This is a genomic window from Deltaproteobacteria bacterium (assembly GCA_029210625.1).
Classification (GTDB): domain Bacteria; phylum Myxococcota; class Myxococcia; order SLRQ01; family SLRQ01; genus JARGFU01.
The window spans coordinates 36,501-144,299 of sequence record JARGFU010000014.1 but is presented as its reverse complement, the minus strand read 5'-3'; the positions used below and the strand labels follow the sequence as shown (position 1 = coordinate 144,299).

Sequence of the window (107,799 nt, the reverse complement as noted above, 5' to 3'; positions counted from 1 at the left end):
AAGTGGAACGGCGCCGCCTGGGCCTGCGCCGTGGACGTGGACACCGACACGAACACCCAGCTCAGCGAGGCCGAGGTGGACGCCTACGTCGCCAACAACGGCTACTCGATGGGCGCGCACACCATCGACACCGACACCCTGGCGGCGCTGGGCTGCGGCGCGGGCGAGTCCCCCGTCTGGAACACGGCCCTCGGGATCTGGGAGTGCGGGACCGACGCGGACCTCCTCGCGGGGCTCTCCTGCCCGGGCGACGATGTCCTGCGCTGGAGCACGGCCCTCTCCCAATGGGAGTGCCAGCCGGACACCGACACCGTGCTCACCGAGGCTGAGGTGGACGCCTACGTCGCCAACAACGGCTACTCGATGGGCGCCCACACGATCGACACCGACACCCTGGCGACCCTGGGCTGCGCCGCGGGCGAGGTGGCGAAGTGGGACGGCGCGGCCTGGGCCTGCGCGGTGGACGTGGACACCGACACCAACACGGACGTCCTCGCCTCGCTGCCCTGCGGGAACAACCAGATCGTCAAGTGGAACGGGGCGCTCGGGAACTGGCAGTGCGCCGCCGACTCGGACACCACCTACTCCGGAGGCACCGGCATCACCCTGACCGGGACCTCCTTCTCGTTGAGCACGGCCTACACCGACACCCGCTACGTGCAGGAGGGGCAGGCCAACTCCGTCACCACCGCGATGATCGTGGACGGGACCATCAGCGGCGCCGACATCGCGACCGGCGCCGTGACGAGCGTCGACATCGCCGACAACACCATCACGGCGGCCGACCTGGCAGCCAACAGCGTCACCGCATCCGAGATCGCGACCGCCGCCGTCGGCAGCGCCGAGATCCTCGACGGTTCGATCACGTCCGCCGACATCGGCATCGGCGCCGTGACTGGGGCCGAGATCGCGAACGCCACCATCACCAACGTCGACATCAGCGCCGTCGCGGCGATCGATCCGGCCAAGATCTCCGGGACCGCCTGGACCGGCACCAACGACGGCGCCACCAGCGGCCTCGACGCCGACCTCCTCGACGGTCAGCACGGCAGCTACTACCGCAACTGGAACAACCTCACGAACGTGCCGGCCGGCCTCGCCGACGGGACCGACGCCGACACCCTCGGGGGCCTGAGCTGCACCGGGAACCAGGTGGCCAAGTACGACTTCGGCACCTCGAGCTGGATCTGCGCCAACGACATCGACACCGACACGGACACCACCTATTCGAACGGCACGGGCCTCTCCCTCACGGGGACGACCTTCTCGCTGAACACGACCTACACCGACGGGCGCTACGTCAACGCGGGGGAGGCCGACAGCGTGAGCGCCTCGATGATCATCGACGGCACGATCACCAACGCCGACATCTCGGCGGGCGCGAGCATCGAGCCGAGCAAGATCACCGGCACCGCCTGGACCGCGCTCACCGACGGGGCCGGCAGCACCCTCGACGCCGACCTCCTCGACGGTCAGCAGGGCGGCTACTACCTCGACTGGGGCAACCTCACGAGCCTGCCCCCCGGCTTCGACGACGACGTCGACGACGACGTCCTCGGGGGCCTGATCTGCGCCAACAACCAGGTCGCGAAGTTCAGCGCCGGCACCGCGACCTGGGGCTGCGCGAACGACATCGACACGGTGAACACCTACGTCGAGGGCACGGGCATCGACATCATCGGGACCACCGTCCACCTCGAGACGACCTACACCGACGGCCGCTACTGGAGCCGGGGAGGCAACGGCGGGACCACGCCGGGCACCGACTTCCTCGGGACCTCCGATCTCAAGGAGTTCGAGATCCACGCCGGTGGCGTCCGGGTCATGCGCTACGGGTACGGGGCGAACCCGAACCTGATCGGGGGTGACGCGACCAACTCCGTCACCGCCGGGGCCGTGGCCGCCACCGTGGGAGGTGGCTCCGACTCCCAGCTCGTGACCGACAGCTACGGCACCCTTGGGGGCGGCCGAGCCAACCAGGCAGGCGACGGAGCCGGGACCGCTGGCGACGCCAGCTACGCCACCGTCTCGGGTGGCGGCTACAACATCGCCGGTGCCAGCTACTCCACGATCGGGGGTGGCCTGTACAACGTGACCAGCGCCTCCTACGCGACCATCGGTGGCGGTGGTGGCTCGTCTGCCGCCACCGGGAACAGCGTGACCGACATGTACGGCACGATCGGCGGCGGCTACGACAACCAGGCCGGTGACGCGGCCGGCACGACCAACGACGCCTCCAACGCCACGGTCGGTGGCGGCCGACAGAACGTGGCCTCGGCCGGCAACGCCACCGTCGCCGGCGGCTACGGGAACACCGCGAGCGCTCAGAACAGCTTCATCGGCGCCGGCAACACCAACCTGGCCTCCGGGACCTTCACCGTGGTCGGCGGCGGCCGGGAGAACCAGGCGACGGCGGCCTTCGCCGGCGCGCTGGGGGGCACCTACAACACCGCCACGGCGATGGGAGCCAGCGTCGGAGGGGGTGGCTACAACGCGGCCTCCGGCCAGTGGTCGGTGATCGCCGGCGGCGGCGGGAGCCTCGCCACCCAGGCCAACCTCGCCACCGACAACTACTGCACGGTCGCGGGCGGCTCGACCAACCAGGCGGGTGACAACGCCGGCGTGATCTCGGACCGGCTCTACGCCACCGTCGGAGGCGGCTTCGAGAACACGGCCTCGGGCAGCGAGTCGACCATCTCCGGCGGGCGTACCAACGAGGCTACCGCGACGGGGGCCTTCGTCGGCGGCGGGCGCCTCAACAACGCCGACGGCAACTACTCGGCCGTCCCCGGCGGCTACAGCAACTTCGCGACCGGGACCAACGCGGCGGTCGGCGGCGGCCAGGGCAACTTCGCCAGCGGGACCAGCTCGGTCATCCCCGGCGGCTACCAGAACCAGGCCTCCGGCGCCTACTCGACCGCCATGGGCCGGAGCGCCAACGCCGACTTCGACGGCTGCTTCGCCTTCGGTGACAACAGCGGTGTGTCGACGGCCTGCGGCGCGGCCAACCGCTTCGTCGCCCGGGCCAGCGGCGGCACCATCTTCTACTCGTCCACGGGCGCGGGCGCCGGCGTGGTCCTCATGCCCGGCTCCTCCTCCTGGCTGGCGGTCTCCGACCGGAACCAGAAGGAGAACTTCGAGGAGGTCGATGGCCGCGAGGTCCTCGAGAAGCTGGCCGCGATGCCCATGAGCAGCTGGAACTACAAGGCCCAGGACGCGCGCGTCCGCCACATGGGGCCGATGGCTCAGGACTTCTTCGAGGCCTACGGTCTCGGCCCCGACGAGCGGCACATCGCCACCGTCGACGCCGACGGCGTGGCGCTCGCCGCCATCCAGGGCCTGAACCAGAAGCTCGAGGAGCAGGAGGCCCGCCACCTCGAGGAGGTGCGGTCCCTCGAGGAGCGCATCGCCCGGCTGGAGCGGCTGCTCGTCCGGCGCTAGCGCGAGCTCCGGGCCATGCCCAGCCGCACTCGCAGGTCGAGGTGCTCGGGGGCGAGGCTGAAGGTGAAGAGCTCGCGCAGGGTGGCGCGGGCGACCTTCCCCTCCTGCCGCAGGGCGTGGAGGGCGGTGGCCGGGCTGCCGGCCACCAGCAGGCCCGCGCGCAGGCCCGCCTGGTGCACGGCCTCGAAGTAGCCGGCCACCGGCAGCTGGGCCTCGGCCCGGAAGCGGGTGGCGGCGCGCACCAGGGTGGGGTGACGATCGAGGGGCACGGCCTCGACGAGGGCCCGGGAGAGGCGGGCGGCCTCGTCGTCGCCCTCCCGGCCCTGCTCCGAGCCCGCCACCAGGATCGCGGCCTCGAAGAGGGTGCGGATCTCGACCGGATCGAGGCAGACCGCCGGCGCCGAGCGCTGGCTGCAGAGCATCAGCGCCCGGCCGGCGCAGAAGCGCAGCTCGGCGGGGGAGCAGCTCTCGAGGCGCGTCAGATCGACCAGGAGCTGCCCCGGCACCCGGCGGCTGGGCTCGAGGACCCCGAGGGCGTCGGCGGGCGCGCGGGCCACCGGCGGGAGGGCGAGGTCGAGGCGCTCGGCCACCCAATCCAGGGTCTCGAGGAGCAGGCCGTGATCGAGGCCAGGGTCGCTCACCGCCGGCCCCGAGGCCTGGCCCCGCAGCACGGCCAGCGCGGCGCGCGTGCCCTCGTGGCCCAGGGCCCGGGCCAGCTCGCCGGCCAGCCCCCGCATCGCCTCCGGGTAGAGCCCCTGGGTGCGGGTCAGCGGATCGAGGCCGCCGGTGGCGTGGAGCGCCGAGGTCTCCAGGTGGGCGTGGGCCGCGGCGCTCTCGTCGTCGCCCTCGTCGAGGAGCTCGTCGAGCACCCGGGCCAGGCGCGCGCCGTCCGCGTTCTCGACCTCCTCGAAGAGGCGGCGCAGGCCCTCGCGGGCGACGGGGTCGAGGGGCTGCAGGACGAAGAGCCGGCGGTAGGTCGTGATGGCGCGCTCGATCTCACCCTCCGCCTCGTAGAGGCGGGCGAGATCCTCGAGGGCCTTCGCGTCGTCGGGCTCGAGGGCCAGCACCTCCTCGAGGCAGCGGATGGCGCCCTGCGGATCCTGCTGGTGGTAGCGGCGGGTCTCGGCCAGCTGGCGGAGGAGGCCCGCCTCGTAGGCGCTGCCCCGCTCGCTCTCCAGCCGGATCTCCAGCACCGTGGCCAGGAAGGTGCCGTCGTGGTGGCGCTGGGCGAGCTCGTGGCCGATCGCCACCGCCTCCTCGCGCAGGGCGATGAGCGAGACGTGGCTCATGGCGTCGCGCAGCAGGGCCGGCACCTCCGAGTCGCGGCCGGGGAGGCGGGCGTAGAGCGAGGCCAGGCGCAGGCTCGCGCGGCCCCGGGCCCGGGGCCCCTTGGTGAGGGAGAGGAGGTGGACCGCCGGGCGGCAGGCCAGCTCGAGCTGACCCGCTCGCACCAGCTCGCTGATCAGGCGGTCGATGATCTCCAGATCGTCGGGGCTCTTCTCCAGCCCCTCCTCCAGCACCGCCGCGGCGCGCCCGGCGTCGGCCAGCTGGGTGCTGCAGATCTCGGCCATCTCGATCGTGGTGTTGCGGGCGCGGCGGGGGTCGGGCTCGAGGGCGCGCAGGGTGGCGAGCACCTCGACGACATCCTCCCAGCGGCCAGCGGACTCGAAGGCGTCGGCCAGGGCCTCGAGGACCTCGTGGTGGCCGGGGTCGACGATCAGCGCTCCGCGCAGCACGTCGATGGCGTCGTCGGCGCGCTCCAGGGCGAGGTAGCACTGTCCGAGGGAGAGGCGCAGGGCGATGGCCTCGTCCATGCCCACCGAGGCGGGGTCGGTGTCCTCGCTCTCGCTGCTGCGGCGCTCCTGCTTGATCAGGTTGGCGTAGCAGCGCGCCGCCTCCTCGTGGCGCTCGGCGCCGCGCAGGGCGTCGGCCAGGGTGCGCAGCTCCTCGCGGCCGGGGGTGGGCAGGCGCAGCGCCTGGTCGAAGTAGCTCCGGGCGGCCTCGGCCTGACCGATGGTCGTGGCGAGCTGCCCCGCGGTGGCCAGGGCCGCGACCAGCCCCTCGCTCTGCTCCGTCTCGCCCAGGCGCGCGATGGCCTGGTCGATGGCGTGCAGGGCCTCGATCGGGTGACGGGCGCTCTTGTGGCGGGCGAAGGCGAGCGCGGCCGGTGGATGATCGGGGACCGCCGCCAGGGCGTGCTCGAAGGCAGCCAGGGCCTGACCGGCCTCGCCGCGCTGCTCCAGGGTCGAGCCCACCAGGGTCCAGAGGTCGGCGCGCTCCCGGGGGTCGCGGGTGGCCACCGCCAGGGCGCGGGCGGCGCCCACCAGCTCCTCGCTGCGGCCGGCGCGGCGCAGCAACACCACGAGGGCGCGGCGGGCGTCCATGGCCGAGGGGTCCAGCTCGATGGATCGGCGGTAGGCGTCCACCGCCCCCGCGTCGTCGCCGAGCCCCTCCTGCAGGCGGCCGAGGGTGGTGTGGAGCTTCACCAGGCCGGTGGGGGACTCGATCTCGGCGGCCTGCCGGGTGCGCATGGCCAGGGCGGTCTCGAGGTCGCCGCGGGCCTCGGCCACCCGGGCCACGGCGTCGAGGACCCCGACGTCGGTGGGGTCGGCCTCCAGGGCGCGGCGGTAGTTCGCCAGGGCGCGCTCCGGGTCGTCGAGCTGATCCTCGTAGATCAGGCCGAGGGCGAGGCAGAGGTCCGAGCGGGTGTCCGGATCGGGCACCTCCTCGAGCCAGCCCCGGTAGAGGTCGGCCAGCGCCTCGAAGTCGCGCTGGGCCGAGAGGGTGCGGGCCAGGCCGTCGCGGGCGGCCTGCCGCAGGGGCCCCGCCTCAGGGGCGGCCACCAGGGCGGCCTGGTAGTCGCGGCGGGCGCCGGCGAGGTCACCCACCTGCCGCTCCTTGAGGGCGCCGGCGCGCACCAGGCGGTCGGCGCGGCGGGCGGCGTCGCCGGTGAGGGCGGCCTCCTCGGCCAGGATGGCGGAGAACTCTCCGATGCGGCCGGCCTCCAGGCAGGCCTGCTCCAGCCGGGCGAGCAGCCCGTCGTCGTCCGGGTCGAGGGCCAGGGCGGCGCGCAGGTGGCCGATGGCCTTCTCCGGGGCGCCGAGGCGCTTCCAGCCCACCTCGGCGGCCTCCATCCGGAGGGCCTTCTCGTCGGTGCGTCCCTGGCCGCTGCGCAGGCGGCGCACCAGCAGCTGATAGACCTGATCCCAGCGGCCGAGGTCGGCCTCGAGCTTGCCCAGGCGGATGAGCTGCTCCTCCCGGTCCTCGCCCTCGTCGTCGCTGCCCAGGGCCATCATCCGCTCGAGCCAGCGCGCGGCCTCGGCCGGGCGGTTGAGGCGCTCTTGCAGGGTGTAGGCGAGCTCCTCCATCGCGCTCTCGTGGGTGCCGCGATCGGCGCCGGCCTCGGTGGCCAGCTCCTCGAGCACCCCGGCGAGGGCCTCCCAGGCGCCGCTGTCGGCGTAGATGGCTCTGAGCTCCTGGCGCACCTCGAGGCCGATCGGATCGCCGCTCGGCGCAGCGTCGCGGGCGCGCTCCAGGCAGCGGCGGGCGCGGGCCGAGGCGCGATCGCCCACCCGCCCGTGAGAGCGGCTCCAGGCCCGGGCGGCGGCGGTGAGCGCGACGGCCCGGCGTCGATCCTCGAGGCGAGCGGCGCGGGCCTCGAGGAGGCCGGCGAGGTCGGGGGCCAGGGCCACCCCGCCCATCGCCTCGCAGAGCGCCTCCCAGAGCGCGTCGTCCTCGGGCGAGAGGAGCGCCAGCTCCTCGAGGGCGTCGGTGCCCCGCAGCCCCGCCTCGACCACGCCCTCGTCCCGCAGGGCGGTGCCCGCCTCCCAGAGCTCCCGCAGCAGCGGCGCCCGGTCGGCCGGCCGGCTCAGCTGTCCGAGGCGATCCTCCAGGAGCTTGAAGCGCTTGCGCTGGGCGCCCGACGTCCGATGCTGCTCGAGGAGGAGGCCGAAGGCCACGGGGTGATCGGGCCGCAGGGCGAGGGCCTTCTCCAGGGCGGCCTCGGCCGCCGCGGCCTCCTCCAGCATCGGCCCGCGGATCCGCGCGAGCTGCACCCAGAGGTCGGCCTTCTTCTTCCGGTCGGGCTCGGCGGCGAGCCAGCTCTCGAGGAGGCGGGCGACCTCGTTCCAGTTCTTGCGCGCGGTGTGGTGGGCGACCAGCTCGCCGAGGGCCATGGTGTCGGCCTCGTCGTAGACCAGCGCCCGCTCCCAGAGGCGGACGATCTCGCCGGCGCGCCCGAGCTTGCGCAGGGCGAGCGCCAGCTCCCGGCGCCAGTCGCCGCTCGCCTCGTCGCGGGGGGAGCGATCGAGGGCGCCCTCGAGGAGGGCGACGAGCAGCTCGCTCTCGCCTGCGGTCCGGTAGAGGCGGCGCAGGCCCTCGAAGGCCTCGTGGTCGGCCGGGTCCTCGTCGCGCACCACCTCCCAGGCGGCGCGCTCCTTCTCCGGCTGATCGAGGCGGCCGGGTCCGTAGAGGGCGGCGAGGTGGCGGAAGCCCTCGATGCGCTCCGCCGCCCCGGCCTTCAGCCGTCGCAGCCGCTCGTCGAGGGCGCGCGCCCGCTCCTTCAGCTCGCTCTCGTCCTCGGCCGCCTCGGCCAGGCCCTCGAGGGCCTCGACGTTCTGGGGGTCGAGCTCGAGGACCCTCGAGAAGTCGGCCCGGGCGCCGGCCTCGTCGCCCTCCGCCGCCAGCAGGCGGGCCCGGCGCAGCAGCCACTCGGCGCGGGGCAGCCGGGGGGTCTCCTTCCCCGCGTCGGCGGCGGGCGGCTCCTGCGAGATCAGCTCGGAGAGCTTCCGCCGGGCGGAGGCCTCGTCCGGGGCGAGGCGCAGGAAGGCGTCGAGGGCGGGCAGGGAGGTGAGGTCGCCCCGCAGGATTCTCTCGTAGGTGGAGCGGGCCGCGGGCAGCTCGTCGAGCTCGCTCTCCTGGATCTCGGCCAGGCGGAAGAGCAGCCCGCCCGGGGCCAGCGCCATCGGCGCGCCGGGGGCCTGGCTGGCGGCGCCGTCGTAGAAGCGGGCCAGGGACTGCCAGAGCCCGCGCTGGACGAAGCGGGCCTCGATGGGCTCGATCCAGCGCTCGGGGGCGGCGCTCTTCTGGAGCAGGGCCAGCGCCCGGTCCACCGCGCCCTCGGGGCGGCCGAGCTCGGTGAGCTCGAGATCGATGAGGCGCAGGGTGAGGCTGGAGCGCTCTCCCGGATCGACCCGCTCGAGGAGATCCTCGGCGACCGCCACGGCCTGCGGCAGGCTGCCGGCCGCGCGCCCCGCGGCGATGAGGGCCTCGAGGATCTCGGAGGTGGTAGGGCCGGGGGCGTCGCCCTCGCCGTGGGCCCGGGCGGCGCGCATCAGCTCGATGAGGGCGCGCTCGCCGTCACCCCGGCGGTGGAGGTGGATCGCCGCCGCGTCGAGGTAGTGGCGGACGGCCTCGGCGTTCTGCTCGGCGCGCACCAGCCGGGCGGCCTGCTCGACGAGCTGCTCGGCCAGCTCGTCCCAGCGACCGGCCGCCTCCAGCGAGGCCCGCAGGCTGCGCAGGGCGGTCTCGCGCCGCTCCGCGCTCTCGGTCCGGCTCGCCAGCCGGGCCAGGCCGTTGATGGCGGCCGGGTTGTCCGGGAGCACCGCGAGCATCGCCTGGTACTGCTCGATGGCCTTCTCCGGCTTGCCCAGGTTCTCCTCGTAGAGGCGGGCCAGTTCGCGCTGGGCCCGAGCCTGCGCCGCCAGGTCGGAGTCCGCCCGCGCGAGGGCCAGCTCGCGCTCGCGGATCGAGGCCAGCTCGGGCCAGCGCTCGGCGGCGGCGTTCAGCTCGGCGAGGCGGGCGAGGGCCTCGCTCGAGTGATCGTCGATCTGCAGCACTCGCTCGTAGTGGGCGCGGGCGGCCTCGGGGCGGGCCAGCTCGCGGCTGTAGAGGTGGCCGAGCTTCAGGTGGAGGTAGGTCCGATCGTGGGGCGCCAGCGGTCCCCCGAGGTTGTCCTCGTAGACCGCCGAGAGCTCGGTGAACGCGCCGGTGAGCATCGCCAGCCGGAAGAGCTCGTCGAGCACCCGCCGGGCGGGGATGGCCAGCCGCGCGGCGCGCACCAGCGAGTAGAAGGCACGGTCGCGGTCGCCGCCCGCCTCGTAGGCCCGGGAGAGGGCCTGATGCACCATCGCCCGCTCGGCGCCGCCCTCCTGGCCGCGCTCGAGGGCGTGGAGGGCCGAGAGCCGGTCGGCCGGATCCATCGGCTGGGAGAGGAGGGTGTCGCAGGCCGCGACGATCTCCGGGTGGGCCTCGGCGAAGGGGTTCGCCTCGGTGAGGTCACCCTCGTCGTCGCCGAGGGGAGTGAGGGTGGTGGTGCCGCCGGGGGCCTCCGGAAGGGCCGCGCCCAGCTCGACCTCGGCGGTGTCGATCTCCCCCTCGGCGCGCTCCGCCGGCTCCTCGTCCGGGGCCTCCTGGAGGAACTCGGGCAGGTCGTCGATCCGGGGGACCCGGGCGCCGGGCTGGGTCTTGGGGTCGTCGTCCACCGCGGGGCCGCTGCTGCGGCGCAGGGTGGGGGGGAGGTTGTGGACGCCGGTCTGCTCCTCGTCCTCGGTGGTGTCGAGGATCGCCCGGGCGGCCTCGAGGCCGGGCTGCACCTTCAGGGCGGTGTGCGCCGTGGCGCGGGCGCCCCGGGGATCCCCGAGCCGGTAGAGCTGCATCCCCGCCAGCCGCACCAGCAGGCCGGCCCGCACGCTCGCCTCCGGGGTGCGGGCGCTGCGCAGGAGGGCCTGCAGGGCGGCGGGCCCTCCGCTCACGGTGGAGAGGTAGTGACCCAGGAGGCGATCGACCTCCTTGAGCTCGTCGATGACGACGTAGTGGCCCGCGAGCGAGAGGAGGGCGCGCCGGTTCTTCGGGTCCGCCTCGAAGACGGCCTCGAGGGCGCGGACCTCGACCTCGCTCAGGGGTCCACCGTCTGGCGTCGACGCGTCCGCCATGGCCCTGGGCGTCAGGCTGCTCCGAAGGCGTCCAGGCCGGTGATGTGCCGGCCGAGCGCCAGGGTGTGGATGTCGTGCGTGCCCTCGTAGGTCTTCACCGTCTCGAGGTTGCACATGTGCCGCATCGGCGGGTACTCGAGCATGATGCCGTTGGCGCCGTGGATGTCACGCGCGTCGCGCGCGACGTCGAGGGCCATCGCCACGCAGTAGCGCTTGGCGAAGCTCACCTGCACGTGGCTCAGGCGGCCCTCCTCCTTGAGGCGGCCCATGCGCAGCATCAGGTTCTGGGCGTTGGTGATGGCGGTGAGCATCTCGGCGAGCTTCATCTGCACGAGCTGGAAGCGGCCGAGGGGCTTCCCGAACTGGATGCGCTCCTGCGAGTACTTCACCGCCGCCTCGTAGCAGGCGATGGCCGCGCCGATGGCGCCGTAGGCGATGCCGTAGCGCGCCTGGGTGAGGCAGCGCAGCGGCGCCGAGAGGCCCTGGCCGTGCGGCAGGAGGTTCTCCTCCGGGATCTCGACGTCGTCGAAGGAGAGGCCCGAGGTCACCGAGGCCCGCAGGGAGAGCTTCCCGTGCAGATCGTGGGTGGTGTAGCCGGGGGTGCCCTTCTCGACCAGGAAGCCGCGGATGCTCCCGGGGCCCTCGCCGGCGCCCTCGAGCTTGGCCCAGACCACCGCCACGTCGGCCACGCCGCCGTTGGTGATCCAGAGCTTCGAGCCGTTGAGCACGTAGCCCTTCTCGGTCTTCTTCGCCCGGGTGATCATCCCGCCCGGATCCGAGCCGTAGTCGGGCTCGGTGAGGCCGAAGCAGCCGACGGCCTCGCCCTTCGCCAGCTTGGGCAGCCAGTGGTCCTTCTGGGCGTCGGTGCCGTAGGTCATGATCGGCCACATCACCAGCATGCCCTGGACGCTCGCCATCGAGCGCATGCCCGAGTCGGCCCGCTCCAGCTCCATCATCATCAGGCCGTAGGCCACCGGCGAGACGCCCGGGCAGCCCCAGCCGTCGAAGGTGGCGCCGAAGAGGCCCATCTCACCCATCATGGGGATGAGGTGCTTGGGGAAGGTGCCCTTCTCGTAGTGATCCGCGATGATCGGGAGCACCTCCCGATCCACGAAGGTGGCCACGGACTCCCGGGCCATGCGCTCCTCTTCGGTGTAGAGCTCGTCGAGGTGCAGGAAGTCGGTGATCTGACCGCAGTGCATGATGGTCCTTTCGGAAGCGAATGGGGGCCAGGGCCCCCGCTTTCCGGGGCCCCACCAAGGACCGCCGACTCTATCCCTCCTTCGCCCGCTCGTCAGCGGTCGTGCGCTCTGGCGCCCAGCACCATCTGGACCCCGGCGAAGTCGGGGGGCAGGGGGGCCTCGAGCTCCAGGGGCTGGCCGGTGAGGGGGTGGGGGAGGATCAGGCGGTGGGCGTGGAGCATCAGCCGGGGCAGCTCCAGGCGGGTGCCGTCCGGGGAGGTGAGGTGCCTCGGCCCGCCGTAGCGGGCGTCGCCCAGGATCGGGTGGCCCAGGCCCAGCGCCAGGTGGACCCGCAGCTGGTGGGTCCGGCCGGTGTGGGGGCGCAGGCGCAGGCGGGCGGCGGCCCCCTCGCCGAAGGCGTCCAGGCGCCGCTCGGTCCACCACTCGGTGTGGGCCGGGGTGCCGCCGGGCTCGCGGATCCGCCAGCTGCCGGCCTGCCGCCGGTCCCGGGCCAGGGCGGCCTTGAGCTCCCCTTCGGGGGGCTCCGGGGCGCCGGCCACCAGGGCCAGGTAGAGCTTGGTCGTCTGGCGCTGCTCGAAGGCCCGGCGGAGCGCGGCCGAGCCCTTCTTCGAGCGGCCCAGGAGCATCACCCCGGAGGTGTCGCGGTCCAGGCGGTGGATCAGCTCGAGGTGCTCGGCGCCGAGGGCGGCCTGGGCCAGGTCGGCGATGGTGCCCTCGGTGGAGGCGAGGGTGGCCTGGGAGGGCACGCCTGCCGGCTTGTCCACCGCCACCAGGTGCCGGTCCCGGAAGAGGATCCGCCCCTCGTCGAGGATCGTCGGCTGGCCGGGGTCGGGCTCCTCCTGCCAGACCTTCACCCCGGTGCCCGCGCGCAGCACCCGCTCGGCCTTGCGAACGCGCTCGCGCCCGACCATCACGCCGCCGGTTTCGATGACCCGGCGAGCCTCCTTCAGGGGCAGCCCGGTGTGGGCCTGCACGAGCGCGTCGAGACGCCGGCCGGCCTCCTCGGCGCCGACCTGGAAGGCGAAGGCCCTGGTCTTCGGGCTCACGTGCTGGCCGGCTTTTCCTTCCTGGCGGCCGGCTTGGCGTCGCTGGCGGAGCCGCCCTTGGCGCCGCTGCTCTCGCTCTTCGAGGGGCTGCTCTCGGCCTTCGCCTCGGACTTCGCCTCGCTCTTGGCGGGCGCCGGCGCGCTGCTGCTCGAGTCCTCCTTCTTGGCCCCGGGCTGCAGACCGTAGTGGTCGCTGTACCAGCCCTTGCCCTTCAGGGCGAAGGAGGTCCGGGAGATCAGGCGCTTCACCGGGCCTCCGCAGCCTTCGTGCTCGGTCAGGGCGTCCTCGGTGATGCGCTGGCTCACCTCGAACTCTTCTTCACATTGCTCGCAGCGGTACTCGTAGATCGGCATGACTTCGCCAGTTTAAGCAGGATTTCGGGAGCGCAAGGGCCTTCAGGGTCGGTCCCAGAAGACCTCGACCCGGTCCACCACGGGGCTCTGTTCGTTGGCGCCGTTGAGCTGGACCTCGATCTGCAGGTAGCGCCCGGGGGGCACCGCCGTCAACGGGTAGGTGGCCGGCGGGGGCTGGTGGGTGTAGGGCGGCGCGCACTCGTAGGGCGACCAGCCCGCCGTGGAGAGGCCCGCCCGGGTCGCGGCGCTCCGCCCGCGGACGCAGACCGAGCCGCCCGAGGGGATCAGGGCGATGTCCAGCTCGGCCCGGCTCCAGCCGGCGCCGGTCCAGCCCGAGTCGTAGGTGGCGATCCAGCTGCCGTTCTGCCGGGTGACCAGGCGCAGCTGGAGGCCGGACATGTCGGAGTAGGTGTAGGGGCTCGCCAGGTTCGAGATGGTGGTCACCGGGCTGCCGGTGGGGTTCAGCACGACGGCGTTCGAGGCCGTGTGGTTCACGGCCCAGATCTTCCCGTTGGTGTCGACGGCCATGCCCAGGGGGCCGTTCGACACGGCCGTGGTCAGCAGGTGGGTGCCGTCGGGGGCGTACTTGCTCACCGAGGCACAGTCCCAGTTGGCCACCCAGAGGTTCCCGTCGAAGTCCACCGCCACCCCCCGGGTGCGGCTGGTCTGCTCGCAGGCGTAGGCCGCCGGCGGCCGGGGCTGCGTGACGGCGCCGGTGGCGTGGGCCAGGCGCATCACCCCACCCACGCTGGCCCAGATGCCGAACCAGACGTTGTCGTTCAGATCCACCGCCAGGCCGTAGGAGGGCTGGGGCAGGGTGACCGAGTCGATGATCACGCCGCTGCCGGTGTCGATCTTGCGGACCGGCCCGTTGCCCAGGGTGGCGATCCAGATGTCGCCCTCGCTGTTCACCGCCGCGCCGTAGGCGCGGGAGCCCTGGAGGTCGACGGTGCGCTTCAGGATGCAGCGCGGCGGGCTCTGGGTGGCGTCGATCTGGGTGCCGCTGTACTGCGAGATGGTCCCGCCGTCCCAGTTGCCGATCCAGGCGTCGCCGTTGCCGTCGAGGGTGATCGCCCGCACGGCGACGTTCGAGCCCGCCGGGTTGGGGCTCGTCACGTCGGCGCGGCAGATGAGGGTGCCGTCGCTGGCGAGGTGGACGGCGTTGCCGTAGTTGGGATCCTGGGCCTGGCAGTTGGAGAGGCTGTTCTCGCAGCCCCGGTGCCCGACCCACACCGAGCCGTCCACCGCCACCGCGGTGCGGGAGGGGCTCCAGCCCAGGCGGGGATCGCCGAGGTTCGGCGGGACGATCAGCTCGGTCTGGAAGGTGTTGGTGTTGATCTTCTGCACCCGGTTCTCGGCGGTGCGGGCGATCCAGATGTAGGGCTGGTCGTAGCGGGCCCGGTTCAGGCAGAGCTGATCCGGGTTGCAGAGGCTCTCGGGGTTGGTGGGATCGCCGGGGCCGGTGCCGTCGTTCGAACAGTCGGCGCCGCAGTCCCAGCCCCCGGTCGCGGGATCCGGCCACGCCTCGACGTAGCAGGGCAGGGGAGGGCAGAGGCCGCAGGCGTTGACGACCCCGTCGTCGACCAGGCCGTTGCAGTCGTCGTCGATGCCGTTGCAGACCGTCTCGAGGCCGGTGGTGGGATCGACGTTCGCCGGGTTCGGGATGCAGCAGCCCTCGTCGGTGGTGCCGTCGCAGTCGTCGTCCAGGGCGTTGCACTGCTCCGGGCGCGGCCCGATGGAGCCCACGCAGGCGCCCCAGAGCTCACCCATGGCCTGCTGGGTGCCGCTCTGGCAGACGCCCACCCCGGCGGTGCCGTTGGGGCCGTCGTAGCAGGGCTGGGTGCCGCTGGCGACGCAGCCCTCGTCGACCGCGCCGTTGCAGTCGTTGTCCTGGCCGTCGCAGGTCTCGGCCGCCGGGGTGCAGGTGAGGGGGCAGCCCTCGTCGACCTGCCCGTCGCAGTCGTCGTCGACGTCGTTGCCGCAGGTCTCGGCGGCGTCGGGGAGGATCTGGCCGATGCAGTCGAGCCAGACGTTGTTCACGCAGTCGGCCAGCCCGCCGGCGCACTTGCCGACGCCGACGGTGCCGCCGGGGCCGGTGTAGCAGGGCTGGGCCTGCCGATCGACGCAGCCCTCGCAGGTCTGCGGGGCGGTGACGCAGCAGCAGCGCGGATCGCTGATGGCGCCGGAGGCGCAGTCGGCGAGGAAGCTGTCGGGCAGGAAGGAGCAGTTCACGTCGCAGCCGCCGGCCGGATCGATCTGACCGTCGCAGTCCGAGTCGAGGGTGTCGCCGCAGAGCTCGGTCGGCAGGGCGTCGCAGCTGCCGCAGGCGTTGGTGAGCTGCTCGTCGATGTCGCCGTCGCAGTCGTTGTCGAGGCCGTCGCAGGCCTCGAAGTCCGGGCGCACCTCGCCCTGGCAGGCGCCCCAGAAGCCGCTGGCCTCGCAGCTCTGCCGGCCGCCGAGGCAGGGGCCGACCCCCTCGGTGCCGGTGGGCCCGGTGTAGCAGGGGCGGGAGGCGCCGGTCGGGCAGGGGCAGCCGTCGTCGGGGCCGTTGAGGCAGTCGTTGTCGCGGCCGTCGTCGCAGACCTCGGGGTTGCCCGGGAAGGAGAGGGGCTCGGTGTCGTTGCAGTCGTCGCCGCCGCAGGAGATCGAGTCGTGGCCGTCGCCGTCGGCGTCGCAGACCGGCCCCGCGTCGGGGCTGCCCGCGTCGCTGCCGGCGTCGCCGCCGCCGTCGCTCCGGGAGCCCTGCCCGCCGCTGCACTTGCAGCCGCCGCCGGAGAGCAGGGTCAGGGCCGTGAGCAATGCGCCGAGCGCCAGCAGCGAGCCTGCGGCCCCCGGTCGCCTCTGAACCTTCATGTCTCGTCCTCCCGCCTTCCCGGTGGTGCGACCCAAGATGCAGGAAAGCCCCCTGATTCTAGCGGATTCCCGGGCGCCTCCGCCATCCGGGTGCCCGGAATGGACATCCCGGAGGGATGGTTATGCTGCCCACCGGAACCCACCCACTCGCGAAGACGGCGAGCGTCAGCAACGAGGTGAAGACATGAAGCGCGACAGCCACCCCCCGCGGAACCTGTCCGGGACCCTGCCGGTCCTGGCCATCGCGACCCTCCTCGCCCTCCCGGCGGCGGCCCAGCCCGCGCCGGGCTCCACCGGCGGGCTCCCCGACTTCGTGCGCCTCGCGCGGGAGGCGACCCCCTCGGTGGTGAGCATCTCCTCCACCCAGATCATCCGCTCCCAGGGCTACGGCGGCGATCCCTACGAGTTCTTCTTCGGCCCGCGCCACCGTGGGCGGGAGCAGCGCAAGCAGGGCCAGGGCTCGGGCTTCGTCATCGACGCCGAGGGGCACATCCTCACCAACAACCACGTCGTCGCCGGTGCGGACGAGCTCGAGGTGCGCTTCCCGGGCGAAGATCGCAGCTACAAGGCCGAGATCCTCGGCCGGGACGAGATGACCGACCTGGCGCTGATCCGGATCGTCGGTGAGCCGCCGAAGGTCCGGCCCCTGTCGATGGGTGACTCCGACGCCCTCGAGGTGGGGCAGTGGGTCTTCGCGGTGGGCAACCCCTTCGGCCTCGACTCGACCGTCACCGCCGGGATCGTCTCCGCCAAGGAGCGGACCATCGGCGCCGGCCGCTACGACGACTTCATCCAGACCGACGCCTCGATCAACCCGGGCAACTCCGGCGGCCCCCTCCTCGATCTGCACGGTCAGGTGGTCGGCGTGAACACCATGATCTTCAGCCCCGCTGGCGGGAACGTCGGCATCGGCTTCGCCATCCCCATCAACCTCGCCCGGGAGATCGTCACCCAGCTGCGCGGCAACGGAGAGGTCGTCCGGGGCTGGCTCGGCGTCGTGATCCAGCGGGTCTCGCCCGACATGGTGGCGCCCCTCGGGCTGAAGAGCGCCGAGGGCGCCTTGATCGCCGAGCTGGACGCCAGCGGTCCGGCCGCCGCGGTCGGCCTGCAGCCGGGCGACGTGATCGTGCGCTGGGACGAGCAGCCCGTGAAGGACTCGGACGACCTGCCGCTGCTCGTCGCCCGGACCGCGCCCGGCGCGAAGGTGAGCGTTCGGCTGATACGCGAGGGCAAGCCCCGGACCCTGAAGGTGAAGGTGGCTCGCCTCGGCGAGGCCCCGAAGATGACGCACCCCGCGCCGGCCCCCGTCGGCTCCCTCGGCCTGCGGGTCGCCCCCGATCGGGGCGGCGTCCGCATCCTCCAGGTCGTGCCCGGCTCCGCCGCCGATCGCGCCGGGCTCCTCGCCGGCGACGTCGTGCTGCAGGTGAACCGCACCCCGGTCGGATCGGTCGACGCCTGGGAGAAGGCCATCACCCCGGCCCGCAAGGGCGAGACGGTGATGCTGCGGATCAAGCGCCGGGATCGCGCGCTCTTCGTGACCTTGCGGCCCTGATCGCGAGGCAGCCGGCGCACCCGACCAGCGCTGAAAAATTACAGAGGCGATCCGCTTTCTCTCCACCGAGTGGTGGCGGTGCCTTCGCCGCACGTGCGACCATGCCCTCCATGCCGGGGAAGACGTCGGGCTTGCACGTGCTTTTGGTCGAGGACAACCCCGACCACGCCTTCCTCGCCCGCGTCGCGCTCCAGAAGCGACCGGAGATCGGAGAGGTGGAGGTCTGCGAGGACGCGGGCTCGACCCGCGAGCGCCTCTCCCGCGATCCCCTCCCGGACGCCATCCTGATGGACCTGCGGCTCCCGGGCGAGGGAGGGCTGGAGCTCCTCTCCTCGGTGCGCCAGGAGCCCCGGACCCGGGACCTGCCGGTGGTGGTGCTCTCCACCTCGCCCCGGGAGAGTGAGATCTCCCAGAGCCTGGCGATGGGGGCGAGTGGCTACCTCACCAAGCCCATCGACGTGGACGCCTTCCTCGCGCGCATCGAGGCCGCGGCGCACGTTCTGGCGGGGTAGGGGGCGCCCCCTCGGGCCGCCCCTACTTCTTGCGCAGCGCCCGGAGGATCTTGCGCTTGGTGCCGGCGTCCACGCCCTCGGGATCCCGCACCGTGGTGGGGTCGGGGGCCAGGTTGCGGCGGCGCCAGGCCAGGATCAGCTCGGCCTCGATGCGGCGCAGCTCCTCGTGAGCGGCGGTGCCGGCCTCGGCCTTGGAAGGAAGCTCGACCTCGGGCGCCAGGGCGATACCCTGACGCATCCGCAGGGCCTTCTCCTCGATGGCGGAGAGGCGCGGCTCGGGGCGGCTCTCGCGCAGGGTTTCGGTGGAGACGGTGGCGGCCTTCCGGCGATCCTGGCTCATGTCTGAAACTCCGTTCATGTGGGCGGGTAACTACATCCCCATGCTTCGTCCAGAGCGTATGGGAGGATCGGGGGTCGGTCAAATTTTCTTCCCTGTAGGCAAGTTGCCGAAAATACAGGGAAAAATTTCTTTTCCGACCTTTTTCGATCCCTGATGGAGACGTGGGACCTACATGAACGAATGTGTCGGGAACCGGCCTGTTGCACGGTGCTACGCGTGCAGCGGACGGATATCGACCGGCTACGAGGCGAGGAGAGGGCGATTCACTCGCCCTCCTTCTCCTGGGCGGCGGCCTCGGCCTCGGCCTTCTTCTTCGCCGCCACGGCGTCCGGCCACCAGTCGAGGGGATCCATGATCGCCCGGGGGCGGCCGGAGAAGGGCTCGTGCTCGGGACGCTCGACCAGCTGAGAGGCGCCGATCCCCGAGAGGCGGCGCGAGATCTTCAGCTCGAGGTGGGCCGGCTCGCCGCCGGCGCCCTCGGGCGGGGCGACCGAGAGCTTGGTCGTGAGGCTGAAGCGCAGCGGGACGCCGGTCTGGGCATCGACCACCAGATCCCCCGAGACCGACTCGACCTCTCCCCGCTCCTTCACGGCCAGGCGGTTCTTCAGGGAGTCCTCGGGGCCCCCCTCGGCGTAGACCGGGTCGTGGGCCCAGTCGGGGCGGGCCGGGGGCTCGGCGCCCGCGACCACCTCCTCGGCCGAGGTCAGGGCGAAGCGGTGCGCGCTGCGGCCCTCGTAGGTGGTGGCGCCCAGCTCGGCCAGGGCGATCTTGCCCCGGGCCAGGGTCAGCACCGTGGCGAGCTGCTCCATGGCCGTCTCTCGCCAGGCCAGGTGGCCGGCGCGGTCGGCCCGGCGCTCGAAGAACTTGCCCAGGCGGTTCTGGACGTAGACCACGCCCGAGACCCAGCGCAGCTCCATCCCGAGCCCGGCGTCGTTCTCGGAGAGCACCCGGAAGTCGCCGTTCTTGGCCTGCTGCAGGATGATGCTCTCCTGCAGGGTCACCCGCTCGTCGCCGCGCCGCCAGTCCATGTTGACCGTGTTGTTGGCGCTGAAGCTGCCCAGGCGGTGGGCCATCTCGGCCGCCGGCATCCAGAGCACCCGGCGGCGGACCTCGGTGGCGGTGGAGAGGTTGGCGATGTCGAGCTTCTCGGTCGCGGCCACCACCTCGGGGGCCGGCTCCTCGGGACCCCAGATCCGCTCCCGGGCCTCGCTGTCCTCGCTCGAGGGGCAGGCCGAGAAGCAGCCGCTCCCCGTGAGCGCGATCAGCAAGAGGAGGGGCGCGCCGGGGCGCCGGTGGGGTCGGGACCTCTTCATGGCTCGCGTGCGTACCACTCCCCCACACTGGACGCCAGTCCATCGACCCGGCTATAGGCGCGTCTCTCCATGGATTTCCCCTGTAACCGAGGAATCGCGATGTCCATTCGGCGGAACCTGATCCTGGCCCTCCTGGCCTCTCTCACTCTCGTCGTCACCGGCTGTCCCAAGGAGGACGACCACGGCGACGGCGGCACCCCCGACGGCAGCGTCTCCGACGGCGGCACCGATGGTGGCACCGACGGCGGCGGCGGCCCGGCCGAGGGCGAGACCTGCGACAACCCCTTCGAGCTGACCTCCGGCGTCACCGCGAACGGCGACAGCACCGCCGCCCTGGACGACTACGGCTCGGCCTGCGCCGACTCCTCGGCCCCCAGCCAGCCCGACCTGGCCTACCACTTCACCGTCACCGAGGCGAGCGGCGTCGAGATCGTGATGAACGGCTTCGACGGCATCCTCACCCTCTTCGAGGGTGACTGCCTGACCGGCAGCGAGGTCGGCGCCTGCGTCGACCAGGCCGTCGACGGCGAGGCCATCTCCCTCGGCCTCGTGCAGCCCGGCGAGTACTTCATCGTGGTGGACGCCTGGGACGGCGGCGGGGTCTTCACCCTCGACCTGACCCTCACCCCCGGCGGCATCTGCGTGGACGACGGCCTCGAGGGCAACGGCGGCAACAACACCGCGGCCTCCGCGACCAACGCCGGCTCGGCCGACATCGACACCACCGACCTGGGCGACCCCAACACCCCGGGGCCCGACCCCTACCCGCTGAACATCTGCGGCGCCGACGTCGACGTCTTCATGATCGGCCACTTCGGTGGTGACATCACCATCGACACCGCCGAGACCGCCGGCACCCTCACCGCCGAGGTCCTGGCGGCCGTCATCGATCCCGCCACCGGCGACGTGAGCGAGGGCGCCAGCCTGGGCGCCACGCCCTACACCGCCACCGGCGCGGCCCGCGGCTACTACCTGCTCAAGCTCAGCTCCTCCACCCCGCCGGTCACCGGCACCGAGTACTCCTTCTCGGCCACCCACCAGTGCCAGGGCGACGCCGACGACAGCGTGCTCCCCGAGGAGGACGACGAGGTCTACGCGCGGGCCGTCTACGGCTTCTACGACAGCCCGGGCGCCGGCGCGATCGAGCGCAGCCTCTGCCTCACCGACAAGGACGTCTACGTGCTGCAGAACATCGCGGCCGGTGACATCACCGTGAACATCACCGGCGGCGCCTCCTTCGTGGTCACCGTCGAGGAGGTCGTGGACGACGGCAGCGGCGGCAAGACCACCCAGGCCTACGGCGGCACCGTGAACGAGACCGTCATCGGCTCCGATCTCGAGATCGCCATCCCGGCTGCGCCCGTGACCGAGCTGGTCCTCACCCTCGAGCTGCCCGCGGCGGGCAACGCCACCGAGCTGCTCTACGGCCTCGACGCCACCTTCGCCGGCCTGGTCAGCGCCCCGGCCAACGACGAGTGCGCCGGCGCCGAGACCCTGGTCGCCGGGGATCCGGCCGTGGCCCTCTCCGGCCGCACCGTGGGCGCGGGCGACCACCTGGTCGGCCCCTGCGGTGGCGAGGACGTGGCCGTCGCGGCGGGCAAGCCGGGCGCCAACGACGTCTTCTACCACCTGAACCTGGCCGCCGACACGGCGCTCGAGATCGCCTTCGACGGCTCGATCACCCGCTTCTACGGGCAGGTCTACCTGCTGGCGAACCCGGGCGGCACCTGCCCGGCCGACCTCTCCACCCTGACCCCGGTGAACGCCGGCGACGGCGCGCCGGCCTGCCGCACCGGCCGCAGCGCCTCCTTGCGCTTCCCGAGCCTCACCGCCGGCGACTACCTGCTGGTGGTGGACGGCGTCTACCAGGAGGCCTTCTTCATCTTCCCCGAGTCGTGGACCGAGGGCGGCTTCTCCGTCTCTGCGACCACCTTCGCGGGCGGCCTGCCGGTCCCCGCGGCCTGCGCCGCCGCGACCGCGCTGACCCTGCCGGCCTCGGGCGCCTCGGCCACCGAGACCATCGACAACACCAACGCCCCGAACTCCCTCACCAGCTACGGTGACTGCGCCGGCGGCGGCGGCGGCGGCAACGAGGTGGTCTACGAGATCACCCCGGCGGCCGACGCCACGGTGACCTTCACCGCCTCGGGCTACGACACCATCCTGGCCATCCACGAGGCCGACTGCGAGTTCGGCACCGTCGTCGACTGCAACGACGACAACGATCCGCCGGGCAACTACGGCTCGCAGCTCACCGCGACCCTCACGGCCGGGACGACCTACTTCCTGATCGTCGACGCCTGGGCGGCCGACGAGGTCGGGACGGCGACCCTGGAGATCGCGGTCCAGTAGCCGCGGTCGCGTACGAGGTATCGAGACCCCGGTTCTCCTTCGGAGGGCCGGGGTCTTCTCTTTAAGGGTAGGATGGCCCCCGTGCCGGGCAGCGGGGGTCAGAACGATCAGCAGCTGGGTCAGGTCGACCCGAAGCGGGGGCCCCGCGCCTACCGCCTCACCCTCGTCTTCCTCAAGGCCCTGGTCGGCACCTTCTTCCGCCACACCGAGATCGACGGGCTGGAGAACATCCCGGCGCGCGGCGGGGGGATCATCGTCGCCTGGCACCCCAACGGCCTGGTCGATCCCGGGCTGATCCTCACCTCCTTCCCGCGCCAGGTGATCTTCGGCGCCCGCCACGGGCTCTTCAAGGTGCCGCTGCTGGGCGCCCTCCTGCGCCTCATCGGGACCGTCCCGATCCTGCGCGCGACCGATACCGCGGCCCTCGATCCCGAGGAGCGCCGGGCGCAGAACCTCCGCAGCCTCGACGCCCTCGCCGGGCAGGTCGCCGCCGGCGCCTTCTCGGCCCTCTTCCCCGAGGGGGTCTCGCACGACGCGCCCGGGCTGCAGCACCTGAAGACCGGGGCCGCGCGCCTCTACTACCGGGCGCGGGCGCTGACCCCCGAGGGCGCGCCGCCGCCGGTGATCCTCCCGGTGGGGCTGCACTACGACCGCAAGGCGGCCTTCCGCTCCAGCGCCCTGGTCAGCTTCCACCCGCCGCTGAAGCTGCCCGAGGCCCTCGACGTCGTGCCCGCTCAGAACGAGACGCATGAGGCGTCCCGGGAGCGCTGTCACCAGCTCACCGACGCCATCGGCGAGGCCCTCGAGGGGGCGGTGCAGTCGGTGGACGATTGGGAGCTCTTCCTGCTGCTCCACCGCTCCCGCACCCTGATCCGGGCCGAGCGGGCGGCGCGGGCGAGGCAGGCCCCCGGGCCCCAGACCCTGCAGGAGAAGACCCTCGGCTTCGCCCGGGTGCGCACCGCCTACACTGAGCGCCTGAAGTCCGACCCCGAGAAGGTCGCCGCGCTGCGGAAGCGGGTGGCCGAGTACCACCACGACATCCGGGCCCTCGGGCTCAAGGATCACGAGCTCGACCTCGACCCGCCGCTCGCCTCCCGCTGGATGGTGGGCTTCCTGGTGATGCAGGTGCTGGCGGTCTTCCTCCTCATGCCGCCGATCCTCCTCTTCGGCTACCTCATCAACGGCCTGCCCGCCCTGCTCCTGGCCGCCGCTGCCCGCCTCGGCGCCCGGCTGAAGAAGGACGTCGCCACCATCAAGATCCTCGGCGGCGCGATCCTCTTCCCGGCCACCTGGGCGCTCTGCGCGGTGGCCGCCTACTTCGGTCACGAGATCCTCCACGAGTCCTTCCCCTCCCTGCCGCCGACCCCGGGCCGCTCGGCGGCGATGATGGTCGCCCTGGGCGTGATCGGCGGGGCGGTGGCGCTGCGCTACCAGCACGTCTCGGCCCGGACGATCCGCGCGGTGCGGGTGCGCCTCTCCAAGCATCGCCGCTGGTTCACGACCGCCCGCCTGCGCAAGGAGCGCTCGGAGCTCACCGACGCCCTCCTGGCCATGGCCCAGGGGATCGAGCTCCCGGGCGCCCTCGACGGCCGCGGGAGGATCGTCGCCGAGCGCGACAACCCGACCTTCGGCATCGAGTTGCCCTGGGAGATATGAGAGACTCCCTGGCGTAGCGTCCACACCACACCGTTTCTGGGGAGGAACGATGAGCGATCTGTTGGGGGCCGTGGGTCGGGGTCTGTCCGTCTTCTGTCTGCTGCTGGTGAGCACGAGCTGTGGGGTGAAGAAGATCCCCCTGCCGGAGGTGCCGGCCGCCTCGGGTCCCGAGGTGCTCGAGCGAGGCCGCTACCTGGCCGAGCACGTGATGGGGTGCCTCGACTGCCACTCGAAGCGTGACTGGACGAAGTACGCTGGCCCGGTGATCGACGAGAACCGGGGCGGGGGTGGTGAGGCCTGGGGTGAGGAGATGGGGCTGCCCGGCACCGTCGTCGCCAGCAACATCACCCCCGCCGCGCTCGGGGACTGGAGCGACGCCGAGATCGCCCGGGCCATCGGCTCGGGCGTGAGCCGGGACGGCAAGGCGCTCTTCCCGATCATGCCCTACCAGGTGCAGCGGGTGGCCGATCCCGAGGACCTGGCGGCCGTGATCGCCTACCTGCGCACCCTCGAGCCGGTGGAGGCCATCCCCCCCCGCTCGAAGATCAAGTTCCCGGTGAAGTACTTCATCAACAAGGTGCCGGACCTGCCGGCGCCGACGAAGCGGCCGGATCCCTCCGACAGCGTGGCGACGGGGAAGTACCTCACGGCTCTGGCCGGTTGCACCGACTGCCACACGCCGATGAAGGGCTCGCATCGAGACGAGTCCCGCTACATGGATGGTGGCTGGGAGATGGTCGTCCCGGGCGGCGCCAAGGTGCCCGTGCCCGCCATCCACGCTGGCGAGAGCGATGGCATCGGCGACTGGGATCGCGACGACTTCATCGACGCCTTCACCGACTTCGCCGCCGCACCCGACCGGGCGCTGGCCGAGGGGGAGACCCAGACCCCCATGCCCTGGAAGCTCTACGGCGGCATGACCCGCGAGGACCTCGGCGCCATCTTCGACTACCTGAAGACCGTCCCGGCGCCGGCCGAGAAGTAGCCGGCCACCGGAGGCCGGCGCTACGATCCGGGGCGATGGTCCGGATCGTGCCGCCACATCTGCGCTGCCTCGCCGCCTCGCTGGGGCTGCTGGTCGGGATGTACCCGGGGCTGGTGTTGGCGCAGGCAGGTCCTTCGAGCGCGAGCGCGGAGCCGGCGCCGACGCCGACGCCGGAGGTCGAGCGGGGGCTCTTCGGGCGCTCGGGGGTGGGCCTGGCGACCCTGACGCTGCCCGGTCTGGGGCAGGGCGGCGCCGGGCTGCTCCTGGAGGCGGCGGGGGGAGGGCGCTTCACGGACGCCTTCTCCCTGCGGCTGAACGGAGCCTGGGGGCTGACCCACTTCTTCCGCACGGCTCAGGCCGCGTCGCTCGGCCTCGGTCTGGGGGCCTGGACCTTCGGGGCCTACGCCACGGTTTGGGAGTGGATGGGGACCGGGAACCCGGAGTGGGCCATCTTCCGGCTCCTGGGGGCCTTCTTCGGCTCCGTCTTCCTGCTCCTGCCCCTGATGGTCGCCGGGTTGCTGATCGTGGTGAGCCCCCTGGCCTCGACCTCCTTCACCGAGGCGGCGATCACGGCGGCGCTTCACCCGCTGCGGGGGCGCGGCGACCTCTTCCTGGAGGCCGGGATGGGGCTCCTGGCCTACGCCGAGCGCGGCGGGAGCCTGCGCGGTGGCTGGGGGCCGCTGATCGGGGCCGGCGCCCGCCTCGGGCCGCTCACCCTGCGGGCGCACCTGATCTACTCACCCGACCTCATGAACGAGTCGAGCGGCACCGGCGTGCTGGCGGGCGGGATCAGCCTGGGCTTCTCGAGCTAGCGGCCCTTGCCCTTCCCCTTGCCGGGCTTGCCGTGACCCTTCTCGAAGCCCTTGTCGTGGCCCTTCTCGAAGGCCTTCCCCTCGTGCTTCTCGACCTTGTGGTGCCGCTTCTCGGCCTTCTGCTCGGCCTTCCGCTGGTGCTTCCAGTGCTTGTACTTGCCCGGAGGCAGCTTGCGCAGGCCGGGGGGGACGTCCTTGTGCTTCCACTTCTTCCACTTGGGGTGCTTCAGGCTCTTGGCCCGGTACCAGTGGCCGTCGTGGAGGTGCCAGTAGTGGCCGCCGACGAAGAAGACCTCGTGCTCGTACTCGGGCACGACCCGGATCCCCGGGGCCACCACCACCGTCGCCGGGGTCACGTCGAAGTGGATGGTGGGCAGCGGGATGTTCACGCTGACCGTGACCTGGGCCCGCGCCGCGAGGGGGGTCACGAGCCCGGTGAGGAGGGCGAGCGCGCTGAAGAGTGCGATCCGATTACGCATGGCTTTCTCCTGGTGGCGGCCCTCGAGCCGTGAGGGACCGCTCCCTTCAACAGACACCTACGCCGGGCGCAGGTCAAAGGGAGAATGATTCAGGCTGGCCGCTCTTCCCGCCCGTCGGGGTGGCGGGCGAAGCGCTCCCGCGCCTCGCCGTGGATCGGGTCGTCCCGGTCCCAGGGCCAGCCGCCGAAGCCGGTTGCCCGGTAGTCCTCGAAGGCCCGGGCGATCTCCTCCCGGCTGTTCATCACGAAGGGGCCGTACTGCACGGTGGGCTCACCGATGGGGTGGCCCTGGAGGACGAGACACTCCGCCGTCGCCTCGCCCGCCTCGAGGGTGACGCTCTGCCCGGCCCGCAGGCGGGCCCGGTGCTTCAGGGGCAGCTCCCGGCCGTCGAGGCGCAGGCCCCCGCCCGCGAAGTAGTAGAGGGAGCGGTTCGCCCCCGGAGCGGTCGCGGGGAGCTCGAAGCGGGCGCCCGGCTCGAGCTTCAGGGTCCAGATCCCGACCTCGGCCCCCTCCTGCGAGGCCCACGAGTCGGGGGGCGGGCTGGGGGGCGCCACCTCACCGAAGCGGCCGGCGACGACCACCACCTCGGTGATCCTCCCGGCGGCGTCCTTCACCACGACCCGCGGCACGGTCGGCGCCCAGAACATCGAGAAGTAGGGGGCGACCATCTTCCGGGCCATCGGCAGGTTCAGCCAGATCTGGAAGAGCTCCAGGGGGTTCGGGGCCTCGGCCGAGAGGAGGGGGAACATCTCGGCGTGGACGATGCCCTTCCCGGCGGTGAGCCACTGCACGTCACCCTCGCCGTAGCGCGCCCCCGCGCCGAGGCTGTCGGCGTGATCCACCAGGCCCTGCCGGGTGACGGTGACCGTCTCGAAGCCGCGGTGGGGGTGCTGGGGGAAGCCCGGCACGATCTCGCCGTGGTACATGTTCCAGCCGTCGCGGCCGTCGAAGTCCATGCCGATCCGCCGGCCGCCGAGCGGCGCCGCGGGCCCCAGCTGGGCGTTGCCCGCCGGATAGTGATCGAGGTGGTGGACGCAGAAGAGGAAGGGATCGTCGGTCTGCCAGGGGGTCGTGAGCCGCTCCAGCAGGAGGATGGGATCGGGTCGGTCCTTCTTGGCTTCGGGGATCATCGTCTTGCTCCGCTCTGGCCCTGGTGAGGAAGAGGCCGGATCGGCGCAAGAGGCCGCCAGGCCCGCGGCGCCGGCAACGCCCAGGGCCTTCATGGCTTCTCTGCGGGTGACCTTGGCCATGTTCCCTAGTGTGGGAGTGCAGCTCGCTTCGTGCCACTCCGGAGGTGGGGAGCGAAACGGGCCCCGATCAGAAGAACAACAACGTGAACACGATCGCCGCGATCAACCCCGCCGCATCCGCCAGCAGCGCCGCCGGCAAGGCGTGCCGGGCCCGGCGCACGCCCACCGACCCGAAGTAGACGGCCAGCACGTAGAAGGTCGTCTCGGTCGAGCCGCTCATCACCGAGACCATCCGGCCGGCGAGGGAGTCGGGGCCCGCGGGGCTGTTGAGCACGTCGGCCAGGTAGCCCTGGGCGGCGCCGCCCGAGAGGGGGCGGATCACGGCCATGGGCAGGATGTCCACCGGCACCCCGAGGGGATCGAGGACCGGCGCGAGGAGGGCGGCCAGGCCGTCCATGGCGCCGCTACCCCGGAAGAGCCCCACCACCACCAGGATGGCGACCAGGAAGGGGATGATCCGCACCCCGATCTCGAAGCCCTCCTTGGCGCCCTCGACGAAGACCTCGTAGACCCTCACCTTCTTCACCGCGCCATGGAGGAGGATGGCGCCGATGCAGAGCGGGATGGTCCAGGCGCCCACCCCCGAGGCCAGCTCGGCCAGGAGGCTGCGGGTCTCGGGGCCGGCGGCGACCACCGGGGCGGCCTGGGCGACGAGGAGGAGCTGACTCACGCCGGACCCTCCTCGGCCTCGGCCTCCGCCCGCGCCCGGGCCCGGGAGAAGCGGGGCAGGCGCGAGAGCAGGCGGGCGGCGACGATGGCGACCAGGGTCGAGACCATCGTCGCCAGGAGGGTGGGCAGGACGATCTCGGCGGGGTGGGTGGCCCCGGCGGCGACCCGCAGGCCGATCACCGTCGCCGGGACCAGCTGCACCGAGGAGGTGTTGATGGCGAGGAACATCGCCATCGCGTCGGTGGCCGTCTCCGGGTCGTCGTTGAGGGCCTGGAGATCCTGCATCGCCTTGAGGCCCAGGGGCGTCGCGGCGTTGCCCAGCCCCAGCATGTTGGCGGCGATGTTCAGCACCATCGCGGCGTGGGCGGGGTGCCCCTCGGGAACCTCGGGGAAGAGCCAGCGCATCAGCGGCCGCACGCCCCGGGCCAGCAGGTTCACCAGCCCGGCGGCCTCGGCGACCTTCATCAGCCCCAGCCAGAGGGCCATGATCCCGACCAGGCCGATGGCCAGGGTCACCGCGTCCGCCGCCCCGCCCACCGCGCCGGCGGTCGTCTCCTCCATCCGGCCGGTGATCCCGCCGACGAGGATCGCGACGACGGCGATGAGGACGAAGACGAGGTTCATGCTGGGGAGATCCTAGGGGGAGAGGGGATTCCGGTCACGGAATCTCCCGGATCGAGGGGGGCTCGCTTCCCGCTGGAGAACCCGCTGAGGCTGAGGCGGATGCTGAGGCCGAGGGGGCTCGCGGTCGGCCTCAGCCTCGGCTTCAGCCTCCGCGGTTGTTCCTCAGTTGCACTGCCCACCCGCGTTGCAGGTATTCCCCCCACCGCAGCTCTGGCCGTTGCAGTCGGTGCTGTCCGGGCAGTCGGTGCTTCCGTCCCCGTCGTTGTCCACGCCGTCCCCGCAGTCGGCCTCGGTGGGAGTGCTGCCGGCGCAGACGCAGCCGCTACCGCAGCTGCCGCCGTCGTTGGCCGGGTGGGTGCAGGTGCCAGCGCTGCAGACATCGAGGGTGCAGGCCAGCGCGTCGGCGGTGCAGCTGGTGCCGGTCTCCGAGGTCCAGCTGGAGCGGGAGCTCGCCGTGATGCAGCTCTCGCACTCGTTGCCCGGGTTGTCGGTGCCGCTGGTGTAGAAGACCGTGGCGATGAAGCAGCCGTCGGCGCAGGTGCCGGCGCCGTCACAGATGTTGCCGCCGGTGCAGCTCGTGCCCCCCGCCAGGGGGGAGGGATCGCAGCGGTCCTGGCTCTCGTTGCAGACCCCGGTGTTGCAGTCGTCGTCGAGGCTCGAGCAGTCGTAGGCGGGCCCCGGGGAGCAGGCGCCCGCGCCGCTGCAGAAGTCGCCGTCGGTGCAGAAGAGGCCGTCGTCGCACGCGGTGGTGGACGGCTCGTTGGTCCAGGCGACGCGGCTGGTGGCCGGCACGCAGGTCCGGCAGACGTTCCCGCTGGGGTGGGCGCCGTTCGCCCGCAGGAAGGTGTTGATGTAGCAGCCGTCGAAGCAGGCCCCGAGCCCGTCGCAGACCCCGGGGGCCGACCCGCCGGTGGTGCAGAGGGTGCCGGTGGTCCGCGGCGAGGGCTGACAGCTCCCGGCCGCCGCGTCGCAGACGCCGAGGTTGCAGGCGTCGCTGAAGGCCGAGCAGTCCCGGGCGCCGCCGCCGACGCAGGTGCCGCCGCCGTCGCAGTGGTCGTTCACCGTGCAGTAGTTGCCGTCGCTGGCGCAGGAGGCGCTGCTGCCGAGGTTGGTCCAGCCCGTGGTGCTCGCCGAGGGCTGGCAGCTCTGGCAGTCGTTGGCCGGGTTGAGGGTGCTCGGGGCGTAGAAGGTCCCACCGATGTAGCAGCCGCTCTGGCAGGACGTGCCCACGCAGACCTGTCCGCTGCCGCAGGTGGTGCCGTCCCCCCGCGGGGGGTGCTGGCAGGTGCCGCCGCTGCAGAAGTCGTCGGTGCAGGCGTTGCCGTCCTCGGAGCAGGCGGTGCCCGGGGTGACGTTGCCCCAGGCGAAGGGATCGCCGCCGGGCCGGCAGGACTGGCACTCGTTGGCCGGGTTGCGGGCGTTGGCGGCGTAGATCGTGCCGCCGATGTAGCAGTCGCGCTCGCAGACGCCGGCGACGCAGACGGTCCCCGTGCCCTCGGCGCAGAGGGTGCCGTCGGCGACCGCCGGGTGCAGGCACAGGCCGGCGCTGCAGGCGTCGGTGGTGCAGGCCGTGCCGTCGTCGGGGCAGGGGGTGCCCTCCTGCCAGTTCTCGTAGGTGCAGCCGCCGGCGACGCAGGCCGGGTCGTGGCAGGGCCGCCCGTCGTCGGGGCAGGGGGCGTAGCAGTCCCCGCAGTTGTCGAGGTCGTTCTGGATGTCGACGCAGGCGCCCGAGCAGCAGAGGCGGCCCGTGCTGCAGGTGGCGTCCCGGTCGTCGTCGGGGGGCAGGTTGGTCGAGTCGCAGTCGGCGTCGAAGCCGTCGCAGGCGGGGTCGGGGCTCACCGGCGCGCCGGGCACGCACTCGCGGCCGTCGGGGGCCACCGCGGGGTTGCAGGCCAGGTTGCCCTGCTCGCAGAGGCCCACGGCGGCGGCCGTGCAGGGCTGGCCGATCCAGATCACGTCGTCGACCACCCCGTTGCAGTCGAGGTCGACGCCGTTGCAGCGCTCGGCCACCGGGGTCACCGCGTTCTCGCAGGCGCCCCAGCGGCTGGTGGAGGAGAGGCAGGTCTGGGTGCCGGCCACGCAGGCCCCCTGCCCGAGCGCGGCGTCGCTCATGCCCCGGCCGAAGGGGAAGCAGGGGCGGGAGGGCTCGGTGATCGGGTCGCAGTCGCAGACCTCGTCCACCAGGCCGTCGCAGTCGTTGTCGAGGCCGTCGCAGAGGGTCTCGTCGAGCTCGTAGGTGCCGCCCGAGGCCTGGGCGTACTCGGTGTCGGTGCAGGGGAGGGTGCCGCTGCTGCCGCAGGCCTTCCGGGCCAGGCCGCAGACACCGTCGGTCCGCTCGCAGAGCTCCCGCGGGATCTCGTCGGGATCGTCGAAGACCCCGTCGCAGTCGTCGTCGCGGCCGTTGCAGATCTCCGGCGCCGGACCGACGTCACCGAAGCAGTCGCCCCAGACCCCGGCGCTGCAGGTGGAGACCCCCATCGCACACTCCCCGACGCCCCCGGCCTCCGGCGGCTCGAAGGTGAAGCAGGGGCGGGTCTGGTTGTCGAGGCAGGGGCAGCCCGCGGGGTCGGGCTCGCCGTCGCAGTCGGTGTCCTGGCCGTCGCAGACGTCCTCGGTGGGGAGGATGGCCCCCTCGCAGAGACCCCAGGCCCCCTGCTCGCAGCGCTGGACGCCGTTCCGGCACCGGCTGCCGGGGAGGGTGAGCTGGGGCGAGTCCATCCCGCGGGGGTAGCAGGAGCGGGAGAGGCCGTCGGGGGCACAGTCGCAGCCCTGGTCGGGGGAGCCTCCGCAGGCCTGGTCGAGGGCGTCGCCGCAGATCTCCGGCGCGCCGGGGTAGGTGAGGGGGTCGGCGTCGTCGCAGTCGACCCCCTCCTCCCAGCCGTCGCCGTCGAGATCGGGGAAGAGGGGGGCGAGGATCAGGGGGGCGCGCACGGTCTCCCCCTCGGAGAAGGTGGCGTCCACCGCCTCCGACTCGCCGAGGGTCGGGCCGTCGCAGGCCTCGGCCTTGCCGCTCCTGCGGCCCACGGCCTGCAGGGTGATCGTCCCGTGCAGGACGTCCCCGGGGTAGATGGCCACCTCCAGGGTGGCGTCCCGGAAGTCGGCGACCAGGGTGGGGCGGACGAGGGTCTCGTCGAGGGCCTCGCCGCCCGGCCCCGTGGCGGTGAGCACCATGCAGTCGACGGCGACCCGGGAGCCCACCTCCGCGATGATCACCGTACGGACGGGCTCGGTACGGCATCCCCCTCCGAGCACGGCGACCACGGCGAGGGTGATCGGCAGGGCGCGGCATTGCATCCGGCGATTGTACCCCGATCGGCGCCCGGGGAAGGGGAGGTGGGCCTGCGCCCCTCGATTGACCCTCCCCGCGGGCACGGGTACAAGTGCGCGACCCGAAAAAGGCCCTAAGTGCCGAGAGATCCAGGGAGACGAACATGCGACGCCTGACCGCTAGCCTCACCCTCGCCGCCATTCCGGTGCTCTGCCTCGCCCAGCCGGCGATGGCGCAGACCCCGCCGACCGAGACCGAGGCCGCCGACGCCGCGTCGGCCGAGGCCACCGAGGCCACCGAGACCGAGACCGAAGAGGCCGTCGCGCCGAAGGGCAGCGCCCCCGTCGTCGACCTCGACGCCGCGATCAAGACCGAGGTGGAGCGCCGCCTGGCCGAGGCCCTGGCGAGCGAGCGCGAGGACATGCGCGCCGAGATGCGGGCCGCCCTGGCCGCCTCGATCGCCTCCCAGGAGTGGCAGCCGGAGACCTGGGAGAGCGAGGAGGAGAAGCTCGAGCTCTTCGAGCTCGACGGCTACTTCCGGGTCCGCGGGGACGTCTTCAACAACTTCGACCTCAACGCGGGCCTCGACGCCGATGGTCGACCGCTCTTTCCGCGGCCGGGCTACCGCCCCGACGAGTCGGACACCCTGGGCGGCGCCAACCAGCGCCTGCGCCTCGACCCCACGATCAACGTCTCCGAGGACGTGAAGGTGCGGGCGACCATCGACGTGCTCGACAACCTGGTCTGGGGCTCGACCCCGGACGCCTATCCGCTGAACCTGGGCACGCAATCCTCGCCGATGATCGCGTTCACCGGCACGTTGGTGGAGCCGATCGCCGGCCAGAACTCGATCCGCAACTCGATCTCGGTGAAGCGGGTCTGGGCCGAGGTGATGACCCCGGTCGGTCAGCTGCGCTTCGGCCGGATGGGCAGCCAGTGGGGCCTCGGCCTCCTGGCGAACTCGGGCAACGAGCTCGATCAGGACGCCGGCGACAACGTCGACCGCCTGATGTTCGTCACGAAGATCGCCGATCACTACATCATCCCGGCCATCGACATGCCGTCCTCGGGTCGCATCTTCCAGCCCGAGGACACCTACCAGGGCCAGGCCTTCGACCTCGAGCAGCGCGACGACGTGCAGCAGTACATCATTGCCGTCGCCCGCCGAGACTCGGCCGAGGACGCCGAGAAGCTCCTCCAGGACGGCCGCTGGGTGCTGAACTACGGCATGTACAACGTGCTGCGGGTGCAGAACATCGACGCGGCGGTCATCGGCAACCACGCGAACATTGGCGGAGAGCTCTCCCCCTCCTCCTTCATCACTCGGGGCGCCAAGGCCTACATCCCCGACATCTGGGTCCGCTTCCAGGTGGGCAAGCTGCGGATCGAGCTCGAGGCGGTCGCCCTCCTCGGCAAGATCGACAACGGGAATCTCCTCAGTGAGCCGGATCCTGCCGCGTTCACTGACGGTCACCTCGATATTCGGCAGTGGGGTGCCGTGCTGCAGAGCGATTACAAGTTCCTGCGGGACAAGCTGAAGGTCGGCTTCGATGTCGGCCTCGCCTCCGGCGATTCGATGCCAGGCATGGGCATCGTCGCCACTCCGGGAGGCAACATCGCGGACCTTCCATCTCCGGGTGCGAAGGACGGCAAGCAGTTCAACATCGACGATCCGAACTACGATGCCGATCAGGTCATCGGCAACTTCAAGTTCGACCGCGACTACCACGTCGACCTGATCCTCTGGCGCGAGATCATGGGCCAGATCACCGACGCCCTCTACTTCAGGCCGAGCCTCTCCTACGAGATCACCCAGAGCCTGGGCTTCGACATCGCGGCCATCTACAGCCGCACCATCTACGCGGCCTCCGCGCCGGGCGGCGTGAACGACCTCGGCGTCGAGCTCGACGGCACCGTGCGCTACATGGCCAGCGACGGCTTCGGGGCCCAGCTGCAGTACGGCATCCTGATCCCGATGAACGGCCTCTCGGCCGAGAATTCGCCGGAGATCGCGCAGACCGTCCAGGGCGCGTTCTTCGTCCAGTTCTAGGGGCACGGCCGACATGGCGGGCCGCGTGAAGAAGGACCGTCGCTCCACCACGGACGGCGGGCTGATCCGGGGGCGCTTCGGCGCCGAGATGGACGAGCTGGTCGCGCGCCTCAACGCCTCCATCCGCTTCGACAAGCGGCTGGCGGAGGAGGACGCGGCGGGTTCGATCGCCCACATCGAGATGCTGGGCGAGAAGGGCATCGTCTCCCAGGCCGACGTGCGGGCGGTCGTCACCGCCCTGCCCAAGCTGGCCCTCAAGCTCCTCGCCGGGATGCTCCCCGTCGACGACGAGCTCGAGGACGTCCACCTGCACCTGGAGTCGGCGCTGATCGGCGAGGTCGGCGACGCCGGCCGGCGCCTCCACACGGCCCGCTCCCGCAACGATCAGGTGGCCACCGATCTGCGCCTCCATCTCCTGCGCAAGGGGCTGCCGGCTGTGCAGGGCGCCATCTCCGGGCTGATGGTGGCCCTGGTGGAGCGGGCCTCCGAGCACACCGACACCCTGATGCCGGGCTACACCCACCTCCAGCGGGCCCAGCCGATCTCGCTGGGGCACCACCTGCTGGCGCACGTCGAGGCCTTCGACCGGGACCGGCAGCGCCTGGACGACGCCGCCGAGCGGGTCGCCTTCTCGCCCCTGGGCGCCGCGGCCCTCGCCGGCACGCCCTTCGACATCGATCGCAAGGCCACGGCCAAGGCCCTCGGCTTCAGCGCGCCGATGCGCAACTCCCTCGACGCCGTGAGCGCCCGGGACTTCGTCCTCGAGACCCTGGCCGCGCTGGCCATCGCCATGACCCACCTCTCCCGCCTGGCGGAGGAGCTGGTGCTCTGGTCCACGGCCGAGTTCGGCTTCGTCACCCTCGACGACGCCTACTGCAGCGGCTCGAGCATCATGCCGCAGAAGAAGAACCCGGACATCCCCGAGCTCTGCCGGGCGAAGGCCGGGCGGGTGCAGGGCAACCTGATGACCCTGCTCTCGGTCCTCAAGGGGCTGCCGCTCGCCTACAACAAGGATCTGCAGGAGGACAAGGAGCCCCTCTTCGACAGCCTCGACACGGCGACCGACTGCTTCACCGTGATGGCGGGGGTGATCCAGACCGCCACCTTCCACGAGGAGCGGATGCTCCGGGCCCTCGCCTCCGCCTACCCCACCGCCACCGACGCCGCCGACTACCTCGTCGAGCAGGGCGCGCCCTTCCGGGACGCCCACCGGGCCGTGGGTGAGCTGGTCACCTACTGCGAGCTCGAGGGGCTCGAGCTCCACGAGGTGGACCTCGCCACCCTGCGAGGCTTCCACCCCGGCTTCGACGAGGGCCTCACCAAGGTGCTCGATCCCCGGACCAGCCTCCGCCGCCGCGACCACCTCGGCGGTCCCTCGCCCAAGCGGGTGCGGGCCGAGGTGAAGCGCTGGAAGAAGGTGCTCTAGTGCGCCGCCTCCTCCTCGCGGTCCTCCTCCTCACCCTGGGCGCCTGCGGCATCAAGGCTCCGCCCCGCCCGCCTGTCGAGCAGCCGTCGGCCGAGGAGCGCGAGGCGCCGCCGGCCCCCGAGGCCGACGCGGCCGACGAGGAGGAGCCCGGAGCGGACGCCGGCGGCGAGGCCGAGGCCGAGTAGCCATGCACCACTTCAGCTACCGCCGTGGGCGCCTCCACGCGGAGGGCGTCTCCCTCACCCAGCTCGCCCGCGAGCACGGCACCCCGAGCTACGTCTACAGCCGGGCGACCCTCGAGCGGCACTACGAGGCCATGGACGAGGCCCTCGCCGGGCAGCGCCACCTGGTCTGCTACTCGGTGAAGGCGAACTCGAACCTCGCCGTGCTCGACGTCCTCGCCCGCAAGGGCGCGGGCTTCGACGTCGTCTCGGGCGGAGAGATCCTGCGGGTGCGCAAGGCCGGCGGGAAGGCCTCGAAGATCGTCTTCTCCGGGGTCGGCAAGCGGGAGGACGAGCTGGCCCTGGGCCTCGAGGTGGGGATCAAGGTCTTCAACGTCGAGAGCGAGAGCGAGCTCGAGCTCCTCGCCCGGGTGGCGCGCCGCGCGGGCAAGGTCGCGCCCGTCTCCCTGCGCGTGAACCCCGACGTCGATCCCAAGACCCACCCCTACATCTCCACCGGGCTGCGGACCCACAAGTTCGGCATCCCCCTCGAGGAGGCGCGGCGCCTCTACGCCCGCGCCCGCCGGATGCGGGGGATCCGCATCTGCGGCATCGACTGCCACATCGGCTCCCAGCTCACCGAGCTCTCCCCCTTCGTGGACGCCCTCGAGGAGGTGAAGACCCTGGTGCTCGAGCTGCGCGCCGAGGGGCACGCCATCGAGCACATCGATCTCGGCGGCGGCCTGGGCATCACCTACGACGCGGAGGTGCCACCGCACCCCCGGGAGTGGGGCCGGGCGGTGGGCGAGGTGCTCGCGGATCTGCCCGGGCTCGAGGTGCTGGTGGAGCCGGGGAGGGTGATCGCGGGCAACGCCGGCATCCTCCTGACCCGGGTCCTCCACGTGAAGCAGCAGGGCGAGCGGCGCTTCGTCATCGTGGACGCGGGCATGAACGACCTGGCCCGGCCCGCCCTCTACGGCGCTCACCACAGCATCCTCCCGGTGAAGGCCCCCACGAGCGACGCCACGGAGGTCGTGGACGTGGTCGGCCCCATCTGCGAGTCCGGCGACTTCCTGGCCCAGAACCGCACGCTGCCGCCGGTGAAGGCGGGCGAGCTGCTGGCCGTGATGTCGGCGGGCGCCTATGGCTTCACGATGTCCAGCAACTACAATGGGCGGCCCCGCGCGGCCGAGCTGCTGGTCGACGGGAAGAGCGTCCACCTGGCCCGGGTTCGAGAGACGACCGGTGATCTGATCCGGGGCGAGCGCCGCCTGCCGCGCTGAAACCAGGGCCCCCGAAGGAACGAAGAGGTCCGCTGCGATGAAGAAGCTCGAAGGAGTCTGGCCCGCCATCGTCACCCCCCTCGCAAGGGACGGGAGCGTCGATCACGACGCCCTCGCCACGTTCTGTGGCTGGATGATCGACGAGGGGGTGACCGGGCTGGTGGCCTGCGGGACCACCGGCGAGGGCGCGACGATGGACGAGGAGGAGACCCTCGCCATCACGCGCACGGTGACCGCCGCCGCCGACGGCCGGGTCCCGGTGATCGTCGGCACCGGCTCGAACGACACCCGCCGCAGCGTGCAGCTCACCGAGAAGGTGGCGGCGCTGGGGGTGGAGGCGGCCCTGGTGGTCACCCCCTACTACAACAAGCCCAACGCCGACGGCCTCGAGCTCCACTACCGGGCGGTGGCCGAGGTGGGCCTGCCGGTGGTGCTCTACAACGTCCCCGGCCGCACCGGCACCGACATGAGCCGGGAGGTTATCGTCCGCCTGGCGGCCCTCGAGGGGGTCGTGGCCATCAAGGACGCCTCCCGGAGCATGGAGAAGGCCATGGAGCTGCGGGATCAGCTCGGCCCCGACTTCTCCCTCCTCTCGGGGGACGACTTCACCATCCTGCCCTTCCTGGCCTGCGGCGGCGACGGCGTGATCTCGGTGATCGCGAACGTGGCGCCGCGCCAGACCGTGGCCCTGGTGAAGGCCTTCCAGGCCGGCGAGCTCGAGCAGGCCCGCCGGCTGCAGACCGCGCTCCTGCCCCTGATCGGCACCCTCTTCCTCGAGGCCAACCCCATCCCGGTGAAGGGGCTGCTGGCCGAGCTCGGCCGGATGGGCCCGACCCTGCGGGCGCCCCTCGCGCCGGCCTCGGCGAAGACCCTGGCCGCGGCGCGGGCGGCGTACGACGCACTGGAGGAGACCGCATGAGCACGCTGGGCGTGGTCGTCACCGGCGCCACCGGCCGGATGGGCGGCCGGATCATCCATCACCTCCACGACATCGAGGGCGTGGCCCTGGTGGCGGCCACCGACCGCCCCGGCTCGAGCCACGTCGGCCTCGACGCCGGCCTCGCCGCCGGCATCGGCGCGGTCGAGATCCCGGTCCACGACGTCCTCACCGACGCCCTCGACGCGGCCGGCGAGAGGGCGCGGGTGATCATCGACTTCACCACCGCCGAGGCCTCGGCGGTGCACGCCGCGGTGGCCGCCGAGCGGGGCCTGGGCCTGGTCGTCGGCTCCACCGGCTTCGACGACGCCACCCGCGCGGCGGTCGAGGCCGCCGCGACGAAGGTGCCGGTGGTGATGGCGCCCAACATGAGCACCAGCGTGAACCTGATGATCGCGCTCTCGCGGATCGCCGCCGAGGTCCTCGGCGACGAGTACGACGTCGAGATCCTCGAGGCCCACCACCGGGGCAAGAAGGACGCGCCCTCGGGCACCGCCCTGCGCCTGGGCGAGGTGGTGGCGAAGGCCCTCGGCCGCGAGTTCGGCCAGGTCGGCGTCTTCGGCCGGCGGGGGAACGTGGGCGAGCGCCCGCGCCGCGAGATCGGGGTCCACGCCCTGCGCGGCAGCGACGTGGTGGGCGAGCACACCGTCTACTACTTCGGGGACGGTGACCGCCTGGAGATCACCCACCGGGCGGGCTCCCGGGACACCTTCGCCCGGGGCGCGGTGCGCGCGGCCCGTTGGGTGGCCGAGCAGCCGGCCGGGCTCTACGGGATGGCCGAGGTCCTCGGCTTCGGGAGCTGATCATGAGCACCTCGAGCGCCCGCTACCTCCGCTTCCTGGACGGGGACGCGCCGCGCTGGGGGCGGCTGGAGGAGGGGAGGGTGCAGCCCCTCGACGCCGCCCCCTGGGCCGGAGGCGCCCCGGCGGGCGAGCCCCGCGACCGCGCCGGGCTCGCGCTGCTGGCGCCCGCCACCCCCACCAAGATCGTCTGCGTGGGCCGCAACTACGCCGCCCACGCCGCCGAGCTGGGCAACGAGGTCCCCGCGGAGCCCCTCCTCTTCCTCAAGCCCCCGAGCAGCGTGGTGGGCCCCGGCGGCGCCATCGAGCTGCCCCCCGGCGTGGGTGAGGTGCACCACGAGAGCGAGCTGGCGGTGGTCGTCGGGCGGCGGCTGGGGCCGGGGTGCACGCCCGCGGAGGCGCTCGAGGCGGCCTTCGCCCTCTGCGCCGCCAACGACGTGACCGCCCGCGCCCTGCAGAAGCGGGAGGGGAAGTTCACCCGGGCCAAGGGCTTCGACACCTTCTGTGCCCTGGGACCCGAGCTGGTCACCGGAGAGGATCCGCTGGCCCGGCGGGCCGTGCGTTGCCGGGTGAACGGCGAGCTGCGCCAGGAGGGGCACACCGGCCAGCTGATCTTCGACGTGCGTCACCTCCTCCACTTCGTGGCCCAGGTGATGACCCTCGAGCCCGGCGACCTCCTCCTCACCGGCACGCCGCCCGGCGTCGGGCCGATCGTCGCCGGCGACCGGGTCGAGGTCGAGGTCGAGGGGGTCGGGGTGCTGGAGAACCCGGTCGTCGACCGGGCCCGCTAGATGACGGGGGTCGAGCGGACGGCCCTGCTCTCCCTGGGCTCGAACCTCGGCCCGGCCGAGCGGATCTTCGAGGCCGCCCGGCAGGCCCTCGCGCGGGAGCCCGGCGTCACCCTCCTGGCCGCGTCCCCGGTCGAGCGCAGCGCGGCCCTCGGCCCCACCCAGCCGGTCTTCGCCAACCAGCTCCTGCGCCTGCGCACCTCGCTCCCGGCGCCGACCCTGCTGGCCCTGCTCCAGGCCATCGAGCGGCGCCTCGGCCGCCGCGCACACCACCGGCGCTGGGGGCCCCGGATCCTCGATCTCGATCTCCTCGCCTACGACGAGCGGCGGCACCTGGACGCGCACCTGCGGCTGCCCCACCCCGGCCTCGGGCGGGGCTACCTGCGCCCCCTCCTCGACGCCCTGGAGGAGGGATGAGCCCCCTGGCTGCGGGTGAGCTGCGGGGCGTCCTCCTGCGCGCCTGGACCGGCGTGCTCTGCATCTCCTTCTCGGCGATCTTCGTGCGCCTCTCGGAGGTCCCGGCGGTGCAGTCCGCCTTCTGGCGCACCGGCTACGCGGCGATCTTCCTCGCGATCGTGGCGCTCGCGCGCCGCGAGCGGCTCGCCGATCTCTTCTTCCCGGGCACCCTCGTCGCGGGGATGCTCCTGGGCGCGGACTTCCTGGCCTGGCACGGCTCCATCGTCCGCATCGGCGCCGGCCTGGCCACCGTGCTGCCCAACCTGCAGCTGGTCGGCGTGGGGATCCTGGGCATCTTCGTCTTCCGCGAGCGGCCGCGCCTCCTCTTCTGGCTCGGCGTGCCGGTGGTCTTCGCCGGGGTCTGGCTGCTGGGGGTGGTGGGGCGCCCGGTGGCGCAGGGCGCCTCGGTCCCCCTCGGCGTCCTCCTCGGCGTGGTCACCGCGCTCTTCTACACCGCCTACCTCCTGACCCTGCGGTGGGCCCGTCTGCGCCGGCCGGCCCTCTCGACCCTCGCCGTGGTCGCCTCGCTGACCTTCGGGGCCGCGCTGGTCACCGGCATCGGGGCGGTGGTCGACGGCGTCGCCGCGGTGCCGGAGGGCCTCGAGGCGAACCTCTGGCTCCTCTGCCTGGCCCTGGGCTCCCACGTCGGGGGCTGGCTGCTCCTGGCCTCCTCCATCCACCGCATCCCGGCGGCGCTGACCTCGGTCACCCTCCTGCTGCAGCCGGTCCTCTCCATCCTCTGGGGCGCCCTGCTCCTGGCCGAGCCCATCGGCTGGTCGCAGATCGCGGGCGCCGCCATCGTCCTCTCCGGCGTCGCCGTGGCCCACCAGGGCGCCGCCCGCCCGGCTCCGGCGGGTGGTGAGTAGCGAGCCCGCCCCCGCCGATGATAGGAAGCCAGACCGTGATCGCACCGAACACCGCTCGAGTCGTCTCGTCGATCCTCTTCCTCGCCCTGCTGGCCGGCTGCGAGGCGCCGGAGGTCGTGCCCCGGGAGCCCGCCCTGGTGCAGGGGGGCGGCGTCGCCGCCGGTGGTCCGCGGGCCGAGCAGCTCAAGCAGGTCGAGGAGCGCAAGGCCGAGCTCGAGGGGCTGGAGAACCCGGTGGGCATCCTCGCCTCCCTCGGCTCCCTCTACTACGAGAACGGCCGCTACCCCGAGGCGATCGACTGGTACCGGCAGGCCATCGAGAAGGCCGCGCCGGCCCTCGAGGCCTTCGACGCCCTCGCCGGCGAGGTCGGTGATCGCGAGCCCTACGCCGGGGAGCTCCCGGGCATCTGCGCCTCCCGCGCGGAGGCCAAGGGCTTCGAGCGCTCGGTGAACGTCGCCGAGGGTCTGAGGCGTGAGGGTCCCCCGGAGCGGGCGCTGGCCTGCTACCGGGCGGCGCTCCAGCCGGTGGCCGCGGCCTACGCCCGCCGCGGCAGCAGCTGGGCCGTGCTGGAGCAGGTCGAGCGGGGCCTGGCCGACATCGACCGAGCCCTGCAGATCGCCCCCGACATGGCCGAGGCCAACTTCCTCTACGGCGCGGTGGTCTTCAACAACCGCCAGGGCGGCCCGGGCAAGAGCGTCGGCGAGAAGGCGGTGAAGGCCTGGCAGCACTTCCTGGAGCTCGCGCCGGATCACCCCCGCGCGGCGCAGGTCCGCGGCGCGCTCGACTCGATGATGAACCTGAGCGGCCTGCCGGCGGGGCACCCGCCGATGGACGCCGCCGCCGCCGCCGCGGCCCGCCAGGGAGGCAAGGTCCCCGGGGGCGCGCCGCAGGGCAGCGCCGAGCCCGCCCCCGCCCTCGTCGCCGGTCTCCCGCCGGCCCTGGTCGAGGTGGTGAAGCTGCTGATGAAGGGGCGGCCCGCCGACGCGATCGCCATCTGTGACCAGTTCCTCGCGATGGCGCCCGCGCACGGCGCCGCGATGTCGCTGAAGGCCCAGGCCCTCGCCGGCGACGAGGCGCGCGCGAAGGAGGCGATGGAGCTGGCCGCGGCGGCCCTCGACCTCGGCCCGAACGCCCGGGCTCAGCAGGTCCTCGGCACCCTCCACGAGCGGCGCGGTGACCTGGAGGCCGCCGGGAACCATTACCGGGAGGCGCAGAAGGCGGACCCGGCCTACGCCACGGCGGCGGGCGTCGACGCGCGCCTCGAGCGGCTCGCGGGCGGGAAGTAGCGGCCCGCCGGCCCGGCGCCTCAGAGGATCCGGGCCGCGAGGAGATCCTGCACGTCGAGGAGGCCGACCGGCCTCCCCTCGGCGTCGGTGACCGGCAGCTGATCCACCCTCGCCTCCGAGAGGAGGGCCGCGGCCTCCTCCACCGGCGCCCCGGGGCTGGTGCAGCGGGGGTGGGCCCCCATCACCGCGGCCACCGGCCGCTCGAAGTCGACCTCGCCGGCCTCGACCAGGCGGCGCAGATCGCCGTCGGTGAAGATCCCCGCGAGGCGTCCGTCCTCGCCGACGATCAGGGCGGCGCCCGGGCGGCCCGGGGTGCGGGTCATCACCCCGAGGGCGGCGGAGAGGGGGGCGCTCGCGTCGACCAGGGGCAGGGCCTCTCCCTGCCGCATGATCTCCTCGACCTTCATCAGCTTGCGGCCGAGGCTGCCGCCCGGGTGGAGGCGAGCGTAGGCCTCGCGATCGAAGCCCCGCGCCTCGAGCACCGTCATCGCGAGGGCGTCCGCCAGCGCGAGCAGGGCGATCGACGAGGCGGTGGGGGCCAGGCCCAGGGGGCAGGCCTCCGAGACCCGGCCGATGGAGAGGACGTGATCGGCGCCGCGGGCCAGCGTCGAGCTCCGCTCGCCGGTGAGGGCGACCACCGCGACGATGCCCACCCGGCGCACCGCCCGCAGGAGCTGCAGCGCCTCGTCGGTCTCGCCGGAGTGGGAGAGGATCAGCAGGACGTCGGCGGGCACCACCCGCCCGAGGTCCCCGTGGAGGGCCTCGGCGGGGTGGAGGTAGAGCGAGGGGGTGCCGGTGGAGGCCAGGGTGGCCGAGAGCTTCTGGGCCACGAAGCCCGGCTTGCCCATCCCGGCGACCACCACCCGGCCCTCGCAGGCCAGGATGACGTCCACCACCGCGTCGAAGCTCTCGTCGAGCTCGCCGATGACCGCGCCGATCACCTCGGACTCGGTGCGCAGCACCTGCTCGGCGTAGCGCACCCGATCACCGGGATCCGGAGAGACGCGCTCGGGGTCGGAACTCATGGGTCAGAATGTCGCTCATGGGGGCCGAAAGGGCCACCCGGACGTCGAGGTTGACCGATGGCGCGGCTGCCATCACATTGCGCGCCCGAAGACCCACCCCCCGACCCCCGCGAGAGAGGACCCCCATGAAGCTCTTCATCGATACCGCCGACATCGACGAGATCCGCAGCGCCGCCGCCATGGGGCTCCTCGACGGTGTGACCACCAACCCGAGCCTGATCGCCAAGACCGGCCGCTCCTTCGAGGAGGTCATCAAGGAGATCTGCGAGACCGTCCCCGGGCCGGTCTCGGCCGAGTGCCTCTCGACCACGGCGCCGGAGATGATCGAGGAGGCCCGCAAGGTCGCGGCCCTGGCTCCCAACGTGGTGGTGAAGCTCCCCCTGACCGTCGACGGCCTCACCGCGACCCGCACCCTGACCGACGAGGGCATCAAGACCAACGTCACCCTCTGCTTCCACCCGGTGCAGGCCCTGCTCGCCGCCAAGGCCGGCGCGACCTACGTCTCGCCCTTCGTCGGCCGCCTCGACGACATCTCCACCGACGGCATGGCGCTCATCGCCGACATCGTGACGATCTTCCAGAACTACGCCTTCGAGACCGAGGTGCTGGTGGCCAGCGTGCGCCACCCGGTCCACGTCCTCGAGGCGGCCCGGATGGGCGCCGACGTCTCGACGATCCCCTACAAGGTGATCCAGCAGCTGGCGCACCACCCCCTCACCGTGAGCGGCCTGGAGAAGTTCCTGGCTGACCACGCCGCCTCGCAGCGGTAGGGCTCGCGAGGCGACGCGGGGGAGGGCGGCCGCGGCCGGCCCGTCGTCAGTCGACGGTGCCGGTCGCCGTGTAGATCGAGAGGGGGCTGCAGGGGCCGGCCTGGGCCCGGACGGTGAAGGCCTGCTGCACCTGGCACTCGCCGATGTCGTCCCCGACGGTGCCGGTGTCGACGCAGACCGCGCCCGCCTGGGTGCAGGTGGGGGCGGTGATCGGCTTGCAGTTGCCGTTGTTGGCCGTGCCGTCCCGGGCAGTGACGTTCACCTCGTAGCCGTAGCCCGACGAGGGCGGGAAGGAGATCGAGGTGGCGTGGACGCACTGGGGTGCGGCGCTGCAGTCGGTGCTCTCGACCCAGGCCATGCCCCAGACGTCGGGGATGGAGCGGTTCACGGCGCCGTCGGGGAACTCGGCGCGGGAGAGGGGGCTCGGGGTGACCGGACCCACGGTGAGGGCGGTGCCGCCCGCCATCGGGTTCATGTTGATGTCGGAGACCCGCAGCAGGGAGGTGGAGTTCCCGCCGTCGGCGATGTCCCCGAAGTTGCTCTGGAAGCCGAGGCCGGGCACGCCCTCGTCGCCGCAGCAGCCGCTGACCACGATCCGGGTCTCGTCCCAGATGGTGGTCTGGGCGTCCCAGGTTCCGTTCGGGCCGTCGTAGCTGCCGTTGGTGTTGCTGTCGAAGAAGAACTCGCCCGTCTCCCAGGCGCCGCTGTCGTCCCGGTCGACGAAGGGCTCGCCGAGGTCGATCCACTGCTCGCCGGCGTCGTAGACGGCGTTGCCGTTGGCGTCGGTGAAGGCCTCCTCACCGGTCACGTAGGCGATGAGGGTGTAGAAGCCGTCCCGCGGGTTGCGGACCTTGGTGACCGAGTTGAAGGTGTGGCTCCAGTTCGGCTCGTTGGCGATGGGGCTGGTGTCGAAGGGGAGGCCGCCCGTGGTCCGGAAGGACGTGGAGGCCGTGCCGTTGGTCACCGCCTTGTTGGTCTCGATGGTGCCCGCCTCGGTGGTGAAGAGGACCGAGACGCCCGCCGCCGCGGCCACCGGGTTGTTCCAGCGGTCGGAGACGTTCACCGAGCAGGCCACCGAGACCGTGACGTTGGTGGAGGAGAAGTTCGAGTCGTTGGGGAAGTCGCCCAGGCCGTTCACGTTCTTCTTGGCGCAGGAGAAGGTGAAGCCCTGATAGTTCGGCTTGGCGCCGACGATGTTGATCGTCCCGGTGGTGGCGGTGTCGGTGTTCCCGACGATGCTCACGGTGGCGGTCACCGTGAAGGGCACGGCCTGGGTCCCCGAGATGGCGGTGGTGTTGACCAGGCCGGAGACGGTCGAGCCGGTGAACTGGGTCAGGGTGAGGCCGCCCGCGCCGGTGTTGGAGAGGGTGAAGTTCACGGGCACCCCGTCGGGGATGGTCAGCCCGGTGTCCGTGCCGTTGGTGCCCAGCACCCGGAAGGAGATGTCGTTGGTCTCCTGCCAGCCGGAGTCCCGGGCGCCCATGGTGGTGAACTGCACGTCCTCCACCAGGACGTTGTCGAGGCCGATGACGTCGACCAGCACCTGCTTGGTGGTGGTCGAGCCGGTGCCGGGATCGGTGACGATGGTGGCCTCGGCGGCGACCAGCTTGCCGACCTGGTTCTCGGGGCGCCAGTGGACGATCACCTGCCCGTTGGCGTCGGTGGTGCCGGTGTAGAGGGAGGTGCCCGACTCGAAGAGGGTGCCCTGGGGCACGCTGAAGTCGACGCTGTAGCCGGAGACGGGGCCGCCGTTGTCCTCGACGATGGCGGTGAGGGTCACCTCGACGGCAGGGGTGGCACCGGCGTAGGCCGCGATGACCCGGTTCTTGTTGGCCGTGAAGGTCAGGCGGTTCAGGCCGGGGTCGGCCACGCAGGCCGTGGTGGCGGCGTCGCAGATGCAGCCGCCGGGGGCTCCGCAGCCGGCGCAGGTGAGGATGTCGCAGTTCGGGTCGGCGCAGTCGCGCAGGCCGTCGCAGTCGTTGTCGTTGTTGTCGTTGCAGGTGGTCTCGGAGATCTCACCGCCGGGGCAGGCGCACGCGCCCAGCGCGTTGCAGGTGAGGCCGTTCGCGCCGCAGACCTGACCGGGGGTGACCGGGCTCGTCTTGGGCTGGCAGTCGGGGTCCTCGCAGTCGTAGAGGCCGTCGCAGTCGTTGTCGGCGCTGTCCCCGCAGTTGGCCTCGACGGTCCCGCCCGGGCAGGCGCAGACGGAAGGGGAGGAGGTGTCGCAGACCATGCCGTTGGCGGCGCAGGCCTGGCCGGTGCAGTTCACCGCGTCCTCGCAGTCGGTGAGGCCGTCGCAGTCGTTGTCCACGCCGTCGTTGCAGGCGGCCTCGATGCCGGTGCCCAGCGGGTCGGTGGCGCAGACGCAGTCCGCCACCGCGAAGCCGCAGGTCAGGCCCACGTCGTTCGGGGCCTGGGCGGCATCGTCGCAGGCCGCCATGTCGCAGTCCGAGTCGGCGCAGTCGGCGACGCCGTCGCAGTCGTTGTCGAAGCCGTCCTGGCAGGCGGCCTCGGGGTCCTGATCCTGATAGCAGTCGCAGGTGACGGTGCCGGTGCCCGCGGGATCGCCCCAGCGCTGACCGCTGACGCTGCAGGCGCGGCCGAGGCAGTCCGGATCCTGGCCGTCGACGAGGCCGTCGCAGTCGTTGTCGATGCCGTCGTAGCAGTCACCCACCGTGGAGGCCTCGACCCCGCTGTTGGAGCAGGCGCAGGAGCCGGCGGTGCAGATCTCGTCGTTGGCCGAGCAGGCCCGGGCCTCGCAGTCGGAGTCGTCGCAGTCCGCGACCCCGTCGCAGTCGTTGTCCACGCCGTCGCCGCAGGTGGCCTCGGTGGTCTCGGCCGCCACGACGTTGCCGCCGGCGTCGGTGGGCTGGCAGACGTTCGCGCCGCCGCTGCAGACCATGCCGTTGGTGAGCGCCAGGCCGTCGGCGCAGTCGTCGGTGTCGGCGCAGTCGGTGAGGCCGTCCTCGTCGTCGTCGATCGTGTCCTCGCAGTTCACCTCCCGGCGCCACTCCTCGAAGACGATCGAGGCGGTGCTCGAGACTGGGCCGATGGCCGCGCGCACCCGCGCCGTCCCGGCGCAGCTCGCGTCGGTGAAGCTGTTGCAGGTGGTGAGGACCACCGGCGGGATGGTGCCGTTCGCGAGGGTGGCCGTCAGGCTCTTGCCGCCCCCATCGAGGCTGCCCCGGTCGGTGGTGAGGACCAGGAGGCCCGTGGCCGGGTCACCGTTCTCCATCGCCGCCGAGACGTTGATCGTGACCGTGTTGACGCCGTCCGCGAGCACCGTCAGGGGGGCCGCCGTCACCGTGATGGTCGGGGTGTCGCCCCCTCCGCCCCCCGGGCAGCCGGTGAGGGCCACGAGGGCGGTGAGGAAGGTGGTGGCGAGAAGGGGGGCTGCGAGCCTGTTCATTTGCACTCCCGGTGATCGGAGGCTCCGGGCCGAACGGAGCATCACCGGGCCGGCTCCGTCACGAAACGGAGCCCGCGCGCTCGCTCCGGCCTCCCTTCCCTCCTCGACGTGGGTACGGCCGATCTTGAGGGCTCAGTGTCCGGTGCACGCTCGATCCCTGTCAAGCGACCGCCACGGCCGGGCAGACCGCGGGGTGGGGGGGACCTGACGCGCCGCGGCAGGGTGTCTTGACCCCTCCGAACGGGCGGTCTAGGGTGCCAGCGCGGATCGATCGATCCGGGCATACAAGCTCTCAATATTACTAGAGAAATCAACCAGCGAGGTTCATCGTGAAGATCCTGGTCACCGTCAAGCGTGTCGAGGACCCCGAGTCCAAGATCAAGGTCAAGCCGGATGGCTCCGGCATCGTGACCGACGGCATCAACTACAAGGTCAATCCCTTCGACGAGATCGCGGTGGAAGAGGCGCTGCGACTAAAGGATGCCCACGGCGGCGAGGTGGTCGTCCTCTCGGTGGGTGGCTCCGAGACCACGGCCGAGATCCGCTCCGCCCTCGCGATGGGCGGCGATCGCGGTGTGCTCGTGAAGACCGCGGGCATCGTCGGCGCCGACGTGGCCTCCCGCCTCATCCAGAAGGTGGTCGAGGAGGAGTCTCCCGACCTCGTCCTGATGGGCAAGCAGGCGGTGGACGACGATCAGGGTCAGGCCGGGCAGCGGCTGGCCGAGCGCCTCGGCTGGGCCCTGGCGACCCAGGCCAGCAAGCGGGCCTCGCTCGAGTCCGATGAGGAGAAGGCGAAGAAGCCCGGCCTCGAGTTCGACGGGAGCGCCCTGAAGGTCACCCGCGAGGTCGACGGCGGCCTCGAGGATCTCTCCCTCTCCCTCCCGGCGGTGGTCACCTGCGACTTGCGGCTCAACCAGCCGCGGTACGCCTCCCTCCCCGGGATCATGAAGGCGAAGAAGAAGGAGCTGAAGGAGATCGACGCCGGTGGTCTGGGCGTCGCGTTGGACGAGCCGGTGAAGGTCCTCGGCCTCAAGCCGCCCCCGGAGCGGGCCGGTGGCGAGATCGTCCCCGACGTGCCGACCCTCGTCGCCAAGCTCAAGAGCGAGGCGAAGGTCCTCTAGCGCTCCCCACAGAATCGGAACAAAGGAAGAAACATCATGGCATCCGTTCTCATCATCGCCGAGCATCGCGAAGGCAAGATCCTCGCCGCCACCTACAGCGCCCTGACCTGCGGCAAGCAGATCGCCGACGCCAACGGCCTCTCCCTCGAGGTCGCGCTCCTGGGCAAGGGCGTCGAGGGGCTGGCCGCCGATCTGGCCGCCCGCAGCGTCGCCAAGGTCCACGTGGTCGAGCACGACGCCCTCGAGCATGGGCTCTCCGAGCACATGGCGAAGGCCGTGGCCGATCTGGCCAACGCCACCGACGCCACCTGGATCGGTGCGGCCAGCACCGTGCAGGGTCGCGACTACCTCCCGCGCGTGGCCGCGCGCCTCGACGCGGGCATGGCCACCAACGTGGTCGCCGTCGACGGCAACAAGCTGACCCGGCCCATGTGGGCGGACGCGGTCATGGCCGAGGTGGAGATCACCACCGCCAAGAAGGTCTTCACCTGCCGGCCCACCGAGTTCGAGCCCATCGCCGAGGGGGGCAGCGCCGAGGTGGCCAAGTTCGACGTCGAGCTCGACGCCGGCGCCGCCAAGGTGACCTTCGCCGGCCTCGAGCTGGTGAAGTCCGAGCGCCCCGCCCTCACCGAGGCCAACGTGGTCGTGGCCGGCGGCCGCGGCACCAAGGGCGACTTCGGCATCATCGAGGCCCTGGCCGATGAGCTGGGCGCCGCCATCGGCTCCACCCGCGCGGTGGTCGACGCCGGCTGGGCTCCGAACGAGTACCAGATCGGCCAGACCGGCAAGGTGGTCGCGCCCGACCTCTACATCGGCGCGGGCATCAGCGGCGCCATCCAGCACCTCGCTGGCATGAAGGGCTCCAAGGTCATCGTGGCCATCAACAAGGACGAGGAGGCCCCGATCTTCCAGGTGGCCGACTACGGCCTCGTGGCGGACCTCTTCAAGGCCATCCCCGAGCTGATCGAGGAGATCAAGAAGGCCAAGGCCTAGGCCTTGGCCGGACGGGGGACGAAAGCCAGCCTGTCTCTCGGGGCCTGCCCGAGGCCCCGGGAGGGGCTGGCGTTCGAGCAGTACGAGGGCGAGACCATCGTGGTCGAGCCCGCGGAGGGGGTCATGCACGCCCTGACCGGCGTCGGCCCCTTCCTCTGGGAGCGCATGGACGGCTCCACCTCCCTCGAGCAGCTCGCGCAGGCCCTCTGCGAGCGCTACGAGGTCGAGCTCCCCGAGGCCCGGGACGACGTCCTGGTCTTCGCCCGCAAGCTGATCGAGAGCGGGCTCCTGGTCCTGGCCGCTCGGGGCTGAAGCCAGGGGGCGGGCGCCCCTCGGCGCGCCCCTCCCCCCGAATCGGGACAAGAGCGACCGATATCCGCTAGGATCCCTCTGATTGGCGCTGGTCCAGAGGATCGGGCGCGCGGGAGGGAAAGAGGTACGCGCGCTACATCCTGATCGAGCGCCGCTGTCTCCAATCTCGAGGGAGTTGTGCTCATGCGTCACCTGAGTTCGGCGTTCATGTTCCTGCTGGTCGTCCTGCTGCCGCTGACCGGCTGCAAGTGCGGCAAGGGCGGCAAGGAGCCGGTCATCAACATCACCAGCCCCACCGAGGCGCAGGTGATCACCCTGGACGACGACGTCGACCCCAGCCGGGTGGGGATCCAGATCCCGGTCGAAGCCACCGTCGAGAACGTCGAGGACGGCTCCGGCGCCTCGGTGATCGTCAACGAGGACGCCAACCTCGCCGTGCCGGGCTTCGTGGTGGGGACGACCATCTCCTTCCCGGCGGTCACCGTGGTCGGCGATCCCGCGGACGGGCTGGCCCGGATCACGGTCTCGGTGCGGGACCGCGAGAGCGAGCTGGCGGCCAACGACACCGTCACCGTGGCGGTGGAGCGCCCGGTCACCCTCGACTGCGCCTTCGTCCAGCCGGTCGCCGACTCCACCCTCGGCGAGGCGGACGACGCCGATCCCGGCACCCGCGGCTTCCAGCACGACGTGGTCGTGCAGTGCAGCGAGGATCTCACGGGCACCCCCGCCAACCTCACCATCGACGGCCGGGGGCTGCCCTCGGTGGTCTTCGCCGGCCCGACCACCACCTTCCCCTCCGTCACCTTCAGCGAGGGCGCGAACCTCCTGGTCGCCACCGTGACCGCGGCGGCGGGCTCCTGGAGCGATCAGGTGCGGGTGATCGTCGACACCCCCTCCTGCGAGGTGCGGCTCAGCCCCGAGGGCGCGGTGGTCTTCAACCTCGACGGTGACACCCCCCGGCTGCCGGGCCGCACCGCGGTGCCCGACGAGGACGGGAACGCAGCGAACGGCATCCAGGCCCTCCTCGGGGCCACCACCCCCGACTGCCAGGGCGGCCAGGCCGTGCTGATGGTCGAGGGTGCGGACCTCGCGACGGTGGACGTGACCACGACCTCGGTGGACTTCGGCGCCGTGACCCTGCCCGACGGTGAGGCCGTGCGGGTGCAGGTCGAGGTGCGCCCGGCCGGGGCCGGCAGCCCCTCGGGCCTCTCCGCCCCGGTGGACTACCACGTCGACTCCCTGCGCCCCGCGCCGGTGATGCTCTTCCCGACCTCGGGCATCCTCCTCGGGCTCGCGTCGGACAAGGACGGCGACGCCACCAACGGCATCCAGATCGACGTCACCGTCGAGGCGCCCGGCCTGGAGGTCACCCCCGACCCCCAGCAGCCCGAGCGCTCGGCCGAGATCGACCTGCTCCTCACCAACCTGGACACCGGGGCCACCGCCACCGCCTCCTGCGTCGTGGGGGTGGACGGCTGCGTCGATCCCACCAACGCCAACCGCTACCTCCTCGAGGTCACCCTCGACGCCGACGGCGCCTGGTCCACCGAGGTCGCGATCGGTGATCCCGCCGGCAACGTCGGCACCGACGGCCCGGTGGAGTTCGTCCTCTCCACCGGCAGCGAGCAGGTCACCATCGCCGCGCCCGCCGCGGGCGCGCTGGTGAACCGCGCATCCTCCGGCGTCACCGACACCACCGTGCCGGTGGACGTCTCGGCGCCCGGCCTCCCGGCCGGCTCGGCGGTGAGCGTGGTCTGCACCGGCGCGTCGGGGACCGGCGCCGGCAGCCTCGGCGCCGCCGGGACGGCCCGGGTGGAGGTCACCTTCGCCTCCCTCCCCTGCGAGGGCGCCCTCGCCACCTGCACCGCCACCATCGACGTGGGCGGCACCGGCCTCGACAGCGCGCCGGTGAGCTTCACCGTCGACATCTCTCCGCCCGCGATCACCATCGCCCTCCCGCAGGACGGCGCGACCCTCTACGACACCTCGGTCGCCGTCGAGGTGGTCACCACCTGCCTCGAGGACGGGCAGATCGTCAGCGTGAGCACCGACACCGGGCTCTCCGGCAGCGGCAGCGTCGCCTCCGATGGCACGCTCTTGGCCCTGAACCTCCCCTCGGGCGCCCACGTCCTGACCGCCAGCGCCGCCGACGTCGCGGGCAACGCGGTCAGCAGCAGCCCGGTCAGCGTGACCATCGACGCGAACCCGCCCCAGGTGGTCTTCGTCCAGCCCAGCGATGGCCTCTTCCTGACCCTCGCCGACGACGTGGCCGCCGCCCCGGGATTCCAGTACGACGTGACCGTCCAGGTGCCCAACAAGCCGGCGGGCGCCTCCGTGGTGCTCCAGATCGGCTACGACGACGGCGGCACCTTCGTCTACCGGGCGCCCATCGGGCCCGTGGCCACCAACGCCTCCCTCCGGGCGATCTTCCCGGCCGTGGACCTGCCCCAGGGTCCGCACCGGCTGCGGGCAGTCGCCACCTCGGTCTCCGGCCTCACCGGCGAGCGCTCCATCAACGTGACGGTGAGCACCGGCGTGGTGACCTGCAACCTGGTCCAGCCCATCGACGGAGCCTCTCTGGGCGCCCCGGCGGACCAGAACGCCGATCTCTCGGACGGGGTGCAGGCGGACGTGCGGGTGCGCACCTCCGCGGCCGACGGCGCGACCGTCGAGCTCTCCCTGACCGATCCCTCCGGCGCCACCACCACGTCCACCGGCACCGCCTCGGGCGGCGAGTTGGTCTTCTCCGGCGTCACCTTCTCCACCGACGCCGCCGGCAACCACGGCACGAACCTCCTCGAGGCGACCTGCGACGTGGGCGGCGTGGACGAGGCGCCGGCCCTGAGCACCACCGTCGAGGTGGACCTCGAGGCGCCGGTGGCCGTGATCTCCTCCCCCGCCGACGGCAAGACCTTCAACCTCACCGACGCCGATGCCAGCGCCGCCGCGGGCTTCCAGATCGCCTTCGTCGGGACGGCCAGTGATCCCTCCACCGGCAGCTCGGTGAAGGCCGGCTCCGCGGGTTCGCTCGAGGTGAGCTGCGGCGGCGCCGCGCCCACCGTCCTGCCGGTGACCTTCGGGGTCTTCGGGACGCAGATCGAGGCTCGCGTGCGGCCGACCCTCGACGATCAGACCACCTGCACCCTCACCTTCACCGCGACCGATCAGGCCGGGAACGTCAGCACCCCGGCCACGGTGAGCGTGAGCGTCGATCGCCTGGCCCCGACCGTCGCCTTCCCCGGCATCCTGACCGGGCGGATCTTCAACGACGGCGACGACACCTCCGGCACCGCTGGCTTCCAGCGCAACGTGCGGGTGAGCTTCTCCGGGGTCGGGACGGCCGGGAGCGTGGCCCTGCTGGTCACCAACACCTTCGGCGACACCGGGGCCACCGGCTGGAGCCGCAAGCCGGCCGAGGGATCACCGATCTCTCCCGCCGCCGCCGCCGTCGATCACATCTTCAACGGGACGACCCTGACCCTCGGTGACACCGACACGGTCAGCCTGGTGGCCGTGGCCACCGACCCGGCCGGCAACATCACCGAGTCCAGCGTCACGGTGACCGTGGATCGGGGCGCCCCGGTGGTCTCCATCACCCGCCCGGATCCCACGAGCCTCCCTCCCTGCTTCAACGTCTTCGACGACCTGAACGGCACCCTCGCCGGGCTGCAGCTGCAGGTGGACGTGAGCACCGTGGGGGTCGAGGACGGCCTGCCCCTCTCCCTCTGCACGAGCGTGGATCCGGGCAGCGGCCTCGGCAGCTGCCAGGGCAACCCCTCGGCCTTCGTGATCGACGAGTCGACGGTCTCGGGCAACGTCGCGGTCTTCCTGCCGGCGACCCTGGCCGATGGCGTGCAGACCCTGCAGGCCGAGGTGCGCGACCGGGCCGGGAACTACAGCTCCTCCGCGCCCCTGGCCCTCTGCGCCGACACCACGCCTCCGGACGTGCTGACCTTCGTGGCGGACACCGACACCATGGCGCCCTCCGGCTCGATCAACGCCCTCGAGCTCGCCGGGAGCGGGGGGCAGGTCTGCCTCACCCTCACGGCGGTGGACGCCGATGGCCAGGTGGCCCGGATCGAGACCAACAACCCGGCGGCCGGCACCCTGGTCGGCACCGCGACCGTCTCCGGCGGCACCGCGACGATCTGCGGGACCCTGGCCCAGGGCGGACACGCCCTCGTCGCCACCGTCTACGACGCGGCCGGCAACCCCAACCGTTCGGTGAACCCGCCGCTCTCCGATCCCCAAGCGCAGCTGCCGCTGATCGTGGACACGGTCGCGCCGACGATCGCCATCTCGGGCCCGGCGGGCAGCAACCTGAACGCGGCGGGCGACGCCATCCCCGCCACCGCCGACTACGACTTCACCTACGCCGTGGTCTCCAACGCAGAGGACGGCCAGACCGTCACCTTCCTGGTGGACGGGAGCACGGTCGGCACCGCCACCCTCTCCGGCGGCGCCGCGAGCCTCGCCGGGCAGAGCCTGACCCAGGGCAGCCACCAGCTGCGGGTGCAGGTCCAGGACGCCGTGGGCAACCCGGCCAACACCGAGCGCGCCGTCACCGTCGACACCCTGCCGCCCACCGTGTCGATCCTCTCGCCGGCCGGCGGGACGACCCTCAACGTGGGCAGCGTCGACTTCCAGATCCAGGTCGCGGGCGCCGCCACCGGCAACCCCCTGATCCTCGTCGATCAGGGGACCGGCGGCACCCTGGCCAACCGCACCGTCGCCGCCAGCCAGCCCCAGACCGAGGCCGTGAGCCTCTCGGACGCCACCTACGACGTCCGGGCCGAGGTCACCGACACCGCCGGGAACGTCGGCGTCTCCAGCCCGGTGCAGATCACCGTCGACACCCTCGGCTGCAGCATCCGCTGGCTGGATCCCGCCAGCGCCAACGTCACCTTCGTGGTGAGCGACGACGAGCAGCCGGGCACCGCCGGCCTGCAGACGACCGTCACCGCCTCCACCTCGGACTGCGCCGGTCGGGACATCGAGCTCTGGGTCTCGGGCAGCCTCGTCACCACCGTCGCCAGCGACGCGGGCACGGGCAACGCCTCCTTCCTCCTGGGGCTGGCCGACGGCGCCACCGGGGTGCCGGTGATGGCGCGGATCGTCGACGCGGCCAGCAACGTCACCACCTCCACCTTCGACGCCTCGGTGGACGTGACGGCGCCCGGGCTCACGCGCACCGCCCCGGTGGGCGCGGCCTTCACCTTCGTGTCGGCGACCAACCGCTACCTCGCCGCGGGCACCTGGATGGGCACCACCGTCGTGCAGGACGGGATCGCCGGCGGCAACCTCGAGGCGGACTTCACCTTCGAGGTCACCGGCGCCATCGGCGGCACCCTGCGCCTGCTCTTCGGTGGCGCGGACCTCGTGAGCGCGGTGAGCATCACCAGCTCCCCGCAGACCGTGAGCCTGGTGGACGTCGTCATCGCCCAGGACAGCGTCGGGGATCTGACCGCCCGCGTGACCGACGCGGCGGGCAACACGATCGAGGACATCGTGCCGATCACCGTCGACGTGCAGGCGCCGGCCGCGCCGGCCGTCAGCTCGAGCCTCACGGACAACCGGGCGGCCACCGTCGAGCTCACCTGGACCGACACCGGCGACGACGGCAACAGCGGCACGGCGGCGGCCTACAGCCTGAGCTGGGAGCACGCGGCGATCGCCAACGAGACCGACTTCGACGGGGCGCACCCCTTCACCGTCGGCTTCGCGCCCGGCGCGCCGGGGACCGGCCAGAGCCTCGCGCTCACCCCCCTGCCGCCGATCAACTCCTACTGGATCGCCCTGCGGGCGGAGGACGAGGTGGGCAACCGCTCGCCCCTGGTCAACGTGGTGACCGAGGCCAACCCCTGGACGGTGACCAACCTGATGGGGGAGGGCGGGAACTTCCCCTGGCAGATGGCCGGCATCGGTGACGTGAACAACGACGGCCACCCCGACTTCGCCGCCTCGGCGGTCACCCTCCGGGTCTCCGGCGCGAACGCCGCCGGCGCCACCTACGTCTACTACGGGGGCGCCGCCTACAGCGCGCAGGACGCCCGCCGCCAGCGCCTCTCGCCGGGCCTCGCGGGGGATCTCTTCGGCATGCACCTCGCCTCCGGCGACGTGTCCGGCGACGGCATCCCCGATCTGATCGTGGGCGCCAGCGGCTATGGCGCCAACCGCGGCCGGGTGCGGATCTACTTCGGCCAGGACCGCAGCGGCACCGACTGCAGCGCCGACTTCAGCCTCTGCTGGCTGAACGCCGCCGACTTCGTCGAGCTGCGCGGCGCCACCGGCGTCGGCGAGTTCGGCAAGATGGTCGGGGCGCCGGCCGACTTCCGGCAGGTGGCCGACGCGACGCCCGACGGGCGCGCCGAGCTGATCGTGGGCGCGCCGGGCGCCGCCTCCGCCCGGGGCCGGGCCTACGTCTTCGCCGGCCGGACCAAGGCCGCCTGGCAGGTGGCCCAGACCGCGACCGACGACGGCGGGGTCACCTTCTACGTCCCCGTGACCTTGGCCGAGCTCACCCTCGAGGGTGGGGCGGTGGACGACATCTTCGGCTACCGCTGGGGCGTCACCGGCCTCGGAGACCTCGACGGCGACGGCGCCGAGGAGCTCACCCTGCCGGCCTCCACCATCGCCACCACCTACGTCTACGACGGGGCGAGCCTCGGCGCGGCCTCGGGCACGGTCTCGGCGACCACCGGCACCCTCACCACCCTCACCGGCGCCACCTCGGGCAGCACCACCGCGAGCCAGAAGGCCAACGCCCTGGGCAACCGGGCGGTCTCCGCCTTCGTCACCGGCGCCGCCACCCCCGAGCTCATCCTCGCGGACGCGGACCACCGGCGGGTGCGGATCTACCCCACCTCCGCCGCGGGCGTCGGCGCCCTGCTGACGACCCTCCGGGTGCCCGTGGGGCAGGCCGTGGCGAACTGGGGCTTCGACCTCGCCGTCGGGGACCTGAACCTCGACGGCCGCCCGGACCTGGCCGTGGGCTCGAACAACGCCACTACCCCCTCCGGGGCCGGGATCTACTTCAACACCGGCTCCGGGACCCACTACCCCCTCTATCCCGACACCGAGCTGCTCTCGGCCAGTCTGGCGGCCGTGGGTTTGTCCGTGGACATCGGGGACTACAATGGAGATGGACGGCCCGACCTGCTCGTGGCCGATCTTGTGTCCACCCCGACCAACGGGACCATCATCGTGTATCATGACTGACGGTCCCGCCCCCGGGCGGACCCACCAGGAGTATGAGATGAGTGAAGTCGAGAAGAAGGAGCGGCTGCCCTACGAGTCGCCCGCCATCATCACCGAGACCCTGCGCTTCGTGACGCCCCTGGGCGGCAGTGGCACCGGGGGCGTGATCTTCTCGGGCCCCTTCCGGGACGCGCCGCCGGACGAGAATGAGTCGTCCGGCCAGGGCTGAGGCCCACGCGCCGCTCTCGCTGGGGCCGGTGGAGATCAGGCTCGATCGGGTCTGGCAGGAGGTCTTCGGGGCGGGGGCGCCGGCCGGCCCGCCCGGCGCGGAGGCCTACCACCTCGAGCACGGGCCGGTGAGCCACCGCGCGCGCCGCCTCGAGCTCGAGGGTGCGCGCGCGATGCGGATCGAGGCCCTCGGACCGCGGGTGGTGCGGGCGGCCGGCCCGGTGGGCATGGAGCAGCTGCGGGCCGCGCTGCGCTTCGTCCTCGTGCGGGCGATCGCTCCCCTCGGGGGCTTCCTGGTCCACGCCGCCGCCCTCGAGGTGGGGGAGGGGGCGCACCTCTGCTTCGGCCCCCCCGAGGTGGGCAAGACCACCCTGGCGGGCAACGCCGGCGCGCGGGCGATCACCGAGGAGAGCGCCCTCGTCTTCCCCACCCCCGAGGGCTGGCGCCTCTGCGGCACCCCCTGGTGGTCCGACGGCGGCCGCCCCGGCCGCAGCGAGGTCTACCCCCTGACGCGGATCGCCTGGCTCGAGCAGGCCGCCGAGACCCGCTTCGAGCGCCGCCCGGCCTCGGAGGTCCTCTCCCACCTGGCCGGGCAGATCTACGCTCCGGGTGAGGCGGGAGGAGAGGGGGAGGAAGCGCGGCTGCGCGCGGCGCAGGTCCCCTCCCTCCTGCGCCTCCTCTCGGAGGTCGAGCACGGGCGCCTGCGCTTCACCCGGGACGCGGTCTATGCCGGCTGAGCGGCCGCCCTTCCTGGAGTTCACCGGCCTCGCGGTGCTGGTGACCGCCCGCTGCCCCTTCGCCTGCGCCCACTGCTACACCCGCTCCGGTCCGAAGCGGGAGGAGCGGCTGGACCTCGCCTGGGCCCTGCCCGGCCTGGAGGCCATCCTCCCCCACGTGCGAGCGGTGAGCCTCACCGGGGGTGAGCCCTTCCTCGAGCCCGAGCTGGTGGTCGCCCTGGCCCGGCAGGTGGGCGGCCGGGTGCCGGTGAGCGTCGTCTCGGCCGGGGACTTCGCCCGGGAGCCCGGGGAGGCGGCCCGCACCCTGGCGGCGTTCCGCGAGGCCGGGGTGGTGCTCGTGAACCTCTCCCACGACGCCCACCACGCCCCCTTCGGGGGGCTGGAGCTGGTCATCTCGGCGGCGCGCCTCTGCCAGGCCGCGGGGCTGCCGGTCATCGTCCAGCTCACCGGCCGCCCCGGGGAGCCCGCCGTCGCCGAGGCCACCCGCCGCCTGCGCGCCGCCGGGGTCGATCTCTTCCGGGCCGAGCTCTCTCCCTTCGGGCGCGCGGAGCGGCTCCCCCCGGAGCTCTTCGGGGGGAGCGAGGCGGCGACCGAGGGGGGCTGCTCCAACCTGCGCTTCCTCTCCCTCGACTACCGGGGCGTGCTCCGGGCCTGCTGCGGGCCGACCCTCGACTGCGGCCCCGAGAGCGCCTACGTGCTGGCGGACCTCGCCGCCGGCGACGATCCGGGCGCCGCGCTTCAGGCCGCCCGCCACGATCGGGTCCTGGCCGGGGTCGCCGCGCTGGGGCCGCGGGCGCTGGCCGCCTGCCTGGGGCGGGAGACCTCGAGCGAGGTGCCGGTGTGCAAGACCTGTGTGGAGCTGCTATCGGATCCCGAGGCGACCCGCCGCCTCGACGCGCTGCTCTCGAGCCGGGAGCAGGAGCGGCGGCTGGTCGCGAGCCAGATGATCTTCCGGGAGACCTTCGAGCGAGACTTCGACGAGGCCTTCGCCTCGGTGGGAGAGGATGGGGTGGGACGTGGATGAGCTGAAGACCGTTCTTCTCGTGACGGTGCTCCTGGGGATCGCGGCCTGCGGCCCGAAGCTGGAGCTGGAGCCCGCCGGCGAGCTCTACGAGGGCGTGGTGGTGCGCCTCGACCCGGACGCCCGGGTGCCCTTCGGCGCCGCGCCGGGCTTGCTGGCGCCGACCGTGGAGAGCGACGGCGAGGTGCTCACCTTCGATCCGCCCCTCGAGAGCGTCGCCGAGCGCTGGGAGGCGATCCTGGTGAAGGAGGGCGAGACCTTCACGACGCCCCTGGCCGAGGGCGAGACGCGCCTCGAGCTGCCGAAGAAGACCGAGCGGGTCGGCGTGCGCGCGGTGAACGGCGAGCTGCGCGGCCCGGTCCACTGGCCCGCCGGCACCGGCAGCGAGAGCCAGGGCCTGGACTCCCCGGCGGGCTTCACCTGGACCATCGATCCGGCCTGGCCGCCCCAGCAACTGGAGATGCGCGCGGTGCAGCTCGACCTCTCCCTCCTCGACCCCTCGGGGGACGATCTGGTGGGCACCGCGAGGCTGACCTTCGAGCCGCTGGTCGCGCTCACGGCGCTGGAGCTGGGGGTGCTCGGCACCGTCTCGGCCGTGCGCGACGGCAGCGGCGCGCCGCTCACCTTCGCGCCGGGCCCCGACGGCGTCACGGTGGACCTCGCCTTCAGCCGCCCCGCCGGCTCGACCGTCACCCTCGAGATCGACTGGCGGGTGGCCAGCTTCTCCCAGAGCCGCAGCGGGCGCACCGTGGCCGACGCCACCGCCGAGCTGGTCTACGCCGGCGACGGCGTGGATTGGTTCCCCCGGCCCGCCGACCTCCCCTCGGGCGCCATCACCTTCAGCATCGCCGTCGAGGCGCCGGACGCCTTCCGGGTGCACACCGGGGGCAGCGAGGTCGATCGGGTGGCCGCCGGCGCCGGGCGCAGCGTCACCACCCGCGAGCTCTCCCAGCCCCTGCGAGCCTGGCCCCTCCTCGCCGCCGGCGCCTACCAGGAGGCCGGCGGGCCGGGAGGCCTGACCCTGGCGGCGCTCGCCAGCGGCGGCCCCGATCTGGTCCAGCACACCGCCGAGCTCGCCACGGTGCTCGCCTTCTACGTCGAGCGCTTCGGCCCCCTCCCCGGGGGTGAGATCGCGATGGTGCAGGTGCCGGACGCCTTCGGGGTGGGCTACTCGGGTCCCGGGCTCGTGCTCCTGCCGACGGTGCGCTGGGATCAGGCCCCGAGCACCTGGTCCCGCTTCCTCCTCGCCCACGAGCTCTCCCACGCATGGTGGGCCCACGCGAGCTTCGTCGCCGACCTGCGCGACGCCTGGCTCATCGAGGGGCTGGCCGACTACTGCGCGCACCGCGCCCTGGAGCTGCTCGCCGGCCCCGACGCCGCCCGCGCGCACGCCGGAGAGGATCTGACCCTCCTGCTGGAGCTGGTCGACAACGGCTACGGCGGCCAGCCCGGGCGGGACGTGCCGGTGCGGCCCCAGGATCCCGGCCAGCTGCAGGACTACGTCTTCTACCTGAAGGGGGCCTGGGTGCTGCGCCACCTCGAGTCCGCCCTCGGACGGGAGGCCTTCGATCGGGCGCTGGGGGCGTACGCCGCGGCCACCCGCTTCGCCGACACCAGCACCGACGCCTTCACCGCCGCGGCGGAGGCCGAGGCCGGGGCGGACCTGGGCTGGTTCTGGCAGCAGTGGCTCTCGAGCACCGGCTTCCCCGAGCTGGCCTGGGAGCCCTACTTCCGGGACGAGGCCACCGGGCTCCAGGTCTCCCTGGGCATCACCCAGCGGGCCGGCGTCAGCTCGGATCCGAACCGCCCCTGGCAGCTCCCCCTGACCTGGAGCGTGCAGGACGACCGGGGCGATCCCGGGACCCCGGCCCTCGCCCGGGACGTGCAGGGCTGCCTGCGGGAGGCGCGGGAGGTCGTCGCGCCCGATGGCCTCCCCTGCGGACCCTGAATGAGCTCGAGCCGCCCCCGGATCCGTCGCCTCCACCGGGCGCTGCGCCTCGGCCTGCGGGAGCAGGGGCGGGCCCGGCTCTACCTCGCGGGGGTCTCGATGGCGCCCCTGCTGGTGCCGGGGCAGCCCCTGAGCGTCGAGGCGCGGACGCCGCGGCGCGGGGAGGTCGCGGTCTACGAGACCGAGGAGGGCTGGCTGGCCCACCGGGTGGTCGGCCTCGCCGAGGGCGCCCTCTTGCTTCGCGCCGACCGGCCCGGGGCCGGGATCGAGCGGATCCCCCTGGAGCGGGTGGTGGGGGTCTGGGTGCCCGACCCGGCCGGCGGGGGTGGGCGCCTGCGCACCCGGCTCGCCCTCTCCCCCGGGGTGGGGCGAACCCTGCAGCGGATCTCGGGGGCCCTCTCCCACCCACGGGTGCTGCCCGCGCTGCGCCGGCTGCGGGAGGGCCTGGAGGCCCGGGCGTCGCGGCCGGCCGGGCTGCACCTGCGGCGCCTCGAGCGCCTCGAGCCCGCCGACCTGCAGGGGCTCTCCGCCCTCGGCCTCTGGCGTGAGGCGGTGGTCAGCGAGGAGGCGCCCCCCGCCGCCGAGGCGAGCCACTTCTGGGTGGTCGAGGCGGGCGGCGGCGGCCGGCGCGCGCTGGGCGGGCTGCGCCTGCTGCGGCGAGAGGGGAGGGGGCTCCTCCAGATCCAGCTGCGACCGCTGATAAGGGGGCGGGGCTTCGGTCGGGCGCTCCTCGCGGCCGCGATCCAGTGGGCCCGGGAGGAGGGGCTCGAGAGCCTCCACGCCGAGATCGCCCGGGACAACCTGGCCTCCCGCGGCCTCTTCCTGGGGGCGGGCTTCCAGCCGGCCGCGCGCCGGGTGGCGGTGAGCCCCGCCCGGGGAGAGCCCATCGACGCCTTCGTCCTCGACCTCCGGGAAGAGCGCGGCCCTCCCGACGGTCTATAGTGGTGACCGTGCAAGTCGCTGCGAAGAAAGAGCTCCTCGAGGTGCAGCAGTTCGCCCAGCGGGTCAGCGAGAGCGTCGCCCGCGCGGTGGTCGGCAAGGCCGAGGCCGTCGAGCTGTGTCTGCTGGCCCTCCTCGCCGGGGGCCACGTCCTGCTCGAGGACGTGCCCGGCGTCGGCAAGACCACCCTGGCCCACGCCCTCGCCCGCAGCCTGGGCCTCCCATTCTCCCGCATCCAGTTCACCTCGGATCTGCTCCCGGCCGACATCGTCGGCTCGGCGGTGCCCGAGGCCGGGAAGATGGACGGCACGCTGCGCTTCGCGCCGGGGCCGGTCTTCGCCAGCGTGGTGCTGGCCGACGAGCTCAACCGCACCAGCCCCCGCACCCAGTCCAGCCTGCTCGAGGCGATGAGCGACGGGCGGGTCACCGTCGACGGCAAGACCCACGCCCTGCCGGATCCCTTCCTGGTCATCGCCACCCAGAACCCCCTGGAGCACTACGGCACCTACCCCCTGCCCGAGTCCCAGCTCGATCGCTTCATGCTGCGCCTCTCGGTGGGCTACCCCTCGCCCGAGGACGAGCGCCGGCTGCTCATCTCCCGGGAGGGCGGCGATCCGGTCGCGGCGCTCGAGCCGGTGAGCTCCGCCGAGGAGGTCCTCGCCCTGCGCAAGGAGGTCGATCACGTGCGGGTCGAGCGCTCGGTGGCCGAGTACGTCCTGCACCTCGCCGAGGCCACCCGGCAGAGCGGCGAGATCGCCGCGGGCGCCTCGACCCGCGCGACCCTGGCCCTCACCCGCCTCGCCCGGGGACGGGCGCTCCTGCGCGGCCGCAACTACGTCACCCCCGCCGACGTGAAGGCCCTCGCGAGGCCCTGCTGGGCCCACCGCCTGGTGCTGGCCTCCGGCGAGGATCCCACCCGCGCCCAGTCCGAGGCCCTCCTGGAGAGCCTGGTGACCGAGGTGCCGGTCCCCACCTAGAGACGAGGTGTCCAGGGTGCTCGAGAGCCGCTGGCGGACCGGGTGGAGGGCCTTGCGCCGCTTCCTGCGGCCGCCCCGCTCCCTGAAGGTGACCCGGGAGGGCCGTTACTACATCGGCCTCACCTTCGGGGTCGGCTTCGCCGCGGTGAACACCGGCAACAACCTCCTCTTCCTGGCCCTCGGCGTGCTGCTGGCCCTGATCGTCCTCTCGGGGCTGCTCTCCGAGTCGGCGCTCAAGCGCATCTCCCTGCGTCTGCGCCTGCCTCCCGAGATCCGCGCCGGCGAGCCCACCCTGGTCGGGCTGGAGGTGCACAACGGCAACCGCCTCTTCCCCTCCATCGGGCTGCGCTTCACCGCCGAGCCCGGCGAGGGCTACTCCGTCGAGGAGGCCACGCTCTTCCACCTGCCCGCCTCCTCCTCCCGGAACCTGCGCCTGCGGGTCAAGGCCGAGCGGCGGGGGGAGCTGAAGCTGGGCGTGCTGCGGGTCACCACCCGCTACCCCTTCGGGATCTTCGCCAAGACCCGCCACCTGCGCGAGGGCACCACCCTCCTGGTCTGGCCCGGGCGGGGCCGCGCCACCCGCCTCGAGCCGGTCGCCCGCAGCCGGGCGCTGGCCGCCAGCCGCCCGCGGGCCGGGAGCGGTGACGAGCTGCACGCCCTGCGGCCCTACCGCCTCGGCGACGAGGCCCGCCAGATCCACTGGCGCCGCTCCCTGCGGATGGGGACCCTGCTCATCGTGGAGCGGGAGCTCTCCACCGGCGGGCAGGTGCGCCTCGTCCTGCGGGGCCCCGAGGGAGACGACGCGGCCTACGAGGCCGCCATCCGGGACGCGGCCTCCACCCTCGAGGCCCACCTCCAGCAGGGGGACGCGGTCGCCCTGGACACCCCCTCCTCGAGCCTCGGGCCGGGAGAGGGGCGGGCCCACCGGCGGCGGCTCCTCTCGACGCTGGCCCTGCTGCCCCGGGCCGGGGCGCCGCGGGGTGGGGGCGACCGGGAGGTGGCGGCGTGAGCCTGGGCAAGGCCCTGCGGCTGGCCACCGTGCTCACCGGCGGCCTCGCCTTCGCCTCGGTCGCGGTGGGCGGCTTCCTCCACCCCCTCTTCGTCGCCCTCATCGGCGCGGTGCTGGTGGCCGCCTACTTCGTGCCGGAGGGGCGCCTGCCCTCTCGACTCGTCCTGGCCACCGCGCTCACCGCCCTGCCGCTCCTCCTGCTGGGCTTCCTGCGCGGCATGGACCTGGTCGTGGTCGCCGGGACCTTCTCCAGCCTGCTGCTGGCGGCGCGGGTGCTGGCCCGGGAGTCGGTCGAGGATCACGCCCAGGCGCACCTCCTCTCGGTGGTCGTGCTCGCCGGCGCCGCGGCCCTCTCGCCGGACGTGACCTATCTCCTCACCTTCATCCCCTTCGTCTTCGCCCTGGTCTGGGCCCTCCTGCTGGCCCAGCTTCGCCGTGAGGCGGGGGACGCGGCCCTCGCCCTGCCGGTGCGGGAGATCGTCGGGCGCCGCTTCGTCCTCGGCGTGGTGGGCATGACCCTGGTGGCGCTGCTGGGCACCACGGTCCTCTTCGTGATCTTCCCCCGCACGCCGATCTCCCTGGGCTTCCGCCGCCCGGCGGCCGCGCAGGGGTCCGGGCTCTCGGATCGGGTGCGGCTGGCCGGCTTCGGCCGGATCAAGCTCGACGATCGGGTCGTCCTGCGGGTGCGGCCGGTGGGGGACGCCGCCCGCAAGCGGTTGGAGGGCCTCTACTGGCGCGCCCACGCCCTGGAGCGCTACGACGGCGAGAGCTGGAGCGCGAGCCCGGTGGAGGAGCTGGGCGATCCCACCCGGGCCGTGCTGCGCATCCCCGAGCCCCAGCTCTCGGCGGAGCGCGAGCTGGCCGTGGAGGTCGTCTCGGATCTGCCGACCACCGTCCTGCCGGTGCCGGACGCCGCGACCTGGGTGCGCCTCGACGGCCGCGACGGCCGGGGCCGCTTCGGGATGATGCGCGGCGTGCGGGCCGCCGAGCTGCGCACGGTCGGCGATCCCACCGAGCCCTGGCGCTACACGGTCCTCCTGCCGAAGAGCGCCGCGCCCATCGACCGGCGCCCGCCCACCGAGGCCGAGCTGGCGCTGCCCGAGCAGGATCCCCGGGTGGTGGAGCTGGCCCGCCGGCTCCTGCGCGAGGCGGGCAGCCCCGAGCGCCTCCCGGCCTACCTCGAGGGGCACCTCTCCTCCGAGTTCGGCTACACCCTCGAGCTGCCCGGCGCCGATCCCTCCCTCGCCAACTTCCTCCTCGAGCGGAAGGAGGGACACTGCGAGTACTTCGCCACCGCCATGGCCGTCCTGCTGCGCCTCTCCGGGGTGCCGGCCCGGCTGGCCACCGGCTTCTACAGCGGCGCGTGGAACGAGAGCGGGGGCTACCAGATCCTGCGGCAGGCCGACGCCCACGCCTGGGTCGAGGTCTGGCGCGAGGGCGCCGGCTGGGTGCGCTACGATCCGACGCCGGCCGAGGGGCGCGGCACCCAGCGCGGGCAGGGGTGGCAGGAGCGCCTGGCCGATCTCTGGGACGCCACCCAGGAGCGCTGGTCGACCCTCGTCCTCGACTACGACATCCGGGCTCAGATCGGCATGGTGCGCGACATGATGCAGGCGGCCCGGCGCTTCAGCGAGCGGATCGACGGCTCGCTGCCCGGCCTCGGCCGCCTCCTCGGCGGGGCGCTGGTCCTCCTGGGGGCCGTGCTCCTCGCGCTCTTCTTCCGCCACGCCCTGCGCTCGCAGGCGTCCCGGGAGGGGGCGCCCCCGGCCGCCGAGCGCCGGGCGGCGGCCCTCCTGCGCCGCTGGGTGCGGGGCCTTCGCCGCCGGGGCCTCGAGGTCGCGCCCTCCGACACCACCGAGGATCTCCTCGCGCGGGCGGCGGAGCGCTGGCCCGGGGAGCCCGAGGTCCTGCGCTCCCTCGGCGGGCTCCTCGCGCGCTACGAGGCCACCCGCTTCGGGGGCGCGCCGCTCAGCGTGGCCGACGCCCGCAGCCTGAAGGCCCGGGGTGAGCAGACCCTCGAGCGCCTCCCCACGGATCCCCAGAGGCGGGCCGCGTGATAGGGGTCCGGTCCTGAATGCCCATCTCCTGGACCATCCGCTCCGACGACGAGGGCCTGCGCGTCGACAAGTTCCTGCGCCGCGAGCTCCCGACCGTGCCCCTCTCGCACCTCCACAAGCTCCTGCGCAAGCGGAAGGTCCGGCTCAACGATCGGCGGGCCCAGGGGCCCGACCGCCTGAAGGAGGGTGACCGGCTGGTGGTGCGGGGCGATCCCGAGCGCCTCCAGACGGAGCCCGAGGGGGGCAGCGCGGCCACCTCCCGCCGCGACTTCGAGGTCCTCCACACCGATCCCGATCTGCTGGTGGTCACCAAGCCCGCGGGCCTGGCCATCCACCCGGGCACCGGCATCACCGGCTCGACCCTCGTCGATCAGGTGCGCGCCTACTTCGAGGCCGAGGGCGCCGACGAGGCCGGGCCCATGGCGCCGGAGGAGGAGGGGGGCGTGGGCTTCCGGCCCTCGCCCGCCCACCGCCTCGATCGAGAGACCAGCGGGCTGGTCCTCGTGGCCCGCACCCGCAAGGCCATGGTCGCCCTCACCGAGGCCTTCACCGAGCGCACGGTGAAGAAGGCCTACCTCGCGCTGGTGAAGGGGCGGATGCCGCAGGACCGCGGGAAGATCGATCTGCCCCTGGCGGAGCACGAGCAGACCAAGCGCTCGAAGGACGCGCGGGGGACGAACTACCAGCGCGCCCTCACCGAGTGGCGGCGCCTCGGCGCCGCGGGCGACTACACCCTGCTCCTGCTCGAGCCTCGCACGGGGAGGACCCACCAGCTGCGGCGCCACCTGGCCGCCATCGCTCACCCCATCGTCGGCGACCGCCGGCACGGCGACTTCCCCTTCAACCGGGAGGCGAAGGTGAAGCTGGGCGTGAAGCGGCAGCTGCTCCACGCCCACCGGCTGGTGCTGGCGCATCCGATCAGCGGGGAGGAGCTGGATCTGCGGGCGCCCTTGCCGGAGGATTTTGTGGGGGTGTTGGAGGCGTTGGGGATCGCCTTCGATCCGGCCGTGATCGACTGAAGCCCGCGTCGTCCACGTACACGTCCACGTCCACGTCCACGGGTTCCCCTCTGTGCCTGGGGTGGAGACCGGGGACCTCGGGAAAGGCCGTGTACGTGTACGTGTACGGCTACCTGCAGGGGTGGGGCCTCAGGGTGAAGGAGCGCGGAACGCACCCGCCTCCTCATCCCACTCGACCGTCTCCCCCTCACTCTCCCACCACTCCCTCAGCTTTCCGAGACACTCGGAGCACTCGGCGTCGATGGTCCTGCCGGTCAGCTCTCCGAGGAGATCCCCGGCGTCCATCGCGTCGAAGGGGGCCAGCCCGGCCTCGAGGGCCGAGAGCAGGATCGGGATCGCGCGCCGGTCCTTCAGCTTCCCCAGGGCGCGGGCGGTCGTCACCTTCAGGCCGGGATCCAGCTCGCGTTCGCTGGTGTGGACGAGGGCGTCGGCGGTGGCGGGATCGGCCATGGCGGCCAGGAGCTCCAGGGCCGGCTCGGTGACCTGCGGGGGAGGATCGGTCTGCAGGAGCCGGGCGATGGCGGCGGCATGACCTTCCTTCGGATCGGCCTCGATGGCCTCGAGGGCGCGCAGCTGCTCGGCCGGGCCACCCGCGAGGGCCTCGAGGATCGGATCCTCCAGCTCGCCCTGCTCACCCGGCGCGTGGGCCTGCCCGTGGGCGTGGTCATGCACCTCGGCCTTCGAGAGCAGGTTCAGGAAGCCCGCGCCGAGGAGGACCAGGACCAGCACCACCGCGCCGCGGGCGAGGAAGCGGCCGCGCTTCGCGGTGCCACGGTAGGCCCGGACGACGCCGACCAGGAGGAGCAGGCCGGCGAGGCCGGCGACGATCCAGGGGCCGGGCGAGCTGCCCGGGGGCTCGAGGTTGTCCCAGGCGCAGAGCAGGAGCCCCAGGGCGCTGATGCCCAGGCCCGAGGCCCAGGCCAGGACCACCTGCCAGCCGATCCGCTCGGCGAAGAGGACGCCGACCGCGCCGGGGACGACCAGGTAGGAGAAGACCAGGAGCACCCCGGCGATCTGGACGGACTCGGTGATGACCAGGGCGAAGGAGGCGTAGAAGAGGAAGTCCCAGAGCCGCAGGTTCAGGCCGTCGGCGCGGGCCTTCTCCGGATCGTCGGAGATGGCGAAGAAGCGGCGCCAGTAGACGCCGTGGAAGGCCGCGATGGCGCCGTAGAGCAGGCCGGTCTTGGCCACGTCTCCCCAGGTCGCGAAGAGGAGGGCGTCCCGGGCCAGCATGTTGCGGATCTGCTCGGCGCCGCCGCCCACCCGGGTGAGCATCAGCAGCGCCACGGCGATGGCGGTGGCGAAGGTCACGCCGATGAAGGCCTCCTGGGGGACCCGCTCGTCGCGCATCCGGGTGAAGGCGAAGATCGCCGCCCCGCCCAGCGCGAAGGCGAGGGAGAGGGCGTAGACCATCACCTCGTCCGGGGGGGCCGGCACGTCCCAGCCCAGCAGCACGAAGAGGTGGAGGTGGGCCTCGCCGCCGTCGCCGTGCTCGGGATCGAAGCCCAGGGCCATCGCCGTGAGGCCGCCCAGGGCGGCGATCTGAGCCAGGGCGAGATCGACGAAGATCACCTTCCGCCGCAGGACGTGCAGACCGAGGTAGCCGTGCACGCCGGTCAGGACGAAGCACATCGCCAGCGCGGCGGGCATCACCGCCAGCAGGCCCCAGAGCCCGCTCATGGTGTGTTCGCCGCCTTCCCGGCCTCGAGGGCGCCGAGGATGTGGGAGAGGATCCGGTCGATGAGCTGGAAGTAGGTCTCCAGGTCCTTCTCGCCGCCGACCTGATCCGGGAGCATCACGAAGCCCGCGCCCGCCTTGCCCGCCACGTGGCGGGGCAGATCCTCGAGGTAGAAGTTGTCCACCAGGATCAGCGGCACCGACTTCGCCTTCATCAGGGCCACCACCTTCTCGAGGTGGCCCGGCCCCGGCCGGATGCCCGGGTAGGCCTCGACGGTGCCCACCAGCGTGAAGCCGAAGGCCGAGGCGAAGTAGGCCCAGACCTTGTGGAACTCGACGAGGTCGCGGCCCGCCAGGGGCTCGGCCTGCTTCAGCCAGCCGCCCGCGAGGGCCCGCAGGGGCTTCCCCTTGAACTCGCGATCGAGGAGGTCGTGCAGCCGCCCGGAGAGCACCGCCCGGTCGAGCTTGCGGGCGCCGACGGTCTTCAGCAGCGCCTCGCCGTAGAAGGCGCGATCGAGCCTCCCCTCGAAGTCGGCGAGGTTCGCCGCGAAGAGCGCGGCCTGCTCCGGGAAGAGCTTCTGCAGGCCGGCGGCCGCGTTGCGCGCCATCAGCTTGGCCCGCACCGGATCGAGCCAGATGTGCGGGTTGCCCTGGGGGTGGATGTCGCCCTGGGCGGCGTCGATCCGGGTCGGCACCTCGAGGGGCGGCACCCCATCGGAGAGGACCACCCGGCCTGGCATGCCGCGCTGCAGCCTGGGGTTGCCCGCGCCGCCGGTGACGTTGTCGACCCAGAGCTCGAGGCGCATCCCCACCTCGAAGAGGGCGTCGGCGTCGCGCGCCTGCCGCATCAGCCGCGGGGTGGCCTGGACGAAGTGGGGATCCTCGTCGCCGCGGGCGAGGACGCTCACCTCGATGGCGTCCCCGCCGACCTCCCGAAGGAGGGCGCCCACCGTGGGGAGGGTCGCGAGGATCTGGGGCTTCCCGTCCTCGTCCGCCGCGTGGCCGACGGCGGGGAGGAGGGCGAAGGTGAGGGAGAGGAGGAAGGGGAGGGTGCTTCGCATGGCGGGCTCCTAGCGGTTCACCCAGTAGGGGTGGGGAGGGTGAGAGCCGAAGACGACGTTGAGCTCGAACCAGAGGGTGCCGAGCTCGGGCTCACCGTGGCCGAAGAAGGTCTGCTCGTAGCCCAGGCGCAGCCGGAAGAACTCGGAGGGGTACCAGGAGACGTAGGGCATCAGGCCCCGGGTCCAGCCCTCCTCGTGGTGGGCCTCGCTCTGGTCGTAGCGCAGCCCGGCGAAGAGCTCGCGGGAGAGCTGCCCCTGGACGAAGCCGTAGAAGCCGCGGGCGGTGGCGACCTCCTCGTCGGGGCGCTCGCTCTGGAGGTACTGGCCGCCGACGATCAGGCCGCGGTGGAGGGACTTGCCGGCCGGGCGCCACAGGTAGATCAGCTCGCCGCCGAAGGTGAGGTCGTCGGCGAGCTCCGGGAAGCGAGGCGAGAAGCCGTGGTGCACGATCCCGCCGAGCTCGAGGCGATGGGAGGCCCCCAGGTCGCGGGACCAGGTCAGCGAGCCGAGGAGGTGGGTGCCGTTCTCGCTGCCGGCGAGCTGCGGCCCCAGGAGCTGGATCGTGGCCTGGAGGGTCGAGGCCTCGTCCAGGCGATCGAGGGGGAGGAAGAAGCTGCCCGAGACGCCGCTGCCCAGGGCGCCCTCCTCCCCGACCAGCGTACGGTGCACCAGGGGGCGGGTGGTCTGCGGCAGGTCGTGGGTGTGCATCAGGTTGAGCTTGCCGAACTCCGCCCGCATCTTGCCCGCGCGCAGCACCAGCCCGCCGGGGGGATCACTCAAGATCGGCAGGGGGAGGCGCCGCAGGGTGACGATGGCCTCCTCCACGTGCAGCTCGAAGCTGCCGTCGGGCAGGCCCTCGATGGCGAGGGTGATCAGCCCGTCCACGAAGGGATCGACCGCGGCCCGGAAGTCGATCTCGGTCTCACGCAGGTAGAAGGTGTTGTCGATGCGGAGGGGCTCCTCCCCGGCGGCGGGCTCCTCCCCGTGGCCGTGCCCCTCGGCGTGGACCTCCCGGGTGTCCGCCCGGGCCACCGCGTTGCCGAAGATCGTGATCCGCGGGTTGAGGGCGTTGAGGAAGGTGGGCAGGGCCGTCGGCGGGGGCGCCTGGGCGTCCTCGGCGAGGGCCTCCATCAGCTCGAGGCGATCCTCGAGGGCGGTGATCCGCTCTCGCAGGGCGGCGGTCTCGCTCTCGTCCGGGGGCGCTGCCTCGGCGGAGGGCTCGACCGCCGCCGAGGCCTCGGCCCCGGTCTCGTCCGGAGCCTCCTGGCCGAGGCTGGCCCGGGGAGGGGTGAGGAGGAGGCTGGCGGCGGCCAGCAGGGGGAGGGAACGACGATAAGTGGAGGGATGCAACCTGGAACTCCCGGCGTATCCCGGGCCTTCGGCCCGGGGCGGCCTGCCGGCCCTGCCCCGGGAGAGGCGCAGGGGCCGATCAGGCCGAGAGAAGGTGGGAGGGCGCCAGAGGGCTGGCGCCCGCCTTCGCTTCAGACCCGGGAGGGGGGGCCCCGCTTCGGGGCGTGGTCCAGGAGGAGCAGCGCCGGCAGCGGCGCGGGAGGCGCTCCGGTGGAGCGGACCACGGGGGGCCGCTCGGCGGCGGCCCGGACGAACCCCAGGGTGGACCGTCGTTCGTGGGAGAGGGAGGTGCAGCCGACCTCGTCCTGCTCGCCCGCGAGGTCGCGGAGACTCGAATAGGGGAGGGGGCGCGCCGGGGAGGCCCCGGTGGGCCGGGTCTCCAGCTCGATGAGGTGACCGTGGGTGTCACACCAGGTGTGGGTGACCTCCAAGTGGTGCTCGGCCGTCTGCAGCGGTGCCAGGGAGACCAGCAGCGCAGCCGCGAGCCCGACGAACCTTCCCCCGGTGGAGGTCATTTCCTGGCGCGATAGCATGGAACCGTCGAGGATCCTGGGTTCCACGACCCGGGGTGTCAAGGGCGGCTTGTCGCCCCGGTGTCGATGACCTACAAGATGACTCTCTCTTGGGGGCCTCTCCCGCACGGTCGGCGTACGGGAAGAGACGGCCCGGGAAGCGGTTTCAACCACTCGAAGCATGGCAAACGGCGAAGACAGACCGAGCAAGGCGGGGTCGCCGGACGAGGCCGGATCCGGCTCGACCGGGCCGGAGCCCTCCGTGGCGCCAGGAACACCCCCGGTGAGCAAGGCGCCGCCGCCCCCGCCGGATTGGATGGCGGCGCCGGCGGAGGCCTCGAAGCCGGAGCCCAAGCCGGCGGCGGCCGCGCCGGAGCCGGCGGCCGCCCCCTTGCCGGTGCCAGAGCTGGTCGAGGAGGACGAGGCCCTGGCCGAGGCCGAGGCGGACGCCGAGGTGGACGAGGAGCAGGTCGGTGACGGGCTGATCCTCGAGACGCCCCGCAAGAAGAAGACCTGGAAGCAGAAGCTGGCCTTCTACGTGCTGCTGCCGGTGGTGCTCCTCGGGCTGGCCGGCCTCGGCGGCGTGCTGGGGATCTTCTGGTACTACGGCCAGGATCCGGCCATCCCGACCTTCTCGGGCCTGGCGGACTACCGGCCGCCCATGGTCACCGACGTCTTCTCCGGGGACGATCAGCTGGTCGGCGAGTTCTACCAGGAGCGGCGCCGCGTGGTGCCCTACCGCCGGATCCCCAAGCGGCAGGTGCAGGCCTTCCTGGCGGTCGAGGACTCCCGCTTCTTCGCGCACATCGGCATCGATCCGATGGGCATGGCCAAGGCCGTGATCGAGAAGCTCCTCCACGGAGGCAAGCTGCGCGGCGGCTCGACCCTCACCCAGCAGACCGCCAAGGCCATCCTGGTCTCGGAGTGGGGCTTCGAGGCCGCCTCCGCCCGGACGATCCGCCGGAAGGTCATCGAGATGATCCTGGCGATGCGTCTCGAGTCGATCTTCACGAAGGAAGAGATCCTCGGCATCTACCTGAACCACGTCTACCTCGGGCACCACAGCTACGGCGTGCAGTCGGCCTCCGAGAACTACTTCCGCAAGAACGTCGAGGACCTCACCCTCGGGGAGATGGCCCTCCTGGCCGGGCTGCCCCAGGCGCCCTCCCGCTACTCGCCCTACGTGAACCCCAAGCGGGCGAAGGAGCGGCGGGCCCACGTGCTGGCCCGGATGGCCGCCGAGGGCATGATCACCGAGGCGGAGCGCGACGAGGCCGTCGCCGAGGAGGTCGTCGCCTATCCCATCGAGGACGTCTTCCGGGAGACCACGCCCTTCTATACCGAGCACGTCCGCCGCTACATCGTCGACCGCTACTCGAACGAGCGCCTCCTGCGCGACGGCCTGAAGGTCTACACCTCGGTCGACCTCGAGAAGCAGCGCTACGCCCAGGATTCGATGATCCAGGGGCTCTCCGAGGTGGACAAGCGGCAGGGCTACACCGGCCCCCTGGCCGAGATCCCGCGCAAGGACTGGGGCCGCTTCGCCGAGACCTACGACGAGAAGGTCCTCCAGGGTAAGAGCCTCGAGTACGGCGAGAACTACGTGGGGCTGGTCACCAAGGTCACCAGCGACGAGGTGACCGTGAAGGTCGGGCGCCACGAGGGCCTCCTGCCCCTGGCGGGGATGCGCTGGGCCCACAAGGCGAGCGCCGAGCTCTACTACCCCAGCGCTCTGATCTCCGACGCCCGCAAGGCCCTCGACCCCGGGGACGCCATCCTGGTCAAGCGGGTCAAGCGCACCGGCTACCCCTGGGACGAGGACGCCTCCTACCGCACCCGGATCCCCAAGGACGCCGATCTCCTCTTCACCCTCGAGCAGGAGCCCGAGCTCCAGGGCGCGCTGATCTCGATGGATCCGGACTCCTCCTACGTCGTGGCCATGATCGGCGGCCTCGACTTCGAGCTCTCGGAGTACAACCGGGCCTTCCAGGCCTGCCGCCAGCCGGGCAGCGCCTTCAAGCCCATCGTCTACAGCGCCGCCCTCCACCAGCTGGAGTGGACCCCCTCGACGATCATCATCGACGCCCCCATCGTCGAGGACGATCCCGACAACCAGCTGCGCTGGAAGCCCCAGAACTACGGCATGGACTTCAAGGGTGAGGTCACCCTGCGCAACGCGCTGGTCCACTCGATGAACGTGCCGGCCATCAAGACCCTCGACGCGGTGGGCGTGAAGAACGCCATCGCCTGGGCCCATCAGCTGGGGATCTCCACCAAGATCAACGAGGACCTCTCCATCGCCCTGGGGAGCTCCTGTGTCACCCTCTGGGAGCTCACCAACGTCTACGCGCTCTTCAACCGCTACGGTAAGCGGATGACGCCGACCTTCGTGCGGCGGGTGGTGGACCGCGACGGCAACCTCCTCGAGGATCGCACCGTCTACTTCGATCCCTACGCCAGCCTCACCGATCGGATCGCGGCCGGCCACGCGCGCCTCTACGAGCAGCCGGAGCAGGTGATCCCGCCCCCGATCGCCTACCTGACCACCTACCTGATGAACCAGGTGGTCAAGCACGGCACGGCGGTGGCCGCCCGCGCGCTCGGGCAGCCCGCAGCGGGCAAGACCGGCACCACCAACGACTCCTTCGACGCCTGGTTCATGGGCTTCACCCACAACCTCGTGACCGGGGTCTGGATCGGCTACGACCGCTACGATCACCCGATGGGGCGCTACGAGAACGGCGGCCGCGCCGCGCTGCCGATCTGGCTCTCGTACATGAAGCGCGCCCTCGCCGGGCGCGAGGAGCCGGACTTCGTCCCGGTGCCGGCCAGCCTGGTCGGGGACATCGTGCTGCGCGACGTCGACCTCGAGACCGGCAAGCTCGCCGATCCCTCCGGCGTGCGCCCGAAGATCGAGATGGCCTACCTGCGGGGCTCCGAGCCCACCGAGGTGCAGGGTGAGCTGACGACCGAGGACGGCGGCTTCCAGGAAGCCATGGCCGGCGGCTCCGATCTCTGATCCCCTCCGGGGACGAGCGATCCCGGTTGAAGATGTAGGAGAGCCCGCCGTCCAAGATGGCATCCCGCAAGATGCTGTTATCACGGCAGTTTATTGACCCCCTACGGGGGCTCCTCTATCATCCTCTCGGCTCACGAGTGCAGGGAGCGGTCGGTTTCCGGGAGCATGGCCCTGAAATCACCCGACCGGTGCGGATGAGCCGAGCCCAACAGGCGCATGCGAAGAAACCGCACCCACCACCCTCCTGTGTCGCTTCCCCGGCGGACGGCGCTCGCTGCGGTGATCCTCGGGCTGGCCTCCGCGGCGCTCCCGCTCGGGGCGAGGGCAGATGGCGCGGTGGTGGTGCGCAGCCCCGACATCGCTGCGTACGAGGTCGCCCTGGAGGGCCTCCTCGGGAGCCTCAGCCCCAAGCCGCCGGTCTACGATCTGCTCGAGAACGGTGACCTCTCGGCCGACGTCATCGCGAAGATCGAGAAGCAGGATCCGGGCTGCCTCGTCGGGATCGGCTCGAAGGCCGCCGCGGCGCTGCGCAAGCAGTTCCCGGGGAAGCCCCTGGTCTTCTCCATGGTCCTCACGCCCGCCAAGCGGGGCCTCAACGACTCGAACACGACCGGGGTGCGCCTCGAGATCCCCCCCTCCGAGCAGTTCCGCCGCTACCAGCAGGTGATCCCCAAGCTCCAGAAGGTCGGGGTCATCTACGACGAGAAGCGCTCACGGAAGCTCATCACCGACGCCGAAGGCGCCGCCCGGGAGCTGAAGCTCGAGCTCAACGCGGTGAAGGTCGGCGGGACGGCCGAGGTCCCCGCCGCCTTCGAGGAGCTGATCTCCCAGGTCGACGCGGTCTGGCTCGTGCCGGACGCCACCGTGGTCACCGCCCAGACCTTCAAGCACATGCTGCTCGTGAGCCTTCGCGAGCGGAAGCCCCTCCTCGTCTTCTCCGCGGCCTTCGTCAAGGCCGGCGCCCTCGCGGGTGTCGCGCCCGACTATCGGGCCGTGGGTGAATCGACCGGCCGCCTCGTCCGGTCCATCCTCAAGGGAGAGAACCCCTCGGACATCCCCGTCCAGGATCCTCCCAGCACCATCCTCGTCAATCGGCGGAGCGCCGAGCGCCTCGGGCTGAAGATCGATCCCGCATCGGTCCCGGGCATGAACGTCGTCGAGTAGCGCGCTTCTCGCCGGGAGGAAGTCGATGAGTCTCACCAGTTCATTCCGTCGTCGAGGGCTCCGGGCGAACCTGATCCTCTGGTTCTCCGGCCTCCTCGTGCTCCTCTTCGTCACCACGGGGCTGGCCCTCGGGACGGTGATCTCCAGCGCGTTGACCGACTCGCTCGACCGCCGCGCCCGCTCGACCCTCGCGATGCTGGCGAACCGCTCCGAGCTGGCGCTGCTGCAGGCGGACCGGGACGAGGCCGCCGCGATCGTCACCGAGACCCTCGAGGACCCCGACGTGGCCTACGTGGCCCTCCTCGGGCCGAAGGGCGAGAAGGTGCTCGCCTCCCGCTTCCGGGACGAGTGGCGCGACCACGCCACCAGCGTCCTGGTGGCCCGCCGCAGCAACCTCCAGCGCCTGCACTTCGAAGACGATCACTTCATGCACTACGGGGTCGAGGTGAAGAGCCACTCGCTGGCCGCGGCCCCCGCCGACGGCGTCGACAACACCGGGGAGGACTTCCTCCTCGGCGACTCCTTCATCGACGAGCTCGCCGAGCCCAAGGCGGGCGGCGACGTGGTCGAGGAGAGCCTCGGCTTCGTGGTGCTCGGGATGTCTCGCTCCGGCCTGGAGGACAGCCTCACCAAGGTCGGCAAGCTGATGTTCGGACTGCTGGTCGCGGGCATCGTCGTCTATCTGCTGGCGGCCTTCGCGATCTCCCGCGTCTTCATCATGGCGCCGATCGGTGTGATGAAGCGGGCGGCGACCCGGATGTCGGAGTTCGACCTCACCGGCCGCACGGAGCGGATGGCCGACGACGAGCTGGGGGAGCTCTCGGATGCCCTCAACGGCATCGCCGAGAACCTCCACGGGGTCCTCGGCCGGGTGCAGGGCGTGACCGACTCGCTGGGCACCGTGGCCGAGCGGGTCTCCCGCACCAGCCAGGTGGTCGCCCAGGGCTCGGCCTCCACCGCGGCCAGCGTGGACCAGACCTCCTCCTCGATGTCCCAGATGCTGGTGAGCCTCAAGGGCATCGGCGAGAACGTCGAGACCCTCGCCCAGAGCGCCGAGGAGTCCTCCTCGAGCATCCTGGAGATGGCGGCGACCAACGACGAGGTGACCTCCAACATCGGCAGCCTGGCGGCCAGCGTGGAGGAGACGACCACCGCCATCGAGCAGATGACCTACTCCATCAAGGAGGTCGCCCGGAACGTCGAGGACCTCTCGGCCACCGCCGAGGAGACCTCCTCGGCCATGAACGAGATGGACGTCTCCATCTCCCAGGTCGAGATGAACGCCAACGAGACCGCCCGGCTCTCGGAGCAGGTCAGCTCCGACGCCCGGGGCGCGGGCGAGGCCCTCGGGGCCACCATCGAGGGCATCGACAACATCCGGGAGTCCTCCCGGGTGGCGGCCGACGTCATCGAGGCCCTCGGCGACAAGATCGCCAAGATCGGCAGCATCCTCGAGGTGATCGACGAGGTCGCCGACCAGACCAACCTCCTCGCCCTCAACGCCGCGATCATCGCGGCCCAGGCGGGCGAGCACGGCAAGGGCTTCGCGGTCGTCGCCGAGGAGATCAAGGACCTCGCCGAGCGGACCGGCTCCTCCACCAAGGAGATCGCCGACCTGATCTCCTCGGTCCAGGACGAGTCCCACAACGCCATCTCCGCCATGGAGCGCGGCGTGAAGCGGGTCGACGAGGGCGTCCGCCTCGCCGGCGAGGCCGATCTCGCCCTGCGCCAGATCCTCGACTCGGCGAGCAAGTCCACCCAGATGGTGAAGGCCATCGCCCGGGCCACCGTCGAGCAGAGCCGGGGCAGCAAGCAGGTCACCGGCGCCATCAGCCGCATCGCCGAGACCGTCCAGGAGATCGCCCGGGCGACCGCCGAGCAGGCGCGGGGCTCCGAGCAGATCATGCGCTCGGCCGAGCGGATGAAGATCATCACCAAGCACGTCGAGCGCAGCTCTCAGGAGCAGGCGCGGGGCAGCAAGCAGATCACCCAGGCCATCGAGTCGATCTCCGACATGGTGCAGCGCCTCAACGCGGCCCAGAAGGAGCAGACCAAGGGGGCCGAGCAGGTCATGCTGGCGGTGGACAACATCAAGGAGGCCACCGATCGGCAGGGGACGGCGGTGAAGGACCTGGAGCTGACCATCGACACCCTCTCCGAGCAGTCCGAGGTGCTCCGCACCGAGGTCCAGCGCTTCCGGACCTGATGAGGGGCCCCGGAGGGCCCCCTCTCGCCCGGGAGCATTCGCCGGTTGATCGATCGCAGCGAGTGCACCAATATACGGTGCCCGCGAGGCGAAGGAGCGGCCTCGCCATCGAAAGGACAGGGATGAGTGACTCGAAGAACGCGGCCGGGGAGCAGATCGAGGTGAGCGAGAGCGAGGGTGTGGTCAAGGCGACCTTCCCCCTCGAGCTCTACGACCTCGACGACATCTACGGAGCCGCCTACACCTTCATCGATCGTAGCTTCGTCTACCTCGACCTGCCCGCCGAGAACCGGGTGCAGGTGACCTTCCGCCCCCGGAACGGGTCGGGCGTGCCGGAGCAGATCGCCGGCGACTTCGCCAACGAGCTGCTGGCGCAGGCCTGGCGACGGCGGATCGCCGAGCACAACCGGCCGATCATCGAGGCCGTCGCGGCCTCGGCGCTCTCCGGCGCGGTCGGCGGTGACTTCCTCGACGACTTCGACGAGATGGACTTCTCGGACGACGCCTTCGACGATCCGCTGGGGATCGCCCTCTCCTGGGAGGAGAAGTACGGCAAGTCCGGCGACGCTCCGAAGGAAGGCGAGCCGGCGAGTCCGCCGGAGGCCCCGGCCGAGGGCGAGAAGTGAGCGTCCTCCAGCTGCACCAGGGCCTCTACTCCCGCGCGGCGACCGACGAGGCGATCAAGCTCTTCGGCGAGGCGGCCCGGATCGTCCTCTCCGAGGTCGAGCCCTATTACCGGCTCGAGATCGACGCCATCGACGAGGAAGACGACGTCGAGGCGATCACTGCCGAGTTCGCCAACTACGTCCTGGCCCTCACCGTCGAGGAGAAGAGGGCAGGGCACCCTGACTGATTGGGCCTAAGTGCCTGAAATCCTTTGGCTGGAGTTTCGCTCCCGGATCCAGCCCAGTCGTTTTTCCGCAGGACAGGGCTCGGGGGCATCTGCTAGAATCCGAACAGCTTTTTTCACCGAGGGGAAGCCATGGCCAAGATTCCGACTTTCAAGAAGCGTGCACGGGGAATGCTCTCCAAGGTCGAGAGTGAGGCTGTCGATCAGGCCGGGCGCTCGGCTGGCATCGAGAGCGACGAGGGCGACGGCCGCCTGCTCGCCCAGCACGTCTCCCACGGCTCACACGGTTCGCACGGCAGCCACGGTTCGCACGGCAGCCACGGCTCGCACGGCAGCCACGGCTCGCACGGCTCGCACGGCAGCCACGGCTCGCACGGCAGCCACGGCTCGCACGGCAGCCACGGTTCGCACGGCAGCCACGGCTCGCACGGCAGCCATGGCTCGCACGGCAGCCACGGCTCGCACGGCAGCCACGGCTCGCACGGCTCCTGGTAGCCCCCTTCTCGCCCCCGGCCATCCGGCTGGAGGGGCGTGAAGCGTCCGGCGCCATCGCGCCGGCGAACACGGCCGTCCCGTAGGGAGCGGCCGTCCTCGTTCCGTCGCCGGGATCAGGCGAGGTAGAGGCCCGGGGCCTCGTCGTCCGGCAGGATCTCCCGGGCCGTCGCCGGGGGAGTCAGCTCCGCGGTGCCGTGGTGCCGGGCGTAGCCTGCGGCGAGGCCCGGACAGCTCTCCCGGGAGGGGCAGGCCGCGCAGGCCTCCCCGAAGGTGCGCAGGCCCTCCGAGAGGTCGGCCGGACCTCTCCGGAAGCCCTCGGGGTGGTGACAGTCCGGCACCCCGGCGAGGCTCGGGCGGGGCGCGCCGCCGCCCGCGGCGGCGAGCTGGTCGGCAACTGCTCGCAGCCGGGGAGCCAGGAGGGTGAGGCGGGGCCCGACGCGGCGGGGATCCTGGCGGACCTCACCCCGGTCCTGCGGGAAGGACCAGCGCAGGTGCTGAGCCTCGAGCCGGAGGGCGAGCCGGAGCAGCTCTCCCAGGTGGCGGAAGTTGGAGCGGTCGAGGAGCGTGGCCAGGCCGAGCCGCAGCCCGCTCCCGCTCAGGCCCCGCAGGCCCCGGAGGGTCTGCTCGAAGGCGCCGGGCACCCGGGTGAGGTGATCATGGCAGTCGGCGGAGCTGCCCTGGAGGGAGACCTCGAGATCGGTCAGGCCGGCCGCCAGGAGATCCTGCCGGTAGCCGCCGTAGGCCAGGCGTCTTCCGTTGGTCTGCAGGCCGACCCGCGAGAAGCCCACCTCCCGGGCGAGACCGATCAGCTGGGGGAGATCCTCCCTCAGGGTCGGCTCACCGCCGACCAGCCAGACGCCGGGCGATCCCGAAGCACGGGCAGCCTCGAGGGCGGCGCGGAGCGCAGGCTCCGCTACCGGCTGGGCGTCGGCTTCTCGCACCTCCGCCTGCCCACAGAACAGGCAGCGGTTGTTGCACCGATACCCGAGGAGGAGGGCGAACCACCTCGGCATCGCCCCACCTCCGGTCAAGGATCCGATGGCCGCGCTTCGGGCCTAGGCCAGGGAGGGCCCCAGCTCGACCTTGCTGAAGCGGGTCCAGCGCTCGCGCATCGTCAGGAGCGAGAGGCGCTTCCCGCCGAGCTCGGCCGAGCGGATGGCGTCGGCGAGCGCGAGGACGGCGAGGCCCTGCTCCCGATCGGTCGGGGCCTGACCCTCGCCCTCGTTGGCGATGAAGAGGTCGTAGCCGGCGGTCCGAGCGATCGGCGCCGGGGCGTCGATCGAGGCGTCGTGACGGCAGATGTCGATCCGGTAGGGCTTGCCGTTACTGGCCACGAGGAACGCGAAGACCGCGCCGCTCTGGGAGTGCTGGAGGTGACGGATCTCGGAGAGGGCCACCTTGCTGTTCACGCCGTAGGGGGCGATCAGCCACCAGGGCGAGCTCTCGTCCACGGCCACGGCCTCGGGCGCCTGGGCGGCGACCGCGGTCGGCGCCGCGGTCGGAACCGACGCGAGCCCGAGATCCAGGTTCGAAGATTGGGTCACGGTGCTGGCCACTGCGGACTTCGCGGCGACGCCGGTACCGGCGGCGACGGCACCAAGGCCAATCAGCTTCAGGACGGATCGACGGTCGTACCTGGACATGTTGCTGCCTCCCACTTGGTCGGGTGAAGGGAGCTCACCCTGGGCCCCAATCCTAACCCGCCGGTCCCGCGACTTTCAAGGCAGATCCTCCTCTTCTCGGACAGGAGGCCGGCGGCCCCCTCCGGCTGGCTCCCCGGATCGGGCGGTCTACAATGGGCTCCGAGGCCATGAAGGATCTCCCCCCCCAGAACTCCCGCCCGGAGCGGATCCACCTCCACGTGGGCCCCCTGTGCAACAACGACTGCGTCTTCTGCGTGGAGGACGATCGGGAGCTCCGCTTCGTGGTCAACGCCGCCATGACCGAGTCCCGCACCCGGGAGCTCCTCGAGGCCCATCAGGGGACGCCCGAGGTCTACTTCACCTCCGGCGAGCCCACGCTCCTCGAGGAGCTGCCCGCCCTGGGGCAGCAGGCCCGCGAGCTCGGCTACGGGCGGATCGGGCTGATGACCAACGGCCGGCGGCTGGGGTCGCCGGGCTACGCCCGGGACCTCCTGGACGCCGGCTTCAACGCCTTCCTGGTGGGGCTCCATGGCCCCGACGCCGAGCTGCACGATCGCCTGGTCGGCCGGGAGGGGGCCTTCGACCAGACCGTGGCGGGGCTCCGGGCGCTGCTGGCCGGCGCCGACGACGAGACCCGGATCTGCACCAGCACCGTGGTGGTCCGCCCCAACGTCGATCGCCTGGGCGAGCTCTATGGCCTCCTGGCCGGGATGGGGGTCTCCGCCGTCCGCCTCGACGGCCTGGCCGCGCGGGGGCGGGTGCTGCTGGCGATGGACGAGCTCTTTCCCTCCTACGAGCAGCTCCAGGGGCAGATCCGGGCGATCCTGGCCGAGGGGCTCGCGCCGGGCACGGAGCTCGAGCTGGCCAATCTGCCCCCCTGCATCACCGTCGAGTTCGAGCCGCACCACGTCCGGAAGCTGGCCGAGTACACCTCCTTCGAGGTCGAGGACGGCTCCCCCTCGCCCCTGGCCCGGAGCGTCGGGAAGACCTCGGCCGACGGCCGCTTCCGGATCCTGGAGGCCGGCCGGATCGACGCCCAGGGGCGGGTCAAGGGTGAGCCCTGCGGGGGCTGCCGCTACGAGCCCACCTGCCAGGGCGTGTACGAATCCTACGCTGCCCGCCATGGCTGGGGCGAGTTCGTCCCGGTGCCTCCGGCGAGCGACCTGCACTGAAGTTGACCCGGGATCTTTGACCCGCCTTCCGTGCGATCTGTAGACTGGCGGGTGCAATGGAAGGTCCGGACACCGTAGGGCGATACAAGCTGCTGACCCCCCTCGCCCAGGGGGGAATGGCGGAGATCTTCCTTGCCAGGCAGGAAGGACCCGCTGGCTTCGGGAAGACCGTCGTGGTGAAGCGGGTGCTAGGTCACCTGGCCCAGGACGACGAGTTCATCCACATGTTCCTGGACGAGGCGCGCCTCGCGGCGCAGCTCTCTCATCCGAACGTCGTGCAGGTCTTCGACTTCGGTGAGGAGCAGGGGACCTACTTCCTGGCGATGGAGTACCTGGGGGGAGAGGACCTCTCCTCCATCCTCCGCCTGCTGCGGAAGAAGCGCCGCGTCATGCCGCCCCAGATCGCTGCGGTGATCGCGTCGCTCTCCTGCGAGGGCCTGCACTACGCCCACACCCTCACCGGTGAGACCGGAGAGCCCCTGGGGATCGTCCACCGGGACATCTCTCCCTCGAACATCCTGGTCACCTACCAGGGCTCGGTGAAGGTGCTCGATTTCGGCATCGCCAAGGCCGCCGGCAAGATCGTGAAGACCGAGGCGGGCATGGTGAAGGGCAAGTTCATGTACATGTCCCCGGAGCAGGCCCGGGGAAAGCTGGTGGACGCCCGCTCCGACGTCTTCGCCCTCGGGGCGCTGCTCTACGAGATGGTCACCGGCGTGCGGGTCTTCCAGCGCGACAACCAGCTCGCGATGCTCCTCGCCGTCACCGAGGAGGAGATCAAGCCTCCGCGGCAGCTGCAGCCGAGCCTCCCCGAGGAGCTCGAGGCGATCATCCTGCGCGCGCTCGAGCGCGACGTCGACGCCCGCTTCCCCTCGGCCCAGGCGATGCGGGAGGCGATCGACGACTTCCTGGCGCAGCGGACCTACGCGCCCTCGCACGTCCAGCTCAAGCAGTTCCTCAACCACCTCTTCGGTGAGGAACACATCAAGGAGAAGCTCGCCTTCCCGAAGAAGGCGGCCGCCGAGTTCGCCAGCAACCCCGGGGCGCCCGTGCCCTCGGCGCCTGCGCCCGCGCCCGCGCCCGCCCCTGCGGCGGTCGCCGCGGCCGGCCCGGCGGCCGAGGTCCCCGCGCCCGCCCCGCCGCCGCCCGCCCCGCAGGCGGCGCCTCCGCCCGCGGCCGATCCCGGGATGGAGGACATGTCCACCCGGATCGCGCCCTCCTCGGTCTCCGAGATCCCCGCGGTGCCCGCGGCCGCCGACGAGGGGGCGACCCGCATCAAGGACATCTCGGAGATCGTCCCTCCGGCGCCGGTCGCCGACGAGGGGGCGACCCGGATCAAGGACATCTCCGAGATCCGTCCCTCGGCCCTCGACGAGGACGTGGAGCCGATCGTCGAGGATGCGTTCTTCGGCGACGACGACGACGAGCCGGTGGCGAGCTCCTCCCCCATGGGGAAGATCATCGGCATCGGGGCAGCGGTGGCGATCCTCGCCGGGGTCGGCGGCTACTTCGCGCTCTCCGGGGACCCGACGCCGGACGATTCCCGTGATCCCCAGCCCCTGGTGCGACCCTCGGACCCGGTGAAGCCGGCCGATCCCGAGCCCGTGAAGGCACCGGATCCCACCCCCACCGATCCGATCGCGGCCCCCGATCCCACCCCCGACCCCGATCCGGTGGTCGCCGAGCCGCCGCCCCCGCCGCCCGAGCCCGATCCGGTGGTCGAGGATCCCCCGCCGCCGCCCCCCGAGCCCGATCCGGTGGTCGAGGACCCCCCGCCGCCGCCCGAGCCCGATCCGGTGGTGGTGGCCGAGAACGATCCCCCGAAGCGGCCGAAGCGCCCCAAGCGGCCGAGGCCGCCCAAGGAGACCGTCACCAAGCCAGCCGCCTCCGGCGCCACCGGCCTGCTCAGCGTGAACTGCATCCCCTGGTGCCGGGTCTACGTGGACGGCACGGACCATGGCCGCAGCCCCGCCCGCAACATCGAGCTCTCGGTCGGAAAGCACAACATCAAGGTCGTGAACCCCCCGAGCGGGCTGGAGCGCTTCGAGGCGGTGACGATCAAGGAGGGCGCCAACCCTCCGAAGATCATCAAGTTCTGATCTCGGGGGGTCAGGGCGGCCGGTATCCACCCGGCGCGTGAAAGCGCCCGGAGTTCGAAGGTTTGCGCCGCCCGGCTTTCTGCTATTGTGGCCCGGTCATGAGGGCACTTACGACGATCTTGGTGCTGGGGGTGGTTGGACTGTCGGCGAGAGCGGAGGCTCAGCCGAAAGAGACCTTCGGCATCGTTGCGCTCGATCGCTCCCTGCAAGGGGAAGCCGCCGCACTCGAGGCCTACGTGGCCGCCTGGGCCGAGGGGAGCCAGCGCCTGGTCTACATCGACGCCGCTGCGTTCGCCCGCGGTGATCAGGTGGCCCTGCGGAAGGAGAAGGGCGAGAAGGCCCTGGCCGAGTACAAGGCCGGCCTCGACGCCTACGATGCGATGGACTACGAGGCCTCCCTCGGACGCCTCGCAGCCGCGATCGAGCTCTTCGAGCAGGCGGATCTGACCGTCTACCTCGACGGTCTCCTCGACGCCTACGCCGCGCGGGCGCTCGCGCTCTTCTACGCGGGGAGGGTGCCGGAGGCGCGCAACCAGCTGATCGATCTGCACACGCTCCGGCCGGACTACGCCTTCGACTCCAGCCGCCTGACCCCGGACATCGAGAGCCACGTCGAGGACGCCCGCCGCAGCGCCGAGATGGCCCCGCCCACGGCCCTCGAGGTCCAGGTGGCGCCGGTGCCGGCGCGGGTCTTCGTCGATGGCCGCTACGCGGGCGTCACGCCCCTCGAGGTGCCGAAGCTCTCTCCGGGCAACCACATCGTCTCGGTGTTCGCCACCGGCTACGCCTTCGCCCAGGAGAAGCAGCTGGCGGCGGCGGGGCAGATCGCCCGCTACAAGCTCAAGGAGGCCCCGAAGGGCAAGGAGCTCCTCGGTAAGCTCGAGCGCATCCGGGGCGCCTTCCGGGCCGGCGGGTTCCCCGACGCCGGTGGGGCCCTGGCCCAGTGGGCGGGCGCCGAGCAGGCGACCATCATCGTGCTGCAGCCCTCCGACTCCGGTCCGCCCAAGGTCTCCCTCGCGCGCTTCGGCGCCGACGGCCACTACTTCGCCCACGAGGACTCGGCCCTCAAGCCGACCGCCCCGGGCGCCGGGCGCAGCATCGAGGCCCTCCTCGACAAGCTGCACGCCACCAACCGGCCGCGCGGGCCGAAGGGTGAGCCGATCAAGACGATGAAGGACGACAAGGGCTTCATCTCCAAGATCCCGGTCGGGGTCTATCCGGGCGTGGCGGGCGCCGCCGGCATCGTCGGCGGGATCGCCTTCGGGCTCTCGGCCAAGTCCAAGGAGAAGCTGGCCCACGACACCCCCCAGATCGACACCGCGGGCTACGAGGCTGCCATGAAGCAGGCCCGGAGCCAGGCCCTGGCCGCCGACATCTTCTACGTGGTTGGCGCCGCGGGGGTCGGGGTCGCGACCTGGCTCTTCCTTAGAGACATGGGTGGCGGCTCCTCGGGAGGGGGCGAGCCAGCCGAGAGAGACGCCTTCTCCATGTCCGCCGCGCCGATCCCGGGCGGGGGCGTGGTCGTCTTGCGAGGGACCTTCTGATGCGCCGTGCGAGTCTGCTCTTGCTTCCGCTCTTCCTCGGAGCGTGCTCTCTGATGATCTCGGAGAAGCCCTCCGGCCGCCCCTGCGGGGCCAACGACGCCTGCCCGGCCGATCAGCACTGTGAGGCCGGGATCTGCGTCGCGGGGGTGATCGACGGCGGCACCGACCCCTGCGAGAACGTCACCTGCAACCCGGGCGAGACATGCGAGCCCGCCACGGGGAACTGCGTGCCCGACGGCACCGACGGCGGCGTGACCTTGACTCCCTGTGACCCGGGCCAGACCGACATGACCGCCCTGCACGGCACCTGCGGCTGTGCGGACTCGGAGTCGGTGCGCTGCCGTGCGGGGGGTGACGATCCCCTGGGCGGCGAGTGTCTCTGCATCCGCCTCATGGGCCACCTCGGTGGCATGAAGCGGACTGCGCCCCTGGGCATCAGGGAAAAGCGAATCATGGAAAGCCGGATCGGAGCGGGCTGCGCTCCCGTGGCCGGCAGTGGAATTCAGGTTTGTGGAGGGATCACCCAATGAAGTTCGACATGCGCCATGGCCTTCTTCTCACGGCCACCCTGCTGGCGGCGCTGACCGCCGGCCCCGTCTCCGCCCAGATGCCCGACGGTATCCCCCTGATCTACCAGGGTGAGATCTGGGTCAACGGAGCTCCGCTCGACGACGGCACCTACGACCTCGTGGTCGAGTTCGTCACCTCCGACACCAACCCCTCCAACATCTGCGGGTCGAACACCTCGCAGTCGGTGGACGTGGTGGCCGGCAAGTTCACCTTCGAGGTGACGGATCCGACCTGCCGTACCCGCCTGGCGACGGCCGTTCAGCCGGTGTGGATCCGGGTGGCCGGCCGCGGCGGCGACCTCGGCACGTCGATCTCGGACCTGGGCTTCCAGAAGGTCTCCGCGGGCGTCTACTCCCTGCGGACCAACAGCGGCGGCCTCGGCATCGGCGACATCGTGGCCAGCGTGCTGGACGAGACCGACTTCAACACGGTCCACGGCGGCGGCTGGATGCTGGCCGACGGCCAGAGCGCGGCGGGCACCCGCTACGCGGCCCTCACCGGCAGCACCAACGTCCCGGACCTCCGGGGTGTCTTCCTCCGGGGTCACAAGGGCGCGCCGGCGCGGCCCGACGTGATCAACTCGGCCGTGGACATCTACCAGGAGAACACCGCGCTCGGCGGCTACCAGTCGGATCAGCTCCGCACCCACTCGCACTCGGTCGCGTCCTACGCCGGCCCGGTGGGTGGCACGGTCGATCCGGCCGTGCAGAACACCTCCTCGCCGCAGAAGGTGCAGAACGCCGCCACCGGCGACTTCGGTCAGGCGGAGACCCGGCCGAAGACGGTCGTCGTCAACTACTACATCCGCGTGGATTGAGGCCTGTTGCCGAGGGGGGCCCTCGCGGGTGCCCCCTCGCGCCTCACTTCAAGGGCTGTAGCTGCGAATAGCCCCGGGCGCGCACGTAGTTGATGTGCGCACCGGGGCATTCGTCGTTCAGACGACACTCCGAGCAGCGGTGGCTCTTGGTGAGGTAGTCGTCGAGGATGTACTGGCCGGTGAAGGCGAAGATGTCGGTCCGGCCCGCGCCGTCGAGGCTGGCGGTGGTCAGGGTCCGGCGCCGGGGCCGGATCCGCTCGGGGTCGCCGACCAGGCAGGCGGGCACCCCCTCAACCGGCACCTTCGTGTCGGGCGCGTAGGCCTCGAAGAAGGCCTTCAGGTCGGCGCCCTGCTCCTTCTCGGTCGTCAGGCGCTCCCGGCCCCGGGCGGCCAGCACCAGGCGGGCGGGGGGCTCCGGCCAGCGCTCCATCAGGTGGGCAGCCAGCTCGGCGCCCAGGATCGCGCCCACCTCGAACTCGCCCGGCAGGGCCAGGAGCGCGTCCAGCTCCCCGGCGGAGGCCACGTAGGCCGCCCGCAGGGGCCTCCCATCCAGCGTTCCGTCGGGTGCCAGGGCCTCGGCCAGTCCCGCGAAGCTCTCGAGCTCCAGGGTCAGGCGCTCCCCCGGCAGGCCCCGGGCGGCCTTCCGGGCGCTGCCGAGATCCGCGGCGCGGATCCAGAGCTCGGCGGCCTTACTCTCCCCCGGGGGAGAGAAGGCGCCGTCGGCGGCCACCTGCACCTGCAGCACCTCGAAGTCGTCGGCCTGCCGCGAGGCGAGGTGGGCCTCCAGGCTGCCGCAGAGCTGCACGAGGTAGCAGCGGGAGCAGCGCTCCGGCGCCCGGCAGGAGATCGGGATACCCTGGTCGATCCAGCGGTCGTACTCCTCCCGGCGACCCCGCACCTCGTCGCCGAGCTTGTAGGGATCCTGGATCAGCTCCTCGTGGCCCTCGAGATAGGGCGGCGGGAAGCGGTTGAACCAGATGTGGACGTCCGGGCGCTTGGAGAGCTCCAGGGCGTACTGGATGGAGGGCATGGCCTCGTCGATGTCGTAGAAGAGGCCGGTCTTGCCCTCATCGAAGGCCCGGCCGAAGGGGATGATGTGCAGGAGGTCGAACTCCCGCACGCCCTTCTCCATCATCTCGTCGAGGAGGGTGGGGAGCCCCTTGATGTTGCCCCGGTTGAGGCAGACGTCCACGTTCACGATCGGGCGGCCGTCGGATAGGGCGGCCACCAGACCCTCGAGCTCCTCCTCGTAGGCGCCCTGCACCCCGACGAGGGCGTCGTGGACCTTGGCGGTGTGCCCGTGGACCGAGAAGGTGATCTCGGAGAGGCCGGCGTCCAGGCAGGCCGCGAGGAACTTGGGATAGGAGAAGAGCCGCCCGTTGGTGACGGTCTGGACCTTGGTGTAGCCGAGCTGCCGCCCGAGCTTCACGAACTCGACGAAGTTCGGGTGGATGGTCGGCTCGCCGCCGGAGAGGATCAGGCGGGTGGCCCCCTGAGAGCGGCCGTCCATGATCTGCCTTCTCACCTCCCGGCGGGAGACGAAGGTCCCGTTGTGCGCAGCCGAGTCGAGGCAGAAGGTGCAGCGGTTGTTGCAGTAGCTGGTCAGCCGGACCCACTGGCGCTTCTCGTGGGCGGCGGACTCCTTCTCGGCGATCTTGTCGGCCTCGCTCCCCCCTCCCGGGAGGATGGCGTCACTTTCCTGCATCGTGTCCCTCTTCCTCTCCTCGTCTCGCGCTCCGGCGCCTCTCAGGTGCGCCGGAAGTGCAGCACCCACTGGTTGCTGGTTCCGGGCGAGATGGACTCCTGGTGGACGAGCTGGAGGGGGAGCCCCTCGGCGAGGGCGAGGGCCTCTCGATCGTCCGCGTTGCGATAGTGCTCGAAGACGGCCTCGCCGCGCTCGCCGCGCTCGGCCTGCTCGTGGGTGCGTACCAACCCGAAGGCGACGTTGTCGACCAGCAGCAGGGAGCCCTCGGGCTTGAGGGCCCGGGCGGCGCGGGCGAGCACCTCCCGGGGTTCCCGCAGGTGGTTGAAGGCGCGCAGGACCAGGACGTGATCGAGGGAGGCCTCGGCGAGCTCCAGGGCCTCGGCCGAGGTCGCCTCGAGGGTGGCCCAGGGCCAGCGGCGGGCGAGCTCCTCCAGCCGGGCGGCGTCCGGATCGATCCCCCAGTAGCGCAGGCGCCCGGCCGCGGCCCCGCTCGCGAAGACCTCGCCGTAGCGGGCGTCGCCGCAGCCGATGTCGAGGATCTCGCCCTCCAGTGACCCCAGGCGCTCCCGCAGGCGCGCGTCGTCCCGCTCGAAGACCGGCTCGTCGATGGCGCGGAAGGCGTGGGTGCAGCGCGCGGTGACCGGGCAGGTGGCGCAGACGGGCAGCTCCTCCAGGGCCTGGAGGTCCGCCGCGAAGTCGTCGGGGGCGTCCTTCGTCGAGCGATCGAGGTAGACCTGCCCCAGGGCGTCCTTGATCGCCTCGAGCTCGAGGTCCGCGAAGTCCCGGGTGCGGGTGTGGTGGGCGATGAGCGACTCCCCCCGCAGCAGCAGGAGGTGCCGGCCCCGGTCGTAGGGGGAGGGGCCGTCCTCCAGCACCGGGCAGGGGGCCCCCTCAGGCCAGGCGAGGGCGCGCTGGGGCACGTAGTGGAAGGCGTTGGAGCGAGGCCCCTCCTCGGGCCGCAGCTCCCCGTCTCCGTGGCGCTGGTGGTAGGCGGTGTAGAGGCCCGGGCAGGCGCCCCGGTGCCGGCAGCCCTGGCAGGGCGCCGGCTGGACGGTGTTGCGGTTGTCCACCGGGAAGAAGTCGTCCTCCCAGACCTCGGACATCGAGGCGAAGCCGTGGCTGCGCAGGTCGCTGTGCCGATCCTCGAGCCCCGGGAGGAGACAGAAGGGGATCCCCCCGTGGAGGAGGGGCAGGCCTGGCGCGACCTGCCGGCCCCTGGCGATGACCGCGGCCACCGCAGCGGCCACCTCGCTCACCCGGGGGACCACCGAGTCGAAGAGCTGATCGGCGCCGCCCTTGGCCTCGGTCATGGAGAAGGTGAGGCGGACGCCCTCGAGGGGGGCGAGCAGGTCGACCAGGGCGTCGAGGTGCTCGAGGTTGGTCTTGCAGACGACGCAGTTGACGGTGAAGTCCAGGCCCCGGCCGGCGAGGTTCCGGGCGGCCCCGTAGCTCTGCTCGAAGGCCTCGGCCCGGACGCAGGCGTCGTGGATCGCGGCGCTCCCCCCGTGGAGGGAGAGGTAGACGTAGCCCAGGCCCTCGGCCAGGAGGGCCTCGACCTTCTCGCCGTAGGCGAGCATCCGGCCGTTGGTGACCAGCCCGAAGCCCAGGCCGCGCCTCCGGGTGTGGCGGGCCCAGGCCATCAGCTCCGGGCGGATGGTGGGCTCACCCCCGGAGAGGACCGCCATGGAGTGGCCCAGGTCCGCGGCCCGGTCGATCTTCGCTGCGACCCGCCGTCCGTCGTCGTTCCGGCCGCGATCCTCGAGGCTGTGGCAGAAGGTGCAGTGGTCGTTGCAGCCGTAGCCGACCTTGATGAGCGCCCGGGACACCCGGTGATCTATAGGCCCTCCGGCGCTTTTTTTCCCCCAAAAACACGAACGCCGTGCCCACCTCGCGGTGAGCACGGCGCTCGATGCGCTATTCGAAGCTAGCGACTAGCTACGGCGCCGCGTGGTCCAGAGGGCCAGCAGGCCGAAGATGGCCGCCAGGGCGAGGCCGGAGCGGCCGCCGTGAGCGGTGTCGCCACCGCAGCAGCCGGTGCCCTCACCGCCGCCGCCGCCGCCGTCGGCGGTGCCGCCGCCGTCGGCGGTGCCGCCGCCGTCGGTGGTGCCGCCGTCGGTGCCGCCGCTGACGCAGTTGCCGGTCGCCGGGTCACAGGTCTGCGGCGCGGTGCACTGCACGTTGGCGCAGAGGTCGACGATGCCCGCCTCGATGATGAAGTCGGTCGAGTCGGTGGGGCCGCACTCGTCCTGATCGTCGAGGGCGCAGGCCTGGACGTAGACGGTCATGTCCGGACCGAGGAGGGTGCCGTCGGCCAGCTGGGTCACCAAGATGTCGGTGGTCTGGGCCGGATCGGCGATCGAGGGCTCGGCCTGCCAGTTCGTCGGGGAGTTGTCGCAGTCACCGAAGGCGGAGTCGGCGCTGGCGCAGAGCACGATGGAGAGGCTGCTGCCCGGCATCCCGCCCTCGGCGTCGCTGGCGTTCTGCACGGTGACGGTGACCGACTGGGTGTCGCTCGGGAAGGAGGTCCCGGAGCTCGGGCTCAGGATCGAGATGGCGCTCGGCGCGCTGTTCGAGGTGTTGATCCACATGTCGCACTCGGCCCAGGCGGTGTCCGCGAGGCCGTCGGAGGCCCGCGCCCGGACGCGATAGTGGGAGTCCTCGGCGAGCTGGGTGCTGTCGATCGGGATGACCGTGCCGGAGCCCGCGGCGTCCTGCGGGTAGTCGACCACGGAGATCACGGGGGTATCGACGCCCGGGGTGGCGGCGAAGTCGTAGATCTCGAGATCGAGGGTGACGGCCTCGGCCTCGGGATCGACCGAGTTGCTCACCGTGATGCTGGTCGGGGTCACCGCGACCACCAGGTCGGCGCAGGCGGCCGCCGAGAAGGGCGACTCGAGGCTGACGGCCGAGGGAGGCTGGTTGTCGGTCAACCGGAAGTGGTTGGTGTTGCTGTAGGCGCTCTGGGCACCGTTGGAGTCCATCGCGTAGGCCCGCGCGGCGTAGGAGGTGCCCCAGTCGAGGAGCACGGCCGGGTCCACCCAGGCGGTGAAGGTGCCCACGGCGGACTGGGCCACGGCCGGCGAGGTCTGGACGATGGTCGCGAAGGTGTCGTCGGTGGCGACCTCGAAGTAGATGTCGATGGCATCACCCTCGGGATCGGTGGTGTTGTTCACCTCGATGGTCGGGGACCGGGTGACGACGATCTCGCCCTCGGCGGGCTTGGTGAGCACCGGCGCGACCGGCGGGTCGTTGACGACGTTCACGAAGAAGTCGAAGTAGCCCGACCAGGGCGAGTAGCTGTTGGCGTCGTAGCCGTCCCAGGCCCGGACCCGCCAGAAGACGAGGGTGTTCTCGGGGATGCCCGCGGGGACCCAGCTGGTCTGCCCGCCGCCGCCCTCGGTGACGCCGGAGATCTCCTGATCGGGGGTCACCGTCGGGGTCGGGCCCGGATTGGTGTAGTAGTAGAGCTGGAAGTCGTAGGTGATCGTGTCCGGGTCGGGATCGATCGCGTTGTCCACGGTCAGGGTCGGGGTCGCGGTGGCGACCATCGCGCCGTCGGCCGGATCGACCTGCACCGGGGTGCTGGGGATGATGTTCACCGCGTTGACGGTGAGGTTCACGACGGTGGTCGTGCAGACCTCGGCGTCACACACCGAGATGGTGATCGTGTAGGAGCCGGCGTCGCCCTGGCCGGCGACCCAGACCCAGGCGCCGTTGGCGGGGTTGTAGCTGCCACCCATGTCGGTGCCGGAGCCATCGACGATGGTCACGTCGACGGTCGGGGTGTCACCGTCGGGATCGGTGGTCTGGATGTTGAGGGTGAAGGTGCCACCCTCGTTGACCGCGCGGCCGTCGCCGTCGTTCACGGTGTTGCCGATCGAGTCGGTGATGCTGCTCGTGGGGCGGCGGTTGCCCATCACGACCTCGAGCTCGTAGCGCCCGTAGGTGCCCTGGCCCGTGCCCGAGAAGGTGCTGTCGCCGTAGGTGGAGACGATGATGCAGTAGTCGGCGCTGCTGCCGATCTCACCGGTATCGATCATGGCGTCGAGGGGGCCGGCCGCCGCGGAGTCGTCGTCCTCGGTCACGACCGTGGTGCCGTTGCGGAAGAGCCGGATCATCGGGTCGAGCCAGGGGCTGTAGCGCAGCTCGCCATCCAGCTGATCGGTGCAGCACGCGCCGGAGGTCGGGTCGAGCCACTGCGCCGTCGAGGTCGTGATCACGTAGCGCTCGCCCGGCAGGGCCGACCAGCAGTACCAGTCGACGTCGCCCGGGATGATCAGGGCGCCGGTGCTGGTCCAGGCGTTGCCGGCCCGGATGGTCGCCTCGTTCACCGCGGTGTACTGGCCGAGGGTGAGGTCCTGGTTGGGCTCGTTCGGGTCGGGGACGGCGGAGAACTGCGCCACCGACACCTGGGGGATGGCGAGGATGGAGTTCGCGGAGCCGCCGAGGGTCGGGGTCACGACCAGGGTCGGCTCGTAGATGCCTGCCGGATCGTAGGTGATGACCCGGTGCTCGGCGGCGAAGCTCGCCGTGGTCGGCTGGAGGCCGCGGAAGTGGAAGTCACCGCGCCAGCCGGTGTCGAACGCCCCCACGTTGTTCCGCGAGACCGTCTCGTTGTGCTGCTCGAAGTCGCCGCGCAGCTCCGCCCGCAGCCACTTGTTGGCCAGGGTGGTGGTGCCGAAGGCGATGTCGCTCTCGAAGCCCCAGCCCTTGGCCATCGGGATGACGACGCTGGAGCGGCTCGGAGAGGCCGGCGTGAGGGTGATCTCGTCCGCCGTCGACAGCGTGAAGCCGTTGTTGGTCGGCGCGGCCACGTCGTACCACTTGTCCATCCGCCGGGCGCGGGTGTCGGTGTCACCGATGGTGCTGGGCACCCGGGCGGACACCTTGTAGACGCCGTTGGAGAGGCCGTTGAAGGTGTAGGCGCCGGCGGCGCCAGAGGTCACGGTGCCGACGTCGATCCAGGCCCCCTTGGCGTTGGTCTGCCAGAGGTTGATCTCGATGCCCGTGAGACCGGTCCCGGTCTCGTCCTGGACGCTACCGGAGATGGTCTGGGCGAAGATCGGGCTTGCCGTGAGGCAGAGCCCAAAGGCCAGGATCCCGAGGCAACGGCGCACGAGTGCCTGAGTAGAGTGGCGACACATCACAATGGACCTCCCTGTTTTGTCTACTGCTGTGGAGAGCGCCCCCTGAATCGGCTCGCCTCGGCCCCGTTTTTGCCGAAGTCCACGAGCACTACGCCCAGAGGTTCACGGACTAGAATTGTGACGGATCGGGTGTCCAAAGTAAATGGCCGTTTCGGTCCGGGGACGCCTTTTCAACCCGACCAGCGGCCCCCGCGCGTGGGTCGCGAGAGCGCCCCCTCGAGCACCTCGAGGAAGCGGGCCCGCGGCCACTCGCAGGCCCCGAGGGAGGCCAGATGGGGGGTGTAGACCTGACAATCCAGCAGCTCGAAGGACCACTCGCGCAGGCGCTCGACCAGCGCCCAGAGCGCGACCTTCGAGGCGTCGCGCCGCCGGTGGAACATCGACTCGCCGAAGAAGGCGGCCCCGAGGGAGACACCATAGATCCCCCCGACCAGCTCGCCCTCGCGCCAGGCCTCCACCGAGTGGGCCAGCCCGTGATCGTGTAGGCCGATGTAGGCCTCCCTCATCTCGCGGGTGATCCAGGTCCCGCCCTGCCCGGGCCGCGGCACCGAGGCGCAGGCGTCGATCACCTGGCGGAAGGCCGTGTCGAAGGTGACCTCGTGGCGGCGGCGGGACTTTCGCAGGCTGCGGCTGACTCGCAGGTCGTCCAGCTCCAGCACGAAGCGAGGATCGGGGCTGTGCCAGAGGATCGGCTCTCCCTCCGAGTACCAGGGGAAGATGCCGGCCGCGTAGGCCGCCACCAGCCGCTCGAGGGAGAGGTCGCCCCCCACGGCGAGGAGGCCCGAGGGATCGGCCAGGTCGGCCGGGGGGAAGACGGGCTCGGGGGGCAGGCGGAAGACGGGCATGGGGGAGGGTGGCCCTCGTCGGGAAGGCGGGGGTCAAGTATGGCGCGGGCGGGGCCGGGGGAGTAAGTAGAGGTCGTGTTCGGCCTGCAGTTCTCCGAGATCGTGATCGTCCTGATCGTGGCCCTGATCCTCCTGGGACCCAAGCAGCTGCCCCAGATCGCGAGGTCGGTGGGCCGCGGGCTCAAGGAGGTGCGCCGCGCGGGTCAGGATCTGCGCGAGACCTGGGAGGCCGAGGTGGAGCAGACGGCCGGTCCGGAGCTGCGCGCGCTGAAGAACCTGCGCGATCCCGGCGCCCTGGTCGACGCCGCCTGGGGCGAGAGCGAGAAGAGCGAGAAGAGCGAGAAGGGCGAGAAGGCAGCGGACGCCGGAGCCACGGGGGCCGACGAGGCCCCGGACGAGGCCGGCGGTGAGGAGAAGAAGGCGGAGGAGGAGGCGTGAGCCCCCCCTCGGCCCCGGCGGAGGAGGAGGCCCAGGAGGGCCTGACCTTCACCGAGCACCTCGAGGAGCTGCGGCGGCGGCTGATCTTCACCATCCTCGGGCTGGTCGTCGGGACGGCCCTGGCCTTCGGCTTCGCCGAGGAGCTCTTCCACCTGCTGATGGTGCCGGTCCTCGAGGCCCTGCCCGAGGGGCAGCAGGAGCTCATCTACACCTCGGCCCTCGAGAAGTTCTTCGTCTACCTGAGGGTGGCGGTCTACGCCGGGCTCTTCCTCGGCGCGCCCAACTTCCTCTTCCAGCTCTGGCGCTTCATCGCGCCCGGCCTCTACAAGAACGAGCGGCGCCTGGTCTGGCCCTTCGTGGTCTTCGGCACGCTCATGTTCCTGGCGGGCGCGGTCTTCTGCTACCTGATCGTGCTGCCCAACGCCCTCGACTTCCTCATCAACTTCGGCGGCGCCGCGGACTGGACCCGGCCGATGCTCTCCCTGAAGGAGCAGCTCTCGCTGGTGCTGATGCTGGAGCTCGCCTTCGGGGTGGTCTTCGAGATCCCCCTCATCATCGCCTTCCTGGCGATGATCGGGCTGGTCGACGCCGCGATGCTCTCCCGCTACCGGCGCCACGCGGCGGTGGCGGTCTGCTTCCTGGCCGCCGTGATCACCCCCACCGGCGATCCCTTCAACCTCGCCCTGATGGCGATCCCCATGTACGTCTTCTACGAGGTGGGGATCGTGCTGGCCTGGTTCCTGGGCCGGGGCGCGAAGAAGGCCGAAGAAGAGGCGGGGGCCGAGTAGGCCCGGGGGGCGCCCCTACTCGCCGCGCACCTCGGCGAGGATCGCCCGGGCGCGCTCGAGCTCGAAGCACATCTCGTCCTGCAGCCGCGCGGCGACCTGGAGGATCTCGTCGCCGGTCGCGCCGACCTCGATCGCCACGGTGCGGGCGTGCAGGCCCATGTGGCCGCGCTGGATGCCCTCGGTGGCGAGGGCCTTGAGGGCCGCCAGGTTGCTGGCGAGGCCGACGCTGGCGGCGAGCCCGGCCAGGTCGCGGGCGTCGCTCACCCGGGCGAGGCGGTGCCCCAGCCGGACGCCGGGGTGGGCGCGCAGCGCGCCGCCGACGGTGCCGACCGCCAGGGGGAGCTCGGCCAGGCCCTCGAGGAAGCCGTCCCGGCCCGCGCGCCACACGGCGAGGGGGCCGTAGCTGCCCTGACGGGCGGCGTAGGCGTGGGCCGCGGCCTCGGCCTGCCGCCAGTCCTGACCGGTGGCCAGGAGCACGGCGTCGATGCCGTTCATCAGACCCTTGTTGTGGGTGACCGCCCGGTAGGGGTCCATCTCGGCGAAGCGGGAGGCGCTCACGATCCGGTCGCGGACCAGGCCGCCGTCGGGCCACGCCTCGCTCCGGAGGGCCTCGGGAGGGATCCGGCAGCTGACCCGCACCAGGCGGCGGTCGGCGTAGTTCGAGAGGATGCGCAGGCCCGGCTCGCCCCCGGCGAGCGCGGCGAGGCGCGGGGCCAGCCCCTCGGCGACCGTGTTGAGGAGGTTGGCGCCCATGGCGTCCAGGCAGTCCACCAGGAGGTGGACGCAGACCGTGTCCGAGGGGCGGCCCTCGGGTCCCTGGAGGATCCGGGTCTCCAGGCCGCGGGCCCCTCCGCCCCGGGCGACCATGCGCGGCATCAGCGCGTTGGCGGCCTCGAGGAGGGCCGGCGCCTCGGCGGCGATGCGGTGGGTCGCCGCCGTGGGCTCCCGGACGTGGATGATCTGGACCTGGGCCGCCATCACGGCCTCGGTGGTCTCCACCTCGAAGCCGCCGCCCTCCCGGACCAGCCGGGCCGCGTTGGAGGCGGCCGCCACCACCGAGGGCTCCTCGACCGCCATCGGCGCGACGCGGTCGACGCCATCGATGCGCAGGTTCAGGCAGATCCCCAGGGGGAGGCCGTGCACGCCGATGACGTTCTCGCTCATCCCGTCGGCGATCTGCCGATCGAAGCCCCCCGCGGCGCCCGGGCCTCCGACGGCCAGCGCCTCCTCCTCGGTCAGCCAGCCGGTCTCGACCAGGCGCGAGAGGCGCTCGTCGAGCGAGAGCCGATAGAAGCCAGGGAGGCGGGCGGTGCGCTTCGTCTTCACGGGTCGGTGATCGTCGTTGGTTCGAGAGGTGCGGCGCCGTCCGGGGCGACCGGCAGGTCCAACACCTGCAGGCCCTGTTCGGAGAGTCTTCGGCTCACTGCGTCACGGTCGTCGCTTTCTACCCCAGGAACATAAGCCAGGACCAGCTCCGCGCCGCTCGCCCCCGAGGGCTTGGCGGCCCCGCCGAAGGGCCGGAGGGCCCGGTCCACGGCGGCCACCACCTCGCTGCCGGTGTCCTCGCCCAGCCCGGCGGCCCCGCCGAGGGCCTCGATGCGCGCCGCGCTCTCCCTCACGCCCTCCCGGATCCCGGCGGGATCACCGGCCAGGAGCGCCTCGCAGAGGGCGGCGCCCACCCGGGCGGCCTCCTCGAGCAGGCGCTGGTGCTCCTCCCCACGGAGGGCGGAGAGGGTGCGCGCGGTGGAGACCGCCCGGCCCCCGTGGATCACCAGCGGGAGGCTGGCCCCGGGGAGGTCGCGCCGCTCGATCGTGGCGTGCGCCTCGCCGGGGCGGCGCTCGAAGCGGATCACCCCCCCCGCCAGGCAGGAGGCCACGTCGGCGCCCGAGCCTCCGCCGTGGACGGCGTGGGCCAGCGGCCAGCACGCCTCGGGCGAGGCGGCCTCCGGCCTCCGGCCGGCGAGGAGGGCCGAGAGGGTGACCGCGGCGCTCCAGGCGGCGCTGCTGCCCAGGCCCAGCTTGACCCCGCCCGCGTCGCGCAGCTCGGCGGCCTCCACCGTCGGCAGACCCCCGGGCAGGGTCACCCCCGCGGCTTCGAGCCGCGCGAGCCCCTCGCGCTCGAAGGGCGTCGCCGGCCGGTCGTGGGTGCCCGCCAGCCGGGCGAAGCGGCGCACGGCCATCACGAGAGCAGGACCGCCGACGAGCACGCCGTATTCCCCGGCCAGGAAGACCTTGCCCGGGGCGCGCACCGGCGGCCACGCGGGCGTGCTCATCCCTCGGGCCGCTCCCACACCGCGGAGGGGTCGACCTCGTGGTGGACGATCTCGATGGGGCCCCCCACCGGCGAGGAGCGGACCGACTGCACGCCGCGCACCGAGAGCAGGGCGGCCTGCACCGTCGCCTCGTCGTCGGGCTCGCAGATCACCTTCACGTTGGGTCCGGCGTCGGCGGTGAAGGCGCAGAGGGTCCCGCTGTGCCGCAGCGCCCAGACCTCGTGCATCAGCTCGAGGGAGGGGCCGCGCAGGAAGAGCACCGGCGGGCGAGAGGTCATGGTGAGGGCGTGCAGCTTGAGGGCGGAGTGCTCGCAGACCGAGGCGAGGCGCTCGAGGTCCCGGGACTCGATGGCCTGCCGGCACTCCTTGAGGTCGGCGCCCCAGGTGGCGAGCCACCCGTCGTAGTAGGGAGAGGTCGCCTCGGTGCGGGCCATCGCGGGGGTCGAGCCCAGGGGCTTGTAGCCGGCGTCCACCACCGTCACCAGCACCCGCAGATCCCAGTGCTTGGGCCCGGCGACCTGCGCCACCCGGGCGTCCCAGGCGCCGCCTCCCCCCTCGAAGGGCACCAGCTCGACGAAGCCGCCGTGGATGCTCCGGGCCGCGCTGGCCGAGCCGAGGCGCGCGAGGTTGGCCAGCTCCTCGTGGGAGGCCTCGAGGCCGGCCGCCTCCAGCGCCGCCCCGGCGAGGGCGGCGAAGCCCGAGGCCGAGGAGGCCAGGCCGGCGGCGGTGGGGAAGAAGTTCGCGGTCCGCACCGAGGCCGCGCCCAGCTCGACGCCCTGCTCGAGGGCGAGGCTGCGGATCCGATCGAGGAAGGCGGCGACCCGCGCGCCCTCCCGGCCCTCCGAGCTGCGGCCGTCGAGCACCACCAGGTCGTCGCCCTTCTTCTGGGAGAAGGCGACGGTGGTCTCGGTGGTGAGGCCGCCGAGGGTGACCGAGAGCGAGCCGGTGGCGGGGACGCGGTGGGCCTGATCGACCTTGCCCCAGTACTTCACCAGCGCGACGTTGGAGCAGGCCCGCGCGGTCACGGCCGCCGGTCGCTGCGCATCACGAACGTTCATCTCTTCTCCTCACAGGGGAAAGAACCCACCCAGGGGCAGCGCCGCTCCAGGCTCTCGGCCACCGGGCGCTCCTCTCCTACCGGGCACAGCGCCACGATGCATCCCCCCCCGCCGGCGCCGGTGAGCTTGGCTCCCAGCGCGCCGGCCGCCCGGGCCGCGGCGACGGCGGCGTCGAGATCGGGGGTGGAGAGATCGAAGAAGGCGAGGTGGTGCTGCGCCTCGTCCATCGCCTCACCCAGCGCTCGCAGGTCGCCCGCGCGCAGCAGCTCCTCGCCGGCCTCGGCCAGGTCGCCCAGCCGCTGCAGGGCCCGGCGCGCCTCGGCGCTCGCGCGGCAGCGCTGGCGCACGTGCTCGACGGCCTCCCGCGTGGGAGGCTTGGGTCCGGTGTGGGCGACGACCAGGGAGGCCGGGACGCCGGGGGTGAGGGGCGAGAAGCCCCGCCCCGGCTGGAAGAGCCCGACACCGCCGTGCACGGCCACCGCCGCGTCCACCCCCGAGGCTCGGCCGTGGAAGACGGCCTCGCTCGCCGCGACGATCGCCTCCAGCCGCGCGTCGGCTCCCTCCTCGAGGAGGGGGGCGTACTCGGCCCGCTCGGCCAGGGCCCGGGCCAGCCCCACGGCGAGCGCCGCGGAGGAGCCGACCCCGGCGCGATCGGGGATGCGGGCCTCGACCGAGAGCTTCACCTCCAGCGCCTCCGGGGGCAGCCCGTCCTCGACGAGGGCCGCGCAGAGGGCGGCGAGGGCCTCGCCGGGCAGGCCGGGATCTCCGTTGCGGACGTGCATCGACCAGCCGGGCACCTCGATCTCCAGTCGGGGGGCGCCGGGGCCGGCCTCGACGATCACACCCTCGGGGAGGGCGGAGACGAGGGCGGGGGCGCCCTCCACCACCGCGTGCTCGCCCAGGAGGATCGCCTTGCCGTGGCCGACGCCGCTCATCGAGGCCGGGCGCGAAGCTGCTGCCACGCATGGAGCCGGGGTCCGAGGATCCGCGGAGCCCGGGCCAGATCCTGGACCTGGCCGCAGCCGGTGAGGAGGCAGAGGCCGGCGAGGGCCTCCTTCATCTCTGCGATCCACCGGGAGAGGGCGGCCGGGCCGCCCTCGCGCAGGTGTCGCAGCGCGGGCTGGGCGAAGCTGCCGGCCACCGCGCCGAGGGCCAGGGCCCGCGCGAGATCGAGGGCGTCGCGCAGCCCGCCGCCGGCGATGCAGGCGAGCCCCTCGGGCTGCAGGACGAGCGAGGCGGCCGTGGGGATGCCCCACTCGCCGAGGCTGGAGAGGAGACCGGCGCGGCCGGGGGCCCGGGCGGCCTCGACCCGGGGCCAGCTCGTCCCGCCGGCGCCCGCGACCTCGACCAGCGTCACGCCGGCCCGCAGCAGGGCCTCGCCTGTCTCGGCCGAGAGCCCGCAGCCGGTCTCCTTGACCACCACGGGCACCGGGAGGGAGTGGGCCAGGCGCTGGATGCCCGCGAGGGCCCCGCGGAAGTCGCGGTCCCCCTCGGGCTGCATCAGCTCCTGGGCCGGGTTGAGGTGGATCATGATGGCGTCCGCGCCGACCCCGGCGATCAGCTCCTCCACCCGCTCGGGGGGGAGCTCGGCCGCCTGCATCGCGCCGAGGTTCGCCAGCAGGAGGATCTCCGGCGCCACCTCCCTCACCTGGTAGGTCGAGGCCAGGGCGGGATCGTCCAGCATCGGGCGCTGGCTGCCCAGGCAGAGGCCCACGCCGGTCTCGGCCGCCACCTCGGCCAGCGCCCGGTTGATCTCCCCGGCCTCGGGCGTGCCGCCGGTCATCGCGCCGATCAGCAGCGGCGCCTCGAGGGTCTTGCCCAGGAGGGGGGTGCGCAGGGAGATCTCGTCCAGCGCCCGCTCGGGGAGGGCCTGGTGGACCAGCCCGACCTCCTCGAGGAGGGTGGTCGTCTGCTGGAAGGCGGCCTCGCCCCCGGCCGCGATCGCCAGGTGAGCGTCCTTGCGGTCCCGGCTGGGCGAGGCGGTGAGGGCCTCGGGCGGCGGTGGAGGCGGGGTGACCCTCGGGGCTGACTTCTTGGTCGGCATCACCGCCCCTAATAGCGCCCCTGGCGAGGGGTGGCGACCCACGCTGGAGGCCCGGATTTCGCGGCTCCGATCGTCGGTGGGGCACGTTGACACCCTTCCCGGGCGGCTTCTATGTTGCCTCGGCTCATCCGCCGAAGAAGCGGCCGCGTCGGCGCGTGGACGCGGCGGCTCGGGGAGCCTCGTCGAGGCCCCGGACAGCCCCAGCACCCCCTCTCCTTTGGAGACCGCAATGATCGACTCCACCCTCCCTCGTGACATCGTCTTCCTCTCGGGCAAGCGCACCGCCTTCGGTGCCTTCGGAGGGGCGCTGATGAAGTACTCGGCGACCGACCTCGGGGTCATCGCCTCCAAGGCGGCCCTGGAGCAGGCCGAGGTCTCCCCCGACGACGTCGATCACGTCATCTTCGGCAACGTCGTCCAGACCTCCGCCGACGCCATCTACCTGGCCCGCCACATCGGCCTGAAGGTCGGCCTGCCCATCGAGGTGCCCGCCTACATCGTGAACCGCCTCTGCGGCTCCGGCTTCCAGTCCCTGGTCAGCGCCGCCAAGGAGATCCTCACCGGCGACGCCCAGGTCGTCCTCGCCGGCGGCACCGAGTCGATGAGCCAGGCGCCCCACGTGGTGCGGGGCGCCCGCTGGGGCATCCCCCTGGGCCAGAGCAAGCTCGAGGACTCGCTCTGGGAGTCCCTGAACGACACCTACTGCAACACCCCGATGGCCCTCACCGCCGAGAACCTGGCCGAGGAGTACGAGCTCTCCCAGGAGGAGGTCGACACCTACTCCCTGCGCTCCCAGACCGCCTGGGCCGCCGCGCAGGAGAAGGGCTACTTCAAGGACGAGATCACGCCGGTCGAGATCAAGAAGCGCAAGGAGGTGGTCTCCTTCGAGGTCGACGAGCACCCGCGCCCCCAGACCACCCTCGAGGGCTTCCAGAAGCTGCCCAAGGTCTTCAAGAAGGACGGCGTGATCCACGCGGGCGCGGCCAGCGGGATCTGTGACGGCGGGGCCGCCATGGTCGTCGCCGACGCCGAGTGGGCCGCGAAGCACGGCAAGAAGCCCCTGGCCCGGATCCTCGCCTGGGGCGTGGCGGGCGTCGAGCCGCGCATCATGGGCATCGGCCCCGCGCCGGCCATCACCCAGATCCTGGAGAAGACCAAGACCACCCTCGACAGCTGGGACCTCATCGAGGTGAACGAGGCCTTCGCGCCGCAGTACCTGGCGGTCGAGAAGGAGCTGGGGCTCACCCGCGACAAGACCAACGTCGATGGCGGCGCCATCGCGCTGGGCCACCCCCTCGCCGCCTCCGGCACCCGGATCACCACCCACCTGATCTACGCCCTGAAGGCCCGCGGCCTGAAGTACGGCATCGGCTCGGCCTGCATCGGCGGCGGCCAGGGCATGGCGATCGCCCTGGAGGTCCTCTAGCCATGAGTGGCGGCCACGGACCGACCTGGGGCATGGCCCGCTCGTCCGAGGGCAACGGCAACGGCGAGCAGGAGATCGTCTACGACTGGAACATGCTGGACGTGTCGGCGAACCCGCTGACCACCCACCCGGTGGAGTTCTTCGACGAGACGCTGCGGGACGGCATCCAGTCGCCCAGCGTGGTCGACCCGACGATCGAGGCCAAGCTCGAGCTGATCCACCTGATGGACAGCCTGGGGATCCACGTCGCCGACGTGGCCCTCCCCGCCGCGGGCAAGCGGGCGCAGGACGACTGCGAGGCGGTCTGCCAGGAGATCGTCAGCGCCAAGCTCTCGATCCGTCCGGCCGCCGCGGCCCGGACCGTGGTGTCGGACATCGAGCCCATCGCCGCGATCTCCCAGCGGGTCGGCATCCCCATCGAGGTCTACGCCTTCATCGGCTCCAGCCCCATCCGGCAGCTCGCCGAGGACTGGGATCTCGATCGCATCCTCAAGAACACCGCCGACTCGATCGACTTCGCGGTGAAGGAGGGGCTGCCGATCACCTATGTGACCGAGGACACCACCCGCTCCCAGCCCTCGACCCTCGACAAGCTCTTCCGTACGGCCATCGGCCACGGGGCCCACGCGCTGTGCCTCTCGGACACCGTGGGTCACGCCACGCCCGACGGAGTGCGGCGGCTCATCCACTGGACCAAGGACCTGATCCGCGGCATGGGTGAGAAGGTCCGCATCGACTGGCACGGCCACAACGATCGAGGCCTGGGGGTGGTGAACGCCATCTTCGCGGCGGAGTTCGGGGCCGACCGGGTCCACGGGACCGGCCTGGGGGTGGGCGAGCGCGTGGGCAACGCGGCCATCGATCAGGTGCTGCTCAACTTCAAGCTCCTCGGCGCCATCGACAACGACCTGACGAACCTCCTGCTCTACTGCCAGGCGGTCTCCCGGGCCTGCGCCGTGCCGATCCCCTACAACTATCCGCTGGCGGGCACCGACGCCTTCCGGACCGCCACCGGCGTGCACGCCGCGGCGATCATCAAGGCGGAGGCGAAGGGCGACGCCTGGCTGGCCGACCGGATCTACTCGGCGGTCCCGGCCACCGAGTTCGGCAAGGAGCAGGAGATCGAGATCGGCCACTACTCCGGCCTCTCGAACGTGCGCTACTGGCTGGAGAAGCGCCGGCTGTCCACCGACGAGGCGCTCGTGAAGACGATCTTCGACAAGGCCAAGTCGGGCAGCCGGGTGCTCACCGAGGACGAGGTCATGGCCATCGTCCGGAAGCACAGCTGAAAGAGGAGGGCTTTCTTGGCCACCGCAGCCCGGAGTGGCTCGCCACCGGAGCCGGACCTACACTCCCGAAACGCTTTGCGCGGTGCTCGGGCCGGGCACCGCCACGGGAGGTTGGAACATGGCGGATGGAAAGAAGCAGAGCTATCGGGGAGTGAAGGTCTTCTCGACCACGCTCGCGCGCGATCGCAACACGATGGGCGAGCAGATCACCGACTGGCTGGCGGAGAACCCGGACCTGGAGGTGGTGGACACGGTGGTGACCCAGTCCTCGGACCGCGAGTTCCACTGCCTGACCATCACGCTCTTCTACCGGTAGGGCGGCTTCCATGAACCCCATGGGCCAGGGTGGGGGGCGGCAGGGGCCGCTGGGCATGCACCTGACGCCCTGGGTGCTGCGGATCATGATCGCCACGGCGGTGCTCTCCATCGTCGGGGCGCTCTCCGTGTCGTGGCTGGGCTCGCGCATCCCCCTGGCCCTGGTCTTCCAGCCGGCGGCCCTCTGGGGGGCCGGCGAGATCCTGCCGGGCGTGCCGGCGATCTGGCAGCTCGTCACCTACCCCTTCTTCGTCCTCTCCGGGCCGCTGGTGCTCGTCTTCGCCGTGCTCGTCTACGGCTGGTTCGCCGGCACCCTCGAGGACTGGTGGGGCTCGCGGCGTTTCCTCCTCTTCTTCCTGCTGCTCTCGGCGGGCCCCGCCCTGCTGACCACCGCGCTGGCCCCCTTCTGGCCGGCGCTGGCCGCCTTCACCTTCGTCGGACCCTCACCGGTGCTCGAGGGGATGATCATCGCCTGGGGCCTGACCTTCCGGGACCGGCAGATCCTCCTGATGTTCGTCCTGCCGGTGAAGGGCATCCACCTGGTGGTGATCACCGTGGCCTGGATCGTGCTGGCGATCATCTTCGCCGGTACCTTCGTGCCCTTCGTCCCGGACCTCTTCGGGATGCTCCTGGGGGCCGTGATCGTCAGCGGCACCTGGCGCCCGCGCAAGCTGACCCTGCTGGTGCGCAAGTGGAGCATCGAGCGGCAGATCCGCCGGGAGCGCGATGCCCGCAAGAAGCGGGTGGAGGAGGCCTCTCACCTGAGCGTCGCGCCGGATCCCGACGAAGACGATGACGAGGGCGATGCCGGCCCGGGCCCGCGCGCCGGCAAGAACGCCGACGGGGAGTGGCTGAACTGATCGAGCGGGGGGAGCACCGCTCCCCCCGGACCCCCCAGATCACGCCAGCTCGCCACCGCTGCGCGACCTTGCGCCGGCTAGCCGCCGCCTCCGGGTCGCTCCGAATCCGGAGCGCAGCGAGGTGCTGGCGCGCCTAGGCCGGGTGGACCTGGGCGGCGTGCTGGTAGACGTAGATCCGCGAGATGCGCTTGCGGATGGCGTCGTCCGGCACGAGGTAGAAGCCCGGGGCGCCCTCCTGGAGGTCCGCGCGGCCGATCACCTCCCGGCCGTCGGCGAAGCGGACGCGCACCCGATCCCCGGCGAGGCGCGAGGGTTGCTGGCCGGCGTCGAGGAGGAAGAAGAGGGCCCGGACGTGGGCGACGGGGATCTGCTGGGGAGCCCCACCGGCCATCGGCAGCAGGTTCAGGTGGGAGCCCTCGAGGTCGAGGTTCTCGATGAAGCCCCGGCGGGCCTCCCCCTGCAGGGTGTGGAGCACGACCCGGGTCCGGCCCTCGATGAAGGTCGGCAGGCCGGTGGGGAAGCCCTCGCCGCCGGTGGCGGGCTCCTCGATGAGGACGCCCCGGATGATGGGGGCGACGCTGGGCACCGGGGTGTGGGCGCGGGACTCGAAGCCCGGAGGCTGGATCGGCGCCGGCGCGGTCGCGGCCGGGGGCGGCGGGGCAGGCGGCCGGCGCGGCGCGCGGGGCGCGGCGGGCTCGGGCGGGGAGAACGCCGCCGGGGGCGGCAGCGGTGCCTGCGGTGCCGCGGCCGGTGCTCCTCCACCGAGGAGCTCGTCGAGGGGATCGACGGCCGGCGCGGGGGCCACCGGTGGCGGGGGAGGTGGCGCCGGCGGAGGCGGCGCGACCGCCGGGCCGCCGCCGAGAGACGCCGCGAGCAGCATCGGATCCATCACGTCGGCCGGCGCTGCAGTCAGGGGAGGCAGGGCCGAGGGGTCGAGGCCCGTCGAGGCCTGGGGGGCCGTGGTCTGCTCGTCCACCACGATGGTCTCGGCGTCGAGGACCTCCGGGGGAGGGAGCCCGGCCATGCCCAGGGGGACGCCCTCCCAGTCTCCCAGCTCCATCTCGGGAGTGTGAGGGCCGAAGACGTCGCGGGGGGGCGCCGGCGGGGGCGCCGGCGGGCCCGCGGCCTCCGGAGGCGTGCCGTGCAGGAGCTGGAGCTCCTCCGCGGTCAGCGGCCGGCCGCCCGCGGTGGCCTCTAGCGGGTCGGCGGTCTCGAGCTCGTCGTCGAAGTCGACGTCCATCGCCGACTCGTCGAGGGTCTCCTCGATCTCGATCTCCGCCTCCTCCTCCAGCGGGGCCAGCGGCGCGGTGAGCTGATCGAGGGGGGTGGCCGCGGCCTGGACGGAGGCCGGTGGCGGCGGCGGCGCGGCGGCGGGGGGAGGCGCGGGCGCGTCGTCGAGCGAGTCGAGGTCGAAGTCGAAGGAGTCCTCGGGCGCGGGAGGCGGCGGCGGTGGCGGCGCGGCGGCGGGGGGAGGCGCGGGCGCGTCGTCGAGCGAGTCGAGGTCGAAGTCGAAGGAGTCCTCGGGCGCGGGAGGCGGCGGCGGGAGCTCCGCGGTGGTGGGCTCCGGCTCCGGCTCGGGCATGGCGTTGACCGCCGCCGACATCTCCAGGAAGTCCGCGGGGCTGTTCGAGAGCTCCATCGGCCCCACGGGGAGCTCGGCGTCGAGCTCGATGGGCTCGGGCGCCGGCGCCGCCGGAAGCTCGGCCTCTCCCTCGAGCGAGAGCTCCTCGGCGGAGGGCTCCGGCTCTTGCTCGGGGAGGGCGTTGACCGCCGCGGACATCTCCAGGAAGTCGGCCGCGCTGTCCGAGAGCTCCATCGGCCCGTCGGGGAGCTCGGTGTCGAACTCGATGGGCTCGGGCACCACCGGCGGCGGCGGCGCGGCCTCGTCCTCGAGGAGCAGATCGTCCACCAGCTCGCCGCTCTCGGCGCTGACCTCGGGCTCGGGCTCCGGGATCGTGTTGACCGCCGCCGACATCTCGAGGAAGTCGGCCGCGCTGGCCGAGATCTCCATCGGGCCGTCGGGCAGCTCGGTGTCGAGCTCGATGGGCTCGAGCGGGGGCGGCAGGTCCAGGCTCTCGTCGGCCTCACCCTCGGCGGCCGGCGGCGGGGCCCCGGGAGCATCCACCGAGGCGAGCTCGGCGAGGGTCGCGCCCATGGCCTCGAAGACGCCTCCCTCGGCGGGGGGCAGGTCCACCGGGCCGGGAGGGGCGGTCGCGAGGTCGAGCTCGGCGGCCGCGGCGGCCAGCTCGGGGTCGGCGGGAGGAGCCTCGGCCGGCGCGCTCATCTCGGCCGCCTGATCGATGAAGTCGGCGGCCGAGCGGGTGACCTCCAGGGCCTCGCCGAGCTCGCTGCCGGCGGTGGCCTCGGTGGTGCCGAGGAACTCTCCGGCGGAGTGGGTCACCTCGATGGTGCCGCTGGTCTCGGGGATCTCGAGGGACTCGGACGGGCCGGGCGCGGGCGCCTCCGGCTCGAACGGGGCCTCGGGCTCGGTGGCGAGGGGGGCCTCGAAGAGCGAGGGGTCCACCTGGATGCTCGCCGGCTCCGGCTCCGGCTCCGGCTCGAGGGTGTCGCCGAAGAGCGAGGCGTCGGGCTGGAGGTCGGGGAGCGCTGGCTCGGGCTCGAAGCTGTCGCCGAAGAGAGAGTGGTCGGGCGCCGCGCTCGGTGGCTCGGGTTCGGCATCGAAGGCGTCACCGAAGAGAGAGGGGTCGACCTGCACCGCGGGCTCGGGCTCGGCGGGGGCCTCGAAGAGGGAGGGATCGACCTGCACGGCAGGCTCGGGCTCGGCGGGGGCCGGCTCCGCCGCCTCGAAGGACGCGAACTCCGGCACCGGCTCCGGCTCAGGGAGGACTGCGAGCTCCGGAGCGGGCTCGGCGGGGGCCTCGAAGAGGGAGGGATCGACCTGCACGGCGGGCTCGGGCTCGGGCGGGACCGGCTCGGGCTCCGGCGCCTCGAAGGACGCGAGCTCCGGCACCGGCTCC

78 protein-coding genes are annotated in these 107,799 nt (G+C 72.3%); 48 read left to right on the top strand and 30 right to left on the bottom strand.

What is annotated here, in order from left to right; translation table 11 throughout:
* Window positions 1–3,441: tail fiber domain-containing protein (locus tag P1V51_14760; GenBank protein MDF1564308.1), on the top strand; the 3,441-nt coding region annotated here is incomplete at its 5' end.
* On the opposite strand, the gene P1V51_14755 is transcribed toward P1V51_14760, so the two are convergent.
* The 5 genes from P1V51_14755 to P1V51_14735 form a co-directional block, all read right to left on the bottom strand.
* Entirely contained in the window at window positions 3,438–10,373 is a 6,936-nt protein-coding gene (locus P1V51_14755; GenBank protein MDF1564307.1) for a tetratricopeptide repeat protein, read from the bottom strand. The two genes, P1V51_14760 and P1V51_14755, sit on opposite strands and share 4 nt — an antisense overlap.
* A gap of 11 nt (window positions 10,374–10,384) precedes the next feature.
* Complete coding sequence (locus P1V51_14750; GenBank protein MDF1564306.1) at window positions 10,385–11,575, bottom strand: acyl-CoA dehydrogenase family protein; 1,191 nt, start codon at window positions 11,573–11,575, stop codon at window positions 10,385–10,387.
* Window positions 11,576–11,667: 92 nt separating this feature from the next.
* Window positions 11,668–12,621 carry an RluA family pseudouridine synthase gene (locus P1V51_14745; protein ID MDF1564305.1) on the bottom strand — a complete coding sequence of 318 codons (954 nt, stop codon included), beginning with the start codon at window positions 12,619–12,621 and terminating at the stop codon, window positions 11,668–11,670.
* Window positions 12,618–12,974 carry a zinc ribbon domain-containing protein gene (locus tag P1V51_14740; GenBank protein ID MDF1564304.1) on the bottom strand — a complete coding sequence of 119 codons (357 nt, stop codon included), beginning with the start codon at window positions 12,972–12,974 and terminating at the stop codon, window positions 12,618–12,620. Before P1V51_14740 ends, P1V51_14745 begins: the two co-directional genes overlap by 4 nt.
* A 42-nt stretch (window positions 12,975–13,016) precedes the next feature.
* A complete protein-coding gene (locus tag P1V51_14735; GenBank protein MDF1564303.1) occupies window positions 13,017–15,827 on the bottom strand; it encodes a MopE-related protein in 2,811 nt (936 codons plus the stop codon).
* A gap of 184 nt (window positions 15,828–16,011) precedes the next feature.
* On the opposite strand from P1V51_14735, the gene P1V51_14730 reads away from it, so the two are divergent.
* Together P1V51_14730 and P1V51_14725 are read left to right on the top strand one after the other, a co-directional pair.
* The gene (locus tag P1V51_14730) at window positions 16,012–17,379 is read left to right on the top strand and encodes a Do family serine endopeptidase (protein ID MDF1564302.1); all 1,368 of its coding nucleotides are present in this window, start codon (window positions 16,012–16,014) and stop codon (window positions 17,377–17,379) included.
* A gap of 137 nt (window positions 17,380–17,516) precedes the next feature.
* A complete protein-coding gene (locus tag P1V51_14725) occupies window positions 17,517–17,891 on the top strand; it encodes a response regulator (GenBank protein ID MDF1564301.1) in 375 nt (124 codons plus the stop codon).
* 22 nt (window positions 17,892–17,913) lie between these two features.
* On the opposite strand, the gene P1V51_14720 is transcribed toward P1V51_14725, so the two are convergent.
* Window positions 17,914–18,231, bottom strand: a complete 318-nt coding sequence (locus P1V51_14720) for a hypothetical protein (GenBank protein ID MDF1564300.1) — start codon at window positions 18,229–18,231, stop codon at window positions 17,914–17,916.
* Between the two features lie 263 nt (window positions 18,232–18,494).
* Window positions 18,495–19,544 carry a hypothetical protein gene (locus tag P1V51_14715; GenBank protein MDF1564299.1) on the bottom strand — a complete coding sequence of 350 codons (1,050 nt, stop codon included), beginning with the start codon at window positions 19,542–19,544 and terminating at the stop codon, window positions 18,495–18,497.
* A 99-nt stretch (window positions 19,545–19,643) separates the two neighbouring features.
* Between P1V51_14715 and P1V51_14710 the strand changes: the two genes are divergently transcribed.
* The 4 genes from P1V51_14710 (at window position 19,644) to P1V51_14695 (ending at window position 25,349) form a co-directional block, all read left to right on the top strand.
* Complete coding sequence (locus P1V51_14710; GenBank protein MDF1564298.1) at window positions 19,644–21,896, top strand: hypothetical protein; 2,253 nt, start codon at window positions 19,644–19,646, stop codon at window positions 21,894–21,896.
* A gap of 72 nt (window positions 21,897–21,968) precedes the next feature.
* Entirely contained in the window at window positions 21,969–23,552 is a 1,584-nt protein-coding gene (locus P1V51_14705) for a 1-acyl-sn-glycerol-3-phosphate acyltransferase (protein ID MDF1564297.1), read from the top strand.
* Window positions 23,553–23,601: 49 nt separating this feature from the next.
* Window positions 23,602–24,537, top strand: coding sequence for a c-type cytochrome (locus P1V51_14700; protein ID MDF1564296.1), 936 nt, complete (start codon window positions 23,602–23,604; stop codon window positions 24,535–24,537).
* 35 nt (window positions 24,538–24,572) lie between these two features.
* Entirely contained in the window at window positions 24,573–25,349 is a 777-nt protein-coding gene (locus P1V51_14695) for a hypothetical protein (protein MDF1564295.1), read from the top strand.
* Here P1V51_14695 and P1V51_14690 read toward each other — a convergent pair.
* The 5 genes from P1V51_14690 to P1V51_14670 form a co-directional block, all read right to left on the bottom strand.
* Window positions 25,346–25,828: a hypothetical protein gene (locus tag P1V51_14690; GenBank protein MDF1564294.1), complete on the bottom strand. Its 483-nt coding sequence runs from the start codon at window positions 25,826–25,828 to the stop codon at window positions 25,346–25,348. The two genes, P1V51_14695 and P1V51_14690, sit on opposite strands and share 4 nt — an antisense overlap.
* Before the next feature lie 89 nt (window positions 25,829–25,917).
* Window positions 25,918–26,958, bottom strand: coding sequence for a pirin family protein (locus tag P1V51_14685; protein MDF1564293.1), 1,041 nt, complete (start codon window positions 26,956–26,958; stop codon window positions 25,918–25,920).
* A gap of 187 nt (window positions 26,959–27,145) precedes the next feature.
* A complete protein-coding gene (locus P1V51_14680) occupies window positions 27,146–27,748 on the bottom strand; it encodes a nucleoside recognition domain-containing protein (protein MDF1564292.1) in 603 nt (200 codons plus the stop codon).
* On the bottom strand, window positions 27,745–28,371 hold the full coding sequence (locus P1V51_14675; protein ID MDF1564291.1) for a nucleoside recognition domain-containing protein: 627 nt from the start codon (window positions 28,369–28,371) through the stop codon (window positions 27,745–27,747). The genes P1V51_14680 and P1V51_14675 overlap by 4 nt, the downstream gene beginning before the upstream one ends.
* Window positions 28,372–28,533: 162 nt before the next feature.
* Window positions 28,534–31,665, bottom strand: a complete 3,132-nt coding sequence (locus tag P1V51_14670; protein ID MDF1564290.1) for a MopE-related protein — start codon at window positions 31,663–31,665, stop codon at window positions 28,534–28,536.
* Between the two features lie 137 nt (window positions 31,666–31,802).
* Between P1V51_14670 and P1V51_14665 the strand changes: the two genes are divergently transcribed.
* Genes P1V51_14665 through P1V51_14620 form a run of 10 tightly spaced genes read left to right on the top strand, consistent with a single transcriptional unit; the run spans window position 31,803 to window position 41,692 of the window.
* Complete coding sequence (locus P1V51_14665) at window positions 31,803–33,689, top strand: TIGR04551 family protein (GenBank protein ID MDF1564289.1); 1,887 nt, start codon at window positions 31,803–31,805, stop codon at window positions 33,687–33,689.
* Between the two features lie 13 nt (window positions 33,690–33,702).
* Window positions 33,703–35,115, top strand: coding sequence for an argininosuccinate lyase (argH, locus tag P1V51_14660; protein MDF1564288.1), 1,413 nt, complete (start codon window positions 33,703–33,705; stop codon window positions 35,113–35,115).
* Complete coding sequence (locus P1V51_14655) at window positions 35,115–35,300, top strand: hypothetical protein (GenBank protein ID MDF1564287.1); 186 nt, start codon at window positions 35,115–35,117, stop codon at window positions 35,298–35,300. The genes argH and P1V51_14655 overlap by 1 nt, the downstream gene beginning before the upstream one ends.
* Window positions 35,301–35,302: 2 nt before the next feature.
* Entirely contained in the window at window positions 35,303–36,559 is a 1,257-nt protein-coding gene (gene lysA / locus P1V51_14650) for a diaminopimelate decarboxylase (protein MDF1564286.1), read from the top strand.
* A 37-nt stretch (window positions 36,560–36,596) separates the two neighbouring features.
* The gene (dapA, locus tag P1V51_14645; GenBank protein MDF1564285.1) at window positions 36,597–37,478 is read left to right on the top strand and encodes a 4-hydroxy-tetrahydrodipicolinate synthase; all 882 of its coding nucleotides are present in this window, start codon (window positions 36,597–36,599) and stop codon (window positions 37,476–37,478) included.
* Window positions 37,475–38,299, top strand: a complete 825-nt coding sequence (gene dapB / locus P1V51_14640; GenBank protein ID MDF1564284.1) for a 4-hydroxy-tetrahydrodipicolinate reductase — start codon at window positions 37,475–37,477, stop codon at window positions 38,297–38,299. Before dapA ends, dapB begins: the two co-directional genes overlap by 4 nt.
* A gap of 2 nt (window positions 38,300–38,301) precedes the next feature.
* Window positions 38,302–39,087, top strand: coding sequence for a fumarylacetoacetate hydrolase family protein (locus P1V51_14635; GenBank protein MDF1564283.1), 786 nt, complete (start codon window positions 38,302–38,304; stop codon window positions 39,085–39,087).
* Window positions 39,088–39,501: a 2-amino-4-hydroxy-6-hydroxymethyldihydropteridine diphosphokinase gene (gene folK, locus P1V51_14630; GenBank protein MDF1564282.1), complete on the top strand. Its 414-nt coding sequence runs from the start codon at window positions 39,088–39,090 to the stop codon at window positions 39,499–39,501.
* The gene (locus P1V51_14625) at window positions 39,498–40,406 is read left to right on the top strand and encodes a DMT family transporter (protein MDF1564281.1); all 909 of its coding nucleotides are present in this window, start codon (window positions 39,498–39,500) and stop codon (window positions 40,404–40,406) included. The genes folK and P1V51_14625 overlap by 4 nt, the downstream gene beginning before the upstream one ends.
* Window positions 40,407–40,441: 35 nt before the next feature.
* A complete protein-coding gene (locus P1V51_14620) occupies window positions 40,442–41,692 on the top strand; it encodes a tetratricopeptide repeat protein (protein ID MDF1564280.1) in 1,251 nt (416 codons plus the stop codon).
* A 20-nt stretch (window positions 41,693–41,712) separates the two neighbouring features.
* On the opposite strand, the gene P1V51_14615 is transcribed toward P1V51_14620, so the two are convergent.
* Window positions 41,713–42,717 carry a KpsF/GutQ family sugar-phosphate isomerase gene (locus tag P1V51_14615; GenBank protein ID MDF1564279.1) on the bottom strand — a complete coding sequence of 335 codons (1,005 nt, stop codon included), beginning with the start codon at window positions 42,715–42,717 and terminating at the stop codon, window positions 41,713–41,715.
* Window positions 42,718–42,842: 125 nt separating this feature from the next.
* Here P1V51_14615 and fsa point away from each other — a divergent pair, with 125 nt between their 5' ends.
* Window positions 42,843–43,487 (top strand): fructose-6-phosphate aldolase, encoded by a 645-nt coding sequence (gene fsa, locus P1V51_14610; protein ID MDF1564278.1) that lies wholly within the window; start codon window positions 42,843–42,845, stop codon window positions 43,485–43,487.
* A 46-nt stretch (window positions 43,488–43,533) separates the two neighbouring features.
* On the opposite strand, the gene P1V51_14605 is transcribed toward fsa, so the two are convergent.
* Window positions 43,534–46,896, bottom strand: coding sequence for a hypothetical protein (locus P1V51_14605; protein ID MDF1564277.1), 3,363 nt, complete (start codon window positions 46,894–46,896; stop codon window positions 43,534–43,536).
* A gap of 329 nt (window positions 46,897–47,225) precedes the next feature.
* Here P1V51_14605 and P1V51_14600 point away from each other — a divergent pair, with 329 nt between their 5' ends.
* The 13 genes from P1V51_14600 to P1V51_14540 all read left to right on the top strand — a co-directional run bounded on the left by P1V51_14600 (window position 47,226) and on the right by P1V51_14540 (window position 66,454).
* Complete coding sequence (locus P1V51_14600) at window positions 47,226–48,017, top strand: electron transfer flavoprotein subunit beta/FixA family protein (protein MDF1564276.1); 792 nt, start codon at window positions 47,226–47,228, stop codon at window positions 48,015–48,017.
* Window positions 48,018–48,053: 36 nt separating this feature from the next.
* Window positions 48,054–49,010 carry an electron transfer flavoprotein subunit alpha/FixB family protein gene (locus tag P1V51_14595; protein MDF1564275.1) on the top strand — a complete coding sequence of 319 codons (957 nt, stop codon included), beginning with the start codon at window positions 48,054–48,056 and terminating at the stop codon, window positions 49,008–49,010.
* 3 nt (window positions 49,011–49,013) lie between these two features.
* Window positions 49,014–49,322 (top strand): PqqD family protein, encoded by a 309-nt coding sequence (locus tag P1V51_14590; protein ID MDF1564274.1) that lies wholly within the window; start codon window positions 49,014–49,016, stop codon window positions 49,320–49,322.
* Window positions 49,323–49,505: 183 nt separating this feature from the next.
* The gene (locus P1V51_14585; protein ID MDF1564273.1) at window positions 49,506–56,540 is read left to right on the top strand and encodes an FG-GAP-like repeat-containing protein; all 7,035 of its coding nucleotides are present in this window, start codon (window positions 49,506–49,508) and stop codon (window positions 56,538–56,540) included.
* Window positions 56,541–56,577: 37 nt separating this feature from the next.
* Complete coding sequence (locus P1V51_14580; GenBank protein ID MDF1564272.1) at window positions 56,578–56,748, top strand: hypothetical protein; 171 nt, start codon at window positions 56,578–56,580, stop codon at window positions 56,746–56,748.
* Window positions 56,749–56,776: 28 nt separating this feature from the next.
* On the top strand, window positions 56,777–57,484 hold the full coding sequence (locus tag P1V51_14575) for a hypothetical protein (GenBank protein MDF1564271.1): 708 nt from the start codon (window positions 56,777–56,779) through the stop codon (window positions 57,482–57,484).
* Window positions 57,474–58,508, top strand: coding sequence for a radical SAM protein (locus tag P1V51_14570; protein MDF1564270.1), 1,035 nt, complete (start codon window positions 57,474–57,476; stop codon window positions 58,506–58,508). Before P1V51_14575 ends, P1V51_14570 begins: the two co-directional genes overlap by 11 nt.
* Entirely contained in the window at window positions 58,501–60,453 is a 1,953-nt protein-coding gene (locus P1V51_14565; GenBank protein MDF1564269.1) for a M1 family aminopeptidase, read from the top strand. The genes P1V51_14570 and P1V51_14565 overlap by 8 nt, the downstream gene beginning before the upstream one ends.
* Window positions 60,454–61,395: a GNAT family N-acetyltransferase gene (locus tag P1V51_14560; protein MDF1564268.1), complete on the top strand. Its 942-nt coding sequence runs from the start codon at window positions 60,454–60,456 to the stop codon at window positions 61,393–61,395. It begins immediately after the preceding gene.
* A gap of 8 nt (window positions 61,396–61,403) precedes the next feature.
* A complete protein-coding gene (locus P1V51_14555; GenBank protein ID MDF1564267.1) occupies window positions 61,404–62,369 on the top strand; it encodes a MoxR family ATPase in 966 nt (321 codons plus the stop codon).
* A gap of 7 nt (window positions 62,370–62,376) precedes the next feature.
* Window positions 62,377–63,378 carry a DUF58 domain-containing protein gene (locus tag P1V51_14550; GenBank protein ID MDF1564266.1) on the top strand — a complete coding sequence of 334 codons (1,002 nt, stop codon included), beginning with the start codon at window positions 62,377–62,379 and terminating at the stop codon, window positions 63,376–63,378.
* Complete coding sequence (locus P1V51_14545) at window positions 63,375–65,435, top strand: DUF3488 and transglutaminase-like domain-containing protein (GenBank protein MDF1564265.1); 2,061 nt, start codon at window positions 63,375–63,377, stop codon at window positions 65,433–65,435. The genes P1V51_14550 and P1V51_14545 overlap by 4 nt, the downstream gene beginning before the upstream one ends.
* A gap of 17 nt (window positions 65,436–65,452) precedes the next feature.
* Window positions 65,453–66,454 carry an RluA family pseudouridine synthase gene (locus P1V51_14540; GenBank protein ID MDF1564264.1) on the top strand — a complete coding sequence of 334 codons (1,002 nt, stop codon included), beginning with the start codon at window positions 65,453–65,455 and terminating at the stop codon, window positions 66,452–66,454.
* A 129-nt stretch (window positions 66,455–66,583) separates the two neighbouring features.
* Here the strand turns inward: P1V51_14540 and P1V51_14535 are convergent, their stop codons facing one another.
* The 4 genes from P1V51_14535 to P1V51_14520 form a co-directional block, all read right to left on the bottom strand.
* A complete protein-coding gene (locus tag P1V51_14535; GenBank protein MDF1564263.1) occupies window positions 66,584–68,134 on the bottom strand; it encodes a metal ABC transporter permease in 1,551 nt (516 codons plus the stop codon).
* Window positions 68,131–69,192: a metal ABC transporter substrate-binding protein gene (locus tag P1V51_14530; GenBank protein MDF1564262.1), complete on the bottom strand. Its 1,062-nt coding sequence runs from the start codon at window positions 69,190–69,192 to the stop codon at window positions 68,131–68,133. Before P1V51_14530 ends, P1V51_14535 begins: the two co-directional genes overlap by 4 nt.
* Before the next feature lie 9 nt (window positions 69,193–69,201).
* Entirely contained in the window at window positions 69,202–70,542 is a 1,341-nt protein-coding gene (locus tag P1V51_14525) for a hypothetical protein (GenBank protein ID MDF1564261.1), read from the bottom strand.
* 131 nt (window positions 70,543–70,673) lie between these two features.
* Window positions 70,674–71,057 carry a hypothetical protein gene (locus tag P1V51_14520; protein ID MDF1564260.1) on the bottom strand — a complete coding sequence of 128 codons (384 nt, stop codon included), beginning with the start codon at window positions 71,055–71,057 and terminating at the stop codon, window positions 70,674–70,676.
* A 280-nt stretch (window positions 71,058–71,337) separates the two neighbouring features.
* Between P1V51_14520 and P1V51_14515 the strand changes: the two genes are divergently transcribed.
* The 6 genes from P1V51_14515 (at window position 71,338) to hxsA4 (ending at window position 78,788) form a co-directional block, all read left to right on the top strand.
* Entirely contained in the window at window positions 71,338–74,073 is a 2,736-nt protein-coding gene (locus P1V51_14515) for a PBP1A family penicillin-binding protein (GenBank protein MDF1564259.1), read from the top strand.
* Window positions 74,074–74,289: 216 nt separating this feature from the next.
* The gene (locus tag P1V51_14510; protein ID MDF1564258.1) at window positions 74,290–75,237 is read left to right on the top strand and encodes an ABC transporter substrate-binding protein; all 948 of its coding nucleotides are present in this window, start codon (window positions 74,290–74,292) and stop codon (window positions 75,235–75,237) included.
* Between the two features lie 25 nt (window positions 75,238–75,262).
* A complete protein-coding gene (locus P1V51_14505; GenBank protein MDF1564257.1) occupies window positions 75,263–77,443 on the top strand; it encodes a HAMP domain-containing methyl-accepting chemotaxis protein in 2,181 nt (726 codons plus the stop codon).
* Between the two features lie 122 nt (window positions 77,444–77,565).
* Window positions 77,566–78,069, top strand: a complete 504-nt coding sequence (locus tag P1V51_14500; GenBank protein MDF1564256.1) for a hypothetical protein — start codon at window positions 77,566–77,568, stop codon at window positions 78,067–78,069.
* A complete protein-coding gene (locus P1V51_14495) occupies window positions 78,066–78,296 on the top strand; it encodes an HxsD-like protein (GenBank protein ID MDF1564255.1) in 231 nt (76 codons plus the stop codon). Before P1V51_14500 ends, P1V51_14495 begins: the two co-directional genes overlap by 4 nt.
* 129 nt (window positions 78,297–78,425) lie before the next feature.
* Window positions 78,426–78,788 carry a His-Xaa-Ser repeat protein HxsA4 gene (hxsA4, locus tag P1V51_14490; protein ID MDF1564254.1) on the top strand — a complete coding sequence of 121 codons (363 nt, stop codon included), beginning with the start codon at window positions 78,426–78,428 and terminating at the stop codon, window positions 78,786–78,788.
* 113 nt (window positions 78,789–78,901) lie between these two features.
* On the opposite strand, the gene P1V51_14485 is transcribed toward hxsA4, so the two are convergent.
* Window positions 78,902–79,801: a radical SAM protein gene (locus tag P1V51_14485; GenBank protein MDF1564253.1), complete on the bottom strand. Its 900-nt coding sequence runs from the start codon at window positions 79,799–79,801 to the stop codon at window positions 78,902–78,904.
* 42 nt (window positions 79,802–79,843) lie between these two features.
* Window positions 79,844–80,332: a hypothetical protein gene (locus P1V51_14480; protein ID MDF1564252.1), complete on the bottom strand. Its 489-nt coding sequence runs from the start codon at window positions 80,330–80,332 to the stop codon at window positions 79,844–79,846.
* Between the two features lie 266 nt (window positions 80,333–80,598).
* On the opposite strand from P1V51_14480, the gene P1V51_14475 reads away from it, so the two are divergent.
* The 5 genes from P1V51_14475 (at window position 80,599) to P1V51_14455 (ending at window position 86,633) form a co-directional block, all read left to right on the top strand.
* Complete coding sequence (locus tag P1V51_14475) at window positions 80,599–81,603, top strand: radical SAM protein (protein ID MDF1564251.1); 1,005 nt, start codon at window positions 80,599–80,601, stop codon at window positions 81,601–81,603.
* A gap of 56 nt (window positions 81,604–81,659) precedes the next feature.
* Entirely contained in the window at window positions 81,660–83,702 is a 2,043-nt protein-coding gene (locus tag P1V51_14470) for a serine/threonine protein kinase (GenBank protein ID MDF1564250.1), read from the top strand.
* 131 nt (window positions 83,703–83,833) lie between these two features.
* Window positions 83,834–85,246 (top strand): PEGA domain-containing protein, encoded by a 1,413-nt coding sequence (locus tag P1V51_14465; GenBank protein MDF1564249.1) that lies wholly within the window; start codon window positions 83,834–83,836, stop codon window positions 85,244–85,246.
* Between the two features lie 53 nt (window positions 85,247–85,299).
* On the top strand, window positions 85,300–85,776 hold the full coding sequence (locus P1V51_14460) for a hypothetical protein (GenBank protein MDF1564248.1): 477 nt from the start codon (window positions 85,300–85,302) through the stop codon (window positions 85,774–85,776).
* On the top strand, window positions 85,773–86,633 hold the full coding sequence (locus P1V51_14455; protein ID MDF1564247.1) for a hypothetical protein: 861 nt from the start codon (window positions 85,773–85,775) through the stop codon (window positions 86,631–86,633). The genes P1V51_14460 and P1V51_14455 overlap by 4 nt, the downstream gene beginning before the upstream one ends.
* Window positions 86,634–86,676: 43 nt before the next feature.
* On the opposite strand, the gene P1V51_14450 is transcribed toward P1V51_14455, so the two are convergent.
* From P1V51_14450 to aat, 4 genes are all read right to left on the bottom strand, one after another.
* Entirely contained in the window at window positions 86,677–88,338 is a 1,662-nt protein-coding gene (locus tag P1V51_14450) for a radical SAM protein (protein ID MDF1564246.1), read from the bottom strand.
* A gap of 41 nt (window positions 88,339–88,379) precedes the next feature.
* A complete protein-coding gene (locus tag P1V51_14445; GenBank protein ID MDF1564245.1) occupies window positions 88,380–90,164 on the bottom strand; it encodes a radical SAM protein in 1,785 nt (594 codons plus the stop codon).
* Between the two features lie 105 nt (window positions 90,165–90,269).
* Window positions 90,270–93,455 carry a carboxypeptidase regulatory-like domain-containing protein gene (locus P1V51_14440; GenBank protein ID MDF1564244.1) on the bottom strand — a complete coding sequence of 1,062 codons (3,186 nt, stop codon included), beginning with the start codon at window positions 93,453–93,455 and terminating at the stop codon, window positions 90,270–90,272.
* A gap of 200 nt (window positions 93,456–93,655) precedes the next feature.
* Window positions 93,656–94,330, bottom strand: a complete 675-nt coding sequence (gene aat, locus P1V51_14435; GenBank protein ID MDF1564243.1) for a leucyl/phenylalanyl-tRNA--protein transferase — start codon at window positions 94,328–94,330, stop codon at window positions 93,656–93,658.
* Window positions 94,331–94,405: 75 nt separating this feature from the next.
* On the opposite strand from aat, the gene P1V51_14430 reads away from it, so the two are divergent.
* Together P1V51_14430 and tatC are read left to right on the top strand one after the other, a co-directional pair.
* Window positions 94,406–94,768 carry a twin-arginine translocase TatA/TatE family subunit gene (locus tag P1V51_14430; GenBank protein ID MDF1564242.1) on the top strand — a complete coding sequence of 121 codons (363 nt, stop codon included), beginning with the start codon at window positions 94,406–94,408 and terminating at the stop codon, window positions 94,766–94,768.
* Window positions 94,765–95,556: a twin-arginine translocase subunit TatC gene (tatC, locus tag P1V51_14425; GenBank protein ID MDF1564241.1), complete on the top strand. Its 792-nt coding sequence runs from the start codon at window positions 94,765–94,767 to the stop codon at window positions 95,554–95,556. The genes P1V51_14430 and tatC overlap by 4 nt, the downstream gene beginning before the upstream one ends.
* Window positions 95,557–95,571: 15 nt before the next feature.
* On the opposite strand, the gene P1V51_14420 is transcribed toward tatC, so the two are convergent.
* Genes P1V51_14420 through fni form a run of 5 tightly spaced genes read right to left on the bottom strand, consistent with a single transcriptional unit; the run spans window position 95,572 to window position 100,931 of the window.
* Window positions 95,572–96,882, bottom strand: a complete 1,311-nt coding sequence (locus P1V51_14420; protein ID MDF1564240.1) for a hydroxymethylglutaryl-CoA reductase, degradative — start codon at window positions 96,880–96,882, stop codon at window positions 95,572–95,574.
* The gene (locus P1V51_14415; GenBank protein MDF1564239.1) at window positions 96,879–97,829 is read right to left on the bottom strand and encodes a hypothetical protein; all 951 of its coding nucleotides are present in this window, start codon (window positions 97,827–97,829) and stop codon (window positions 96,879–96,881) included. Before P1V51_14415 ends, P1V51_14420 begins: the two co-directional genes overlap by 4 nt.
* On the bottom strand, window positions 97,826–98,887 hold the full coding sequence (mvaD, locus tag P1V51_14410) for a diphosphomevalonate decarboxylase (protein ID MDF1564238.1): 1,062 nt from the start codon (window positions 98,885–98,887) through the stop codon (window positions 97,826–97,828). Before mvaD ends, P1V51_14415 begins: the two co-directional genes overlap by 4 nt.
* On the bottom strand, window positions 98,884–99,822 hold the full coding sequence (mvk, locus tag P1V51_14405) for a mevalonate kinase (GenBank protein MDF1564237.1): 939 nt from the start codon (window positions 99,820–99,822) through the stop codon (window positions 98,884–98,886). Before mvk ends, mvaD begins: the two co-directional genes overlap by 4 nt.
* Complete coding sequence (gene fni, locus P1V51_14400; protein MDF1564236.1) at window positions 99,819–100,931, bottom strand: type 2 isopentenyl-diphosphate Delta-isomerase; 1,113 nt, start codon at window positions 100,929–100,931, stop codon at window positions 99,819–99,821. Before fni ends, mvk begins: the two co-directional genes overlap by 4 nt.
* A 229-nt stretch (window positions 100,932–101,160) precedes the next feature.
* Here fni and P1V51_14395 point away from each other — a divergent pair, with 229 nt between their 5' ends.
* The 4 genes from P1V51_14395 (at window position 101,161) to P1V51_14380 (ending at window position 104,821) form a co-directional block, all read left to right on the top strand.
* On the top strand, window positions 101,161–102,357 hold the full coding sequence (locus P1V51_14395) for an acetyl-CoA C-acetyltransferase (protein ID MDF1564235.1): 1,197 nt from the start codon (window positions 101,161–101,163) through the stop codon (window positions 102,355–102,357).
* Window positions 102,358–102,359: 2 nt separating this feature from the next.
* A complete protein-coding gene (locus P1V51_14390) occupies window positions 102,360–103,646 on the top strand; it encodes a LeuA family protein (GenBank protein MDF1564234.1) in 1,287 nt (428 codons plus the stop codon).
* A 118-nt stretch (window positions 103,647–103,764) separates the two neighbouring features.
* On the top strand, window positions 103,765–103,962 hold the full coding sequence (locus P1V51_14385; GenBank protein MDF1564233.1) for a hypothetical protein: 198 nt from the start codon (window positions 103,765–103,767) through the stop codon (window positions 103,960–103,962).
* Between the two features lie 10 nt (window positions 103,963–103,972).
* Entirely contained in the window at window positions 103,973–104,821 is an 849-nt protein-coding gene (locus P1V51_14380) for a rhomboid family intramembrane serine protease (protein MDF1564232.1), read from the top strand.
* 133 nt (window positions 104,822–104,954) lie between these two features.
* On the opposite strand, the gene P1V51_14375 is transcribed toward P1V51_14380, so the two are convergent.
* A partial coding sequence (locus P1V51_14375) for a hypothetical protein (protein MDF1564231.1) occupies window positions 104,955–107,799 on the bottom strand: 2,845 nt, incomplete at its 5' end.

What these genes read in the sequence shown, in the direction of transcription:
- mvaD (MDF1564238.1), bottom strand. Translation starts at nt 98,887, where the DNA reads ATGAACGTTCGTGATGCGCAGCGACCGGCGGCCGTGACCGCGCGGGCC.
- P1V51_14710 (MDF1564298.1), top strand. Translation starts at nt 19,644, where the DNA reads ATGTCCATTCGGCGGAACCTGATCCTGGCCCTCCTGGCCTCTCTCACT.
- hxsA4 (MDF1564254.1), top strand. Translation starts at nt 78,426, where the DNA reads ATGGCCAAGATTCCGACTTTCAAGAAGCGTGCACGGGGAATGCTCTCC.
- P1V51_14460 (MDF1564248.1), top strand. Translation starts at nt 85,300, where the DNA reads ATGATCTCGGAGAAGCCCTCCGGCCGCCCCTGCGGGGCCAACGACGCC.
- P1V51_14535 (MDF1564263.1), bottom strand. Translation starts at nt 68,134, where the DNA reads ATGAGCGGGCTCTGGGGCCTGCTGGCGGTGATGCCCGCCGCGCTGGCG.
- argH (MDF1564288.1), top strand. Translation starts at nt 33,703, where the DNA reads ATGGCGGGCCGCGTGAAGAAGGACCGTCGCTCCACCACGGACGGCGGG.
- P1V51_14390 (MDF1564234.1), top strand. Translation starts at nt 102,360, where the DNA reads ATGAGTGGCGGCCACGGACCGACCTGGGGCATGGCCCGCTCGTCCGAG.
- P1V51_14385 (MDF1564233.1), top strand. Translation starts at nt 103,765, where the DNA reads ATGGCGGATGGAAAGAAGCAGAGCTATCGGGGAGTGAAGGTCTTCTCG.
- P1V51_14470 (MDF1564250.1), top strand. Translation starts at nt 81,660, where the DNA reads ATGGAAGGTCCGGACACCGTAGGGCGATACAAGCTGCTGACCCCCCTC.
- P1V51_14705 (MDF1564297.1), top strand. Translation starts at nt 21,969, where the DNA reads ATGGCCCCCGTGCCGGGCAGCGGGGGTCAGAACGATCAGCAGCTGGGT.
- P1V51_14475 (MDF1564251.1), top strand. Translation starts at nt 80,599, where the DNA reads ATGAAGGATCTCCCCCCCCAGAACTCCCGCCCGGAGCGGATCCACCTC.
- P1V51_14595 (MDF1564275.1), top strand. Translation starts at nt 48,054, where the DNA reads ATGGCATCCGTTCTCATCATCGCCGAGCATCGCGAAGGCAAGATCCTC.
- P1V51_14735 (MDF1564303.1), bottom strand. Translation starts at nt 15,827, where the DNA reads ATGAAGGTTCAGAGGCGACCGGGGGCCGCAGGCTCGCTGCTGGCGCTC.
- P1V51_14740 (MDF1564304.1), bottom strand. Translation starts at nt 12,974, where the DNA reads ATGCCGATCTACGAGTACCGCTGCGAGCAATGTGAAGAAGAGTTCGAG.
- P1V51_14625 (MDF1564281.1), top strand. Translation starts at nt 39,498, where the DNA reads ATGAGCCCCCTGGCTGCGGGTGAGCTGCGGGGCGTCCTCCTGCGCGCC.
- P1V51_14530 (MDF1564262.1), bottom strand. Translation starts at nt 69,192, where the DNA reads ATGCGAAGCACCCTCCCCTTCCTCCTCTCCCTCACCTTCGCCCTCCTC.
- P1V51_14510 (MDF1564258.1), top strand. Translation starts at nt 74,290, where the DNA reads ATGCGAAGAAACCGCACCCACCACCCTCCTGTGTCGCTTCCCCGGCGG.
- mvk (MDF1564237.1), bottom strand. Translation starts at nt 99,822, where the DNA reads ATGAGCGGCGTCGGCCACGGCAAGGCGATCCTCCTGGGCGAGCACGCG.
- P1V51_14520 (MDF1564260.1), bottom strand. Translation starts at nt 71,057, where the DNA reads ATGACCTCCACCGGGGGAAGGTTCGTCGGGCTCGCGGCTGCGCTGCTG.
- P1V51_14635 (MDF1564283.1), top strand. Translation starts at nt 38,302, where the DNA reads ATGAGCACCTCGAGCGCCCGCTACCTCCGCTTCCTGGACGGGGACGCG.
- P1V51_14395 (MDF1564235.1), top strand. Translation starts at nt 101,161, where the DNA reads ATGATCGACTCCACCCTCCCTCGTGACATCGTCTTCCTCTCGGGCAAG.
- P1V51_14500 (MDF1564256.1), top strand. Translation starts at nt 77,566, where the DNA reads ATGAGTGACTCGAAGAACGCGGCCGGGGAGCAGATCGAGGTGAGCGAG.
- P1V51_14585 (MDF1564273.1), top strand. Translation starts at nt 49,506, where the DNA reads ATGCGTCACCTGAGTTCGGCGTTCATGTTCCTGCTGGTCGTCCTGCTG.
- aat (MDF1564243.1), bottom strand. Translation starts at nt 94,330, where the DNA reads ATGCCCGTCTTCCGCCTGCCCCCCGAGCCCGTCTTCCCCCCGGCCGAC.
- P1V51_14750 (MDF1564306.1), bottom strand. Translation starts at nt 11,575, where the DNA reads ATGCACTGCGGTCAGATCACCGACTTCCTGCACCTCGACGAGCTCTAC.
- P1V51_14700 (MDF1564296.1), top strand. Translation starts at nt 23,602, where the DNA reads ATGAGCGATCTGTTGGGGGCCGTGGGTCGGGGTCTGTCCGTCTTCTGT.
- P1V51_14665 (MDF1564289.1), top strand. Translation starts at nt 31,803, where the DNA reads ATGCGACGCCTGACCGCTAGCCTCACCCTCGCCGCCATTCCGGTGCTC.
- fni (MDF1564236.1), bottom strand. Translation starts at nt 100,931, where the DNA reads ATGCCGACCAAGAAGTCAGCCCCGAGGGTCACCCCGCCTCCACCGCCG.
- dapA (MDF1564285.1), top strand. Translation starts at nt 36,597, where the DNA reads ATGAAGAAGCTCGAAGGAGTCTGGCCCGCCATCGTCACCCCCCTCGCA.
- P1V51_14505 (MDF1564257.1), top strand. Translation starts at nt 75,263, where the DNA reads ATGAGTCTCACCAGTTCATTCCGTCGTCGAGGGCTCCGGGCGAACCTG.
- P1V51_14615 (MDF1564279.1), bottom strand. Translation starts at nt 42,717, where the DNA reads ATGAGTTCCGACCCCGAGCGCGTCTCTCCGGATCCCGGTGATCGGGTG.
- fsa (MDF1564278.1), top strand. Translation starts at nt 42,843, where the DNA reads ATGAAGCTCTTCATCGATACCGCCGACATCGACGAGATCCGCAGCGCC.
- P1V51_14580 (MDF1564272.1), top strand. Translation starts at nt 56,578, where the DNA reads ATGAGTGAAGTCGAGAAGAAGGAGCGGCTGCCCTACGAGTCGCCCGCC.
- P1V51_14415 (MDF1564239.1), bottom strand. Translation starts at nt 97,829, where the DNA reads ATGAGCACGCCCGCGTGGCCGCCGGTGCGCGCCCCGGGCAAGGTCTTC.
- P1V51_14730 (MDF1564302.1), top strand. Translation starts at nt 16,012, where the DNA reads ATGAAGCGCGACAGCCACCCCCCGCGGAACCTGTCCGGGACCCTGCCG.
- P1V51_14755 (MDF1564307.1), bottom strand. Translation starts at nt 10,373, where the DNA reads ATGGCGGACGCGTCGACGCCAGACGGTGGACCCCTGAGCGAGGTCGAG.
- P1V51_14685 (MDF1564293.1), bottom strand. Translation starts at nt 26,958, where the DNA reads ATGATCCCCGAAGCCAAGAAGGACCGACCCGATCCCATCCTCCTGCTG.
- dapB (MDF1564284.1), top strand. Translation starts at nt 37,475, where the DNA reads ATGAGCACGCTGGGCGTGGTCGTCACCGGCGCCACCGGCCGGATGGGC.
- P1V51_14540 (MDF1564264.1), top strand. Translation starts at nt 65,453, where the DNA reads ATGCCCATCTCCTGGACCATCCGCTCCGACGACGAGGGCCTGCGCGTC.
- P1V51_14720 (MDF1564300.1), bottom strand. Translation starts at nt 18,231, where the DNA reads ATGAGCCAGGATCGCCGGAAGGCCGCCACCGTCTCCACCGAAACCCTG.
- folK (MDF1564282.1), top strand. Translation starts at nt 39,088, where the DNA reads ATGACGGGGGTCGAGCGGACGGCCCTGCTCTCCCTGGGCTCGAACCTC.
- P1V51_14605 (MDF1564277.1), bottom strand. Translation starts at nt 46,896, where the DNA reads ATGAACAGGCTCGCAGCCCCCCTTCTCGCCACCACCTTCCTCACCGCC.
- P1V51_14570 (MDF1564270.1), top strand. Translation starts at nt 57,474, where the DNA reads ATGCCGGCTGAGCGGCCGCCCTTCCTGGAGTTCACCGGCCTCGCGGTG.
- P1V51_14675 (MDF1564291.1), bottom strand. Translation starts at nt 28,371, where the DNA reads ATGAACCTCGTCTTCGTCCTCATCGCCGTCGTCGCGATCCTCGTCGGC.
- P1V51_14715 (MDF1564299.1), bottom strand. Translation starts at nt 19,544, where the DNA reads ATGAAGAGGTCCCGACCCCACCGGCGCCCCGGCGCGCCCCTCCTCTTG.
- P1V51_14670 (MDF1564290.1), bottom strand. Translation starts at nt 31,665, where the DNA reads ATGCAATGCCGCGCCCTGCCGATCACCCTCGCCGTGGTCGCCGTGCTC.
- P1V51_14690 (MDF1564294.1), bottom strand. Translation starts at nt 25,828, where the DNA reads ATGCGTAATCGGATCGCACTCTTCAGCGCGCTCGCCCTCCTCACCGGG.
- lysA (MDF1564286.1), top strand. Translation starts at nt 35,303, where the DNA reads ATGCACCACTTCAGCTACCGCCGTGGGCGCCTCCACGCGGAGGGCGTC.
- P1V51_14450 (MDF1564246.1), bottom strand. Translation starts at nt 88,338, where the DNA reads ATGCAGGAAAGTGACGCCATCCTCCCGGGAGGGGGGAGCGAGGCCGAC.
- P1V51_14560 (MDF1564268.1), top strand. Translation starts at nt 60,454, where the DNA reads ATGAGCTCGAGCCGCCCCCGGATCCGTCGCCTCCACCGGGCGCTGCGC.
- P1V51_14695 (MDF1564295.1), top strand. Translation starts at nt 24,573, where the DNA reads ATGGTCCGGATCGTGCCGCCACATCTGCGCTGCCTCGCCGCCTCGCTG.
- P1V51_14380 (MDF1564232.1), top strand. Translation starts at nt 103,973, where the DNA reads ATGAACCCCATGGGCCAGGGTGGGGGGCGGCAGGGGCCGCTGGGCATG.
- P1V51_14485 (MDF1564253.1), bottom strand. Translation starts at nt 79,801, where the DNA reads ATGCCGAGGTGGTTCGCCCTCCTCCTCGGGTATCGGTGCAACAACCGC.
- P1V51_14455 (MDF1564247.1), top strand. Translation starts at nt 85,773, where the DNA reads ATGAAGTTCGACATGCGCCATGGCCTTCTTCTCACGGCCACCCTGCTG.